We start from the raw sequence: 114,939 nt of genomic DNA on the forward strand, positions 1-114,939 counted from the left end.
TGTTCCGGCAATATTATAACAATCCGAAAGGATTTGCATTCATCAGAAAGCAGGGTATGGTACTCTCCAAATCCCGTAAACGCCGTTACATTGAAGCCGTTCATTACGTCGCAAGCAGCATTCTATCCTTTAACGCCCGTTTCATCAGCGAATCCCCGAAAAAAGTGCTGACACTTCTCGCAATTCTGCCCGGCATTTTACTCTGGATAGTGATCAAATTCAAAAACAGAAATAAAAGCAGCTCAAAAGAACTCTAGTTCATTAACTTCATCCACCATCCATCACCCAACACTCATCTTCCCACATCCAACACCCCTCACTCCTCCATACTCCTCAGCACCAGATCAATATACAATAGTATTTTAAGATAAAAGATCCTACCGTCAAGTTTGATATACCGCAGATACTTTTTCTTGCGGTAGCGTCGCATCGTGCGTTCGGTGACGCCGAGTAATTTGCAGACTTCGGTTTCGGGCAGAAGGTGCGTTCTGTCCAGCTGAATTTCGGCATGAAGCATTTGATGCTGGCATTCTTCAAGTGTGGTAAGCCAGTCCTGTAATTGTACTTCGCTGAAGAAGGAGAGTTTTCCCATGGTTGTGATTTTTTAGTTTTTATGGATGAGTTTTTTGTCTGGGTACCGCATGGCCGGACACAGTAAAAGTTTAAAGTAAAATGGTTAATAAAACTGTTGGAGTACGCCGGGTAATGTACTGAACCTTAGTTTGGTACCCACCGTATTGGATGAGTAAATCTAAAAGTTTTATTTGGATCACTGAAATGAATTCTGCCTTTTCCTTGCCCGTGATTTAACGGTTTTTTTATGTTAAATAGGTGATCCAGGTCATAAACTATATTTAAAATATTTATGAACCATCGAAAAATCGAATTGAGCTTATCTTATTTAATAACATTGATATAACAGAGATATGCCGAACATACCACAGACATATACCGGCGCTATAGCCGCGATATAGAGTAGCTAAATGAAATCTTAACAATTGCGGTCATTCAGTAGCTAAAAAGGAAAATTTCGGATGATTTCGGACACTGATCAGAATTTGGGATTACACCACGCTACCTTTGAATAACAAATAACCAAAAAATTTCATTATTATGGGCAAATTAAGCGACTCCCTGTTATCGGGGTCTAACGGCAGAACAGGCCGTTTAGTGGTGGCAAATGTCGCCGGAACTGAAATTTTACGCGTACGGCCGCGCAAACGCACCGCACCGCCAACCGCGAAGCAGGAATTGGTACAGACGAGAATGAAACGGAGCTACGACTTCGTCTCCTCGTATAAAACCTATGCACAAAGCTGGTTTGGTAATCCGATCGGCATGAAATCACGTTTTATACAGGCAATGACCAATGTGCTGAACGCGATGAAGATTAATTTTACGACGCTCACAATCACTTTTGCCTACGCGGAAGTCGAATTTTCACAGGGTCCGCTGCTGCCGGCAGTTCCGGTCGGACTTACAGCGGCAGCGGCCAACACCTTCACCGTGGACTGGTTCGACAATTCGGAAGGAAATCCTGCGCGCGAAGCCGATCAGCTGCAACTGCTTTATTACGCAGAAGATGAAAGAAAATCCGTGTTCCTGAGCAATGCCGCCACCCGGCTGGATGGCACTTATACGGCCTCACTCGCACCCAATCTGTCGGGTAAGACCGTGCATGTCTGGATGGCTTTCAGAGGTGACGAACCTCTTAAGGTATCAAACTCCGCCTATGTCGGCAGCATCGCAATAACCTGATCAATCCCTGCAAAAGAACTTCTGCCCAACCGCAGAAGTTTTTTGTTATCTATTCCATTTAGAAGTGCAGCTGTTCATTTGCTTTTCTACATAATAAAACCCACTGTTGAAAGTCCTTCCTACATTCAAAGAAATAAAGGATCCCTCCTTCGTCGGGATGACAACCGCTGCCGGATCGGCACACTTTGTCATTGGCTACGGCGAACCTACGGTTTCAAAACGGAACTTTGTCATTCAGAACACAGACTGAAGGTCTGCGAACGAAGTTCAGGAGCGGAGTGAAGAAACCCAGCGAAGCGGTTCGACGGAGTCAATCTCATATAACCTGCAGATCGGTCAGTAGAGATCCCTCCTGCGTCGGGAAGACAGCCGCACTAACGAACCCATCACCCGTTATCCAACACTCATCACCCAACCTCAACCACAAACCTCAACCACCAACCTCAACCACCAACCTCCAACATCCAACCCAACCTCCAAAATCCAAAATCCAAAATCCATAATCCAAAATCCTACATCCATCACCCATCACCCAACATCCAACATCCATCACCCATTATTTTAAACAGTTAATTAAACAAACTAAATTTCCTAATTTTGCCAAGTGCTGCGCGCACTCCAAACATGACGAAAATCTTCCGCATTGCCACAATTCCGTTGTCCCTTAATATCCTGCTTAACGGGCAGCTCCGGTTTTTGGCGACTTTCAGTGATATTACCGCCGTTTCAGGCGCCGGCTTCGATTTGGACAAAGTCGCGGAGCGCGAGGGTGTAAAAATACATGAGATCAGTATTGAACGGAAAATTTCAATCTTCAGGGACCTTGTTTCGCTGATCCGGCTTTACCGCTACTTCAGAAAAGAAAAGCCGGACATTATCCATTCTATTACCCCGAAAGCAGGACTGCTCTCCATGATTGCCGGAAAGTGGGCCGGCGTCCCTGTACGGATCCATACGTTTACCGGTCTCATATTTCCTTACCGGCGCGGACCGATGCGCTACTTACTGCTTTCTATGGACCGGGTCCTCTGCTGGCACGCTACCCATATCTACCCGGAAGGGCAGGGCGTAAAAGATCAGCTGCAGAATTTCCGCGTTACCGCCAAACCGCTTAAAGTACTGGCGAACGGTAACGTTAACGGCATCGATACCCTCCATTTTTCACCCGACTCGGTGACCGCGGAAGCCAAACAGACGCTCCGCGATTCCCTTCAGATCAAACCCGGGGATTTCGTCTTTCTGTTTGTGGGCCGGCTGGTGCGCGACAAAGGAATTCGGGAACTTGTGAAAGCGTTTTGCGCGCTCGAAAAGCTGCTGATTGCTGATCCGGCGCTCACGGGAGAAGGATCTGAACCGGACGATGCCCTGTCCGCTCAAGCCGAACCGCGCCTGCCCATTATTCCTAAGTTAATCCTTGTCGGACCGCTGGAACAGCATCTGAATCCGCTGCGTAAAGAAACGATGGCGCTGATCGAAAAGAATCCGAATATCATTACCACCGGTTTTCAGGATGATGTACGGCCCTATATGGCCATCAGCGATGCTTTTGTGTTCCCAAGTTACCGTGAAGGTTTCCCCAACGTCGTCTTACAGGCAGGCGCGATGGAAATGCCGGCGATCGTAACCGATATCAACGGCTGCAACGAAATCGTCCAGAACCGTGCAAATGGCCTCGTGATACCGGTTAAAGATGAAAACTCACTGCTTGCTGCGATGAATGAGATCGTGCGGGACCCCAATCTGCGGGCTACCCTCACGAAAAACCTGCGCGCCGAAATCGAGGAGAAGTACAGCCAGCAAAAGGTGTGGGAAGCGCTGAGGGAAGAGTATGAGCGGCTGGCGCCATGAACAGCAAGTTATGGGTGATAGGTGCGTTTGCTTTGCCAACGAGGTCTTTTCTCCGCCGCGGCGGATCAGGAGGACCACTGTTCACCACTCCAAATAATCTCACTCCACGTTTTTAAATCACCACATCTCCACATTTTCAGATCCCCACATTCTCAAATTTTCAAATTAACACATTCTCAAATTAGCCCTATACCGTATCCATAAAACTCTTCTCCACCTTATTGAAGATCACTGTACCCACCACCAGGATGACCAGAATGAACACGGCACTCCACAGCAGGTTGAACAGGTCAAAACTGCCGGAGCCCAGAAAAGCGTAGCGGAAACATTCGAAAATAGGGGAAAGCGGATTGAAATAGAGCAGGAAACGGTATTTCTCAGGTAACGCCGAAACCGGATAGACGACCGGTGTGATGTACATGAACAGCTGCACCCCAAATGACAGCAGGAAACTCAGGTCTTTGTATTTGGTCGTCAGCGACGAGAAGATCATGCCCACGCCCAGCGCAAACATCGCCATCAGCAGGATTAGAAATGGCGTGATCAGTACCCAGGCGTTCGGCGCTATAGTCTCTGTAAAGAATACGTAATAGAGCAGGATCAGAATGAAAATGCCAAACTGCACGGCAAATTTCATCAAAGACGAAGCGACGATGGAAAGCGGCATGATCAGTCGGGGAAAATAGACTTTGCCAAACATTCCGGCATTGGCGGTGAAGACCGTGGAGGTCTTGGTAAGGCTCTCGGAAAAGTAGTTCCACACCGTGATACCCGACAGGTAGAATAAAATCTGTGGCGTGCCGTCGGTGGACAGTTTCGCGATGTTGCCGAACAGTACCACGTATATCGCGGTGGTGAGCAGTGGCTGCACCACGAACCAGAGCGGGCCCAGGATGGTCTGTTTGTAAAAGGTAATGAAATCGCGCTTGACGAGCATCAGCAGCAAATCGCGGTACTGCCAAACCTCACGCAGGTTCAGGTCGAAAACCGACTGTTTGGAAGAGATCTGATACGTGGATTGCTTGTCTTGATTCATAGGGTGCAGGCTCTGATTTTGCGCCGCAATTTACCGATTTTCAAAATAACATTTTGGGGTGAGGCTGTGCGAGTTTCCCGGTGGGTTTTATGGATTTAGGTTGCGATCGCTGGAATTTGCGAAGTCTGCAGAATATTTCGGTTTCGCTTTTTTTGTATTTGAATGCTTTAGGTATTCCCGCTGATACCGCAGATTACGCTGAATAGTATTGAGCACAGATTCCACGGATCTCCCGGATTTGATGCTTTCTGGCGCACAAGACAGTTCCCCAGGATTATGGTCGAGCGTTTCGGCATAAAAAAAGGCGGTTTTTAATCGCCTTTTTTGTGTTTGTGTGGTTTTAATGTAGGGTCGTTTTTAGGCGCTTCCTTATTGTCGCGCTGACGTCTGTCCGGTTTGCCGGTCGATTCGGCAATCCTTTTAGGTCCTGGCTTAATTCCCATGGCTTGATATATTTAAATTAAACAAAATTGCGTGGAAGCTAAATTTGAATTTTGAAAATGTAAAAATGAGGTAATTTGAAAAATTTGAAAATTTGAAAATTTGAAAATTCAAATACTCAAAAACTCAATCTCTCCAACTCCTCAACACATCCTCAGGTCATCAAAGACTTTCCGGGGCGAGATGGTATCAGAGATAGTAATCAGTTTCACATCTTCCGGCAGCACATTGTCTTTGAGGTTCTGCAGGAAAACATTAGATTTCGCACCGAATAACCGCAGGTCCACGATCACCGCCTTCAGGTCCGCACTTGAACATATATTGAAGGCGCTTTCGGTTTCACTGGGTTTTACGATTTCGTATTTTTTCTGTTTCAGGAAATTTGAGATCCCGGAAAGTGAGTATATTTTATTATCGAGGATGAGTACTTTGCTTTTCATAACCGTCATTTTCAGGTGCTTATGCAAACAGGGTGCCTTTTCTGAAAACGCTGGTCAAACTTTTTAAGTCGGCCTGTAGGAGAGATCCAACTGAAAGCCGCCGCGGCGAGCGGAAATGGACGCAATTTGGTGAAACGGTACTTAAACGTTTAGTTTGAAACCAGTTTTTTGACGTCCTTTTTCTGGGAATAATTAATGATTTCCGAAATGTCATCCGCGGTGAATCTGCCCGATACATCTACGAAAACCAGTTCGTTACGTGATTTCACCGTGATCAGTAACTTGCGGATGGTGTCACCGTTCTGTTTCGCGCGGAAATCGATGGTTTCGGTCTCCTTCTTTACGCTCATCCATTCGGTGAAATTGTTCCGGGTAAGGTATTTCGTGAGGTCACCAAGCATTTGGGGATTTCCGTTTTCCACGGTCATCACTTTTATATCCGATATTTTTTTCACGAGGGCGCTCAGTGCTTCACTGTCGGGTTCTTCGCGCAGGGCTTTTTTTACCATGGGTTTGGCAAGAAACATCGGCACGTTCACGCTGGTGAATTTCGCGTCGCTGTAATCATGGTAGGGATTGTCGAAAAAGCCCATTTTCGGGGAACTGGAGACGATGCACGACTGCAGGATGAGAAGCGTAAAGCCCAGGAATAGGAGAGATCGTTTTTTCATGATGTAGGAGTTAATGGGTTAGGCAGAAGGCAGGAGGCAGGGAGCTGGGAGCTGGGAGCTGGAGGCGGGAGGCAGGAAGCAGGGAGCCATCGGCTACATGGCGCGGATGCTGCCGCCGCTTGAAGTTTTGATATCCGAAACTGCTTTTGGTGCACCCTTATAGCGGACCGATGCACCTGAACCCGCCTCGCCACGCAGTGAACCGGTAGTGTGCACTTTCAGGCTGGAGCCGGATGAAGCCGTCACTGCCGCTGAAGAAGTAATCAGGTCCTGCGCGTTGCAGCTCGCCGCGCTTGTCAGGTCAAAATTGGCCGTGTTGGCTTTGCCTGTAACGGTCGCGCTGGATCCGCTGGTGCCGCTGAAGGTGAAATTTTCAGTGTCGATGCCCAATCTTGCGCTGGCACCCGAGGTAAGTTTCAGCACACCCGATTTCCGGGCACTCACATCGGCATTCAGGCTCGCTCCCGAGGATACGTCGGCTACAAAACTGTCTTCCCGCACGGTGTTGACGGTCATGACAGTGGCGCCGGAGCTTACCCCCACGCTGCTGAGCCTGGGCGCTTCCACGGTGACGAGCAACTTTTTAAAATTAAGTTTGCGGTTATTCCGGTTGTCGATACCGATGTGCAGGATGCCGTTTTTCACTTCGGTCACCACGTACTGCTGCAGGTCAGCGTCGGCATCAACCGTTACACTTTGGTTATTACCCTGCGTGAAATTCACTTTCACGCCACTTGAGGCACTGATCCCAGTGAATTTTCCGACGTTGCGAACCTGTGAAGCTGAAGCTGAAGCTGATTTTTCAGGCGCTGCACTCGATTTGGAACCTGCATTTTGGGCTTCCGACACCATTTTATTCACGTCATCCATTGAAATCTTTCCATCGAGCATCATCAGTACGGTGTTGTCGCCTGAACTGATGTTTAAAAGCAGGTCGTCGAGGATTCCGTTGCTCGCATCGGTGGACAGGAACTTGATTTTGTTGTCTTTGCTGTTCACTGTGATCAGTTCCTCGTATTTCATGTTTTTGATCGAAGCAGCGATATCCGACTGTAAATTCTTAAAGCTCAGCGGCGTCATTTTCGTTTCAGAACCGGGTGTCGCAGCAGCCTCAGGTTTTTCTACGATCAGAATTTTAATGCCGTTGATCTTGCTTAAGATCGGTTTGATCTGATCGAGTTCCGAATCATTGATGTTGAGTTTATTCAGCATGCTGAACATCGGTTTGGCGATCTTTATCGAAGTTACGCCTTCTGTTTCCTGGTATTTTTCGAATAACTGGTCGAGTTTTTCTTTCTGCGCATTTACATTTAAAAAAGAAAAGAAAAGGGCGAATATAAAGAGTAGCTTTTTCATGATATTTTAATTTTTTAAGGCTTGATTCTGTTATTAAATGAACTGAGCCGGTGATTGTAAGGTTAATAGTCGCTATAGTCGCCCAGCACATCGGTCTGTGCGACGGTTTTCGAAACATTCTCGGACAGGATGCGGAAGGAATATTTGGCCACATCGATGGCTTCCTGCTCATCCTCGATCCGCTGCCCGTTGATGATCACATAACTGCTGTTGTAATCCGGCGCTGTTTCGGTATTTTTCTCTGCAGATTTTTCAGGCGCGCTGTTCTGTACATAGACAGGGCGCGTGTTCCGTTTGATCCAGCCTCTTTTGGGCAGTATTTTATCCATTATTTCGGCATCTGTGGTAACCGGACTTTCGGTTTTAAGGCTGTCGGTTTTAATGGAATCATTCTGCTGAAGGGCGGCGTACCCGATTTCAGGGTTTAGGGTTTCTTTCTGTTTAATGATTTCAGATCTCACCAGCTGATCCTGCTCACCGATCCCGGTTTCATTTGAAAATTTAAGGAAAAAACCAAGCGAAGCAAGCAGTACAACACTTGCCGCGAGCCAGTAAAACTTCGGAAAAGACGCACTTTTCTTTTCGGAGATCTTAATGACCGGTGTTTCCTCTTTTTCAGCTTGGGCCAGGAAGTCTTCGAAATCCCAGTTCATCTTCTCTTCCCTGAGCTCCTGAAAGATTTCGCTGTATTTATCCTGAGATTTGTCGGTTTTCATAATTCATCAATTGGGTGATCTGTTCCTTAATTTTCTGTCTGGCACGCATCAGGTTGACCCTTACTGCGTTTTCTTCCATGTCCAGCGTTTCCGCTATCTCTGAAATGTCGTATTCTTCTACATCTCTGAGGTGAATGACGGCTTTCTGCTTTTCGGGCAACTGCCTGATGAAACCGAGAATATGCTCTTTCATATTATTGGTTTCCATCTGATAAAGCTCGCTTCTGTGAAGCTGAAAATCTGCAAAACCCATTTTCACGTCGTGATGCTTTAACCTGTTCAGGCACTCATTCTTTACCGAGCGCATTGCATAAGATCTGATGTTTCCGAAGGTGACCAGCTCTTCTTTTTTCTGCCAGAACTTCATCATGAGGTCCTGCACCACATCCTCAGCCTCGTCACTGCTCAGCACAAATCTTTTCGCAAAACGGTACATCTCATCCTTGAGACAGAATACCGTTTCCTTAAAGATTGCATGAGTCATAGCTTAGTTTATAGGTAAGACAGTGAAGTTCGCGCTTTTGTTACATCTTTTTAAAAAAAATATTTTTAATTTTTTTTTAGGGAAGTTGAAAGCGCGGGTTTGCGCGGGGGTTTAGTTCTTTTGCCTTGATGCAAAAGAACCAAAAGATCAAGACTTGGATCTTTTTGCTAAAATTATCAATGAGTTTCTAAAATTTCCTAAACTCGGGCGGAGACAATTGGTTTTCTTCGATTGAAATGGCTTGCCGCCACTCAGACAAAGGAAATTTTTTAACGAAACTCATTGATAATTTTATAACGCAAAAATCTCCTAAGTCATTTTTCAACACCCTTAAATTCGCAAATCCTGCATGTCCTCTGTGAGTCCAGTGTTTCTCTGTGGTCAAATTGCAACCGATGTTTAGCCTCGCTTAGTGGTCTCTGTGCATCCACTTTTTCGCCGTGATTAAAGCTTTTATGGCGGCATTCAAAAAAGTATTCGGGCAGCCAAATATTTAGCCACCCGAATACTTAAATATTTAAACACTCAATAACTCTCTAGAAGAGATTGTAACTCAAGATTATTGACATGGATTTATATTCTGATGTAAACGAAATGTAATCTGCGGTAATTCCTCTATTTGTGAAAATCCTGAATTCAGCCGCAAACTTATTTAAGTAATTGTATCCTAACCCAAAAGCTAATGCAGGATCTGATGCAACATCTAAATTGTTATTTAATAAAGAAGTTGGATTGCGGTAGATCTCTATTTTTGAGTTCATAGGAACATCTGCTACGTATTGACCATTAATAAAAAATTTTGAATTGTCGCTTAGATGTATATAATAGCGTATACCAAATGGTATCTCGATGGATCTATAATCTACGGAAGTTTCAAGGTTGGCAGGAACACTGTAATTTAAATCCTGATTAACTGTATTTCTAAAATATCGATAATTTGGTTCTGCGATAACGGCCCACTTATTATTATTGAAAGGTAAAAAGTATTCGAACTCTATTCCCAACCCGAAATTTGTTTGGCTACCAAAATCTGTATGAATTGGTCCATCGGCCCGGGTGAGGTTAGATGAAGAAAAATTAACTCTGGGACGGATATTCACGTTAAATCTGTCAGATCTTTTTTGTTCGGGTTGCTGATAATCAGGGTCCAGACATCTATTCTGAGCTACAAATAAATCAACAAGTTCTTTCTCCCCATATCTAATATTCTTGAATTTTCGTTCGTTTACACTGGCACATATAAAATTTTCCTCCAACTGCATTTGGAAGTCGTTGTTATATGCAACCTTATTATGATCAATTAGGAAGGCCTTGTAAATCAGTTGCGTGATTTCGCCACTATTTAATTGGAAAAAATACCTTGTAAGATTTCCCTCGCGATATTTATAAAGACGAGCATTTCCGTCAACCATCTCTTTTAAAAACAGGGTTTCCTCTACAAATTTGGGTGCCCGCTGGGTGCTTAGACTGCTTAAAACAGAGCTTGAGCGGTCTAATTTTACATCCGCGCGTACAAACTTGGCTCCATTATATACTTTAAATTCTTTTACGTCTTTTATATCACCGGTTTTTACTTCTTCCGACTCTGAATTTTTGTACTGGAAAGATGTGGGATTTAAATCCCAGTCAACATTTTTAATCAACACTTCTGCTTTTTCACCGGCATCGTTGATGTAATAACCGTTTTCGAATTTGATTTGTGCTGCAGACCATCCACAAACGAACAGCAGTGCAAAGAGTAATTTTGTATTCATTAAAAAGATTTAGAAAGTGAAGTTTAAAAGATCCGTGACTTTTTTATCAATTTTATACACCGTTCCCTGGAAAGAAGCCATTAAAAACTTTGTGCTGATTGGTGATCGAAATGTAATAAACGCCGGTTTTACGGCGATACATAGCTATTGCCGCCACTCGAACATTGGGAATTTTTTTAAACGCGCATTGATTAAACTTTTTTAACGCAAATATCATTTTGAAGTCTCTAATTCAGATGGTACAGTGCTATAAGAATGCTTGTCAAAAAAGGTTATAGCTCAGGATGAACGAAGTGTTTTTAAAATTACTCGTGTAACCTCTGTTTTCTGGGAAAAACGACCTGTCTGTGAAAACCCTGAACTCCGCGCCAAATTTATTGTTGAAACTGTAGCCTAAACCGAATCCTGCCGCGGCTTCTACACCCGACTCAAAATCGGTCTCCAGAAATACCGAATTCTCACGTTTAATTGACGAATCAGCGCCCACCGGGATATCAAAAACATACAGTGCATTGACAAATAGCTTAGATTTGGGAGACAGATGCAGATAATACCGAATGCCGAATGGCAACTCGATGGTTTTGTAATCTACTGTGGAGTCTATCGGAGTGAAAATGTAACTATCGTTTCTGAACTGCGTTAAACTGCTTTTGTAATAGCGGTAATTGGGTTCCGCAACAATGGCCCATCTACTCTTTCCAAATGGAAGAATGTATTCAAGCTCGAGACCCAGACCAAAAGTCGTCTGGCTGCCAAAATCTGTGTCAACGTTATAACCAGCGTTTTGTGCTGTGAATGAACTGAAATTAACTCTTGGCCGGATATTCACATTGAACTGTTTGGTTTTGGTTTTTTCAGCCTCTACAAAGTCCGGGTCCAGGCAGCGGTTTTGTGCTACAAATAAGATGATCAGCGCTTTTTCCTCATGCCGGATATTGGTAAAACTACTCTGCGTGTCGGTTTTGCACGTAAAACTTTCTCTGAGCTGTTTCTGGAAATCCATATTGTACGCAACCTGGTCATTGGAAACCAAATACGGTTTGTAAATCAGCGCGATAATTTCGCCGTCGTTCATCTGGTAAAAATAACGGTTGATGCCGCCGTCGCTGTATTTGAAGAGACGCGCCTTTCCGTCTACCAGTTCTTTCAGGAAAACCGTTTCATTTTTAAAATCAGGTTCAGCTTTGTATGTCAAATCGCTTAACCGTTGGCTCGCACGGTCGATTTGTACGTTGGCGCGTACATATTTATCACCATTGTAGGCTTTGAATTCCTGCACGTCCTTGATGGTGGCGGTTTTCACTTCATTAGCTTCGGATAGTTTGTATTGGAATGAAACCGGATTGGCAATCCAATCAAGATCCCGTATCAGGACTTCTGTTTTTTCACCAGCATTGTTGATGTAATATCCGTTTTCGAATTTGATCTGTGAAGATAGAAATGCTGAAAACATCAGCATGCAGAGAAGTAAAGTTTGTTTCATGAAAGAATTTATAATGTCAAAATGTTAAAAAACGCTAAAACTAAACATTTCAAGTTATAAGTTCGTCACTTTCTTATCAATTTTATAGACCGTGCCGCGAAAACTAGCTACCAGAATATCATTTTGGTTACGGATTGAAATATCATAAACCCCGGTTTTTCGGGTATCGGAAATTAAAATAGATTCTGCAGTTAATGTATCACCCATTTTCACCGCTTTCGTAAAATTCATCGCGCAGTGCAAAGCTACTGAAGCGTCATTCGTGTTATTGCTGGAAAATGCGAGTGCTGAATCTGCCAGTGAAAACGTTATGCCCCCGTGAACAGTTCTTAAACCGTTGATCATTTCCTGTTTTACCGGCATTTCGATACGGCAGTATTTTTCGCGGACTTCGATGAGTCTGATGCCCATCCACTGTGAAAAGTGATCCTGAGCGAGCATGTATTGGGCGAGTTCGTGTGGCGACATATGTTAATTTGAGGATTTGAGAATGAGTTGGTTTGAGAATTTGAGAATTTGAAGATTTGAGGATTTGAAGATTTGAAGATTTTAGGATTTGCCGCCGCGCCGTTCTAAAAAGGTGTCTATACTGAGCGACGCCTATTTTTAATTTTCAAATTTTCAAATTTCCTCATTTTCAAATTAATTTTCTAAGCAGCGGGCTTTGCCGGTAGCGTTCTTCCTGATATTCGCTGTAAAGATCCTGTAAAGTAGTGGAGACGGTTTCAAAGCCGATTTCCTTTCCCCACGCCAATAATCCTTTCGGATAGTTTACACCTTTCTGCATCGCCATTTCGAGGTCTTCGTCACTCGCAATGCCGAGTCTTTTGGCTTCCACCGCTTCGTTGATGAGCATCGAGATAATTCTTAAAAATATTTCTTCGTAAAGCTTATCATCTTTGAGATCTTGAATCCTGGCTCCTGGCTCTTGGCTCTCGGTTCTCGGCTCTTGGCTCCTGGCGCTTGGCTCCCGGCTCTGCGCAGAATAATCATAAAACCCTTTTCCGGTCTTCCTTCCGAGCAGTTTCGCCTCGCTCATCCGTTGCTGCAGCAGGCTTGGTTTGTATTTAGGGTCGTAAAAATAATCCTGATAAACAGTTTTGGTGACCGAAAAATTAACGTCGATTCCAATAAGGTCCATCAGCTCAAAAGGACCCATTTTGAAATTGCCCAAAGAGCGCATCGCGTCATCAACCTGTTCCGGCGTGGCGATATTTTCTTCAACAATCCTTAAAGCTTCGCCATAAAAAGGCCTTGCAATACGGTTTACGATGAATCCGGGAACATCTTTGGCTATCACCGGTGTTTTGCTCCAACTTTCCATTAAAGCATAGATCTCCTGAGCTAAATTGTCTTTGGTCAAAAGTCCCGGAATCACTTCCACCAAAGGCATTAGCGGTGCCGGATTGAAAAAATGGATACCGATAAAACGCCCGGGATTTTTGAGTTCGGCCTGAAGTGACGTGATTGAAATCGAAGAAGTGTTACTTGAAATAATACAATCCTCTGATACAATTTCTTCTAATTGCTGAAAGACTTTTGTTTTAATTTCCTTATTCTCGATGATGGCTTCAATGACCAGATTGCAGTCTTTAAAATCTGAAAGTTCCGTGCTCGGATTTATATTTCCGAAGATTTCCTGACTTTTCTGCGCTGAAATTTTGTCTTTCGCAACCAGTTTATCCAGCGTTGTCTGTAGATTTACCAAAGATTTTTCGGTTTGTGCACTGTTTGCATCGTAAAGAAAAACTTCGCAACCGGAAGTTGCCGCAACCTGTGCAATGCCGATTCCCATGGTGCCGGAGCCGATGATTCCTACCTTGGAGATTTGAGATTTGAGATTTGAGATTTGAGATTCCACCCGCTTCTTGGTTCTTGGTTCTTGCATCTTTTGTCTATTTCCCCTGATAATTCGGTTTTCTTTTCGCTAAAAACGCCGTCACGCCTTCCATGAAATCTTCAGATTCGGCCGCTTCCTGCTGCAGGATTCCTTCAACGTCAAGCTGCTGCTTCAGCGTATTGTCATACGACTCATTAAAAGCTTTTTTTGTTAATGAAATGGCTTTTGTTGGCAGGTTTGAAAGCGTAGTGAGTACCTCCATCGATTCAGCTGCAAAATTTTCGTCTTTAAAAACATCTGCAATAAAGCCCATGCTTTTAGCTTCTGAAGCCGGAATTTTCTTTCCTGTAAAAGCCAGATAATTCGCCTGCTGACGCGACATGATTTTCGGCAACCAATAGGTTCCGCCTGTGTCCGGAATGAGTCCAATATTTACAAACGCCTGTGAAAAATAAGACGATTCTGTCGCCAGTGTGATGTCGCAGATCAGGGCCAGCATGGCGCCGGCGCCCACCGCAGGACCGTTCACCAACGAAACCACAGGCTTTCGGCAGGCTGCGATTTCCTTTACCAGCGGATTGTAATAATCGATCACCATCCGCTGTATAATTCTTTCGTCTTTGGTGTCGCCCAGTGAAAGCGCTTCTTTAAGGTTTTGTCCGGAACAGAAGGCTTTACCGCGACCCGAAATGGCGATGCAGCGCACCTCAGGGTTTCGGCTACTCTCTTTCACGAATGTGCGCAACTCTGAAAGCAGGGTTTTGTTGAGGCTGTTAAAGGTTTCGGGCTGATTGAGGTAGGCGATCTGAAGTCGGCCGTCAAGATGCAGTTCAATGTCGATTTGGGTATACATGGGTTCTAATTTGAAAATTTGAAAATGGGTTAATTTGAAAATGAGCTAATTTGAAAATTTGAAAATTTGTTGATTTGATGATTTAGACAGGTGTTTTTAACAAAGATAAAGATTCAAGTCTGATTTGAACTTAGAAAATAGCGTCGCGAATCATTTCCAAATGAACACCTATTCAAATTCCCAAAGCTCATGTCATCTCGGGCGCAGGGAAGTACTCTCACTTTTTCAAATTCTCACATTCTCATATTTCCAAATTCTCAAATTCTCAAATTCTCAAATTCTCAAATTTTCAAATTCTCAAATTTCCCTAATGACATTTAAAGTAATCGAAAGGCTCGAGGCAGTCGTTGCACTGGTAGCTGGCTTTGCAGAGTGTAGAGCCGAAACGGCTGATCTGTTTAGTGTTTTCTGAGCCGCAGCGCGGACATTTTTTTGCAATATTCAAATGATCAGCGTGATTTCCTTTTTCGGGGGGCGTAATTCCATAAACGCGCAGTTTTTCGCGTGCTTCATCGGTAATCCAGTCGGTGGTCCAAACCGGAGCGATTTTAGTGATGACCTTAGCGGAAATTCCGTTTGCTTTAAAAAGTTTGGTGATGTCTTCCTCAATATTAAACATCGCCGGACAGGCAGAATACGTAGGCGTAATCACGATTTCAGCCTCGTTTTCAGCAACCATTTTCGCCTCGCGAACGATGCCCAGCTCAACGATATTGATCACCGGGATTTCGGGATCAGGAATTTGCGATAAAAGGCCGAGTAAGTCCTGCATTGGTTAATTTGAAAATTTGAAAATTTGGAAATGTGGTAATTTGAAAATTTGGAAATTTGAAAATGTGGCTATTGGCCGGGTTTTGAAAGTTTTTAGGAGGTTCAGTTTTCAAATTAGCACATTGGTTTACCACACGCAATTAGGATATGTCCGCTGCATATACTGCAGTTCACACAAAATGTAGCCGAAATATTCGGTGTGGTAACCTGTTCTCGAGCCTTTCTGCATAAACTGGCTCTCTGGAGTTTCAATGCCAAAGTTTCCGAAATCTTCTCTGATGACCTGATGCCAGATATCTTTTAGAAAACCGGCAGCAGGAACTACATCAAGCGCTGCCAATTCGCTTTCGCCCGGAGTTTCGGCAAACATTCCGCCCGTATACTCCCAAAGGTTATCCACCGCGTTTTTCACCCGTGACTTGCTTTCTTCGGTTCCGCCGGCGAACATTTTAATCCACGTGGAAGTGTGTGTATAATGATAGTTTACTTCTTTTAAAGATTTTTCCGCGATCGCGGCAAGCTGTTCATCGCTACTCTTCATCAGTTCTGTGTACAGAATCTTCTGGTAAACAGCGAAGAAATAGACTTTGAGAAGCGTGTTGGCATAATCTCCGTTCGGAAGTTCGGCCAGCTGACAGTTCAGATATTCTTTTTCAAGCCTAAGGAAAGCGAGATCGTCTTCGGTTTTCCCTTGATCCTGAATCTGCGCTGCGTATTTGTAGAGATTATTGCTTTGCCCCAGATAATCAAGCGCGATATTGGTAAGCGCGATGTCTTCTTCCAGATACGGACCCTGGCCGGTAAGTTCGCCCAGTCTTTGCCCGAAAATCAGGGTGTCATCGGCAAGTTTTAAGATATAATTAAATAGTGGATTCATTTTTTTTATTTTAAGAGCCAAGAGCCAAGAGCCAAGAGCCAAGAGTCGAGAGCCGAGAGGCAAGAGTCAAGAACCAAGAACCAAGAACCAAGAGTCAAGAGCCAAGATTCAAGAGTCAAGAGCCGAGAGTCAAGAGCCAGGATTCAAGAATTAAGAACGTGGGAGAGGACCTGTTTCTTGACTCTTGGATCCTGGTTCTACCAGTCTTTTCCTACATGTTTTTCACATCGTTCGGGATCTGGTAAAAAGTAGGGTGGCGGTATAGTTTATCATCGGCCGGATCGAAGAATGCTTCTTTATCCACGCCTTCAGAAGTCACCAGATATTTGCTCGGAACCACCCAAATTGATGTGCCTTCCATTCTTCTCGTGTAGACGTCGCGTGCAGCCTGAAGCGCCATTTCGGCGGTCGGTGCCTGCACTGTTCCCGCGTGTTTGTGGGATAATCCGGGTTTTGTCTGGATGAAAACTTCCCACATATCTAAGTTGCTCATTAAGATTAAAATTTATGGTTTTAAAGATAAATATTTTTAGTGAATCTTTTCGCCGCCGATGTAGACGTGCGACGCTCTGAGGCTTCCCTGCTGATACAACACGTTCTGGAAATTGTCGGTTTTAAAAGTGACAAAATCGGCTTTCTTTCCTTTTTCGAGTCTTCCCCGGTCTTCTAGATTCAATGCGAAGGCCGACCGGAACGTAATTCCAGCCAAAACTTCAGCGGTTGAAAGTTTTTCAAATGTGGCTAAGATTGAAGCTTGTGTGATTAAATTTCCCATCGGTGCCGAACCCGGATTCCAGTCAGTGGCAATGGCCAGAATTCCATCGGCATCGAGAATTTTTCTCGCCGGTGTGAACTTTTCGCCCAGGCCCAAACTCGCACCGGGAAGCGCGACTGCGACCGTGTCAGATTTTGCGAGATATTCTATATCTTCATCAACCGTAGCTTCTAAATGATCGGCAGATTTCGCACCGACTTCCACGGCAATGCGCGAACTTCCGGAGGTGAACTGATCTGCATGAACCGTCAATTGAAAGCCCATTTCTTTGGCTTTCAACAGGAAGTTATTGCTTTCTTCGGGCAAAAAAGCTGATTTTTCGATGAAAATATCCGCTCTTTCAGCGAGATTTTCAGCTTTAACTTTAGGTAAAATCTCTTCGAGAATATAATTGAGATATTCTTCAGAAGTGCCTTCAAAATCGCGCGGTTTCAGATGCGCGGAAAGACAGGTCGGAACCAAAGTGGCTTTTGTCATGGTCTGCGCTTTTTTGATGACGCGCAGTATTTTAAGCTCATTTTCCACATCCAAACCATAACCGGATTTTATTTCAATCGTCGTGATTCCCTGAGAAATAAGTGTATTGATTCTTTCTAAAGTAGTTTTCAAAAGCTCTTGTTCGGACGCATTTCGTGTGTGCTGCACAGAACTCCAGATGCCACCGCCGCTTTCGGCGATTTCAAGATAGGTTTTGCCGGCGTTCCGCATCGCGAAATCATTCGCACGGTTTCCGCCGAAAACGATGTGCGTGTGACAATCGGTAAATGCAGGTAGACAAACCTGTTCACCTTCAATTTTGTCAATGTCAGCCTCAGGAAATTCTGTTTTTAAATCATTAAAATCCTGAACTTTTTGAATAATTCCGTTTTCGAGAAGAATTCCCCCGTTTTTAATGATCTCCAGCTGCTCATCGGAAAGTTTTCCTCTTAACGGTAGATTAGCTAAAGTGATTATCTGTTTGAACGGACCGATTAATTTCATGTAAATTTTTAATTTAAATTCTTACGACCAGCTTTGAATGCTAATTTAAACGCTTTTTTTCAAATGGCTGAAAACCATTTTCGAAAGTGGAATGAACATAAAACCCGCGATTATAAACGTGATAAATGCTTTCTGTAAACCGAAAGCGTGCGCCAGATAACCAATCAGCGGCGGACCCAGAAACATACCAACGGTAGAGTAGGTGCTGATAATCGACATCACGATGGCTATAGAATATTTTTTCGATTTCCCGGCCAAAATGAAGGTCATCGGATACAGGCCTGAAATCCCGAAACCGATCATGCAGAAACCGAGGAGGACCGGATAAAGCGTCGGGAAAACTACGGCGATCAGCACGCCCAGCATCACCATCAGCGAGCCTGTGATGTAGAGTTTCTGCATCCCGAAACGTTCCATCAGTTTATCGATCGTCAGCCTCGAAGCCGTCATGCAGATCATCAGAAGCAAATAACCATAGGTGAAAACTTCCTGTTTGACCACTTCTTTGAGATAAACGCCGTTCCAGTCGTACATGCCGCCCTCACAGATGGCCGCAAAAAAGACCATGAAACCTAATAACGTAATGTATTTTGAAGGTTTTCCGAGTTTGAATTTCGCACCCACTTTTGCCCTGTCATTTTTAATCAGAAACGGAAACATGCTCAGTATAATTAAGCAGCCAAATATCGCTATGAAGAGGAAATGCCAGAAAATGGAGATGTTATATTTAAGCATTACCGTTGAGAAAAGCACGCCCAAAATACCGCCGATGCTCCAAACTCCATGGAATGAACCCACGATTTTCTTCTCAAATTTTTCCTGAATCGCAAGCGACTGCGTGTTGATGGCAATATTAATAATCCTCAGAGCAACAGAAAAAAGCACGAGTGCGATGGCAATGCCGAAGATCGAGAGATTCCAGCTCAATGAAAAAAGTGAAATCAGGAAGGCTACACTCGCTATCTGCAACGGAGTTCGGCTGTCAAATTTCGCGACAAGCCAGCCCGAAAGCGGAATGCCGATGATGGCGCTTGCGGGCATGATCATCAGCAGGTTTCCCAAGTCTTCTTCGGACAAATTGTAGTTGGTTTTTAGTGTCGGAATCCTTGAAGCCCATGAAGAAAAGCAGATTCCCGATAACAAAAAGTACGCTGACAAAGCGATTCTTTGTTTTTGAGGTGTTGAAAGCATATCTGCGCAAATTTACGAATTTAGAAACCGCAATGCCGAAGCCGGCATGAACAATTTCGTGCGTTCAAATATTGCTGCTTTAGTTTCGGTATCTGCCTTAAATTTTCCTTTCCAAAATTTCTATCTTTGACTAAATTTAAATAAATGCCCGATTTTTTACGTCCAGACAAGGATAATTTCACGGATGACGAGCTGATGCAGGAGGAGAAGATCCGGCCGCAGAGTTTTCAGGATTTTGCGGGTCAGCGCAAGACTTTGGATAATCTTGAAGTTTTCGTGGCGGCGGCAAAAAACCGCGGTGGCGCGCTGGATCATGTGTTGCTGCACGGTCCGCCGGGATTGGGAAAGACCACTTTAGCCAATATCATCGCGAATGAGCTGGGTGTGGGCTGCAAGATAACGTCGGGTCCGGTTCTCGACAAGCCGGGAAGCCTAGCTGGTTTGCTCACCAATCTGGAAGAAAACGACGTGCTTTTTATCGATGAGATTCACCGGCTTTCGCCTATTGTGGAAGAATATCTCTATTCGGCGATGGAAGATTACAAGATCGACATTATGCTGGAGACCGGCCCGAATGCGCGTTCTGTTCAGATTGGTTTGAATCCTTTTACTTTAGTTGGCGCCACCACGCGTTCGGGGATGCTCACCAAACCGATGCTCGCGAGATTCGGGATACAATCCAGATTAGAATATTATACAGTCGAACTTCTCGGCATCATCATCGAGCGAAGTGCCCGTGTTTTGGGAGTGAAAATCTACGAAGATGCCGCCCTCGAGATTGCGCGCCGAAGCCGCGGTACACCGAGAATTGCTAATGCCTTACTGCGAAGAGTGCGGGATTTTGCTGAAATAAAAGGCAACGGAGAAATAGAGATCGGCATCACCAAATTTGCATTGAATTCTTTGAATGTCGATGAATTCGGCCTTGATGACATGGATAATAAGATCATGCGCGTGATGATCGAAAACTTCCGCGGAAAACCTGTCGGAATTTCGGCTTTGGCCACATCGATCGGTGAAAATCCTGAAACGCTGGAAGAGGTATACGAACCATTCCTGATCCAGGAAGGCTTTATCATCCGAACGCCGCGCGGCCGTGAGGTCACCGAAAAAGCCTATAAACATTTAAATATTTCAATTCCGAAAAGGCCCGACACGCTCTTTTAAAATCTATTTTTAAACCTATGAAGCAAGTTTTAGCTTTAATTTTATTGTTTATGCTCGTTTCCTGTGCGTCACAAAAAGATGCAAAATACCTACAGCAGGGCAAAACCGAGATGTCGAACCAACGGTTTGAGCAGGCTTTGGAACTGTTTACAAAGTCAATCAACCAAAATCCCGCGCGGGCCGAGGCTTATTTTGCGCGTGGACTATCCTACAATATGATGCAAAATTATGAGGCGGCGGTGACCGACTTCAGTATGGCCGAAAAATTAGGCTACAGCGAGGCTAAGCTTTATTCATTGCGTTCATTCGCCTACAGCATGACTGATAGAAATGAGTTGGCGCTGAAAGATTTAAACAAAGCTATCACGTTGGATCCCGAATCGTACGCCGGAAATTATTACAACAGGGCGATGCTTTACAATACATTGCGAAAACCGGATTCGGCGGTGGCAGATTTAAATAAATACCTCACCGTGGCGCAGGACCCGAATGCTTTTTTTCAAAGAGGGAAGATCGTTCTCACTAAAGGCGACCTGAAAAGCGCCTGCGAAGATTTTAAAAAAGCGGTTTCGCTCGGAAATACCGATGCTGAACTGCTTAAGATATCAGAAGCCATCTGCAAATAGCACAGAATGTACATCCCGCAAATCTATAAAAGCGAAGACCGGCAGCTGATGAAAGAAATCATCACTGAAAATGCGTTTGCGCTTTTAATTTCCAACAAGGAAAAACTCTGGGCGACGCATTCTATGTTCATTCTTAACGAATCTGAGCCGGATTTTTTTCTCGAAACCCATGTTTCAAAAGGTAATCTGCAGGCTCATGTGTTGGAGGACGGCGATGAGGTGCTTTGTGATTTTCTGGGCGCGAATGCCTATATCTCATCCTCGTGGTATGATCATATCAATGTTTCCACGTGGAATTATGAAGCGGTGCAGGTGCGGGGAACTGTAAAACTGATGACGGATGATGAGCTTTACGATCATTTGCGGAAGCTTACTATAAAGTTTGAGCAAAAACAAAAATGTCCGGTATTCGCCGAAACCATTGGTGAGGAAAATATCAGAAACGAAATGAAAGGCGCTTTCGGCATCAATATTTACCCAACCGAAATCCACATCGCATCGAAACTTTCGCAGAACCGGGAAGCGCATGATTATATGAACATCATCAATGAACTGCAGGGGTCTTCCGACGAAAATTCGAATAAAGTAGCGGCGCGAATGAAAAATTCGCGCAGATCTTAAGCTCAAAACCTGTTTCCGTAAGTCATCTGAAACGTGAAACTTCCTTTCGAGAACCATTTCTTAACATACGTCAAGGCGTTTGCAGTTCAATCACAGTACTTTTGCCGCTTAAAATTATTAAACAATTTAAAAAAATGAAAAAATTATCAATTCTGGCGCTTTCGGTGTTTATGTTGGCATCATGTTCTGAGTCTAAATCTGATACAGTTACTGTAGCTGGCGAGCAGGCAGTGGCTGCGCAGGCAGGTGAAACATTAAGTATAGATTCTGCAGCCAGCACTGTAAAATGGACGGCATATCACAAAGGCGGTTTGAACCCACGGTTCGGAACCACTTCCACTTCCGGAACGTTTTCGGTTCAGGATGGTAACCTGGTTTCAGGATCACTGGTTTCTGATATCAACTCCCTTACAACCGATCCTGCAGCAGTAGATCCTGCAATGAGCGACGGTAAAACTTCAGCAGACCTTGATGCCCACCTAAAAAGTGCAGATTTTTTCGATACTGAAAAATATCCCACTGTGAAATTTGACATTACGAAAGTGGAAGATCTTCCGGCAGGAACGGCTTCTAAAACTGAAGGTGCCAACAAACTGGTTAGCGGAAACATGACCATCAAAGACAAGACGGTGAACGTAAGCTTCCCGGCGAAAGTGGATGTAGCTGCAGACAGCCTGAATATCGTTTCTAAATTCACCATCAACAGACAGGATTGGGGCTTGACTTATGGTACTGAAGGCGACCCGAAAGACTGGATGATCTCTCAGGATGTAGATCTTGAACTGAACCTTACCGCACGCAAATAATTAATTTAAATTTGAAAATTTGGCCACAACAGGCGTGTTTTCATCCTAAATTATTTAAATATACAAAGCCGCACCGCGCGGCTTTTTTCGTGCCCTGAACTTTGGGTCGAATTTTGTTAACTTGGCTTTCATATTCAAAATAATGACGAACGCTACGATGATTCAGTTTTTCCATTGGTATTCGGATGGAGAATCGAAACTGTACGAAGAGATCAAAAACAGCACAGATTACCTTGCAGAACTCGGCATCACCGCCGTTTGGATGCCACCGGCGTATAAAGCAGCGGGCGGCGGTTTTTCAAATGGTTATGACCCCTATGACCTCTATGATTTGGGTGAATTTGACCAAAAAGGCACCGTGAACACCAAATACGGTTCGCGCGAACAGTATCTCGCGGCCTGCCGGAACTTACAGGAAAAAGGCCTCTCCGTCATCGCCGATATCGTGCTCAATCACAAAGCCGGCGGCGACGAGAAGGAGCGATTCCATGCAATCAGGGTCAATCCCGATAACCGCCAGGAAAACCTTTCCGAACCCTTTGAGATAGAAAGTTATACGAAATTTACTTTCCCGGGTAGAAACGGAAAATATTCAGAATTTGAATGGAATTTCACCTGTTTCTCAGGTGTTGATTATGCGGAAGGTGAGGAAGAAGGAATTTTTCAGATCATTCATGAGCATGGTGATGGCTGGGAAGAACTCATTGATGATGAAAAGGGAAACTATGATTATCTGATGTACAATGATATTGAGCACCGCAATCCGTTTGTACGTGCCGAGCTGAACGCGTGGGCGAAGTGGTATCATGACCAGGTTTCCTTTGACGGTGTTCGGCTTGATGCGGTGAAACACCAGTCGCCTGAATTTTACAAAGAATGGCTGCACATTCTGCGCGAAAACACAGGTAAGAATATTTTTGCGGTAGGTGAATACTGGGCACCGGGCGCGCTGGATCTGCTTCAAAAATACATCGCTGCTACCGAAGGTTGCATGAGCCTTTTTGATTCTTCGCTGCAACAAAATTTTCATCAGGCTTCCAATTCAGGTGCAGCATATGATCTTCGGACCATTTTTGATGATACGCTCACGCAGGTCAATCCGCTTTTGTCCGTCACCGTTGTTGACAATCACGACACGCAACCGCTGCAGGCTCTGGAAGCGCCGGTGGAATCCTGGTTTAAACCGCTCGCTTATGCGCTGATCCTTTTGCGGCAGGATGGTTACCCGTGCATTTTTTATCCGGATCTTTTCGGTGCGCATTACATTGATAAAGATAAAGAAGGCAACGACCAGGAAATATTTTTAGATAAAGTCGCAAAGATCGAGGAGTTGCTGAAGGCCCGAAAACATTTTGCGTACGGCGCGCAGCACGATTATTTCCAGGATGCCAACTGCATTGGTTGGGTTCGTGAAGGAAATGATATACATTCAGGCTGCGCGGTGACGATGAGCAACAGTGATGCTTGCGAAATCTCAATGGAGATGGGTGAACGTTATGCAGGACATGAATTTATTGATTTAATGGACTGGTTTCCGGAAGCTGTTTTATTAGATGAAAACGGCTGGGCAAATTTCCCGGTGCCGGCGGGAAATGTAAGTGTGTGGATATCGCGGGAGAGTCCGGAGTTTGAGGGTTTGAGGGAATGATTTTTTGAGTAATTGAGTTGGTGATTATGTAGGATGGAAGGGTAGCGTTTTTAATGGCTTTAAAGCTGAAAAATTTAATTATTTAAATGGTATTATTTCATACTTGAATTCCATATGATTGAAAATTATTTTACTATTTTTGTGTTTTAAATTTAACATAATCAAATGAATTTCGAGCGCATTCAGGAGAAACTTGAAATCCTAGCCGATGCTGCAAAGTACGACGTATCCTGCTCATCGAGTGGCGGTACACGCAAAAACAAAGGCGGTCTCGGCAACAGCCATGCGTCCGGAATTTGCCATACCTATACCGAAGACGGCCGGTGTGTGTCGCTGCTCAAGATTCTGTTGACCAATCACTGCATTTTCGATTGTGCTTATTGTGTCTCGCGCAAAACCAACGACGTAAAACGCGCAGCTTTCACAGTAGAGGAAGTGGTGGAGCTGACGATCAATTTTTACCGCAGAAATTATATTGAAGGACTTTTTCTGAGTTCGGGTATTTTCAAAGATTCCGATACCACGATGGAAAGGCTGGTTCGTGTGGCTAAAAAACTGAGGCTTGAGCACAATTTCAATGGCTATATCCATCTCAAATCTATTCCCGGAGCGAGTGATGAACTGATGAAAGAGGCCGGACTTTATGCAGACAGGCTCTCCATCAATATCGAAATCCCGACCGAGCAGGGTTTGAAACTGCTTGCGCCGGACAAATCGCATTCGGAAATGATCAAGCCAATGAGTTTGGTGAAAAACGAGCTCATCCTGTACAAAGAGGAAAAGAAAATTTTCCGAAAAGTACCGAAGTTCGCGCCCGCAGGTCAGTCAACGCAGATGATTGTGGGCGCAACCAATGAAACTGACCTGAAAATCATTAAAGTTGCCGACCATTTTTATCAGAATTTTAATTTGAAGCGCGTGTACTATTCCGGTTATGTTCCGGTTTTAGAAGACAGCCGCCTGCCCTCAATCCATTCACAGGTACCGATGCAGCGCGAAAACCGATTATATCAGGCTGACTGGCTGATGAGGTTTTATGGTTTTGAAGCCAATGAGATTGTCGAGCCTTCAAATCCATTCCTGGATCTTGAGATCGATCCGAAACTGGCTTGGGCACTCAGAAACCGCGAGAGATTCCCGGTGAACATCAATACGGCGCCGAAAGAAATGATCCTGCGTGTGCCGGGCATCGGAACCAAATCTACCGGAAAGATCCTGATGGCAAGAAAATTCCAGAAACTTACACTCGAGAACCTTAAGAAGATGGGCGTTGCCGTGAACCGTGCGAAGTATTTCGTTTCGTTCGAAGGAACAAATGTATTTAACCGTTTCATTGACGAGCAAAATTTCCGCAATATCATCCTGTCCGGAACGAAATCAAAATACCAAAATCCTTTCTCGCAGCAGCTGACGCTGTTTTAATCTAATGACGACGTTAGTTTTCGATGACACGTTTGAAGGTCTGATGACAGCGGTTTTTGAAGTTTTCGAATACCGTTTCGAGCCCGCGGAGATCGTCAGTCAGCAGCATCATCTCAATGAAGCGCTGTTTGCACACGTTCATCCGGTGGTGAGCGATGCCGCCAAGGGCGACCGGGTCATAAAAAAACTCGAAAAGTCACTCGGCAAAAATGGTGTAAAGCAAATGTTGCTCGTCTATCTTTCCGAACGTGCCGATGCCGCAAATCTGGTACTTGCCGCAGTGCGCCAGGCCGTTCTTAACCCTGACAGAAATGTTCTTGAAAATTTCGGAGATCCTTCCATACTCGAAATTGCCAAAATCTGTAAAAGCATGGGCCGCGAAATACACAGGCTGCACGCATTTGTAAGGTTTGAAAAACTGGAAGACGGCATGTTTTTCGCTAAAGTGGAGCCGGATTTCAATGTTTTGCCGGTGGGTTTTAAGTTCTTTAAAGACCGGTATGCCGACCAAAAGTGGATGATTTATGATCTGAAAAGACGGTTTGGTGTCATCTACGATCTAAATGAAACGACGTTTTTTTATCCCGAACCAGAACAGGTTTACGCGCTGAATAATGCCTCCGCAATGCATCATGAGGAAGAACGCAAATACCAGACGATGTGGCAGCGGTATTTTACCAAAACCAATATCGCCGAGCGCAAAAACATGAAACTCCACATTCAGCATGTCCCCAAACGCTACTGGAAGTATTTAACTGAGAAATTTTAACCTCAGACTTTCGAAATTTTAGGAAAGCTTTAAGAGTGAGCGTGCTATGCAATCGTTAATTTTGGGTCATACATTTTTAATTATAATAACCAAACAAATATGAGTACTACCGTAAAAGCTTTCGGGACCGAAGCCAAGGACAAAGATCTGGAACTGATGCAGATCGAGCGCCGCGACGTTACCGCAACGGATATCGAAATTGAAATCTTATACTGCGGCGTCTGCCACAGCGACCTGCACACTGCACGTAACGATTGGGGCGGAACCAAATACCCTTCTGTTCCAGGTCACGAAATCATTGGCCGGATCACCAGAGTGGGTGAGAATGTAACTAAATTTAAAGTCGGCGATCTGGCCGGCGTTGGCTGTCTTGTAGATTCGTGCCGCGAGTGCGAAAGCTGTAAGAAAGATCTTGAACAATACTGTTTAAACGGTTCTGTAGGCACGTACAACGGCAAAGACCAGTTTCTTGGCGGACATACGTTCGGTGGTTACTCCGAAAAAGTGGTGGTAGACGAAGCTTTTGGTCTGCACATCCCGGAAAATTTAGATTTGAAAGCGGTGGCTCCATTGCTTTGTGCAGGCGTGACGACGTGGTCTCCCCTGAAACACTGGAATGTGAAAGAAGCCAGCAAAGTGGCTGTAGTGGGGCTTGGCGGTCTGGGTCACATGGCCATCAAACTGGCAAAAGGTTTGGGTGCGGAAGTGACGCTCTTTTCCAGAAGTCCGGATAAGATTCAGGATGCGCTGGATCTGGGCGCCAATGCGGTCATCATCTCCACATATGAAAACGAAATGAAAGCGGCGAAAGGTAAATTCGACCTCATCATCGATACCGTTCCTTACGACCATGACGTCAATCCGTACATCTCGACACTCGCGGTGGATGGAACCCTGGTGCTTGTGGGCTATATCGGCAAGATGGAGGATGCATTATTCACGCCGCCAATGATCGGCGGTAGGCGTTCCGTGGCAGGTTCGGTGATCGGCGGGATCAAAGAAACCCAGGAAATGCTAGATTTCTGTGGGGAACACAATATTCTTCCGGAAATTGAAATGATCAAGATGCAGGACATCAATGAAGCTTATGAGCGAATGCTTAAAAGTGATGTACGCTACCGCTTTGTAATCGATATGCAGAGCTTGAAAAATTAAGGTATAAAAATCCTAATCTACTATCCGGCAGAGAGCAATCTGCCGGATTTTTTTATGCCTCAAAATCATCTTTTAATTAAATCTTTAAATAAAGTCAAACTGTTAAAATGTCTTAATTATAGATAAAAAAACTACATTTGTGTAGATTTCGCTATATTCATGAAAAAACTTTTACCCTATTTACTGCTATTTTTCTATACGACTATAAGTGCGCAACTTGACCGGGAGCACTGGTTTGCACCGATGTATGACGGGCAGAGCAACCCAGGTCCTTCGCAATTTTTACATCTTTCCACTAATGAAACCGTGCCTTTCAATGTTGAAGTGTACAGCAATAACCTATTGGTTTATCAGCGTACCATCAGCAAGGGAAATCCGGCTATCATCAGCATTTCAAGAAATTTTATCATTACTTCTTCCGTAACGGAGCTGCACCGCATAGGCACAAAAGGTCTTTACGTGAAGGCGGAGAGACCGTGCTTCGCGAATCTTAGGTTCAAAGTAAGTAACCACGCCGAAATCATCACCTCAAAAGGCACCGCGGGCATCGGTAAGAAGTTTTATACGGTAATGGCACCTAATCTTCATGGTTCCACGAACCTCGGTGCTTCGGCAAGTATACTGGCTACAGAAGACAATACGGTGGTCACTGTGAATAATTTTAAAAAAGTATTGACATTCAATGCGTATGGCACTGCGTCCAGTTTCACATTTACTTTGAATAAAGGCCAATCATTTATCCTGGACGCGCGAGCCAGTAACATGAACAACCGCGAAGGTTTCATAGGTGCGACGGTCACTGCCGACAAACCAATCTCGATGAGTAACGGAAATTTCAACGGTCAGTACGCCACTTCAGACGAAAGCGAAGGCTCGGATATATTGATGGACCAGTCGGTTCCGGTGGATAAGCTTGGAGATGAGTTCGCTATCGTGAAAGGTTACGGCGCCATCGGAAACAATATGGAAGGCGCGATGGTGGTTGCTACCGAAAACAATACGGCGATCTACCTCAATGATTCTGCAGTGCCGTTCGCAACACTTGCCACCGCAGGAGATTACTATTTGATCAGTGAAGCCAACTACATCAATCGCGGGAATGATCATTACAACCTGCGCATAAAAACCGACAAGAATGTGTATGTGTATCAGCTCCTGGGCGGAGTAGAAGGCGGAACGGCGTTTTTAGCCACCGGTGGCATGAATTATATTCCACCGTTGAACTGTTATTTGCCTAAAAAAATTGATGAGATAAGTAACATCAATAAAATGGCGCTGAATGATGCGACAGAATCTTTTCTCACGAAACTGAATATCATTACTGCAAAAGGTGCGGTAGTAAAAGTAAATGGAGTGGTACCCAATGCGCAATATGGGCCGTTTGACACCTCCAACATTCCCGCGCAGCAAGCGTGGGTTACCTATTCGATCCCGGGTGTTACAGGAAATATCACCATAGAATCTGACAAAGCCGTCACGGCCGGAATCGCAAGTGGAAATGCCGCTTTTGGTTACGGCGGTTATTTCGCGGGATTTTCTGCTATACCACTAATCTTAAAGACGGCGGGTGACTGTCTCCCGGGAGTAAAGCTTGAAGTTACCGCAGGTTTCGATTCTTATGAATGGCTCATTAAAAACCCCGACGGAACTTATAGCCCGGCGCCCGGAATCAATAATACTTATACCTACGAACCTCCACAAGCGGGGATTTATGCTGTAAAAGTAAAACAGGGAATCTGCGATGAGATACAGACCCAGGATTTCAAATTCTACAACTGTACGACCTATACCAACTACGACTACAACAGCTGTGGAAACGAAACCATCACGCCAACCTTCGCTTTAAGCAGCCAAACCGTGAATCCGTCCACTGTTCAGATTGTTACTCCTCCCACAAAAGGAACTGTAACCATCGCAGCAGACGGTAAGCTGACTTATACCGCCAATCCGAATGTCAGCGGAACGGATACTTTTAAATTCTCTTTTTGTGGCATCGGTGCAATCCCGGATTGCGAAACGGTGCAGATTACCATCAACATGATCGAAAAGTATGATGACAAAGTGCTTCAGGAGTGTTCCACAAACGGTATTGCGACCTATAATTTGAGCCTTGCGCCCGTTTCGCCGGACACATCGCTCATCAAGACTTATTTTAAAACATTTGCCGGCGCGCAAAATGACATTCCGGGAGATGAAATCCTGAATTTTACCAGCTATACTTCCGCTGACGGCTTTATTTATATACGCCTGGTCAATTCCATAGGTTGTATTTCCGTCGCGAAGGTGGAGCTTAAATCTAAGTTAGCTCCTGAAGTTAAAGAGAACCTATACACCAAATTGCATTGTGATGAAGATGTAGACGGCAAGATCGACGGCACTTATAAGGTGGATTTAACTACGGTAACGCCGGTCGTATTGGTACAGGCATCTGATTTTGTCGTGAAATATTATGATACGCTGCCTAAAGCAACGGCAGGTCTGAATGATAACATCACGGGAATTTTCTCCTTCACCGGCGACACTTCAGTGTGGATCAGAGTGGAGGCGCCGAACGGCTGTCCGACTATCATTAAAGAAATTCAGCTTAAAACCGGCACTAAATTTACAGTCGCGACTCCACAGTCAAAATTGATCTGTGACACCAACCAGGATAACACCGAAGATATCGATCTGAATGATTTTGTTTCAATGTTTACGGCAGATGCATCCACAACGGTGAAATTCTTCCCGAATTTAACAGATGCTCAGAATAATACTTCTGCAATCGTAGCCAATCAGACCATCATGGCGGACAAAACATTCTACTACAGATTCTCACGGTCCGGATTGTGTGATGAAATTGGAGTTCTGAATATTATATTTAAAAAAGCCACGCCGTCACCCACACTTCCTGCAAATGTTTCCGTATGCCTGGGTTCTACCACAACTTTGGATATTGGATCAGGCTACACCGCAATTCTGTGGAGCACAGGAGCCACCACCCAAACAATTACAGCTGGTGCCGGCACCTACACGGTTGAGTTTACCAATGCTGATGGCTGCCGCTATCAACAGGCAGTGACAGTAACCGATTCGCCAAAACCGAAGTGGAATATTGCGGCGTACAGTGCGGTGAATTGTGATGATGATTTCGACGGTTTCGTCAACGTGAAATTTTCGACCATCACGCCATTGATTGTACAGAACTCCACGCTCTTTACCGTAGAATATTCCCTTTTCTCAGACTTCAGAACACTTTTGCCTGATGACTGGACATATTCTGCCGACACTACTGTTTATGTAAGAGCTTATTCATCGGTTTGTCCGGCCGAAAAACAGCAGATTGATTTCAAAGTCGGAAATTCACTGGCGCTAGACCAAGCGAGCGCTACAGTAATAGAATGCGATGATGATTTTGATGCTGTGAAATCTGTTAATTTGGCGAATCACCTTAATGAATTTACCTCAGATCCGGGAGTTGTGGCCACTTACTATTTGACTTTGGCGGATGCCCAAAAGAAAATAAACAGTATTTCAAATCAGGTAAATGTTTCCGGAACAGGTGTTTACTATCTGCGATTACATAAAAACACTTATTGCGATGTGATCGGGAAGCTGACGGTGAATATTCAGATTCCAAAGAAATCTGAACAACTTTCCGATAAGCAGATCTGTCCTGAAGCGACAACGGTGCTCAATGCGGGATCGGGCTTCGACAAATATTTGTGGAGTACAGGTGCCACCACGTCCTCAATTACAGTTCCAGTCGGTGAATATTGGGTTGATCTCACCTCGGGTACCTGCGTTTACAGACAAAACGTTTCGGTGACGGCGGTGTCGCTGCCTGAAATTGTGAGTGTCGAAATTGTGGGCAGCACGGTTACGGTTAACGTCACTGGCGGAACGTCACCTTATCAGTATGCCATCGATAACTTTAATTATCAGTCTTCCAATGTATTCAACAATGTTCCGGGTGGCGACCACACAGTGTACGTGATTTCAGCTGATAACTGCAAGCCTGTTTCTGTTGATTTTAATGTCATTCAGCGTTTTAACGTAATTACACCGAATGGCGACGGTAAGAACGATCTGCTCGATTATTCAGGACTGATGAAGAAATCTGAACCTTATCTGGTGATTTTTGACCGCCGCGGCCAGACTGTATTTACAGGGACCAACAACAACCGATTTAGCTGGGATGGGAAAATTTCCGGAAAATCAGTCGAGAGCGGCAGTTACTGGTATGTGATGAGATGGATAGAACCTGGATTTACCACAGTGACCGAATACACGGGCTGGGTTTTGGTGAAAAACAGAAATTAAAAGGTTTAAGAATTTTCCTGGTCGAAAGATGCGACAAGCTGTTTTAGAACAAGGTTTGTCGCATTTCGCAGCTCAGCAAAACCTTCGTTATTAAATATTACAAAATCTGCCATTGCAGCTTTTTCATTTTCAGGCATCTGTCTGTTGATAATGGCCTGCACTTGCCCGGTTGTTTTGTTGTCGCGTTCCATTACACGTCTTATGCGGATTTCATCATCGGCCGTGACCAGAATGGAGCGGTCGCAGGCTTCATGCAGCTTAAGTTCAAAAAGAAGCGCGGTTTCTTTGAAAAGAAATGTTTCGTCCTGATCTTCCACCCAACGCTCAAAATCTTTCTTCACAGCAGGGTGAATCAGTGAATTTAGCTGATTTAACTGGTTAACATTATCAAAAACTTTTTGTGCCACGAACGCCCGATCGTACCTACCGGACGCATCATAAGCTTCATCTCCGAGCAGCGCGCGGATTTTTAACTGAAGTTCAGCATCATTATTTACGATTTCCTTTGCGAGGTCATCAGAATAATAGACGGGATAGCCGAATTCTTCGATGATTTCAGCGACCGTACTTTTTCCCGAGCCAATACCACCGGTGATTCCGATTATTTTCTTCATGATTAATTGCTTCGAAGTTTAATAGCCGAAAATGTCATTCAGCGAATAGGTCTCGTCGAGGCGTACGCCTTTTTCCGTCATTTTAAGGCTTGCCAGTTCGTGATGCGCATCGTGCTCAAAAAACAGCAGATATTCATTATCGATGCACTGTTTCAGGAATTTTCCTTTTTCTTCCATTGTCAAAAGGGGTCGTGTATCATAACCCATCACATACACCTGCGGAATATGCCCGGCTGTAGGGATCAGATCTGCAGCAAAAACCACTGTTTTGTCCTGATAGCGGATCACCGGCAGCATTTGTTTTTCGGTATGTCCGTCTACAAAGATTACGTCCATTTTAAGGTCTGGTGCAAAACCATAATTTCCCGTAAGCGGTGTAGGTAAAAAATTCAATTGGCCGCTTTCCTGCATGGGCAGGATGTTTTCTTTAAGGAAGCTCGCTTTTTCCCGTGGATTCGGTTCTGTAGCCCACTTCCAGTGTTCTTCATTGGTCCAGAACTGTGCATTTTTAAATGCGGGCTGATAGCCTGTGCGGTCCGCATTCCACTCAATCGCACCACCGCAGTGATCGAAATGAAGATGCGTAAGAAAAACATCCGTGATGTCATCGCGTACGAAACCGAATTTTTTAAGGTTTTTATCTAAATTATCGTCGCCCCAAAGGGAATAATGGCCGAAAAACTTATCGTCCTGTTTGTTTCCAAGTCCACAATCGATCAGAATCAGTTTCTTACCGTCTTCCACTAAAAGTGAGCGGGTTCCGAGTTCGATCAGGTTTCTTTCATCCGCCGGATTCGTTCGCTCCCAGAGACTTTTCGGGACAACACCGAACATGGCACCACCATCTAACTTGAATTTTCCGCACTGTATAGGATATAGCTTCATTTATTTTATTTTGTAATTTCTAAAGTACAAAATTTGTTGTTAACGGGAAAATTCGTCGGTCTTAGGTCTGAGATGGGCTTAATATCTGCATTTGTACAATTGACGACGAATCAAACCGATCCGATTCATCAACTACTTCGTCTGTCCGCATCAAAATTAAAAGCATTCAATCCTCAAACGGAATTTTAAGTTGCACTGAAACCTGCTTTTTGGCGTGTGTATTGAGGTTTGAGAGCGAAAGACCCAACAGCCGTACGGGTTTGTCAAAAGGCCGAAGTTGCCACAGTTTTTTTGCGGTGAGCCAGAAATCTTCCGCATTGTTGAAGTAGCCGTCCCAAGTGGTGCTGCGCGTGTACTGTGTAAAATCTTTATATTTAATTTTCAGCGTCAGCGTTTTACCTTTGATCTTTTTTTTGCCAAGCCGTGTGTCCAGTTCTTCACTGATAATTTTGAGCTGTTCAAATACCGCGTCTTCGTCGAGAAGATTTTCCCAGAATGTTTCTTCCACGGCGACGCTTTTCTGTATCCGGTGCGGTTTCACTTCACTATTGTGGATGCCGCGAACCACATTGTAGTAATAATTGCCCGATTTTCCGAACAGACTGATAAGTTCATCCAGTGTTTTCTTTTTTAAATCTGAACCTTTAAAAATATGCAGTTCGTGCATCCTGTTCGCGGTCACCTTGCCGATTCCATAGAATTTCTCGATCGGCAGGTCATCCATAAACTCCAGGACCTGCGTTGGATGGATGGTCTTCTGGCCGTTGGGCTTGTTGTAATCTGAGGCAACTTTAGCTAAAAATTTATTCACCGAAATTCCGGCTGAGGCTGTGAGGCCGGTTTGTTCAAAGATTTTTCGGCGGATTTCACGTGCAATATCATTCGCGGATTCGATGTTTTTTTTGTTTTCGGTGACATCAAGGTAGGCTTCGTCCAACGAAAGCGGCTCTACCAGGTCTGTATATTCGTGAAAAATACTGCGTATTTGCTGTGAGATTTCCCTGTACCGCTGAAACCTGGGTTTCACCACGATGAGATGCGGACATTTCTCAAGTGCAAGCTTTCCGGGCATGGCGGAGCGTACACCAAATTTGCGGGCTTCGTAACTTGCCGCGGCCACCACGCCATACAGTCCGCCGCCTACTGCAAGCGGTTTTCCGCGAAGTTCAGGATTGTCGTGCTGTTCCACGGAAGCGTAAAACGCATCCATATCAACATGTATTATTTTGCGGTCTCCGAAATCCATTTTTTGGCGAATTTCGCTTCAGTTATTCCTGTTTTCAGCGTTTTTTCTGCACGTAATTTAAAATGAGTTCGTTGAATTCCTCCTTACGGTCGATGTTTACGTTGATAGGCCAGTAGTAAACCAGGTCGCGCAGATAATCAAAAGTCTTCAACCTTACATAATCTTTTTCTGTGGTGAGAATGAGTTTGTATTCGCCCAGTTTCTTGTATTCGTTCAGGATGTTTTTAATGTCCTGATCGCTGAAATTATGATGATCTTTAAATTTTAAATGTTTCACCCGCTGAGAAAATTTTGCCAAATGATTCAGCAGCGGTTTCGGGTTTGCTATCCCGGTGATCAAAAGGATGTCGTAATACGCTAGATTGTTGTCGGGCAAAGATTTGTCTTTGCTGAAGACATTTTCATCATATCCGATACTTGAAAAAAACACGTGCTGGTCCTGCTGGGGTTTAATCCTGGAAATGTAGTACTGTTTTTTCTCGTCGGTGAGGTCATCAGGGCATTTTGAAACCATGATGATCTGGGCGCGGCGCATTCCGCTGCGGCTTTCGCGCAAGTCACCTGCCGGCAGCACGAAATCTTTGAAATAAGGATCATTATAGTCGGTCATCAGAATGTTGAAGCCGGGTTTTATTTTACGGTGCTGGTAGGCATCATCCAAAATCAGGACATCAAGATCCATGTCCTCGATCATTTTTTTCGCGCCGGGAACACGTTCTTCTGAAACACCGATTACGAAACGGTTTTTGAACCTTTCAAAAAGCTGCATCGCTTCGTCACCGACGGTCTTGAAATTACTGTCATAATTGGTGATACCGTAGCCTTTTGAGATCCGGCCATAGCCGCGCGAAAGCACACCGGTTCGGTAATATTTAGACAGAAATTCGGCCAGATACATCACCATCGGTGATTTTCCGCTGCCACCTACGGAAAGGTTTCCGACGTTGATTACCGGAGTTCTGAAGGAGGTCGATTTAAAAATTCCCCAGTTATACATCGTATTCCGCAGCGCGGTAACCAGATGAAAACCGATGGAAAAAGGGTAGAGATACCATCTTTTCATAGGCCGCAAAAATACATATTTCTGTCGGCACTTTTATAATTCATCAGCCTGTAGTTTGAATGTTTAATGATGATTTTCTGTCTGCGCGAAATGCTGATATTCCGCGCTCCGGGCCAGATTTGTAAACTATTTGTTTAAATTTGCTCAGCATACATTTATTACACTATGAAAAAGAAAAACGTCGCGGTAGTGATGGGCGGATATTCCGATGAATTCGTGGTTTCACTTAAGAGTGGCCAGCTTATTTTTGATTCGCTGGACCGGGAACAGTATAATGTTTATAAAGTGGTCATCCTCAAAGATGAATGGTATTTTCTGGATGACCGCGAGCATAAAGTGCCGATCAATAAGGCCGATTTTTCGGTTAATCTCGACAGTGGTTTTGATGTGAAATTTGATGTATGCTTCAACATTATTCACGGCCGGCCGGGTGAAAACGGTGAACTGCAGGCGTACTGGGATATCATCGGGCAAAAATATACGGGCTGCGGATTTTACCAGAGCGCGCTTACATTCAACAAAAAAGACACCCTCGCAGTGCTTTCAAAATATGGAATTCCATCTGCAAAAAGCATCTACATCAAGCGTGGCGACAACATCGATGAAGGACAGATCATCGCAGAACTGGGCTTACCCGTTTTTGTAAAACCAAATCAATCGGGTTCATCGCTGGGTATTTCTAAAGTTAAGGAAGCGTCGGAACTGACTAAAGCGCTGGAATTCGCGTTTGTGGAAGACGATGAGGTTTTGATTGAGAGTTTCCTGGACGGAACAGAAGTGTCCGTGGGAGTGGTCGATTACAAAGGCGAAACCATCGTCCTGGGCATTACCGAAATCGTTTCGCATAATGAATTCTTTGATTATGAAGCGAAATACGAAGGCGCTTCCGAAGAAATTACACCAGCCAGACTGGACGAAGAAACACGTAAAACCGTAGAGCAGATCGCTAAAAAAGCCTACACTTCTCTGGGAATGAGTGGTTTTTCGCGCAGCGAATTTATCATCAAAGACGGCACGCCTTATATGCTCGAAATGAACACCAACCCTGGCTTTTCACCGGCTTCTATTTTGCCGCAGCAAGCAAAAATCTACGGAATTTCAATCAAGGATCTTTGCGGACACGAGGTGGAAAAAGCATTGAACAAGTAATTTGAAATATTTAAAAAAAGCAGAAGATTACTTCAAATGATCGGACGTCTGAAATTAAACTTAAATCCCAAAAAATATTCATGAGAGTCGCTGTTTTTCCCGGATCATTTGATCCAATTACGCTTGGTCACTATGATATTGTGGAAAGGGCCTCGCCACTTTTCGATAAGATCATCATCGCGATCGGCCAGAATTCGCAGAAGAAGTACATGTTTTCGCTGGAGCAACGGATAAATTTTATCAAAAAGACTTTTGAAAAGTTTCCGAATATAGAAGTTGATCATTTTGAAGGACTTACGATCGATTACTGCCGCAGCCGCGACGTAAAATTCATCCTGAGAGGGCTTCGCAATCCGTCAGACTTTGAGTTTGAAAAGGCCATCGCACAAACCAACCGCGAACTTACGCACAACAATAAAGTGGAAACGATATTTCTGCTCACTTCGGCCAGCAAAGCGTTTATTAGCAGCAGCATTGTGCGTGAAATCATTTCATTTAACGGTAACTATGAATTGCTTGTGCCCGACTCGGTACGGGTCTGAGTGACAGTCAACCGGTAAAATCTAAACCGAAATCGGAATAATAAATGATGCTTCAGGAAAATTTCACATTGCTTATCGAATTACTCGGCACCGTAGCTTTTGCGATGTCGGGAAGTTTTGCTGCGATGCAGAAAAGACTTGATCCGTTCGGGGTGCTGATCATCGCGTTCATTACATCGGTCGGGGGAGGAACGGTGCGCGATTTGCTGCTCGATGTGCCCGTGTTCTGGATGCACAATATGCTGATGTGTTCTGTGATTTTCGTGACCAGCATTATTTCGATGGTCTTCAAATCTCTGGAGAAAAAATTCAAGGTTACGCTGTTCATTTTCGACAGTTTCGGGCTTGGACTTTTTACGATTGTGGGTATCCAGAAAGGTCTCAGCGCAGACCTTCATCCGCTGATCTGCCTCACGCTAGGTACGATAACCGGCTGTTTTGGTGGAATTATCCGCGATATTCTGCTCAACCGAATACCCCTCATTTTCAGGAAAGAGATTTACGCAACGGCCTGCATTATCGGCGGCAGTGCTTTCCTTCTTCTGGTGAAATATTCGTCCTTTAAGTACGTGATTGTGCAGGTTTTTACCATTCTGCTCATCGTGGCAATAAGAACATTGGCCGTGAAGTATCACTGGCAAATGCCGAAATTTTATGATGCCGAGCAAAATGGGGAAATGTGATCCCGCTTTTATTCAGGCCAAATTGATTTTTAAAAGAATTTCCCGCGCTGACGCATGTTCGGGTTGTGCGCGTGCTTCTGCATAGAGGGCATTTTCAGCTGGTCTTTCATCATTTTGATCTGGTCGGTCATCATTCCGGCGCTGTCTAGTCGTTTGGCTTCTTCCAGCAGTTTTGCGGCTTCCTGACGACGGCCTTTCTGAAGTGCGCCTGCAGCAATATTCAAAGTCGCCATTGCGCGGTCATGCTTCATATTAAGACCAAAATCCAATGCTTTTTTCATTAGCGGTTCCACTTTCTGCGGATTGTCCTGCGCTAAGCATAAGCCCTGAAGATAATGGAAATAGCCATATTGTGAACGGTGAAGCTGCGACTCAAAATTCGTTATTTTATTCAACCAGTTTGACGCCTTCACCATATTCTGCTTTCTTAAAAACCAAAACGCGAGCAGTATGTATTCATTCTTAAAAAACAAAAGTATAGGTATCGCAGAAAGGATTACCATCACGATGCCCCAGCCGATATTTCGGTTCATCATCAGATATACGCCGGCAGCGATCATCAGTGCTGCAATAAGGAATTTTATGTATTTGTTCATCTTGAATTTAAAAAATGCAAAGATAGATTTCCCGTTTTAAGCCTGCAATTTTATTTAAGGATTAAAAAGGCGGACTTTATTATTTGTCCAAATTAAAGTTTATCTTTTCCGTTCCCAACGTTCGAAACAGAAATCATAGGCGTGTTTTTCATCTTTTTCGATGCAGGTTTCAGAGGTTTTTACCCAGATCTTCGGATCAATCCCCGGGAAAAATACGTCGGCTTTGAATTCTGCATTCACGCGGGTTACTTCCAAGACGTCCGTCGCATCAAGTGTTTGCTTATAAATGTCACCGCCGCCGATGATAAAAACGTTTTCATCGATTTTCTTCGCGAATTTTAAAGCTTCTTTTATGCTGCCCACGATCAGGATGCCTTCCTGAAACCAGTCGTTCCGTCTTGAAATTACGATATTGGTGCGGTTTGGCAGCGGTTTACCGATACTTTCGAAAGTTTTACGACCCATGATGATTGGATGGCCGGAAGTGATTTCCTTGAAATGTTTTAAATCTTTCGGCAGGTGCCAAAGTAGCTGATTGCCAGCGCCTATTTCATTTTTCAAACCCATTGCCACCACAATCGTTACCATTATCTCAGTTTTTCACAAATTTAGCACTTAATTTGTATATTTGGGTGCCAATCATAAACATTAAAAAATTTAAACAATGAGAAACAGAGGGTGTATGAGCGCCGGAACTATCGGGATCGCGCTGGTTGTAATCGCCGTAGTTTTATTTTTCTGGGGCAAAAATGGCTATAATACCTTTACGGCCAAAGAACAGACTGTAAACACGAAATGGTCTAATGTGGAAACCGTTTATCAGAAACGTGCAAATCTGATCCCAAATCTTGAGAGAACCGTAAAATCTTACGCACAGTTCGAGAAAGAAACCTTGACGAACGTGGTGGAAGCCCGTTCCAAAGCGACTTCGATCAATATTGATCCAACCAACATGACCGAGGCTGACCTCGCAAAATTCCAGGCGGCGCAGGGTGAACTCAGCGGAGCACTCAGCAGGCTGATGGCCGTGGTAGAGAGTTATCCGAACCTGAAGGCTGACCAGCAGTACATCAATTTCCAGCGGGAATATACCGCGATTGAAAACAGCATCCGAAGCGAAACCGTTTATTTCAATGAAGCCGCGCAGGATTACAACACTTCCATTAAAACATTCCCGAACAATATCCTCGCGAATTTCACCAACTTTAAGGAAAAGCCATATTTCAAAGCTGCGGCAGGTGCTGAAAACGCCCCTGAAGTTTTCACTGAGTAATGAGCAACTTTCTCACAGAATATCAAATGGCTTCCCTTGTGGAAGCCATTCAGTCAGCGGAGGATCATTCTACCGGCGAGATTCGCGTGCACATAGATTCACACTCCGGTGGTAATAATGCGGAAATTGCATTCAATGTATTCAAATCTCTGTGCCAGAACAAGACAGCAGAAAAGAATGCGGTCTTATTCCATGTGAATTTTGAAGAGCATTATCTCACGATCATCGGTGATGAAGGAATTCATCAAAAAGTGCGGCAAACCTTCTGGGACCGGCTTCATGATGAAATTACGGCCGAATTTGCCAAAGGCAATTACCATGACGGATTGCGGAACGGAATCCTTAAAACAGGTTACGAGCTTAAAAAGCATTTCCCGGTGAGCGGCGAAAACTTTAACGAACTTTCTAATGAGATTACCTTCTCGAACTAAATTTATCACGCTTTTCTTTTTCTGCCTCACACTCACCGTGTGGGCGCAACTCGTGCCTAAAAAGCCGGCATTGCTTTATCCGATTTACGATGAAGCAGATCTGCTGAGTGCGCAGGAGGAAGATTTGCTGAACCAAAAACTGATTAAATTCTACGATTCGTCTTCCACAGAGATTTCCGTGATCATCATTCCTACCACCAAAGGCGAAGATGTGAACTATCTCGCGACCATGTACGGCGAAAAATGGAAGATCGGCGAAAAAGAGCAGGATAACGGTATCGTCTTCCTAATCGCTGCGGAAGACCGAAGGTTTTCAATCCAGCAAGGTCGCGGCGTTGAACGCTATCTTACCGCATCAGTCGCAGGACAAATCCTGGATTATATCGTAACGCCGAGTTTCAAACAGGGCAATTATTACCAGGGAATTGATCGTGGAACCACGGCGCTGATGGAAGTGGTAGAGGGCAAATTCAAACCAGTGGCGAAACCCGCTCAAAAGGCAGGCGCCAGTACTTTCCGCACTTTACTTGTCATATTTTTCATCATCATTTTCCTAAGTTTCTTTTTCCGAAACCGCGGTGGCGGAAGAAATGGTGACGATGATGACGTGATCCTTTCAAGGCGTGGCCGGCGCACCTATCCCGGCGGATTTTTCCCCTTCCCGGGAAGCTTTGGAGGTGGCGGATTCGGAGGTGGCAGTTTTGGCGGCGGTTCCGGCGGTGGATTTGGTGGATTTGGTGGCGGCGGCAGTTTCGGCGGCGGCGGCGCATCCGGTGGTTGGTAATCCGTTTAAAATCACTTCCTTTTAAGAATACAGATATTTCGCGCGACGATGCAAGCTTTATAAAACTGCATTGTCGCGCGATTTTTTAGGTTTAAATATTTAAATCTAATTACTGAACAGAAATATTTCCGCCGCGGTTCTCATTCTGACTGGCGACCTGCAGATTTCCTTTTTTCAGTACACTGATGCTGCCACCCGAGCTCGCTTCCGCATTCAGCACATCCGAAACACCGGCGCGAACATTTCCGCCACTTGAGGCTTTTATTTCCGCATTTTGCGCAGTCAAGTCTTTAGCCGCGATAGTACCTGAAGAGGACGCGTGTAAATCTGCCAGTTTGGTCTTGCCTGAGATGTCTATTTTTCCGGATGAGCTTGCATCCGCTTCCAGGTTTACAGCCCAAACTTTTCCGGTGAACGTTCCTGTGCTCGATGCTTCAATCGAAAGACCGTTCGCTTCAAGATCGCCGGTAATTTGAGCCGAACTTGAAACTTCAACTTCAGTTCTGTCCTGCGTGAATTTATCTTTGATTGTGATACGAGCAGAAGAATTGGCTTCTACTTTGGAGAAATCGCGGGCGAAAATCTTTGCAGCCACGTTGCGCCCGGACAGATTCAGGCCGGGTTTGAAATGTATATGAAGTTCACCTTTATCATTTTCGACCAAAATATCATCCAACATATTGGCGGGCGCTGTAATCACTACTTTTTCAACGTCGGATTTCACGATTTCTGCATTGATGGATTCCGAAACTTTAATCTCATCAAATTCCATATCGTGCTGTTGTGTACGTGCCGGCTTGTCGCTTTTCCCCGGATTCAGATTTATTGAAATGGGTGATTCATTCTTCGAATCGCAGGACAGTAGGAGGAGTGCAGCACAAAGCGGCAGGATCAGTGTTCTCATAGTTATTGGCTTTTAATTTTAGTTAAAATTAATATCTTTACCTTAATTAACCGTTTATAAATGAAAAATATTACTTCAGCCCTGCTGATTTCCTCTTTGGTTGTCACCTCGGCCTGTTCCACTATGAATAAGACTACTTCCGCAACCGAAATCCCCGCACCGGACGCCAGCCTGGCCTCAAATCCTTTCATGAAGAAAAGTACGCTGCAGTACCAGGCGCCTGAATTTGACAAGATCAAAGTTGAACATTTTAAACCCGCCTTTGATTACGGAATGAAAGTTCAGCTCGCAGAGATCGAACAGATTGCTAAAAACCCGGATACGCCTACTTTTGGCAACACCATTTTAGCTATTGAAAACAGTGGCGAGATCCTGAAGCGTGCGCAGATTGTCTTTTATAACCTGACAGGATCAAACACCAATCCGGAACTGCAGAAACTGGAAGAAGAGTACGCGGCGATTTTTTCAGGTCTTAGCGATAAGATCTTGCTCAATGAACAACTTTACGCCAGAATAAAAGCGATTGATACAGCGCCATTGGGAGCTGAAGAGAAACGGATGGTTGAACTTTACAAAACCAATTTCGAAATCGCCGGTGCAAACCTTTCGCCTGAAAATAAAGCCAAGGTGAAGAAAATCAACGAAGAACTGGCGACGCTTTCTACGCAGTTTACAAGCCGCCTTTTGGACGCGAGGAAAAATGGCGCTGTGCTTATTTCTGATGTAAAGGAACTTGACGGACTGTCCGCGGACGAAATCGCTGCAGCGGCGGCCGATGCGAAAGAGGCCGGACATGAAGGAAAATATCTTCTGACATTATTAAATACTACACAGCAGCCACTTCTTCAGAATTTGAAAAACCGTGCGACGCGCGAAAAGTTGTTCAAAGCATCGTGGTACCGCGCAGAAAAAGGCAATGCTGATGACACGCGCGACATCATCGAAAGACAGGCACGCCTCCGACTTCAGAAAGCACAGCTTTCGGGTAAAAAATCGTTTGCAGAATGGAAACTTCAGGACCAAATGGCTAAGACACCGGAAAATGCAATGAAGCTTTTGGCGCAGCTGGCTACGCCGGCGGTTGCCACAGCAAAACGCGAAAGTAATGAGATTCAGGCGTTGATTGACCAACAGAACGGCGGATTCAAAGTAGAGCCGTGGGACTGGAATTTCTATTCGGAGCAGGTAAGAAAAGCCAAATATGACTTGGATGAGAATGAGATCAAGCCTTATTTTGAAGTTTCCACGGTTCTGGAAAAAGGAGTTTTTTATGCCGCTGAAAAGTTCTACGGAATCACATTCAAAGAAAGAGAAGATCTGCCGGTTTATCATCCGGATGTGGTAGCGTATGAAGTTTTTGATAACGACGGAAAGTCAATGGCGCTTTATTACCTCGATTTCTATACACGCAGCAACAAAAACGGTGGTGCGTGGATGAGCAATTTCGTGGAGCAGTCGCATCTTTTAAACCAAAAACCGGTTATCGTAAACGTTTTCAATTACCAGAAACCGGCTGCGGGCAAACCTTCGCTGATTTCTTATGATGATGTCTCTACGATGTTCCACGAGTTTGGCCATACACTCCACGGGCTTTTCGCAGACCAGAAATACGTTTCAATCTCGGGAACCAACACGCCACGTGATTTTGTAGAATTCCCGTCGCAGATCAATGAATTCTTTGCGCTTGAACCTTCTGTCCTGAAGAATTATGCGATTCATTATCAGACAAAACAGCCGATGCCACAGGCTTTGGTAGATAAGATCAAGAAAGCAGCATCGTTTAACCAGGGATATTCTACAACAGAGTTGGTTTCTGCGGCTACAATCGATATGAACTGGCACTCGGTGACGGATGAATCACAGTTTAAGCCGACTTTGGAATTTGAGAAAAATGTTTTGGCTAAATATGGCTTCAACCTTAAAGAAGTGCCGCCAAGATACCATTCTCCGTATTTTGCGCACATTTGGGGCGGCGGATATTCGGCAGGTTATTATGCTTACATGTGGAGCGATTTGCTGAACGCAGATGCCTGGGACTGGATCACTACCAACGGCGGAATGACGCGCGAGAACGGCGACCGTTTCAGGAAACATATCCTTTCCGTCGGCAATTCTGTGGATCTGAATCAGGCGTATAAAGATTTCACGGGAAGAACACCGGATATCAAACCGTTACTTAAAGACAAAGGATTTATAACTAAATAATTCCAGTTAATTGCTCAGATAAAAAACAGCCACTTCAGTCTTTGGAGCGGCTGTTTTTATGGTAATTAATTAACATTCAGCCCCTTAAATGGTTCCGCGTAAGGGTCGTAAGGTGAAACAAGTTTTTTAAAAATGATGGAAGAGTTACGAAGATTCACAACCAGAAGATTTAGTACTTCATGCTGCGCCACATAATAAGCCTTGATTCCGATGTGCTTTGTCTTTTTCTCGCCCATGAAAACGGCATCCTCCCTGCAACCAGACAGCACATAGGATGAAACCGCTTTGAATTTCCAGTTTTTGTCAAAAGTAAGCAGACGGAAGCCTTTGTCGGGCGGTGAGGCTCCGCAAAAACCCTGTTTGTCGAAATTTGAATCACGTTCAAATTGCAGCAGAACCCGATTTTCACGACTGTCTTCGTACGACGCAATGACCACGTTGCCGCCAAATTCATCTATTAGATTCCGAAGATTGTACTTTTTGCCATTTGGCAGTAATAGCCATTCATCACGTGGGGTTAGGTCTAAGGAAGAGTCTTTGATTGACACCGCATACTTTTTCCCATTCACCTGAAGTGTGCCGTTCTGGTAATTTTTATTGCTTTGAGAAATCTTAAAAAGCTCTTTGAAAGGTTCGTATAATGGGCAGGGTAATGTGTAGCAAAACAACTCTTCAGCAACTAATTGCTTTGATAATTGCGAATGGATTGCACCGAAATTGTAAAGCAGTAAATCACCATTATAAAATCCTGCGAGTGGAATCTTTTGTTTAAAAGTGTCGTAATAATAGTATCCCTGAACCGAATACACTTTATCATTCCAACCGGAATGCGTAGCGTATTTGAGATTCAATGTGATTGGTTTGCCGGCTATACTCCCTTTGAAAATTTTCGAAGTTTTCCAGTCGCGCTTGAGGTGCACGCCTGCCTTGTTTTGCGCGCTTAGAAGTAAAGGCAAAAAAATGAGAAGGACTAATAAATGTCGTATCACCGTCTTTTGTGTTTAAATGCAATCAGTAATTTCTGTGCCAATTTTAAGATAATTTTAACAATTTTTTTTAATTTTTACCAGGTGAGTTTTTAAGATTCAGGACCACCTACCGAAAGAGAATCACCCGTAATTTTAGCCCGGATCGCAGCGGAAATCCTTTTTTGCGAAGCAAAAAAGATTGCAGCAGAGAGCCGGTAGATCTTGCGGACAGGTTTCTGCTTTTGTAGCTCCTGAAAATTTGTCTAATTTTGTAAAAAAGTCGATTTATGCCAAATATATCACAGCGCGCGCAGAAAATGCCGGCTTCACCGGTTCGGAAACTGGTTCCTTATGCTCTGCTGGCCAAACAGAACGGAGTGAAAGTGTATCACCTGAACATTGGGCAACCGGATATTGCAACACCCGAAACCGCGCTGAACGCGATAAAAAATATTGACCTGAAAGTCATGGAATATGCGCTTTCTGAAGGAAACCTGGAATACCGCACTGCGCTGAAAGATTATTATCATACGCTCGGATTTAAGGATCTGGACACGAGCCATTTTATGGTGACCAATGGTGGATCTGAGGCTTTGAACTTTGCGATTTCCACACTTTGCGATGACGGTGATGAGGTGATCATTCCGGAGCCGTATTATGCAAATTATAACGGTTTTACAAGCACTTTCAACGTAAATGTAGTTGCGGTTCCTTCGACAATTGACACAGGTTTTGCGTTGCCGCCGATAGAAGATTTTGAAAAGAAAATCACTGATAAAACACGGGCGATCATTATCTGTAACCCGGGCAACCCCAGTGGCTATCTTTACACGCGCGAGGAGTTGCAGAAACTGGCTGAAATAGCGCTGAAGCACGACATCGTAGTGATCTCGGACGAGGTTTACCGCGAATATGTGTATGACGGACAGCAGCCTGTCTCCATGCTTGAATTCAAGGAATTGGCTGAAAACTGTATTATAATTGATTCAGAATCTAAAAGATACTCAATGTGTGGTGCCCGAATAGGTTGCATGATCACACGTTCTAAAAAAATACGCGACGCTGCGATGCTTTTTGCGCAGGCAAGGCTCAGTCCGGTTCTTTTGGGCCAGATTGCAGCCACGGCGGCGCATCACAATGATACCGCGTACATCCTTCAGGTTCGCGAAGAATATACGAAGCGCCGAAATCTACTGGTAGAACTCCTAAACGGAATTCCGGGCGTGATCTGCCCGAAACCTAAAGGTGCGTTTTACTGCGTGGCGGAGCTTCCGGTAGATGACACTGATGATTTTGCGCAGTGGCTGCTCGAAAGCTATTCCAACAACAATGAAACCGTTATGGTAGCGCCAATGAGCGGCTTCTACAGCGATCCAAAGCTCGGGAAGAAACAGGTGCGCGTAGCGTATGTGCTGAAAGAAGAGGACCTGCGGCGAAGCGTGGAACTGCTGAGTGATGCCTTACAAAAATATAAAAGCCACGATTAGCACTTAATTCTAAAAAGCCACGAATTGTGCGTGGCTTTTTTGTGTAGTAAAAGTGCGTAAATTTGCGAAACATTTTCAATGAAAATCTACGAAAATTTTTCTTTAAAAGATTATAACACGTTCGGTGTGGACGTGGCTGCAAGGTATTTTGCAGCGGTTTCTTCGACGGATGAACTCATCGGAGTCCTGGAATCTGTCCGGCAGAAGGGTAATTTAGATATAAAGCCGCTTTTTCTTGGTGGTGGCAGCAATATCCTCTTTACAAAAGATTATGAAGGACTTGTCATTCACCTTAATTTAAAAGGAATATCCGAAGAAGCTGTAAGCGAAAATGAGGTTTTGGTGACCGCAGCCGCAGGTGAAAACTGGCATTCGTTCGTTCTGTTCTGTCTTGAACAGGGCTATGGTGGACTCGAGAATCTGTCGCTGATCCCCGGGAATGTTGGTACTTCGCCAATGCAGAATATCGGGGCGTATGGCGTTGAGATCAAAGATGTGTGCGAAAAGTGTACGGTGCTGAATCTGGAAACTTTAAAGACTGAAACTTTTGATAGTGCAGAATGTAAATTCGGTTACCGGGATTCCATTTTCAAAAACGAGGGAAAAGGAAAGTATGTGATTCTGGATGTGACGTTCAGACTCACGATGAAAAATCACGTGATCCGCATTGAATACGGTGCAATAAAATCAGAATTGGAGCGACAGAATATCACGGATCCGACGATTCGGGATGTTTCAGATGCAGTGCTCAGTATCCGTCAAAGTAAGTTGCCGGATCCGAAAGTACTTGGTAATGCGGGTAGTTTCTTTAAAAATCCGACCATTTCCAAGTCTGCATTTGAGGCGCTGCAGAAAAAATTTCCGGAAATAGCGGGTTATGCTGCCGGCGAATGGGTGAAAGTGCCCGCAGGTTGGCTGATAGAGCAGTGCGGCTGGAAAGGGAAACAGATTGGCAATGTAGCATCACATCATTTGCAGGCATTGGTTATCGTGAACAAAACTGGCCAGGCGGGCGGTGCCGAAATATTTAAATTCTCGCAGAAAATCATTGATTCTGTGGAAGATAAGTTTGGGATAACTCTGGAAAGAGAAGTTAATATCATTTAAGTTATTCAGTAAAGTGTTATCAAGCGCGGATGAATAATAGTGAACGTGTTTTCGGGAAAGTTTTAAAAATATTCTAAAGAATTAATTCATAAATATTTGTCTAACTGGATTTTTCTTCGTTATTTTGCACTCTCAAATATTTAGTAGTAAAAAAGAACATCGAGATATGTCAAGAATTTGCCAGATAACAGGAAAGCGTGCGATGGTTGGGAACAATGTTTCTCACGCTAATAACAAAACGAAGCGTCGTTTTGAAATTAACTTATTGGAGAAAAAATTTTACCTTCCGGAGCAGGAAAAGTCTGTTACACTGAAAGTTTCGGCGCACGGATTGAGAGTGATCAACAAGATCGGAATCGAGGAGGCGATTGAAAGAGCAGCAAGAAACGGATTTATAAAAAATAACAAGTAATGGCTAAAAAAGGTAACAGAGTACAGGTAATTCTGGAGTGCACGGAGCACAAAGAATCCGGTGTAGCAGGAATGTCAAGATACATTACGACTAAAAATAAGAAGAACACTACAGAAAGATTGGAGCTTAAAAAATTCAATCCGGTTCTGAAGAAATACACCCTTCACAAAGAGATTAAGTAATCTTTTAAAAAACGATTAAAAATGGCAAAGAAAGTAGTAGCATCCCTTCAGGGTGGCGCAGGTTCTAAGAAAATGACCAAAGTTGTGAAAATGGTGAAGTCGGCTAAATCTGGCGCATACGTTTTCGACGAGAAAGTAATGAACGCTGATGAGGTAGAAGCTTATTTGAAAAAATAAGTCCTGCCAACGCAGTTCACGATATACCGGCTACCCAAATTTTGGGTAGTTTTTTTGTTATATTTGCGCTGATTAAAAAAAACCTGATAACGTAACATGAGTTGGTTCAAGAAAATTTTCAAGAAGGAGGAAAAGGAGACTTTGGATAAAGGTCTGGAAAAATCCAGTCAAGGATTTTTCGAAAAGATTTCGAAGGCCGTTGTCGGTAAATCTAAAGTAGATGATGAGGTGCTTGATGATCTTGAAGAAGTGCTTATCGCCTCCGACGTAGGTGCCGGAACTACAATAAAGATCATCGAAAGGATAGAAAACCGTGTTGCAAAAGATAAATTTGTAAGCACTGATGAGCTCGATAAGATCCTGCGCGAGGAAATCTCCGGCTTGTTGCTTGAAAATCCACATGCGTCCACCGGAAATATTGATGAGTCCAAAAAGCCTTACGTAATTATGGTAGTAGGAGTGAATGGTGTTGGTAAAACAACTACGATTGGTAAACTCGCACACCAGTTTAAATCTGAAGGTAAAAGTGTGGTTTTAGGCGCGGCGGATACCTTCCGCGCGGCGGCGGTAGAGCAACTTGTGATTTGGAGCGAGCGTGTGGGTGTTCCCATCGTGAAGCAGAGTATGGGTTCTGATCCGGCGTCGGTGGCGTTCGATACCGTACAAAGCGCGGTAGCTAACAATGCGGATGTGGTGATCATCGATACAGCTGGAAGACTGCACAACAAAATAAATTTAATGAACGAACTCACCAAAATAAAACGTGTGATGCAGAAAGTGATTCCGGACGCGCCACACGAAATTCTTTTGGTGCTTGACGGATCTACCGGACAGAACGCTTTCGAACAGGCGAAACACTTCACGGCGGCTACCGAAGTGAACGCGCTGGCAATCACGAAGTTGGACGGAACTGCGAAAGGTGGAGTGGTGATCGGTATTTCAGATCAGTTTCAAATACCCGTAAAGTATATCGGCGTCGGCGAGAAGATGACGGACCTGCAATTATTTAATGGAACAGAATTTGTAGATTCTTTTTTCAGAAAGAGGGCTTAGTTTTCGGCAACCTTTTTGATAAACTAAAAAAGAATAACATTTTTATTAACATTAAAATTTTAAAACTATGGGTATTTTAACTTGGATCATTTTTGGTCTTATCGCAGGTGCAATCGCTAAATTCATTATGCCTGGAAACCAGGGAATGGGTTGGATCTTAACAATCATTTTAGGAATCGTAGGTGCTTTTGTTGGCGGATGGATCGGTACCATGCTAGGTTGGGGAACTGTGAATGACTTCGACATCAAGAGTATGTTTCTTGCCGTTTTAGGAGCCTTACTGGTTCTCTGGATATACGGAATGGCGACGAGAAGAGCGTAAAACGTAATAACACAAAATAATCCCGAGCTGAATTTCAGTCCGGGATTTTTTTTGCTTTAATACTTAAAATTTAATCTGAAAAGGCATTTCCATTCGCGCGCCTTCCCGGAATTTCGGATCTGCAAGTTGTTGGTAAATAAGAAACTGTTCATCTGAAAGTTTGCTCTTCAGCATCTTTGAGGTGATCTGCTCTTTATCCAAATCTTTAAAAAGCTGTTCAAATTGGGTGAGTTTCTTTGGATAAGAGGAAACATTAAAATCTGAAACTTTCGCTTTCATCGCTGCAAATTTCACAGCATCCTGCAATGTTCCGAGATCATCAACCAAGCCGAGATCTTTTGCGCGTACGCCGCTCCAAACGCGTCCGCCACCCACTTCGTCAATCTGTTCAAAAGACTTTTTACGGTTTTGCGTCACAAAATGGACGAATCTTTTGTACGTCATCTCCACACTTCGCTGCATCATTGCCGCACCTCCGGGTGTAAGACCGTTCAGTGAAGAAAACATGTTACTGTTTGCGTTCGTTGTCACCGCATGAGCTGTGAGACCGTTTCGGTTGGCTAGTTCTTTAAAGTAGGGAAAAACACCAAACACACCGATCGATCCGGTAAGCGTTCCCGGTTCAGAATATATCTTGTCTGCAGCCATCGCGATATAATAACCGCCGGACGCCGCATAATCACCAAATGAAACGATGAGCGGTTTTTTTGCTTTAAGTCTTTGAAGTTCAAACAGGATTTCATCTGAAGCATTGGCGCTGCCGCCGGGCGAGTTGATACGCAGCACTACCGCCTTCACTTTATCGTTTTCGGTAAGTTTTTTTATTTCCTTTACGAAATTGTCTGCGTAGATGGCGTCTGTTCCTTCGCCGTTGTAGATGGCCCCGGACGCGTAAAGTACGGCTACCTGATTATCTTTCTTTGTATTGTCTTCTTTGTAGGAGCCTATATATTTAGTAAAAGATATTTTACGGAGTTTTTCCTTTTTCTTTATGCTGAGTTTTTCCTTTAAAAGATCATCGTACTCAGATTTTTGGATCAGTTTATCAGCAAGGCCATATTGCAGGCTCATTTCCGGAATAGCGCCATATAGACTGTCTACCACCATGGCGAAACGGGCCGAGTCCATCTTTCTGGCGCCGGCCATCTTTCTGGCGGTAGGAGACCAAATGTCATTTAGCAACGTTGAGAGCTGCTCACGGTTTTCGTCGGACATATCGTCGCGCATGAAAGGTTCTACAGCAGACTTATACTTTCCGTGTCTGATCACTTCAATCCCGATACCGTATTTCTCGGCAAAGCCTTTCATGTACAAAACTTCTGTCGCGAGACCTTTGAGGTCCACGCTTCCCGCCGGATGCAGATAATAACGGTCCGCTACAGAGCCCAGATAGTAAGCAGACTGCGATACATTATTGCCATATGCATATAAGAACTTACCGCTTTTTTTAAATTCAAGCAGTGCCCGGCGAACATCTTCGATCTGCGTAAAGCCGGCCTGCAAGCCATCTGTCTCAATGCTGATGCCTTTTATATTGTCATCTGTGGCCGCTTTTTTTATCGCTTCCACCATGTCATAGATCAAAATATTATTTTCTTTTTCGGCAAATGCGAAAATATTGTCGCTGTCTTCCAGCGGACTATCTATAATGTTTGTTTTAAAGTCGAGCGTAAGCACAGAACCGGCGTGAATGGCAGATTTATTGCTGTCGGTGATTGCGCTGTAAGCAACCATCATTATTAGGAATAGAACAAAAAGCCCTGCGATGATCGCGATTGCTACGATATTTGCGAGGACGTTTTTTAGGAAACCTTTCATATTTAATAAAGTATAATTTAAGAGATATGTCGCACCACGAGGTGGTTTTGTTACTCGGCAGCAATTTAGGTAAACCCGAGCACAATATAGCGCTTGCCATAGCAAAAATTGAAGCAAGTCTGGGAAAAGTAGTCGCTACTACGCAGCCCTTGCGCACGGAACCCACTGAGTTTGTGAGTTCTAATTATTTTTGTAATATTGCATTACGTCTGAAGACGCGTTTATCCCCTGTCGGGCTCTTAAAGGAGATCAAAATCATAGAGCAAAGTATGGGGAGACTGGAAGACTCGATGATAACAAAAGAGTACGTGGATCGGGTGATTGATATCGACATTGTAAAGTTCGGTAACATCACATTCTCTTCTGCTTTTCTGCAGATACCGCACCACAAACATATGCAGGTACGTGACTTCTCACGCCAACTTCTGGCCGACCTGAACGATACAGTAAACACACAAATATGAAATCAAATTTATTCTTAGCGTTATGCTTACCCGCAGCGGTTTTCGCCCAGGAAGCATCAAACACAGCAGGTTCTGAAGCGTATCCAAACACTTTCTCCAGCGGATCTGCCAAAATCTCACAGTTCAACAACAGCGCAAAGCGCTTCAATGACTGGGCAGTCTCTGTAGGAGGAGGTACGGCACTGATGAAAAAATCGGATCTTACTTCATTTTACGGTGACGAAGTAAACTGGGGATGGAATGCCTATGTAAGTCTGGACAAGCAACTCACGCATACTTTTGGTTTAAGCCTGATGTATTCAATGGGCCAAACGAATCAGCGCGGAATGCTGCCGGGTGTATGGGGCGCGACAGCCGGTGTCGCTGAAGCATGGACGAAGTATAAGCAAATAACAGTTTTAGGGGATATCAATTTTTCAAATCTTCTTAGGAGAGTAGATAACCATTCTCCATACCGCTGGGCGCTCCACGGGTATGCGGGATTAGGTACAATGGGATATGAGACGTTGTTGCTGGATAACAATCTGTCACGCTACGCGCCAAACACATTTCCTATCGCAGTTGACCAAAAGTTGGGATTTTCCTCCCTGTTTTTTCAGGGCGGTGCGGGACTTAAATATAAAGTTTCAGAGCTCATTGATATAGAAACACGGGTGATGTATGTGATGAGTGGCGATGATGAATTTGATGGCGGAGGTGACCTTTTTGATACCGGTCATCCCTCAATTAACTATAATATGATAAACCCATCGCGCAGTGATGATATGGTCACGATCAATCTGGGTTTAAGTTTCAAGATCGGAAAACATGATTCGCACCTCGCGTGGCATGATCCGATGCAAGAAATTTATTACAGAACTGCAGATTTAGAGCAGAATTCTAATGAATTGATTGTCTGCAAGAAAGGGGATCTGGATAACGACGCAGTGTGCGATGATTGGGATAGAGAGTTAAATTCTCCTGCCGGTGCACGCGTAGATGGCGCGGGAGTTGCTATCGACATGGACCTGGACGGTGTAATAGATTTGTATGACCGTTGTGTAACAGTTCCGGGTACCGCTGAAAACAATGGTTGCCCTCCAGGATCCAAATAATAGACAGACATCAAATAATAAACATTAACAATAAAAAATAAATTATGAAAGTACATTTAGCAAGTTTGGTTTTGGCTTTGGCTCTACCAGCAGGCGCTTTCGCGCAGGATTCTTTAGCAGTTGCAACCGAAGGATATCCAAATACCTTCAGTTCTGGTTCGGCCAATGTTGCGCCATTTACGCAGGATTCAAAAAGATTTAATGACTGGGCAATTTCAGTAGGTGCCGGTGTTCCGTTACTTTACGGGTCAGATCTTTCGTCTATCAACAACGGAAACGGGAAGAATCTTTTCGGGTATTCAGCTTATCTTAGTGTGGATAAAGCGATCACTCATGCATTTGGTCTAAAATTGCAGTATGACCGTGGTGAAACCCGTCAGGGATGGTTTAATACCAAAACTGATGATGCAACCGGTGTTGGTTACCAGAATGTTGGGGCAAGAACCCAATATGATGCAGTTTCTCTTTTGGGAGATATCAATTTCTCAAGCCTTCTAAGACGTGTTGACAACAAGTCACCGTACAGATGGGCCTTGCACGGATATGCAGGTGTAGGTTCAATCGGTTACCGAGCTTATGTAGAAGATATTGCAGGTCAGCGGTTGGCAGCAGAAGTAAAACCTTCACTTGACAAATGGTCACTTTTTGGTCAGGCTGGTGCCGGATTGAAATATAACGTAAGCCGCAGAGTAGATCTTGAAGGCCGTTTAATGTATGTTGTAACTACTGATGACAGCTTTGACGGTGCTGGTCCGCAGTACAATGCAAGAGAAGAACAAACTTCGGATAACTTCTTCAATGCGACTTTAGGACTTTCATTTAAATTAGGAAAACACCAGTCACATCTGATGTGGCATGATCCATTGCAGGAAATCTATTACAAACTTGATGTTTTGGCAGATCAGAATCAGGATATCGAAGTTTGCAAAAAAGGCGATGCTGATAATGACGGCGTATGCGATGATTGGGACAGACAGCTTGACACACCAGCAGGCGCAAGAGTTGATGGTGCAGGTGTAGCGTTGGATACTGACCTTGATGGCGTGATCGATTTATATGATAAATGTGTAACAGTTCCTGGTCCGGTAGAAAATAACGGATGCCCAACAGGTATGACAATTTCTGATAACACTAGAGTACTGGAAGGTATTGAGTTCGACCTTGATTCAGACAGAATTCTTCCATCCAACACGCCAATCCTTAACAATGCTGTAAACTACATCAATACTTCAGGTGGTACTTACAATGTAGTAGGTGGAACAGATACCAGAGCTTCTGATGCTTACAACCAAAGATTATCAGAGCGCAGAGCAAATACTGTGAAGAATTATCTGATTCAAAACGGAGTAGAGTCTGGTAAACTGAACGCAATCGGTAGAGGTGAAAAAGACCTTAAGTACCCTGAATGCAACCCAGCTACTAAATGCCCTGAATGGAAAAACAGAGCAAACAGAAGAGTTTATTTCGAAGCGAGATAATCTTCGTTTAAATCTATATTTAAAGTCACGCCCAGCGTGACTTTTTTTGTGCGCCGGTTTTAGTTTCAGTATTTTTACCGGATGATTTCTTCGCAGGATTTTCAGCACCTTAAGCGTCAGACACTCGAGCATTTCTGGGGTCATTCTGCTTTTCGTGATTTGCAGGAGGATGTCATAGATGCCGTGATCTCTGGCAAAGACGCGCTGGCATTACTGCCCACAGGTGGTGGAAAATCACTGTGCTACCAGTTGCCGGCAATTATTTCGGAAGGTACCTGCTTAGTTGTCTCACCATTGCTGGCCTTGATGAAAGACCAGGTCTACCAACTCAAAAACAAAGGCATTGAAGCTGAATATCTTTCTTCTGAACTTGATGATTTTGAAGCCGAATCTGTCTTCATCCGCTGCAAGGAAGGTCTAACAAAATTGCTGTATGTCTCGCCTGAGCGCTTACTCAACCGTGTTTTCCTGCAGCATCTGGAAGAAATTAAGCTTTCTTTTATCGCAGTAGATGAGGCGCACTGCATTTCGGAGTGGGGGCAGGATTTTCGTCCGAGTTACCAGAATATTAAAAATTTTCGGCAGGAATTTAAAAATATTCCGTGTCTTGCACTTACGGCTACGGCTACGCCCAAAGTGCTTTCAGAAATCCAACAAAAACTGGGATTGGGCGGTTCGCTCGTATTTAAGAAAAGTTTTCGCCGAACCAACATCAAGATAATCTCCGATAAAGTTTCAGACAAATACCAGCGCGTTCTGGATTTGCTTAAATATAACTCGCAATCGGGGATAATCTACGTACGAACCCGGAAAGAAAGCGAGGAACTTACGCAGTTTCTGCACCGGAATAACATACAGAATGTGGATTACTTCCATGCGGGTTTGCCGGTGAAAGACAAGAACAGCCGCCAGAAACGCTGGGTAATGGGAAACAATCAAGTCCTTATTGCTACCAATGCGTTTGGGATGGGTATTGATAAAGATAACGTGCGTTTTGTAATGCATTTTTCACCTCCGCAATCACTTGAAAATTATTATCAGGAAATCGGTAGGGCTGGCAGAGACGGAGAAGATTCCAGTGCTTTTATGCTTTGGAATGAACAGGAACTGGAGAATTTCGACCAGATTTTGCGTAATCAGACTCCATCTAAAAGCGAGTTTTCCCGCATACTTTCTTACCTGTACTCGGTTTTTCAGGTTACCGAAGGTGAGTTGCCAGAAACTGTATTTCAGCTGCACCTGCACCGCGTACAGAACTTTGCGAAGACAAGCGGTGCCAAGATTCGCAATGTGCTCAATTTTTTGCACAACCAAGAAGTGATTTTTCATAACGCAAACCGGTCGCTTTCCTCCCTTACGTTAAAAATTTCACCGGATGAACTCGATCTGTTGCCGAAAAAAGACGGTTATCTTATCGAGCTCTTGCTCAGAAACTGTGCAGGCCTCTCCACTCACCGGATTTTGTTCAGTGAGCTGTCTCTGTCACGAAAACTGGAGGTAGAACCGCACGTCTTAAAAGAAAGGATCCGTGATCTGATGCAGAAAAACTATGTGGAATATATTGACGGCGCGCTTTCGAGCATAAAATTTTTAAAGCCGCGCGATGAACGCGCAAACAACGGCAAGTATTGGCATCTTTTCGAGCAGATCCAGAAAAATAAACTGCAGAAATGGGAGGAGATGAAGTATTTTGTTCAGAACAGCGACTTCTGCAAAATGAAGATGATACTTTCCTATTTTGGTGAAAAGAACGTGCGGAACTGCGGCAGCTGCTCGGTGTGCGAAAAACAGCGCGAGGCTGTTTTCGGGCGCGATATCAGTCAGGATATCATTCAAATATTAAAATCAAAACCTTCCAGCGTAGAAGAAATCGCAATCCGGCTGAATTATTATTCAAAAGATAATATTTTAGAAAATCTGATTTATCTTTTAGATTCAGGTAAGGTGAAAATGCTGAATTTCCGCACGTACGCATACAGCGGCGATTAATTTAAAAATTTAAAGTAAGAATACTATGAAGTCACTGAAAGTTGTCTTTTTTGGCACTCCCGAATTTGCGAAAGAATCATTAAGCGCCATCCATCAGTCTGTGCATGACGTTGTGGGCGTGGTTACTGTAGCGGATAAAGCGAGCGGCCGCGGCCAGAAGATTCAGCAGTCGCCGGTAAAAACGTATGCTGTGGAGAACGGTTTACCGGTTTTTCAGCCTGAAAAACTCCGCAATCCTGAGTTTCTGGAACAAATGCGCGCACTGAATGCCGATGTGTTCGTGGTGGTGGCTTTCCGAATGATGCCTAAAATCCTTTTTGAAATGCCGCGCCTCGGTACTTTCAATCTCCACGCTTCCCTGCTTCCTGATTACCGTGGGGCCGCACCGATAAATTACGCGATTATCAACGGTGAAAAGAAAACCGGTGCCACGACATTTTTTATCAATGAAAAAATCGACGAAGGAAATATCCTTTTGCAGGATGAAGTACGAATCTCAGCTGAAGACGATGCCGGCAGCCTGCATGACAAGTTGATGGACCTCGGGGCAAAGCTGGTCGTAGAAACGCTGGATGGGCTGGCGAACCATTCGCTTATGGAAAAACCGCAGCCGGAAGCCGAGTTTCAGAAAAATGCTTTTAAAATTTTTAAAGAAGATACGCGCATTAATTGGAATCAGACATCAGAATCAATTTACAATTTCGTGCGCGGAATGTCGCCGTATCCTTCTTCCTTCACCAGTATCAGGATCGGTGACGAACTGAAAACATTAAAAATTTATAAAGGCATTTACGAAAAACAGGCGCATTCTCTAAAGCCTGGAACTTTGGAAATCAGCAAAAGTGGGTTTAAAATATACACGCTCGACGGTTTTTATCTGCCGCAGGAGATTCAGCTCGAAGGAAAAAAAAGGATGAATCTGAAAGATTTTTTAAACGGTTTCCGGCATTTCGAACATATTTCGCCCGCGGACTAGTTTCTGTTTTTAAGCAAAACCCAACCGGTAAATGTAGCCGACGTGGTGCTTACAGGCTCTGTCCAGGTCAAAACATACCAGTAGGTACCTGTGGGCAGGGCGCGACCATCCAATTTTCCGTCCCACAAGTAATTATCATTTGCGGACTGAAAAACTCTGGTTCCGTTGCGCGAAAATATCATGATGGAGACGTATTCTTTGATTTTTAGATCAGAATAATCCAACACATCATTGATGCCGTCGCCGTTTGGCGTGATTACGTTAATGAGATTCAGGATTAAAAACGGCTTCTGGCCAACTCCGCAGTTTAACGCATCTTTCACATAGGCGGTATGTGGCCCTCGCGGCACATTTGTAAATATGTTCGACGCCTGAAAGTTCACGCCATCTATCGAATACAGAAAAGGTTGTACGCCGCCCGAAACATGGATCGTGATCTGGCTGCCCGCGACATCCACGTGCGAAATTACAGGCAATGAACTCTCTGAAACTGTAACCTGCTGTATCAGTTTGCATCCGTTTTGCGAGGTAAGTTCCACCGAGTATTCGCCCGCCCCAACTGAGTTAATGGAACTTACCGTGGCACCTTCTGCGATTGTGGAGCCGTCTTTTCGCAACCATTTATAATACTTAAACCCGCTTCCCGCATCAAGCGTGGTCGTAGCGCCCGGGCAGACGGTCTTATCACTTAGAATTGCAGATTTCTTTGGTGTAAGAAACTGTATCGAACCATTTACTTCTGTACATGTACCGCTTTTGATGGTATAATAAACCACGGTGTCCTGCGTGTAGCTCCATTGGTTAGGTAAAGCCACCTGATGCGCTGCATCCTGGAAATACTGTACCTGAAAATAAGGCTGGTAATTGGTAATGTATTCGGAATTAAGTTGCTGCAATGAAACCGCGATAGGCTCGCCATTCTTGTAGTTGCAATAACTTTTTGAAATGGTTAAAGGGATTTCGGCAAATTCGACGGTGCGCGAGCCTTTTAGCAGGCAGCCGCTCAATTCGATTTCCACCGAATATTTTCCGTTATTGATCTTATCGCCAACAATTGTAATTGTAGCAGCATTTTCGCCCGCCAGCAAACTTCCGTCTTTGTACCATTGGTATGAAACTGCCGACGCTGTAGTGGCATCAAGCGTGATGTCAGTTCCTTCACACAGCGCGGTGTTGTCAGCAAACAGCAAATCAGGTCCTAAATCTTTCTTACCGGTAAAACTGCCCGCTTTCAGAAAAACAGCGGAGTCAAACCGGCCGGTTCGGTCGCCGCCAAATAGACGGTCAGCCACTACGAGTTTGATGTGATAAGTTTCGCCGGGTACCACATCTGCCGCGGCGGTTAAAACTTTAGTTTCGCCATTGAATGCTGTGGGACTGTCTAAATGTGAACGGTACGGATCGTTATTGAAGGTGCCAAAATACTGAACATTACTTTGGCAGCCCTGTGCGGCGTTGATGGTTTGGCTTGTGACAGGTTGTGTGGTGCCGGGAATCAAAGCGATGTTTTTGTAAGGATCACTGGTGCCGGCTTTTTTTATTAGAAAGACGAATGCATCCGGATAGTCGCAGTTTGTGTCATAATATTCTTCTGACAAAAACATGTATTCGAAACTGATACCTGTGGTGTTACTCGGTGTAAAATCAAATTCCAGCACTGAGGAATTAAGATAATAGCTTACATCCACGCCCAAAGCTTCGGCAAGATCCGGGTCGCCGGGCCAGTTTGTATCTGTATCATCTAGAACGTTGCTCGTAGGTCTGGAACTGTTCGGTCCGGGCACTTTGAAGAGATCACCGGTGCTCAGAATGATTCCTTTATCTATATCAAACGGCAATGTTCCTTTTTCAAAGTATCCATAGCTCGTTGTGCTGCTGCCGAAATCCTGCCAGCCTGTGGCCGAAACATTAGACACGCTGATGCAGCTTGCGCTTTGGCTGCCGATCAAAACATCACGTACCAGTTGGTCTGGGGTTTTAGCGCTTACCGAAATATATTGCTGTGCGCTCAGGGCTGCGAATAAAAGCAGAAACCAAAAGCTCAGTATCTTTTTCAAACAGATAGAATTGTGGGTTGCAAAAGTACTGCTTTTTGTATAAAAAAAGTCTCTCCCGCGCAGCGGAAGAGACTGATATATGTCCGTTAAATTTTAGAATTTAAGCAAGGCTCACTCTGATGAAACCTACCACTTTCAGATCATCATTTACAGATTTCACGTACTCAGCAACAGAAAGTCCGCTGTCTTTGATGAAAGACTGGTGAACAAGGGTGTTGTCTTTGTAGAAACGCTGCATTTTTCCTTTAAGGATGTTATCAATGATGTTTGCAGGCTTACCTTCTTTTGTAAGGATTTCTCTTTCGATATCCAATTCTCTGTCGATAGTTTCCTGAGAAACCATAGTTTCGTCAAGTGCGATAGGGTTCATCGCCGCAACTTGCATTGAAACTGCTTTTGCAGCATCACCAGCACCGTCTACATCTGCAGAAAGAGACGTGATAGCCGCGATTTTGTTACCCGCGTGGATGTATGCACCAAGGAAAGGACCTTCGATAGATTCGAAAGTTCCTACTTCAATTTTCTCACCGATAACACCTGTCTGCTCGATCAGTTTTTCTGCAACTGTAGAACCACCGAATTCTGTAGCCAAAAATTCATCTTTGGTTTTCCCGACAGCAAGTTCTGCCAATTCATGAGCTAATTTCACGAAATCGTCATTTTTCGCAACAAAGTCAGTTTCGCAATTTAAAGCGATGATGGTTCCTTTGGTACGGTCTGCATTTACTTTCGCAATTACAGCACCTTCTGTAGATTCTCTGTCAGCTCTGTTTGCAGCCACTTTCTGGCCTTTTTTTCTTAAAACTTCGATTGCTTTATCGAAATCGCCTTCAGCTTCTACCAAAGCTTTTTTGCAGTCCATCATTCCTGCGCCTGTAATGTTTCTCAATTTAGCTACGTCTGCAGCACCTGGTGTATACATAAGTTTAGATTTTTATATTTAAAAAATTCCTATTTTTAGCTTAGTTTTTAAGCGATGCAAAGATAATAAATTCCGCATAAACTAAAAAGAAGATTTCTGCGTTATAGCTTAAATTTAAACACCTAAAAATCACAACTTTAATGGCTAAATACCTCTATTTTATATTTTTTCTGGCCTCGGTTTTCGTGAGCGGACAGTCTAAATATACCGCGGCACAGGTGGAGAAGAGCTCTGACCCGCAGGTGATTGCAAATTTCGTTAAATTCAACCCAAACCATCCGAAAACACCTGAGTTTAAACGTAAGCTGCTCGCGGTAATAAATAACGACAAGCCCAAAGCGGCCCAAGCGGCAGTTGCTAAACCAAGCGTAAAACCGATCAGCACTGCGAAACTGAAAACCGCGATAAAGAAGGATGTGGCGAAAGACGGCTCGAACGACAAAAACAAGAAAACTGCCGAGTTGCTCACGCATCTTTTTAATAACGACCCGAACAGCAAGAATGCTTATGTGCAGATTGTAAACAGGTCTAAATGTAACCTGATCGTGAAAATCAGCGGAAAGAAATTCTATAACCTGGATGTTCCGGCTAAAAACCAAAACTACATATTGGTTGACAAAGGCAATTATACGCTCACCACTTCGGTTTGTGACGCAAAATATTCTTCGGTAAAAAACATCAATAAAGATATTGTAGTGACGCTGAATGCGCCCAAATAGCCTCAGCCAAAGACGTGAAAATCTGCTGTTGCCTTTAAATATTGGTCCGAATAGACGCGTGGCGCTTTCTCGATTACAAAAGTTTCTTCTTTTAGCAACTCGCTTCCGGTTTTCGAGAATTCGAGGATTGCGCGCTTTGCGGGTGCATTTTCAATACCAAAAATCTGGACTTTTCTTAGTAAAAACAATCCTTTTCGTTCAGCAATTACACTGAATTCTTCCACAGCTGACCATGGGATGATGACGCTCAGTCGTCCAGTTTCCAGCAACAGCGACGTGCTTTTCGAAATCAAATCATCGAATGTAAGTTCCTGCTGTTGCCGCGCTACCACGTCTTTTGAAGAACTGTTTAGTTCAAAAAATGGTGGATTGGAAATGATAAGGTCGAATTTTTGATCGGATGTGAAAGTTTTGAAGTCCTGTCTACGCGCAGAAAGTCTCGCAACAAACGGTGAAGCGGCAAAATTTTCTTGCGCGAGGTCAGCTGCCAGTTCGTTAAAATCAATTGTAGTAATTTCAGATTCCTTATTTCGCTGTGCAGTCATCAGCGAAATAAGTCCGGTTCCGGTGCCTACTTCGAGAATGTTTCGGGCGCTTTCCACGCTTGCCAGTGCGCCAAGCAGTACGCCATCGGTTCCTACTCGAAAGACTTCGGGACGCTGGTTTATTGTGAATTTTTGGAATTGGAATGGTTTCACACGGGCAAAATCAAATATTTGTAGGCATGTAAATGGTGAAGGTGCTGCCTTTTCCAACCTCGGATTTCACTGAGATTTCGCCCTGGTATTCTTCCACCATTTTTCTTACCATCGTAAGTCCAAGGCCTGTTCCGCCACTTTTGCTGGTGAAATTGGGCTCGAAAATCCTGTCGTAAAGTTCTTCCGCGATCCCTCCTCCGTTATCTTCCACACTGATGATGATCCTTTTTTGGCGTTGCTCCACATCTACATTGATGATACTTTCATTGCCTTCTACACGCGCCTGCCGCGCATTTGCAACTAAATTGGTAATGATTCTTGAGAGGTAAATCTTATCCATCGCGACCATGATTTCCGGCTTGTTACTGTGAAAATAGATGCTTTGGTCACTGAATACGTTAAGAATAATCTTGATTTCTTTATTAATGTCGAAAACCTCGTTGTTTTTTTCGGGCAATTGGGCGAACTGCGAGAACGCGTTGGCTACTTTCGCTACCAGATCAATCTGGTCAACCAGGGTGTTGCTTAATGCTTTTACCTTTTCGTGTACATCCGGATCCTGCGGATTGAACTTACGTTCGAAGTTCTGAATCGTAAGTTTCATCGGTGTCAAGGGATTTTTCACTTCGTGCGCGACCTGTTTGGCCATTTCCCGCCAAGCTTCCTCTTTTTCTCTGAAACTGAGCCTTTCTTTCTGCTCTTTTATCTGCAAGATCATCTTATTGTAGGCTTTCACCAGCTGATTCAGCTCATCATTCTGGTAATACCGGATAGGTTGTGGATCATCTTCGAACAGCGTGATGCGGTTGATCATTTCCGAAAATTTGGTCACCGCGTTTGTGAGGTTTTTTGAAATAATCCAACTCAGCCAAACTGCTATTAAAATAATTAACAGATTGACAATCAGAATGTAATTCAGATATTTATTAAAAACACTAAAGTACGCGCTGTCATTATGATAATATGGGAAAAAGACGATGCCGATGGGTTGTAGCATGTTGTTTTTCAAAACCGTGTAAGATGAGGTGACGTTTGCGTCAATGGTCTGGTCGTAGGTATGCACATCAACGCGGCCGTCTTTCTGCAAGAGTTCATTCACCAAAGGAATTGAAAGCCTTTTCTCGGCAATGAGGTTGATGTCTTTATTTGAAATCAGGAAGTTGCCCGTCAAATCGTAAATGATGATATCCTGGTTGTTGATGTCGGCAATTTCAAAAATATCATTTGCCAAAACGGTGGGCAGATCCTGCGCTGAAACCTGCACATGGCTCACGGCATAATCCAGCGCGGACATCAGCGCTTCCGATTTTTTCTGAAGGTCTGTACGACTTTGTTCGGTAGCATTTTTTCTTAAAATAAAAAAGGATACAATGGATGAACTTACAATGCTAAGCAAGCAGATAATCAGGAAACCCCAAAAAACTTTTTTGCGTAAACTGTAACCTTTGTATTTAGAGAATGGCATTATTTTTCAGCAGTTTCGTTACATACTTCCCGATGATGTCGAATTCCAGATTTACAATTTCACCCACTTTCACATTTTTCATGTTCGTAAATTCCCATGTATAAGGAATTATGGCTACTGAAAATTCGCCGGCGTTGCTTGAGGCTACAGTAAGGCTGATGCCATTTACGGTAATTGAACCCTGTGCAACTGTGGTATATACGCCTGTTTCGCTGAATTTTATGGTAATGAGATAACTTCCGTTCTGGTCTTCGATGTTTAGCACGGTGCCTGTTTGGTCTACATGTCCCTGCACAAGGTGCCCGTCGAGTCTTCCATCCATCTTCAAACAGCGTTCCAAATTGACTTCGGTGCCTTCTTTCCATTTGCCCAGATTGGTTTTCTCCAAAGTTTCGGCAATCGCTGACACGCGGTAGCTTTCACCGGAGATTTCTGTAACCGTAAGGCAACAGCCGTTATGCGCCAGACTTTGATCTATTTTTAATTCGGAGGTAAAAGGGCAGGTAAGGGTAAAATCAATATTATCGCCGCGGCGCTCCATTTTTTGCACTGTGCCCGTGGCTTCTATAATTCCGGTAAACATAGATTAAATTTTAGGTAGAAGTTATATCTGCTTAATTTCACATTCGGTAAAATCTATTTTCCTAAATTTGTGAAATTCTAATATTTTTCCAAAGATAATTAAAAATGAGTTCCAGAAGCCAGAAAGTGAGAGTAGGTATTTCTATTGGTGATTTCAATGGAATCGGCCCGGAGATCATCATGAAATCACTGAAAGACAAAAGCGTCACCGATTTTTTCACACCTGTCATTTTCGGTTCGGGCAAACTCTTCACTTATCAGAAAAATTTTTTTAAACTTCAGCTCAATTTTCATTACGTCCCGGATGCATCACAAGCGCAGGCTGATAAGATTAATATGGTGAATCTGTCTAAAGACAACGTGACGGTGGAACTGGGCAAGCCTTCGGAGGAATCTACCCGAATGGCCATAGAATCCCTGGAAGCGGCTACCGAAGCACTGATGAAAGGTGACATCGATGTTTTGGTGACAGCCCCAATCAACAAAGATGAAATGATGAAATACGGTTTTCAGCATGCTGGTCATACCGGTTTCTTTGAGGAAAAATTCCAGCGAAAAGGTCTTATGTTCCTGGTGACCGAAGATCTGAAAGTCGCAGTTTCTACACATCATATTCCCCTTTCAAAAGTTTCAGAAAACATTTCAAAAGAAAAAATTAAAAAGCAAATCAAGATTCTAAATCAGTGCCTGATTGAAGATTTCCAGGTTCGGTTGCCGAAGATTGCTGTTCTGGGACTCAACCCGCATGCAGGCGATGGAGGCGTAATCGGTAGCGAAGAGATTGATGTCATCACCCCTGCAATCAGGGAAGTGTATGATAACGGAATTTTAGCATTCGGGCCTTATCCGGCAGACAGCTTTTTTCAGCCACAAAAGTACGGAGCGTTCGATGCGGTGTTAGCGATGTATCACGATCAGGGTCTGGCACCATTTAAGACGCTGGCTTATGAAGACGGTGTAAATTACACCGCAGGTTTACCTTTTATCCGCACGTCACCGGATCATGGTGTAGCCTACGATATTGCGGGGCAGAACCTGGCGGATGAGCGCAGTTTTATGGAAGCAATTTTCACTGCGCTGAAGATTTTCCGCAATCGTGAAGAATATAATGACCTGATGACTAACAGGCTGCGCCCGAAGCGTTCTGCTGTAAACAACGGTGTAGACGAGGATTTGCCGCAGGAGGATCATGCATAGCTTTGGCCGGAAACTGCTGAGGGTATTTTGTTTTTAATAATTATTTGTAATATTAAAAAAAATGCATATTTTTGCACACTCATTTTATGGACAGGCTAAGAAACTACGACATCGTGTTTTCGGGACAGAAAAACGGTCGGCACCAATTCCAGTTTGAGATAGATAAATCGTTCTTTCAACTTTTCGATACTGAACAGGAATTTTCAGAACCAAAAATTGTGGTGGATGTCTTAATGGACAAGCATACTACGTTTTTGGAAATGAACATTAAAACAAAAGGTACGGTAGCGCTCATTTGTGATATCACTACAGATGAATTTACTTACCCGGTAGAAAACGAATTAAATGTCCTGGTGAAATTCGGGGAAGAATATGATGACAGCGAGGAAGATGTAATAACGATTCCCGCGTCAGATCATGCCTTCAATGCCGCGCAGCTCATATATGAAAGTGTAGTGCTGGCGATTCCGATGAAGAAAATCTCACCGGATGTGTCCGAGGAAGATCTGCAGATCGTAGAAAGGTTCAGTCCGAAAGTAGAAGAGAAGGAAGAAGAAGTGGTAGACCCGCGATGGGCAGCCCTTAAGAAATTAAAAGATAAAAATTAAAAATAGTTTATTATGATGAGCTTGAGCAATCAAATCCTCATCGCTCATCAAACAAAATTATAAGAAAATGGCACATCCAAAGAGAAGACAATCGTCCACAAGAAGAGATAAGCGCAGAACTCACTACAAAGCAGTAGTTCCCCAGCTTGCAAAAGATGCCGCTTCCGGCGAAATTCACCTGTACCACCGTGCACACTGGCATGAAGGTAAACTTTACTACAGAGGTAAAGTAGTAATGGAAAAAGAAGTAGAAACCACAGAAGAAAACTAGAAGAGTAATTCTATAATTTCTTTATTTTTATACAAAAACCACTCATTTTTATTCAAATTGAGTGGTTTTTTGTTCATTTTTAATCATTTTTAGTATCTTTGGCATAACAATCAAACTCCAAAATCATGGACATAAAAGACATCCAAAACCTTATTAAATTCGTTTCAAGAGCAGAAGTTTCTGAAGTAAAATACAAAACCAAAGATTTTGAAATTACCATCAAAACCCCACTTGGCGGGAATGAGATGAGTTATATGCCACAACCTGCCGTATATCATACCGCGCCACAGGCTCCAGGTCACGCGCCTCACGCACCGGCTGCCGCTGCTGCACCTTCACAACCGGCGGACAATGCATCAGACGAGGGCAATTTTGTGACGATCAAATCTCCGATGATTGGTACTTTCTACAGAAAACCTTCACCAGACAAAGACGTTTTCGTCAACGTGGGCGATGAAGTTTCTGCTGGCAAAGTGGTTTGCGTTATTGAAGCGATGAAATTATTTAACCAGATTGAGTCTGAAATTTCAGGTAAGATTGTTAAAATTTTGGTTGATGATGCCACTCCGGTTGAATATGACCAGCCATTATTCCTGGTAGATCCATCTTAAGAAATTTTAAATTAGAGATTATAGATTTTAGATGAAGCTCATCTAATAAAATTTAAAATTCAAAATTCAAAATTTAAAATTTCAAGTACGATGTTCAAAAAAATATTGATTGCAAACAGAGGCGAAATCGCCATGCGCATCCTGCGGACGTGCAAGGAAATGGGCATAAAGACGGTTGCCGTATATTCCACCGCTGACAAAGACAGCCTGCATGTGCGTTTTGCGGATGAAGCGGTTTGCATCGGGCCACCGATGAGTAAGGATTCATACTTAAAGATCTCTAATATCATCGCGGCAGCCGAAATTACAAATGCTGATGCGATACATCCGGGTTACGGTTTCCTGTCGGAAAATTCTAATTTTTCCAGAATTTGCCAGGAAAACGGAATTAAATTTATTGGCGCCACACCCGACCAGATCGACCGTATGGGCGATAAAGCCAACGCGAAAGCCACAATGAAGGAAGCCGGAGTACCATGTGTTCCGGGTTCAGAAGGTTTGATTGATTCTTATGAAACCGCTGCAAAACTTGCTGAAGAAATGGGTTACCCCGTGATGATCAAAGCAACTGCCGGTGGTGGCGGTAAAGGTATGCGTGCCGTTTGGAAAGCCGAAGACCTGCATGAACATTGGGATTCTGCAGTACAGGAAGCTACTGCCGCCTTTGGAAACGGAGGTATGTACATGGAGAAACTCATCGTGGAACCACGTCATATCGAGATTCAGATTGCAGGTGACCAATATGGCAAAGCATGTCATCTTTCAGAAAGAGACTGTTCCGTACAGAGAAGAAACCAGAAGCTGACGGAAGAAACACCGTCGCCGTTTATGACGGATGAACTTCGTGAAAAGATGGGTGCAGCAGCCGTGAAAGCCGCTGAATACATTAAATATGAAGGCGTGGGAACCATTGAATTTCTGGTTGATAAAGACCGAAACTTCTATTTCATGGAAATGAACACTCGGATCCAGGTAGAACATCCAATTACAGAGCAGGTTGTAGATTATGACCTGATTCGTGAGCAAATCTTACTTGCGTCCGGAAGCCCGATTTCCGGAAAGAACTACTACCCAAAACTGCATTCCATAGAATGTAGAATCAACGCAGAGGATCCTTACAATGATTTCCGTCCGTCCCCGGGTAAAATTACAGGACTGAACATTCCCGGAGGTCACGGAATCCGTGTAGATACGCATGTATATTCGGGTTATTCTATTCCGTCAAACTATGATTCAATGATCGCCAAACTTATCACCACCGCCCAGACGCGCGAAGAAGCCATTGCGAAAATGCGCCGCGCACTGGAGGAATTCTATATTGAAGGCGTGAAAACTACCATTCCGTTCCACCGTCAATTGATGGAAGACGAAGATTATCTGGCAGGAAACTACACCACCAAATTCATGGAGGATTTCAAAATGGACAAACGCTTCGAGAATAACTAAAAGCTTTTCCTTTAAATAGCTAAAAACACCAGCGTATCTACGCTGGTGTTTTTTTATCTAATTATCAATACGCTGCGTTTGCCGCATCCATCAAAAATTGAGTATTTTTGTAAGGATCATTGAGTCTTCAATGATTAAAAAATTGCGCTAAAAAAAGCCGCACTTCAACCAAAATTTTAAAGAATAATGAACTCTACACAAAACTCCTCAAGTTATTATATCGATTTAGAAGACAAACACGGCGCACATAATTATCATCCGCTTCCGGTGGTTCTGGATCGAGGCGAAGGTGTTTTTGTGTGGGATGTTGAAGGTAAAAGATATTATGATTTTCTGTCGGCTTATTCGGCGGTGAACCAGGGGCATTCACATCCAAAAATCGTGAAAGCACTTACAGACCAGGCGCAGACCTTGGCTTTGACATCCAGAGCATTTCACAATTCCAAACTGGGCGAGTACGAATGGAAGATCACGTCACTTTTCGGCTTCGATAAGGTTCTGCCGATGAATTCCGGTGCGGAAGCTGTGGAAACCGCCGTTAAACTTGCGCGCAAATGGAGCTACGAAGTGAAAGGCATCAGTGAAAACTCAGCAAAAATCATTGTCTGCGAAAACAATTTCCACGGGCGTACCACCACGATTGTGTCATTTTCAAATGATCCGGATGCCAGCCGAAATTACGGTCCCTTTACACCCGGTTTCGTCAAAATTCCCTACAATGATCTGGCCGCACTCGAAGATGTTTTGAAAGAGGATGTGCAGAACATCGCTGCATTTTTAGTGGAACCTATCCAGGGCGAGGCCGGTGTGTATGTTCCGGACGAAGGGTTTTTGAAGCAGGCTTCAGCGTTGTGTAAACAGCACAACGTACTTTTTATCGCAGATGAGGTGCAGACCGGTATCGCCCGCACCGGGAGACTGATCGCGTGTCATCACGAGGACGTTCAGCCCGATATTCTGGTCTTGGGAAAAGCTTTGTCTGGCGGTATGTATCCCGTTTCGGCGGTGTTGGCCAATAACGAGATCATGAACGTGATTCAGCCGGGACAACACGGATCAACATTCGGAGGAAATCCACTCGCGTGCGCTGTTGCGATAGCCGCGTTGGATGTTGTAGCGGAAGAAAATCTGTCTGAACGAGCAGAAAATTTGGGACAGCTTTTCCGTGCTGAAATTCAAAAATTAATTGAGAAAACCGATTTGATCAGTGGAGTTCGGGGAAAAGGTTTGCTAAATGCAATTCTAATAAATGACACACCCGAAAGCAAAACCGCATGGAACCTTTGTCTGAAACTGAAAGAAAACGGTCTTCTGGCGAAACCTACGCACGGAAACATCATCCGTTTGGCACCGCCGTTGGTAATCACTGAGGAGCAGATTTTGGATTGTGTTGAAATCATTTCAAAGACGATATTAGCATTTAACAAAGCTTAAATCTTGACGCCTACGGAAAAAATAAGCGGGTTAATTATCACGTATAACGAAGAAAAAAACATTCAGGAAGTTCTTGAATGTTTTGATTTTTGCGACGAAATCATCGTGGTAGATTCTTTCAGTACAGACAAAACGGTGGAGATTGCCTCAAAACATCCAAAAGTAAAAGTCATTCAGCATGTTTTTGAAGATTTCACCAAACAGCGAAATCTTGCGCTGCAGGCTTCCGCAAATGACTGGGTACTGTTCTTGGACGGTGATGAACGTATCACTGCTGAACTGCGAGCTGAAATCATTAACGTTATCAATTCAGCCACCAAAAATGACGCGTACTATATGTACAGAAGCTTTTTTGTGGGACGGAAAAAAATCAGGTTTTCAGGCACGCAGAATGATAAGAATTTCAGGCTTTTCCGCAAGAGCAAAGCGCATTATGTGGGACACAAAAGAGTGCATGAAACACTAGATGTGCAGGGAAGTACAGGTATTTTAAAGCACAAACTTCTGCATTATTCCTTTGAGGATTTTGAGCAGTTCAAATCTAAAATGTTGTCTTACGGCTCACTGAAAGGATCGGAATTGGCAGAAAAAGGGCAGCGATATTCAGTACTGACGCATTTCGGGAAGGTTGTATTCAAATTCGTTAAGACATATTTCCTGAAATTGGGTGTTCTGGATGGTGTAAACGGTTTGAAAATCAGTTACTTGCAAAGTCTTTACGTGCATGAAACTTTCCGCATATTAAAAATAAGGTCTGAAGTGTCTCTTAAGCGCTGATATTTTATTTCCGGATATAAACTGGCTTCAAATCTCCGTAAAAACTGTCTACAAACTTAGTCAGTTTACGTTGGGTGCTCGATTCCCGAACGCGGATGGGGGTTTTTGTCAAATCCATTTCCTTTACTTCTTCGATGATTTTTTCGAAAGAATAGTTTTTCATGAACGCGACTTTAAGGAAGTTGCTGATGAGGGTATTCCATTGGTTTTTGTTTCCCCAATAATGTCCCACAACGTGGTCTGCCGGTTTAAGACTGGAGTACGCGTTTAGTCCCAATGAAAACGCGAACTGCTCAATCAGCCTGCGCGTGACACCGTCTGCGCACATCGCATCACTGATATCTAAAGTAAGTTTGAGGCAGGCAAAGTTTTTATGTGAAATAGCGATCAGGCCTGCGTTCCACATCACTGAGTTTTCGTCAATTTTAATCCCCGAATATGTTTTTCCCTGCATCTGCTGCCACATTTTACGTTCGGTTTTTGATTTTAACTTGGCCAGTTTACCTTCTTCGAGATGCATGAAGTTTTGGCCACTTTCCAGTTTAGCGCGCAACTCATCGGCATTTTCATGAAAAAAAGTGTCACCATCAAGGTAAAGTAGGTCTTCATCCGGATACTTTTCCGCTACATGTTCAAGCGCTTTAATTTTCACCCGCCAAAAGAATTTGTGTTCGCCTTCCCATTCGGTGATTTTTTTACGGTCAATCGGGATAATCTCAATTCTTTTTCCAATCGAATTAAACAAATCCGGATTTTCCGCAATTACCAAGATGCGGTCATCACTCGATTTACGCGCCATCGCGGTGTAAATGGAGAAATAAACCTGCTGGTAATGATCTATTTTATCGCCGAAAACCAGATAAACAATATTCATTGATTCTTTTCTTTAAATTAAAAATGGAGGGTCATGCGCAAATGCCATCCAAAAGTAGTGTAAAAGCGCGGTTATCTAAAATTTGTGCGCCTTATTATTTTCCTTTAAATTGCATCATTAACCACTGCGAAAATCTTTATCTAAGGGAAAATCTCAACAATTATTTTTAATTAAAATTTACACCTTTTAATTTTTAAAAATTTCGTCAATCACCCTTGCATGGATAATTCTCCGCTGATCAGCCTTATCATCCCAATTTATAACGCCGCACACACGTTGGAACGGTGTCTCAGCAGTGTTGTCGGGCAAACCTACAACAACCTCGAAATTATTGTAGTTGATGATGGTTCGACTGATGAAGGCGCTGTAATTTATGAAGAATTCAGTTCAACTGACGGCAGAATAAAAATTCTCAGACAAACCAATTCAGGAGTTTCAAAAGCCCGGAATAGTGGCGTGGAAAGTGCGACAGGGAGCTACATTTGTTTCGTGGATTCCGATGATTGGGTGGAACCTAATTATTGCGAAAAACTGTTTTCGTTAATTCAAAATGAAGGTGCGGACATTGCGATTGTGGAAGCCGCCTACGAGGACGAAGCCGGAAATGTCGTTTTTCAGAAGCCGGTTGCGGACGAAAGTGTTTTTGACGGGCGAAGAGCGCTGTTGCTTTTACTGGAGGATGAGGTGATCCAAAGTCATCCGTGGGGAAAACTTTACCGCGCAGATTTGGTTCGTGACATTAAATTCCCGGAAGATCTGAAGTGTTTTGAAGATTATTCTACATTGTTCAAAATCTTCAATAAAGCGGTGAAAGTGGCAAAATCTAACGATCAGTTGTACCACTACATTCAGCATTCCGCCAGTCTCTCGCATAATCTTTCGCCCGAGACTGCCTACCAGTTTTATCTCGCGATCATGAAAGTGTACAGTTTTTGGAGATTCACGATGCCGCTGGAAGAAAAAAGTCCGGTTACCAAAAATATTATCCGCAAACTGCTGATGGTTTTGAAAAGAATTCTCAGAAATACAGACCACAATGTAATGCAGGCCGAAAAGGAAATCATCAGGAAATCTTTCCGCTCGTTTCTTCAGTATCCCATTACGGATATTGGTTTGGAGTATTATTTTTATGTTCGGATGTATTATTTTTTCCCGGCGATCTATACAAAGTTGATTTCAAAAAAATGAAAGAAAAACCGCTCGTTTCCATCGTCGCTCCGTGCTATAACGCCGCCGAATATCTAGCAGCGTGCGTGAATTCGGTCATGGCACAGGATTATCAGAATTGGGAATGCATTTTAATAAATGATGGCAGCAGGGATGAAACACTGGAAATCCTGATTGAGTTTGCAGTTCAAAATCCAAAATTAAAAGTTTTCACACAGGAAAACGCGGGTTTGTCTTCGACGCGAAACCGCGGAATCGAATCAGCAGCCGGAGATTTGTTGTTTTTTCTTGATTCTGATGATGTTTTAAGTACGGACGCGTTGCATATCTTGGTTTCTGCTTATGAAAATAACGATATTGTTTCTGGAATCACTGTCAATTCCACGTTTACGGATCATAAGATAACGAAGGTTTCGCACTTGCTGCATCCGAAAGAAGGCGATGTAACATTTATAAATGATGATTTCGAAGTTTTAATTCGCACGATGGAAAGCGGACTTTCGCCCGTAGCGCAAAACAGACTGTACCGCAAAGAATTTCTAGATAAGAACAATCTCCGTTTCAGGCCGGGCATTCTGCACGAAGATGAGCTTTGGTTTTTTGAAACAATGCTTGTGGCGCAAAATGTAAAGTTTGTCAATAAGGAAACCTATTTTTATAGGATTGACAATCAGGATTCTATCACACAGAATGTCTCGGACAGGAATTTGGATTCATATATTAAGGTGATGGAAGAAATTATTCAAAAGTACACGCGAAATCCGCGTTTTGTGACCGTCGCCGCGTGGTATGCCGTTTATATCAAAAAGATCTTCCTGGATTTTGCAATCCGTGAAGAATCGAAACTCAGTAGCGGAATATTCGAAAAGTTAGAATCTGCTTTGAAAGAGAGCTACGTAAGTTTGGATGGGAAAAATTTGCTTTCATTTAACAATTCGCTTTATTACCGCACGCTCAACACGCTGTCCCTGCAACCATTTCCAGTTATTAAAAAATATTTCTTTAAAAATCCGGTGAACAGTTTGAGGAAGATAAAGCGTGTTCTTCAAATCCGCCAACTTCAAAAATGATGGAAAATCCCAAAAAATTTCTGCTCGTGATGCCCGATTATTCGGATTTTCCGGACCTTTTCATTAAGAATTTAAAGTTCTTAGGCTTTGAGACTCAGCTGATGACGGACAAGATTTCACCGTTTAAATATCAGCGTGCCGACAGGATCATCAATTTTTACCGTAAGACATTTTTAAAAGATAAGCACTTTAAAAAAAAGCTCGTGGCTGCTCAGGAAGAAAGAAAACTTTTGGAGTTGGCCAACCGCATACACGAAACATTTGATTATACATTGGTGATTCGGCCGGACGCTTTCCCGGTTTCGGTAATTAAAGAATTAAAATCTAAAAGCCGGAAATTCATCGCGTACCAATGGGATGGGATTGAAAAATTTCCTGAGGTAAAGAATTATTTTAAATTCTTCGATTCTTTTTTCTGCTTCGAAAATGTTCCCGGAGTGGCAAACATTAAAAAAACGACGAACTTTTACTTCGATTCTGATGGTTTTCAGGAAACTGATTTAATAGTTCAAAATCCCGAGCCCGTCTTCTATTTTGTAGGTCTCGATTGGGAAAACCGCCGCGAAAAGATCGATAAATTTGTAGAATTCGCGCTGTTGAACGGATTTAAACTCGATATTTATCTTCAGGAGTTTGATCCGAACCCGCTCAGAAATCCAAACATTAATTACATCGACCAGCGGATAACATTTGCAGAAAATATTGAGAATGTGAGGAAATCGGATGTGCTGCTCGATTTTATCGACCCAAGACATAATGGGTTGTCAATCAGGTTTTTCGAAGCGATGCACTACCGCAAAAAAATAATTACAGACAATCCTGAAGTTCGCAATTACGATTTTTATCATCCCGATAATATTTTCATCCTCTACAACCACAACTTCTCTGGAATTTCAGAATTTGTGAGAAAACCTTATTTCAATTTGCCGGAAAACGTGGTGCGGAACTACAGTTTTTCTGAATGGATTAAACGCATTATCGCAGATTGAGGTTCTAAGTTATCTAACTCAGGTTCGAAAGAAGTTCTGCAATATTTTCAGACTGATTTTCCGGTGTAAAGTACTTTAATGCACTGTGCGTGCCTTGATGCAGAATGTTCCAAAGATTTTCGTCTTCGTACAAGTGCAGGATATGCTTTGCGAAAGTTTCGGGATCTGAAACTTCAGCCACCAGCGCACTTACGCCGGACTCCAGTCTCATTCCTTCGATCCCAATGGTGGTGGAAATCACCGGCAGACCAAACTCCAGAGCCTGGCCAATCTTGCCTTTCACGCCGGCGCCGTAACGAAGTGGAGCAACCATGGCTTTAGCACTAAGGAAAAGATTGTCTATACTTTTTTGGTAACCTAAAATCACGAAATTCTCGGAATGTAAAGCTTCGAGTTCGGGCGGAACATTGTGTCCGACAATGAAAACTTTAATGCCGGAATTCTGCTTCCAAACCAACGGCATGATCTGATGGTAAAGGTACAAGACGGCATCAACATTGGGTTTATGGTTATATCCGCCAATGAAAATCAGCCCTTCGCGCTCGCTGAAAGCCTTCGTTCCAAGATGCGTCTTCAAAGAATGAATATTGCTCACCACGGCTATTTTCTCTGCATACAAACCGGTTTTTTCGAGTGTTTCTTTCTCCTGATCGCTTATCGCGATTACCACATCGGCTGCTTTCAAGGCCGATTGTTCAAGTCGGCAAACCTTCTGTTCTTTCTTTAATGTCTTTTTGTCTTTGGTGAAATATTCTTTTTCCCGGTCAAATCTCAGATAGTGGAGATCAACCGTATCATAAATCACTTTTGCTTTGAAACCGACAGGTTTAATGAAATCTAAATAGTATTCGTAGCCTTCCGGACGGAAAATCCATATAAAATCCACTGTGTTTTTAATTTGTGAAAGTTGCGCAGACTTCCGCACGATCTTACCACGCGGCGTGACGTAATCCTGTAAAATCTCGACGCCTAAATCCTGAAACTGCTTAATGTATTCAGTATCACCTTCCCAAAATTCATTTTTTATCAGCAGATATATTTTGTGATTATTTCTGACAAGGATTTTTACGATTTCGGTAAACCGGTTAGAGCCTGAATCCTGATCGAATTTAGGCATGTATTCTTCCGTAATCAGGATGCTTTTGCCGTAAGCGGCATTATCGTTTGCGCGGTAAAATTTGTCGCCCGGCAGCCAGGTTTCTTCCAGCTTATTCTGCCATCTTTCGAAAAATATTGTGGTATTTCTCGCCATCAGACTGTCCTTAGCGAGATTTGCGTTGACGTAGCTTACGTTTTCAAAATGAATCACTTCAGACCGCGGCTGATAATAAGTGTCAAGGCCCTGTTCGTGCTTCAGCTTCATGCAGAAGTCATTCTCCTCGAAGTATGCCGGTGCATAAATTTCATTATACAGATTCAGCTGGCCTGCTGTATTCAGCCTTTTAAAGAGTAAGCTGCATCCTGAGACATAATCTACCTTGCGTAAAAAATTAAACTGCGGAGCATCGATTGACTGGCCTGCGCCCCTGTTCACGATCATTTTATTTTTAAAGACAAGGCAGCCTGCTTCCTGAAGTTCATTATTGGGAAAGATTAGTTTTGAACCAACTGCTCCAACACTTTCATGGGTTTTAAACACCTCGAGTAAAGATGCCAGATATCCTTTCTGCACCTTTGTGTCATTGTTCAGTACGTAGACATAGTGTCCCGCAGCTTGCTTGATTGCCAGGTTCACGCTTTTCAGATAGCCGATGTTTTCGGTGTTTGAGATAAGCTTGACGCCTGATATCTGCGATAAAATTTGTCGGGTCTCATCAGTGCTGGCATCATCTACAACGATGATTTCTTTCGCGATATCGTCTTCATGCTGGTAAATAGAGTAAAGGCAGTTGAGCGTGAAGGAAATCTGGTTGTACACCGGAATGATGATACTCACTTCGGGGCTACTTGTTTCGGGGAAAGATATCTGTTGATTCTGCAGAAACGCGTGGCTTTCTAATTGAGAAACAACCCGCCGTGCCGCTTTGATGAATTTTCTGTCGCGTTTGTACTGCTTCAGTTTCTTTTTCAGATTTACAAACTTCATTGCAGTATCAGTGGTTTATATCCTTTTATAATCATCCTCAAGTCTCACGATATCATCTTCACCAAAATACGTACCCGTCTGTACTTCCACGAAAATCAGCAGGTCTGAGCCTGTGTTTTTTATCCGGTGGCGGGCGCCTTGAGGTATTGATATGCTTTCGCCATAAGAGAGGCTGTGATCTTGGTCATCCAGTGTTACCACCGCGTTTCCCTGCACAACCGTCCAGTATTCCTGGCGGTGGTGGTGATATTGGTAAGATAATTTATGTCCAGGCTCTACTTCAATCCGTTTTAGTTTGTAGTGTGGTTCATCAGCCAAAACATAATATTTTCCCCACGGTCTGTCACCTACTTCAAGCATTTTTCACTAATTTAAATGCAAAACTAAATAAAATATCCCAACATTTTCAACCACTCATTTTTTACCTAAATTTGCACCTTAAATTTTCAGGTATGAACAAAGTAAGAGTGCGTTTTGCACCCAGCCCTACCGGGCCTCTGCATCTTGGTGGCGTAAGAACGGCCCTGTATGATTATCTTTTTGCTAAAAACCAGAGCGGCGAGTTCGTTTTGAGGATCGAAGATACAGATACAGCCAGATATGTAGAAGGTGCGGAAGACTATATTATGGAAGCGCTGGCATGGTGCGGAATCATTCCTGATGAAAGCCCAAAACACGGCGGTCCCTATGCACCGTACAGACAGTCTGAGCGCCGTGAGATTTACGACAGATATTTAGAACAGATCCTTAAAACAGATTACGCATATCTGGCTTTTGATACGCCGGAAGAACTCGATGAGATTCGTAAAGAGTATGAAGCAAAAGGTGATGTTTTTGCTTATAATTTCATCACGCGGAACCGTCTTAAAAATTCAATTACACTTTCCGAAGAGGAAGTGAAGCACCTTTTGGAGCAAAAAGTACCTTATGTCGTGCGTTTTAAGATGCCGGAAAACAGAGTTTTGAACCTTGAAGACATCATTCGCGGAAGATTCTCTGTAAACACCGATACACTTGATGACAAGGTTTTAGTAAAACAAGACGGAATGCCGACTTATCATTTTGCCAATATCATCGATGATCACGAAATGAAGATTTCTCATGTGATCCGCGGCGAAGAGTGGTTGCCGTCGCTTGGACTTCATTATCTATTATATGAGGCGATGGGCTGGGAGAGACCTCAGTTTGCGCATTTGTCTTTAATTCTTAAACCTGAAGGTAAAGGCAAACTCAGCAAGCGTGATGGCGACAAATTCGGGTTTCCGGTATTTCCATTAAATTTTAAAGATCCTGAAACTGGCAATATTTCAAAAGGTTACCGCGAGGAAGGCTATCTTCCCGAAGCTTTCATCAATATGGTTGCCCTGCTCGGCTGGACGCCCGCGAATGACCGCGAAATCCTGTCTCTCGCGGAAATGTCTGCGGAATTTGACCTGAATAAAGTACATAAAGCCGGCGCCCGTTTTAATAAAGAAAAAGCCGAATGGTTCAATCATGAGTATATAAAACTAAAAACGGCAGACGAGATTTTACCTTCACTTAAAGAAGTGGAAGGTGCAAATTTCAATAACTGCAGCGACGAAAAACTTCTCAATGTTATTTCTTTGATGAAAGACCGCGCTGTCTTTGTGAAAGATATCTACCGCGATGGACTTTTCTTCTTCGAGGCTCCTGCAACGTATGACGAAAAAGCAGTGAAGAAAGCCTGGAATCCTGATGCTGCAGCAGTGATGAACAACCTTGCAGAAACGCTCGAAAATGCTGAAGTTTTTGAAGCGGTTGCTTTAAAGGAAAGCATTCATCAGTTTGCAGAAAGCAAAGGTTTGGGTATGGGCAAGGTGATGATGCCTCTGCGTCTGGCGCTTGTAGGTGAACTGAAAGGCCCCGATGTACCGGAGATTCTGGAGGTTTTAGGCCTTGATGAAAGCGTGGCACGAATTCGAAATGCTGTGAATAATATCGCCTGATTTCTATAAATTTCCCTAAATTTGAAAGATTAATTCTTAACCGAAGCAATGGAATACCTAAATTTTGAACTTCCCATTAAAGACCTGATGGACCAGTACCAAACCTGTTCTTTGGTGGGTGAAGAAAGTGGCGTAGATGTAAAACTTGCGTGCTCGCAAATTGAAGATAAAATTACAGAGAAAAAGAAAGAAATATACGGAAACCTCACGCCGTGGCAGCGTGTTCAGCTTTCGCGTCATCCGGACCGTCCTTATACGCTCGATTTCATTAAAGGAATCGTAGATAAAGACAGTTTTCTTGAGCTTCACGGTGACCGTAACTTTGCGGATGATCCGGCGATGATCGGCGGTTTGGCTACTATTGACGGTCAGCGCGTGATGATCATCGGGACGCAAAAAGGTCGTACTACCAAAGAAAGACAGCATCGCCGTTTTGGGATGAGCAATCCGGAAGGTTACCGCAAGGCACTTCGCCTGATGAAGTTGGCGGAAAAATTTAGAATTCCAGTAATATCATTGGTAGATACACCGGGAGCTTATCCAGGTCTTGAAGCAGAGGAACGCGGTCAGGGAGAGGCAATTGCAAGAAATATTTTTGAAATGACGATGCTTAAAACTCCGATTTTCGTGTACGTTATTGGCGAAGGAGCAAGTGGTGGTGCATTGGGAATTGGTGTTGGAAACAAGGTTTATATGTTAGAAAACACGTGGTACACCGTTATCGCACCTGAAAGTTGTTCGTCGATCCTATGGCGAAATTGGGATCATAAGGAAGATGCAGCTAACGCACTGAAACTGACTCCGCAAGATGCTTTGCGCGAAAAATTCATTGACGGGATCATTCCCGAGCCGCTTGGTGGAGCTCACTACGAACCTCAGGTGGCGTTTGATAACCTGAAAACTTCAATCCTTCAGAATATCAAAGCATTTTCGGCATTCAGCGGGAGAGAGCTCGAAACTCAGCGCCAGGACAAATTCATCGCGATGGGTCAGTTCAAAGGCTAAAGATTCGGTTTAGACAATACATAAAAAAATCCTGCAGAATTATTTTGCAGGATTTTTTATGTTTAATTATTTCCAGTTCTTTACTCGAAAAGTTCCATTGTATTCAGCACAGTCACTTTGCCGTCTTCACAGCGAATCGCTTCACCCGGGAAGTTTTGGATCATGTGATAGTCATGCGTCGCCATCACCACCGCCGAATTATTTTCAAATGCAACCTGCTTCAGCAGAGTCATGATTTCGTTCGAAGTTTCCGGGTCGAGGTTTCCGGTAGGTTCATCGGCAAGAATAAGTTCAGGATGGTTCAGAAGCGCGCGTGCGATCGCGATACGCTGCTGTTCACCACCCGAGAGTTCGTGTGGCATCTTGTGTTTTTTCGATTTCATTCCGACACTGGCCAACACCTCATTGATACGGTCATCAATCTTTGTTTTGTCATTCCAGCCGGTAGCTTCAAGAACGAATCTTAGATTTTTTTCCACTGATCTGTCCGTCAGCAGCTGAAAATCCTGGAAAACGATGCCCAGTTTACGGCGCAGATTGGGTACGTCTGAGGCGCGAAGATTTTCAAGATTAAAACCAGCCACAGTTCCCTGACCTCCGGAAAGAGGGATGTGCCCGTAGAGTGTCTTGAGAAGGGAACTTTTCCCCGAACCGGTTTTCCCGATGAGGTAGCAGAAGCGGCCCCGTTTTATATTAAGATTCACGGCATTGAGAACCGTGAAATTTTTCTGCGCAATTTTAGCGTTATTTAGTTGTATTACATCTTGACCTTCGTGAGAGGAGTGTGGCATAATGCTTCTTTATTATTTAAGTAAAAACCCGTAGAACCGGGCATTGTAATGATGAATGAATTACATTCAAAAATAAATAAAACTTTCCTGAAGAAAGCCTAATTGGCAAATTTTAACAACAAAAAATGCCTGAAAAATTACTTTTCAAGCATGTTTTTGTATGATAATTTCTGAGGTTATCTCTTAGCGCGAACTGCACTAATGCTTAAACTCTTTCTGCCTTTTGCTCTTCTCGCTGCCAGAACTCTTCTTCCGTTAGGCGTCGACATTCTCTCTCTGAAACCGTGTTTGTTTCTTCTTTTTCTTTCGGATGGTTGGAAGGTTCTTTTGCTCATTGCTAATATTTTTAAGTATAAACGCTGTCTTATTTTTCAGACTGCAAAGATAGCGAAGTTTTTATTTTCTGCAAATATTAATCAATAATTTTTAAGACAATATTGATTTTCATTTCGTGTAAACGGTTTTCCCGCATCGTTGCGCTGGGTCCGTGCATTATTTACCAAGGCATCCGTCTTTGCGAGTGCAAATTTAAATTAAAATTTGTTTTAAATCTGGTTTTGAAATGTTCTTTCCTATGGAGGCTTGCATATTAAAAACTTATATTTGAAATCTCAAAAAAATAAATAAACACATGTTCACGTCTTCTGAGTTAGCCTCCATTAAAAATATACTTACACCGGACAAAAATATTGTCATTATTACGCATTATAATCCTGATGGTGACGCAATTGGCTCCAGTTTAGGCCTTAAACATTTTCTCCGTCAGTTAGGAATTGAAGCAGAAGTGATCGTGCCGAATGACTTTCCGAAGTTTCTTAAATGGATGCCGGAAGCCAAAAAAATTATCATTGCAGATTACAAACGCAAAGTTGCAGGCGAAGCTATATACAACGCCGATATTATTTTTATTTTGGATTTTAATGCCTCCCACCGCAGCGGAAATCTTGTAGGTCCGTGGCTTGAGAAGGCGCGCGCTACCAAAATTCTGATCGATCACCATCAGCAGCCCGACGATTTTGATTTTGTGTATTCGGATGTTACGGTTCCGGCCACCTCGCAGATGATCTATCATTTCATTCAGGCGCTGGAAGAGGAAGATAAAGTGAATCAGGATATCGCAGAATGTCTTTATACCGGTATCATGACAGACACCGGCGGCTTCAGATTCCGCTCTACAAGCGCCACAACGCACCGGATTGTTGCTAATTTGATTGAAAAAGGTGCCGATCCCGCGATGATTACTTCAAATACCTGGGACACGAACACGGTTTCCCGGCTGCATTTGCTGGCGCTGATTTTAGGCCGAATAGAAGTGGTGAAAGACGGTAAAGTAGCTGTTTTATATTTAAAAAGGGACGAACTGAAGCAGTACGGTTTCCAGAAAGGTGACACAGAAGGGTTTGTTAATTATGGTCTCAGCATTCTCGGGACACAGGTTTCGGCCTTTTTTATGGAAGATCTTTATGAAGATTTCATCAAGATCAGTTTCAGGTCCAAAGATCATGTGGACGTCAATCAGTTTTCAAGAAATCATTTCAATGGCGGCGGACATATCAACGCTGCGGGCGGAAAATACTTTAAAGATTTAGAAGGAACCATCGAAGATTTTAAAGAAAAGATCGAGGCTGAAGATTTTTAGTAATCAGACATTGACGCGGAGTATAACAGCAGACACACTGCCAAAACGTACAGAAACGCAATAAAAGCGGTAAACTTCCAGAAGTTTTTTGGTCCGTTTTTGTCAAATACCCTGTAGATAATAGGGATTGGAATGAAAAACAGCGAAAGAAGCGCTGACAATATCAGAATGCCGATTCCCATTTAAAACAGCAGGTTTTTAGGCAAATTGTGCAGAAGTTCCGTATTGATTATTTCGGCACAAATTGAAGGCTTTTCCCAGTGTCCGTTGTGTCCGCAATCGAGCAGATAAGATTTGATGTTGGTTTTGTCGGGCAACTGACGCAATATACTCTCGCTTTTCACTGCACCGTCATGCTTTCCGGCAATTACAACAATTTTTCCCGGAAAAGACTGCAGTAGCTTCGATTTGTCGGTGCGCTCTATCATCCCTTTCACTGCGGCCAAAACGCCTTCTACGGGAGTAGTGAGCGCGATTTCTTTTGCCGTTTCAATCTTGCCTTCTAAAATATCTTTTTCATTTTGGCTGAACAGATTCGGTATTCCCGCCCTTGCGTACGAAGGATAAGATTCTGCAATCACTCGCAGACTTTTTCGGCGCTGTTCCTTTTTTTCATCATCGTCTGCCAGAAAGCTTGAGAAAAACAGCGTGAGCGATTTCACCATTTCCGGATTTTTTTCAGCAAATGCCAGCCCAGCGTAGCCTCCCATAGAATGTCCAAGCAGATGGAAATTTGAAATACTTAAGCTGTCCAAAGTTTCTTTCACCTTTTCCGCCATCAGTTCCATGGTGTGTACTTTCGCATAAATTGGTGATTTTCCGTGGCCCGGAAGGTCGATTTTTATGAGCGAGAATTTTTCAGAAAGTCGGGGTTCCATTTCATTCCAGATGGTGCTGTTTTCCATAAAACCGTGGAGCATTACCAGTTTTTCTTTGCCGCTGCCGGCTATTTCGAAGTGAAGCATATCGTCTGATTTTATTTGAAGTAAATGTCGATGTAATCGATGAATCCGTCAGCATTTACCTTGTTTTGAAGTCGGTAAAAGTTGCCTTTTCCTTCGTTCAAGAATGTTGTCTTTTTATTCCGAACAAAAGTTTTGCCGTTAATTTTCTGCCTGATCTCCCCATCGAAATTTAAATGTCTCTCCGATACTTTAATAATTTCCCCGTTCACAGAAACTTTGTTGCTTCCTGCCGCCGCATTTCCTGAAACTGAATAGGTATCACGGTACGTTTTTTCAAATTTTATATTTCCGGAAAACGGTGCCACACCATCCGAACTGAATGTCAGGCGGTGGCTGCCGCTTTCGTCTTTGAAGATATTTTGCTGATTGCGGATCGCGATACTGTCATTCCACTTCCTGCGTTGTGCGTTGATGGAGTCAATCCGCAGCTGTTCAGCCGAAACGATTGTTTGAGAGGGCTTTTCAGGTTTGCAACCAATAAGAAAACATGATAAGATCAGGAAGGAAAGAATTTTCATCCGCATATTTTTTAGTTAAAATCAAATATATTTAAAATTAACTTTCGCGATGAGATTTCTGCATTAATTTTTGGTTTTAGAATCCATCACGATCGTCACCGGACCGTCGTTGAGCAGTGAAACTTTCATGTCAGCGCCGAAAATTCCGCTTTCGGTTCTAAGGCCCGATTTCGCAATTTCTGATTTAAAATATTCAAATAACGGAACCGCTTTGTCCGGTTTTGCCGCATTTATGAATGATGGGCGATTGCCTTTTTTGTAATCTGCGATCAGCGTAAACTGGCTGATACAAAGTATTTCACCTTTAATATCCTTAACGGAAAGGTTGAGTTTGCCCTCATCGTCCCCAAAAATCCTGAGGTTCAGAATTTTCTGCACGAGCCAGTCAACATCTGCAGTCGAATCATTTTCATCGATCCCTACCAGTAGTAAAAGTCCGTAACCGATTTCACCGGCAACAATTCCGTCCACCTTCACATCCGCCTGTGAAACTCTTTGAATGACCGTTTTCATTAAATATTTAATTAAAAATCGTAAGAATACCGCTTGGATCGAGGTTGTAACGATATGTTTTAGGTGAGATCTGCGCGTTTTTGATTGGTTCACCGGTGATCAGGATCCATTCGGCGCCATCTTGCGGACAAACAATGCGGATGCCGTTTTCTACCCGCAGCGTGGTGTCGTTTCCGGGGCAAAGGTGCGGTGCGTTGCGGTCATAAATTTTGAATCCGTTGGTGGTCCGCACTACGATGAGGCCACGTGTCCCGGCCTGCTGTTCGTTTACATAAATCCATCCGTTCACATTTTGTAGCTCATAATAAGCAGGAAGATTGAGGTTCAGAATCACGTTTACCGGAACATCGGGAAAGCAGCGCACAGTTTCTTCCCTTTCGCGGCAAGATGATAGGATTAGTAGGCTGAAAATGAGTGCGATTGCAGAAATAGCGGACGAAAATTTCACCGTCATTCGAAATAAATTTATATATTTGTAAAACGAATTTACACAGAAATGATTGTCCGGCAAATGTCGGATTATTTTTTTATACTCACCTTAAACACATTTATTATGGCAAGTTATGTAACCAAAGATGGTTTAGATAAAATGAAGGCAGAACTGGAGCAGCTTGAAACCGTAGAGCGCCCAAAGATTACCCAGCAGATCGCTGAGGCGCGTGATAAAGGCGACCTTTCTGAAAACGCGGAATATGATGCGGCGAAAGAAGCGCAGGGCATGCTTGAGATGAAAATTTCGAAGCTGAAAGACTTCATCGTAAATTCTAAGGTGATTGACGAAACACAACTTGATACCTCCAAAGTATCGATACTTACCACTGTTCGCTTACTAAACAGCGCTACAAAAACTGAGCAGAAATTTACACTGGTGCCTGATAACGAGAGCGACCTGAAATCTGGCAAAATCTCGGTTAACACACCGATCGCGAAAGGGCTTTTAGGTAAGACAGTGGGTGAAACAGCGGACATCGTGCTGCCGAACGGAAATAAACTTTCGTTCGAAGTGCTCGAGATTTCACTTTAATTGTTTATTTAAACAGTACCGGCCATGAGTTCAATATTTTCCAAAATTATCGCAGGTGAGATTCCATCTTATAAGATTGCCGAAGACGACCGCCATCTTGCGTTCCTGGATGCTATGCCCCTAGTTGAAGGGCACACGCTTGTCATTCCGAAGCAGGAAACCGATCTGATTTTTGATCTGGAAGCGGATGACTTTAAAGAACTTTGGGCTTTTGCACACTCGGTTGCCAACAAAATGAAGGTGGCTTATCCTGGTAAACGTATTGCTGTAGCTGTGGTGGGTTTGGAGGTGCCGCATGCGCACATTCACCTGATCCCGATCAGCTCAACAGCCGACATGAATTTTGCCAATCCGCGTCTTACTCTTTCAAAGGAGGAATACATGGAGATTCAGCAGCATATCGTCGGCGCTTAAAAATTTTTTAAGTTTTGCTTTTTAGCGGGACTACTTTATTAAACTCTACTATATTTTATGAATTCGAACCAATGTTCATTCTGTGGAAAGAAAAGAAAAGATGTACAGATCCTTATTTCCGGCAATGAAGGTTTCATATGCGAAAACTGCATTGAGCAGGCACACGCAATCATCAAAGAAAACACCGCAACAGATTCTTATTCTCCGGCGGACAGCATGGCTGAACTGAAAAAGCCAAAAGAAATAAAAGCATTTCTCGATCAATACGTCATTGGTCAGGATCAGGCTAAAAAGCAGCTTTCTATCGCTGTTTACAACCATTATAAAAGACTTCTTCACGCCAAAGACGAAAACCGCGAGATTGAGATTGAAAAATCAAACATCATCATGATTGGTGAAACCGGAACGGGAAAGACGCTTTTGGCTAAAACCATTGCGCGTGAACTGAATGTTCCGTTTTGTATTGTAGATGCCACCATTCTTACGGAAGCCGGTTATGTGGGCGAAGATGTGGAAAGCATACTTTCGCGCCTGCTGATGGTAGCGGATTATGACGTGGAAAAAGCTGAGCGGGGTATTGTATTTATTGATGAGATCGACAAAATCGCGCGCAAGTCAGACAATCCGAGTATTACACGTGATGTTTCGGGTGAAGGTGTTCAGCAGGGACTTTTGAAACTTTTAGAGGGAAGCATCGTAAATGTGCCGCCACAGGGTGGGCGCAAGCATCCTGACCAGAAGTACATCCAGGTTAACACACAGAATATCCTGTTCATCGCGGGCGGCGCTTTTGATGGGATTAAAGAGATCATCGAGCGCAGGCTAAATAAGCAGGCGATTGGTTTCAGTGCCGAAAAATTGGGCAAAACCGAGGATGAAGATTATATCTTAAGTCAGCTCAATGCGATCGATCTCCGTAAATTCGGTCTGATTCCGGAGCTTTTAGGCCGTTTCCCGATCGTTACTTATCTTGAGAAGCTTACGAAAGAAACGATGATCCGCATCATGCGCGAACCGAAGAACTCAATCATCAATCAATTTGTAGAACTTTTCAAGATGGACGGTGTGAAACTGGTTTTCACTGATGAAGCCGTGGAAGCTATTGTGGCTGAAACCATGGACAAAGGTTTGGGTGCCCGTGGCCTGCGCGGAACTACGGAAAAGGTGCTTGAAGACTTTATGTTCGATATAGAAGCACAGGATGAGATTATTCTTGATTCCGAAACGATAATCCTGTAATCTTTTCATTTATTCTGTTGTGTTTGCCTGAAAATAAATATATTTGTATTGGGTAAGGTACTCCTTGCTTAAACACAAACACAACAAGATGAAAAAAAATTTACTACTGATATCGTTTTTAACGATAAGTATTCCCGTATCAGCTCAGGTTCTGATGAACGTAAACCAGAGTGCAGTAGTTTTCGTCGGCGAAAATACACTCGTGTATAACGGCGGTGGACTGCAGACTATTGGTACAGGGCTTTTTGATGTACGGGGAAACGTGATGATCCAGGGCTCCGCTTCTGATGTATTTAAAACTTTGAATGCAGCGGGAACAGCTGCTAAATCCGATGGCGGAAACTTTATTCTCCGGTTAAACAACCCCGCGAACCATTCTTCCACTTCAAGTCCTTCCACGTATGGGCAACTGCACATTCAGGGCCTTACGCAGGGTGCAAACTTGACTGCTGTGGTTGACAAAGAGTTCCGTACGTCCAAACACGGTACGTATCAGCAGATTGCATTGCCTTTCTATAATAAAGTGATTACGTCACTGTCTGGAGCTACGAACGCAATCGGCACTTTCGGGAAAACTTTTTCAAACACCCGCTATAGCCAGGATGAAGTGCTTACCTGGAATAATGCCACTGTCGTATCTGCAAACCTTCCAGTCACTTCACTCACTCCGAAAAGTACAGCGTACTATATGTTTGGATCAAAGAATTTCGATTCCGGAAATCCTCCTGCTGCAATGCCCGCCAATGCGCCCGTTGCAAATGGAAGTGTATACACCGTAAAAGGAGTTCCGATAGCAAACGGCGTGAATGAACTTCTGAAAGATGCTGCTTTGGGTGTTAATTTCGGCGTCGGCGGTAATGCGAGAAACGTCTATAACGAAAGGTACAGCTCCTATCTGCAGGATAACTGGGATTTTTCTACCAATTTGTGGACAGGGACATTTGGCCGCAATATGTATCAGTTTGGTAACCCATATCTCACCAACCTCGATCTAGGGATGATCGGTATTGTGGAAGCAGGATCTACTACCGATAACAATGCGTTGACAGCAATTCAGGGTATCCGTTATGATCCGGGCACGGTGCAGTCAACTCCCGGTGGCGCCACCTATTCTACTGGTGCTAAATTTATCAACTTTACTTCAGGTTCGCCCGTACCGGTGGGTGATGTAGGTCTTATCATCAAGCCCATGCAGACATTTGTAATTAAAATGAGAGATAATGCAGCTGAATCTGGCGGTAACCGGACTTTGTCTTTTGATAATTTAAGGAGGTTTAAAAACACGCCGCGCACATCCGGTAATTATTCAGTAAATGCCAGATATTTAGGTGGTTCGGTAAAACAGTTGGGCGTCATTGCACTGGATGAATTTGGCGAAGAAATGTCACGGACTTATTATGCAGTGTATCCTACAGCGGTTTCAGGTCATACAACAGATGCTACCACGCAGTCTACACTTGGAAGTGACAATATTATCGGTACTTTCGAAGAGAACGCCACGACCGGTGGAATAGATCCGGCTTTTTCTAATGCATACTGGCTTTACATCAATGAAGCTAATGAAGCAAACTTTACAGGCAAAGCCGTTCCGCTCGCGCTGTACAGCACCGGAATTAAGTCCTTAAAATTTGAAATCAGAGAAAATACAGAGTTGCTTACGGACGGCACTCATGCACTCTCCACCGGTATCGGATTTTACTTCCGGGATATTAACGGTGTTGAATCTGAGATCTTTCAGAACCAAATTGTTCCCGTTACCGGTGACCAATACAGTTTATATTACGGCAAACCACAGCAGGTCCTGGGCGCCGGCGGCGCGGTGAAACCTTCACGCACCATGGTGGTCTTCAACAGGGCCGCTGATGCGTATGTAATTCGTTTTGATCCGGCATGGAAGAGAGCTACCGTAAACGTTTACGACCTGAGCGGTAAACTGGTGATTTCGGGCAAAGATGTGAGCACAACTGAAGATTTCAGGCTCGATCTTTCTAAAAACAGTTCAGGTTACATAGTGACGGCTGTTTCGGAAACCGGTGAAAAAATGAGTTCGAAAATCGTCAGATAAAACTAAAACACAAATTATGAAACTATTAAATAAAATATATTTATTCCTATTTACCGGAATAAATGCGGTGATGAACGCTGAGGTGCCTCCGGCTCCGCCGGGCGGTGGCGGCGGTGGAACAGGTCCGGGTGAACCGGCTTCTCCTATTGATCTGTATGTATATGTCTTAATTTTTATTGCCATATCCTTAATTCTGCTTTTCCAGCGTAAAATTCAACGCAAAACAGCTTGAGACAAAACTTTCGAAACCTCAAACTCACCGCTTTATCCGGTGAGTTTTTTTATATTTACGGTATGAAAAAAGTTTTTGCAATTGCAGGTCTGATGGCTGTAAGCAGCCTTTCAGCACAGTTTAAAATAAATATCGAATCCGCTGCTACTTTTACTCCAAAAGAAGTTTATCTCTATACTCTGAACGGTTCGAAGGATATGCTTTTCACCAAAGCAGTCCGCAAAGAAAATACGTGGCAAATCTCCGTTGATAAGCCATACAGCGGAATGATGAAACTGTATTTTCCTGAAGCGAATGCCTCGATCAATTTTATATCTGAAAACCGGGATGTGAAGATGAAATTCGATGCTGACAAAGGAAAGATCAGCAATATCCAGTACCTTGATCAGAGCAACGCGCTGATGAACTCACTGCAGGATGCGCAGCAAAAACGTGAATATATACTTCCGGCGCTTCATCAGATTAAAGAATACTATCCGCCGTCGTCGAATTTCCGGAAAGCCCTGGAGACAGAGATTGCACAGCTTTCTATAAGTGCGCAAAGTATGGCGACCAATCCGTTTGTGAGCTATTACCAGACGAATTATGCAAAATTTGTAGACAAGAAAAATGCTTCTTCACTGACGCATAGTGAGATTATAAATTTCCTCTCAAATACAAATGATCTCCTCGAAACATCATCGCTTCTGCGACCTGTTTTGATCTCATATTTAAATGTAAATCCGGGTGCAGATCTGAGTGCGGACGTGGATAAATTGCTAAAAGCCGTAAATACCGAAACACCGCGCGGGCAGACCGTTTTGTCTGAACTAATTGAGATTTTCGACATTTATGAAATGAAAGATCTGAAGGACAAATATCTTACAGAAGCCAAAAACCTGAAGTGTACGATCAATGAACGGTTGTCTAAAACCATCGCTACCAATGTGAATACAGAAGTCGGCGCTCAGTTTTCAAATTATGTCTTCAATCAAGCCACCAATACCACGGCAAAATCTGTTTATGATGTAAAAGCCGACCGGAAAGTTATTGTATTCTGGGCATCCACATGTTCTCATTGCGAGGCCGATTTACCGAAACTGATCGAGAAATATAATGCGATGAAAGCGAAGAAAATCGAAATTATTGCCTTTTCGCTTGATAATGACAGAGACGCATACAATAATAAAGTGAAAAGTCTTCCCTGGATTAATGATACTGAACTCAAAGGCTGGTACAGCACTGTAGCAGAAAAATATAATGTTCACGCCACGCCTACATACTTCGTGCTCGACGCTTCAAATAAAATTATCGCGAAGCCGAGCCATGCGGCAGATGTCATCAGTTATTTAAGTCTATAATTTGTTTGCTGAGTTCCAAATTATTTTTATCTTTGCACCACTTTAATCGGCGAGGCAGTTTGATATGGTTTTAAAACAGGAAAACTCTTCACGAAAAAGCTTTTGGCGAGGTAGCTCAGTTGGTTAGAGCGCAGGATTCATAACCCTGAGGTCACGGGTTCAATTCCCGTCTTCGCTACACTTTAAAGCCCAACATTTGTTGGGCTTTTTTGTTTTTTAGTTTGAACTTGTAAAAATATTTTGAAAAAGTGGTTGCGCCTCAGTTCGTTAAATACAAAACAGAATACTTCGTTTTAATGAAGACATTTTTAATGTGAACTTGCTTGAAAAGTCAAAATTCACCGTAAAAGCCGTACTCAAATAAAATTTTTTTCAGAATTTTTAAATATTTTGAAATTTTATTAATCCGTACAATAATAATTTGCTGCTGAATATTTCCTATTTATAACCGAAATTCAATATAATCTGTTAAATGTTTGTTTAAAAAATTTAAAGAAAAAGCGTTTTCCCTAAACTCGTGATTTTAATTATTTTCCCTGGCTCAGAGTAAATTATTTGTTCATGTCAGACTTTTATTATACTTTTACACCGTCTTAATAAGGCTGTAAAGTTTTATTCAAGGCTAAATTTTTTTTCATCATTTGTGTTTTGAGTCGCATCGTAAGGTGCGATTCTTTTTTTTACCTATTCGGCACTTTCGTAACGGATAAGTAAATCTACAAAGTAAGAATACGTCACGCTTCCGTCCTGCTGATTGCTTTTAAGAAATAAATCATTAGTGATTCCAAAAAACACGTCGAGCTTACCTTTATGTTTGTTCCTGAAATTGATTTCGGCCTGTCTGTCACGCTTCATTTCCGCTGAGTATTGAGACAATACACTGTCTACAAATGGTTTGTGCTCCTCTAAAAGTGAATTTAGCAATGCCTTTAGCACCGCATATTCGGTGCAGTAGCGTAGTGCTGCATTTTCAGAATTTCGGCCCATCAGGTAACCGATGAAATTGGCTTCCTGCTCACGTGCAAAACCCAGCTGGTGTGCGCTTTCGTGCGCAAGGGTAAACGGAATGTAGCTCGCGGGTAGCTGATCATTGTACTGCGCTTCTGCAGTGAATGGATTGTAATAACCTAATATTCCGGAATAACTGACGATGCCGCGATATAAACTGGGTTTGAAGGCATCGATTTTGGTCGCAGTCTTGGTTTTAAACTCCGCAGGCAACTCCTCCTGACGGTTTAAGATTTCTAACTTAATCAAGCTGATCGGCTTGAATGTAAACACTCCGCGTTCATCTTCATCCACAAGTTTTCGGGTTTCACGGCATTTTTCAAGATACAGGAGAGCCAGAGTTTTGGTTCGGTCCACAGTGATTTCGCGCTTCGGCAATTTTTCCGAAAGTGGCGCCTGAAAATACAGCATTCCCCACGAAAGTTGGTAAATGAAATAAAACAGATTAATGAAAATTAATAGTTGAACAAACGCTTTTCTCCGCGTAGCTTTATTGATAATCTTAATTAAAAGCAGCAGTAAGAACACACCTACTATAATATAAAAAACATCTCCGAGCGAAAACGGTATGTAAGAGGCAAGTTTTTGATGAGCCACTTTCTTGTACTCGAACAGCGCGGCGGCCGCGTCCACAAAAAATTTTGTCCCGGAGAGGATATAGAACAAAACAAATTGGGCAAGTAATAAACCTGCCCAAAATCTTTTCATTATAAATATTTTCTTAGTGTCCACCTTTGTTGTTGAGTTGGTTCAGGTCAATGCCCTGAGTTTTCAGTATTCCGCTTACACGAATCGCGTAGAATACCAGATAAGCGAAACATAGTACGCCAATGATATAGCTGAAGTGAATATTCGTCATATCGGCCAACATACCTTGCAGCCATGAAACGATACCACCACCCATAATCATCATGATCAGGAAGCTGGAGCCCTGATTGGTGTGCTTGCCGAGACCGTTGATCGCAAGTGCAAAAATACACGGCCAAAGCGTTGAGCAGAACAGACCTACACTTGTAAAAGCATATACGGAAACCATTCCTGTTGTGGCCATACCGATGAGTAGCGCGAGGATGCCCAGCGACGAGAAAATAAGCAGCATTCTGGCGGGGTTGCCTTTACTCATGATATCTGCGAAGATCATTACCAAAATAATAAGCCCGTAGATATAAAATGGACTTAAATCATGCTTCGCGATGGCATTTACCGCGAGAAACACTCCAAAAGCCAGGTAAGGAGCCAGGAAAGTCAGGATTTTCTTTGCACCGGCAGTTACATCAAATGCTTCTACAGCGCCTCCCCATCGGCCAATCATAAGTGATGCCCAGTAAAGCGAAATGTATGGAGCAATATCTTTGGTTTCAAAACCGAGGTCATTCTCCATGTACGCAGGAAGGTTACTCGCCGTTGCTACTTCCACGCCTACATAGACGAAAATGGCAATCATACCAAGTACAAGCTGCGGATATTGGAAAGCCGAAGTTCTGTGATGCCCATCGGGCGAATCATCTGTATCTTCTTTTACCACGTTTGTAATCTTCGGTAACTTGGAGAATTTAATCAGAATTGCTACGAGAATAAACGCGATTCCCAACCCTAAATACGGAAGTTTTACGCTTTCAATACTCGCTTCGGTATTGGCTGCGCTTGCAGACCCGAAAATTGCGAAAGACACAATGAGTGGACCCACAGTTGTACCGAAATTATTGATTCCGCCGGCGAGCGTCAAGCGCTGAGAGCCCGTTTCTTTCGGTCCCAAAGCAATTGCAAGCGGGTTCGCCACGATTTGAAGTAATGAAAAACCAAGTCCGATTACAAAAAGTCCGCTGATCATCAGGATAAATGAACTGTTATTTGCTGCCGGAATGAAAAACAACGTACCAACCACCGAAATCAATAAGCCGTAGATGAGACCGTTCTTATACCCAATTTTATTCACCAAATCTCCGCGGAGGCTTTTTGAGATGAACAGGTAAATCAGTGAACCCACGGTGTACGCAATGTAGAACGCTACTGAAACTAGCTGACTTTGGCCTTGTGTAAGATTAAAGGCTTTTTTGAAAACAGGGATCAAAATATCATTGCTCGCGGCTACAAAGCCCCAGAAGAAAAAGACGGTTACCAATGGGATAAATTGCGCCCAATTGGTCTTTACGGTATTTGTACTCATGTTTTGTTAATGATTTCTTAAAAACAAATATAACCAATAAATATTTCAATTAGAGTTCAGCAGAACTTTTTTTATTTGTGCATAAGCCTCGTCTTTCAGTCCGTTTACGCCCATTTCAGGTGCAAGGATATCATTGAAAAATATCTTTATCCTGCCGGGTCGGCCTTTGGATGCATCAAACGGAAAAAATTCCTTCAGTCCTACAAACGTATACACAAGTAAAGGCGAATGATGCTTGTTCGCCAGCACAAAAGCGCCGTCTTTAAATTTGTCTAAAACCACGCTTGCGTCGTCGGAGACACCACCTTCAGGGAAAATCACGATGCTCTGTCCCTCTTCCATCCGTTCGCTGCAGCGGCGGTAAACCTCTGCGCGGCTTCGGGCAGATTTGCGGTCCACCATCACGCAGATCCGTTTATAAATAGTACCAAAAACAGGAATTTTCACAAGCTCCTTCTTGCCAACATAGCAAAGCGGATGGTGCGGCATCAGGATACACGGCAGCATCACATCCATGATGGACGTGTGATTTGCGATGAAGACATACTGCGTCTTTGGGTCAATTTTTTTTTCGGTGAGAGCCGTGAGCGTATAGCGGAAACCCATGCCGTAGAACATACCGAAACACCAGATCCTGATCATTTTATAAGCGTACGGGTAATGTTCTTTCCTTATAGAGAGAAGCAAAACCGGAATTCCGAGCGTGAGCGTTAGCACAGCACCAAGCAAAATCATCCAGCCACGCCACAAATAATTTAAAATCACTGTCATTAATAAACGTTTTTAGGAGCAACAGGCCATTTTAATCTTTTGCAGAGCATACCCGTTTTCACTACTCGCTTCCCGCAGGCAAGCTGCGGGAGAGCTCAAACAGGCCGTTCAACCGGGGCTAAAACTTCTGTCATTTATATTTCCGGCCGCACACGTTCTGCATTTATCCGTTAAAGATAATATTCTTTTTTACGGTATAGTTCAGTACAGACACAAGAAGGATCGCTGAGACTTTACTTAGGATCTCGCGGCTGAATACGAAGATGCCCGCATCGATATGTTCGAGGTAAAAGAAGCGGAAGAAAATCTGGAAACATGCCAAACTGACGAATGTAGAAAGCACAGATATGCCCATAAAATAGGCGAATTCACGCTTTTTCGAGTGCTTGCCGCGTTGAAATACAAACCAGATGCTGAGGAAATAGTTGGTGAAAATACCCACGCCTGTTGAAAAAATATTACTCAGCGGGAAGTGAATTCCGTAAAAATTATATTCGCCCGGAAATATTTGCGGTAAAAACACACTGAACATTTTGAAGGAGCCGATTTCTGCGGCAGCACTCAGCGCGCCGGCCAGAATAAAAAATGCAATTTGTTTTTGCTTAATCAAAAGCTCCCTCATAGATAAGTAAGTTGGCCGCAAATTTATAACTATATGTTAAACATTTAGAAATTCCTGTTAAAAATTTTTTTGATGGGCATATTATCTATACATTTATTTCTCGCAAATTTTAGATGCACAATCCTTTATAAACCAGGGTTTTATAAACACAAAAACCGTATAGAATCTTTAGCCGTATGCCTACTGTTGTATAATCTCCCCAAAAAAATGTCTTCAATGAAACCAAAACGCCGTTACAGAAAATTTGATCCGCAAAAAGCACAGATTGAAGCATTGGAACAAAAAAGTGATCGTTTTCGCAGAATCTTTTCAGAATATGAACTGATTAGCGAAGAACTTTGGCACCTGCAAACCTGTGAGACCACAAACGTCCCTGATGATTTCTTAGACGCGGTTACCGTTCAAACGCAATACCTCGAAGACGAAATCGGCACCTGGCTTATCGCCCCCGAAAATACTGCGTCTGCTTCCCAAACCGGCCCGCCTGCTATTTCTTCGTAAATTTCAGCAGCTTCACGCGCTGATCTTTTACAGATATTTTCAGATAATAGTTCCCGGCCTGAAGCACACTGACATTCAGTTTCCCTGTTTTGGTATCTGCGGCCAAACCTCTAATCAACCGCCCCGTCGAATCCAGAATTTCGATTTTATCTCCTTCAGTGAAGTTCTTAATGGTGAGTACATCCCTTACCGGATTTGGATAAATCATCAGTTCATCCAGATTGTGTTCATTGCTTCCCAATGGGGTCCGTACACCGAAAGCAGTGGTGTAGCTGTTCCCGCCAAAATTTGCCTGAATATTATATATGCCGGTTTCCCAGCTGGATGTGATGTTGAAAGTCCAGTAGGCCCAGGCAGTGGCATAAAATACACCCCAATCCTGAGTCCAGGTGTAATTTGATACGATATTCCCTGATGGTCCGGTAATTTTAATCGCCGTTACATCTCCGGGTTTGATGTCACGGTAATACAGCTTCAGCACCATCGGGTCTCCCGTGTCAAAATTGGTCTTTTCATAAGTGTTTTCTACCACCGGACAGGCAGTGTCATTGGTGCTTACGGAGTGTGTGGAAATCCTGTTAATTCGCGGAACATAATACGGTTCCTGCTGCTGCCACCACGATTCTGCATTCATCGCGTTGCAGTTTCCCTGATACGGATCTATCACATTGCTTTCGGGATCGCGTATCTCAAAATGCAGATGCGGAATAGTGCTGCTGCCTGAGCTGCCGGCTAAACCCAGAAATTCACCGGCGGTCACCGTGTCACCTACTTCCTTGGCAGTCGCTGAATTTTTTTTAAAATGCATATAGATGGCAAAAGTGCCGTCTGCATGTTCTACTACGATACCGTTCCAGTTTGGGTTTCCATTGTTGGTACAGTTCAGATCTGCGAAACTGTTTCGCTTTTCCACGATGATTCCCGGTGCTGCAGCTACAATTTCCATCACGTTTTCCTGCATACGTTTCCAGGGATACGGCCAGAGGATGTAGTCGGTTCCCGCATGGTTGCCGTTGCCCCAGTCGTAAGTTCGCGTGCCGCAATTGTAGTCGAGCAGGTTGTTGTTCGGCGTCAGGTTGTGGTCAACCTGGTAATTCAGGGTATGATAGCCGTAATCATTAAAGCCTGCCTTTGGGCGAAACGGATTCTGGAAGAGAGTAAGTTTCCTGATTTTCGAAAAAGCCTGCGCATCTTTAGCCACAATCCGTTTCCTGTTCTGCTGAATTTGATATTTCAGTTGCATAAGCTGCGCGTCGTTCAAACATTCACTCTTTGCGACTTTTACGCCGGTGAAACGGCTCTCATACGGACGCAGGGAATTTTCTGCGGTAAATTGATTAGCAATTGGATAGCTCTCCTCACTGGCCTGTGCGAAAAGCGCCACAGGCAGAAACAGACTGAAAAGTAAATTTTGCGTTTTCATCACTTGTGTTTTTTTTAGTACTTAAAATTAATAATTAATCATCGGTAAATTAAGTAGTTAGCATCTAAAACAGATCTTTAAAGTATATTTTGGGTGTATTGGCCAGCGAGATCTCATAGTTTTCTACGGCGTGCAGTTTCCGTATCTTTGCAAAAATTAACAAACAGCGTATTTGCAAGGGAGTTCTTATTATGATCATTAATCTTACCCAGTCTAAAAATTTCAGGCTCTTTAAACTAGCGTCCGAGGTAGCGTCAGAAAATGGCCAAAGTATCTATATTGTAGGCGGTTTCGTGCGGGATTTACTGCTGAGACGCGGCCAGCCGACGGATATTGATTTTGTGACTGAGGGAAGCGGAATTGCTTTAGCCAAAGCACTTGCAAACAAAATTAACCCCAATCTTAAAGTTTCGGTTTTCAAGAATTACGGCACGGCAATGTTTAAATACAACGGCCTTGAGATAGAATTTGTCGGGGCGCGGAAAGAAAGCTACGCTGAGAATTCACGCAAACCCTCTGTGGAAAACGGAACGCTGGACGATGACCAAAAGCGCCGCGATTTCACCATAAATGCGCTGGCAATTTCGCTCAATAAGGAAAACTTCGGCGAACTGGTAGATCCCTTCAATGGCATTGAAGACCTTAAAAAGAAAATCCTGCGAACACCGCTCGATCCTGTTCAGACCTATTCTGACGATCCGCTCAGGATGATGCGCGCGGTGCGTTTTGCTGCGACTTTAAATTTCAAAATAGAAAAATCATCACTTGAAGCGATCAAAACGGAAAGTCAGCGACTGAAAATAGTGTCGATGGAAAGAATCATGGTGGAATTTAATAAGATCATGATGTCTGCAAAACCTTCGCTCGGTCTCAGGATTTTGGAAGAAACATCGCTGCTGCCATTGATCATTCCCGAACTTACCGCGCTGCGCGGCATACAGGAAGTTGAAGGTCAGACGCATAAAGACAATTATTGGCATACGCTGGAAGTGGTAGATAATATCTCCCAGAACACGGACAATCTTTGGCTGCGTTGGGCTGCGCTGCTTCACGATATCGGCAAGGCGCCTACCAAGAAGTTTGTCGAAGGTACCGGCTGGACATTTCACGGTCACGAATTTCTCGGTTCAAAAATGGTGAAATCTATTTTTCACCGGCTGAAACTTCCGCTGGGCGCGGACATGAAGTACGTACAAAAACTGGTGAAGCTTTCATCGCGGCCAATCGCGCTGATCGATGACGGAACTTCGGACGCGGCTTTGCGCAGACTGCTTTTCGACGCGGGTGATGACCTGGAGGATCTTTTCATCCTTAACAAAGCCGACATTACCACAAAAAATTCTTCCAAACAGGAAAAATTCAAGAAAAACTTTGAATATGTGGCGCAAAAAATACGTGAAGTTGAAGAAAAAGACCACATCCGAAATTTTCAGCCACCTATTTCGGGTGAGGAAATCATGAAACTTTTTAATATTAAGCCAGGCCGTGAGATCGGGATATTAAAAGAGAAAGTAAAAGAAGCAATCCTGGAAGGCGAAATCGAAAACGATCCTGTGCAGGCCCGAAATTTCGTGATCAACGAGGCAAAATCGCTCGGACTTATCCTTGCAGAATGAAATAAAACGCCCTTTTGAATTCATCAAAGGGCGTTTTTATTACACTCAAAAAAAATTTTCTAAAACCGATAGTTGACGCCGAGCATATAATTTCGGGGCTTCGTGGTATATCCGATCACATCAACGTATGATGTATTCAACACGTTTCCGATATTGAGGTAAGCATCAATTTTTGAATTTATTTTTTGGTTAATATTTAAATTAAATAAGTTAAAACTATCCAACATCACTTCTTCTACGAGGAAAGTGTTTTCGTTGTAAAAAGAATCAGCTCGTTTTGAGATAAACTGGTGGTTCACGGTAATTCGGGTTCCTGAAAACGGCTGAAATTCAGCATAAGAATTTACACGCTGTTTTGGCTGTCTCAGCATTGTCGCCTCGTCCTCTTTTTCCACAAAACTGAAGTTGCCTCCCAAGCGTAGCATCGGATGCAGACGGTAATTCACGCCCAGTTCGAAACCTTTGGCTTTATTTTCGGCCACATTTAGGTACTGTCCGGCGTAAGTTTGAAAATCTACGATACCGTAAGTGAGGACATTTTTTTCATTTCTAAAGAAAAAGCTGGCATTAAACACGAGAGTGCGGTCTTTTTTGCCCAAGCTCAAATCGATTTCATGTGCAAAATTGGTTTCCGGCTCCAGTTCAAAATTCGCCAAAACGTAAGGTAATGAGCCGTAAGTCTGGTACAGCGTTGGCGCGATGAAAGCAGTGGAGTAGGAGTAGCCCACTTTAAGATAATATGTTTCAAGTTCCTTCAGGAGATACGGATTAAGGCTGTAAACCCAGTGTTGGCCGAACTTTGAGTTGTCTGTGAGGCGCGCACCGGCATCAAGATTCAAAATATTAAAACTGAAATTTGCATTGGCAAAAATATCGGTTGCATGAAGCTCAGTATCTTCAAGTTTTAGGACATCTTCCAGTTGCGTTTTTCCCCACGGAAGAGATTTTGCGCCCATTTTTTGATTTTCGAACTGTGCACCGACGGTGATATTCACATGCTCTGAAAATCTGTAATTATTAAATATTTCACTGAAGAAACTGCGTCCGGCGTAGGAGAAATCATCCTGATATGCGGAATTTACAAAGCTTTGACCCAAACGCTCGTTGCCCGAAAACCTTGTGTTAAAGGCAATTTCACCGTTTTTGTATTTAAAGTTTGCATTCGCGCCTACAAAATGCTGCCGGTCATCTGCGCGATAAACTCCGTCACTGAATGCACCACCGTCATAATCGAAAAGATGATGATTCCAACCGCCGTTTACATTCAGATTGAAATTCCCGAATGAATAGCCGACCATCGCGCTGATGTTTTGTTTTTCAAAGCCGTCTTTCTCGAAATTTTCGCCTTCAGCTGATGAAAGTCCGTCAGATTTTTCGTTGAATCCCGAAACGTGATAAGTCAAATCCTTGATTTTTCCTTTCAACAAAGCATTTTGCGCAAACGTAGAAAACGAACCTCCGCGCGCACCTAAAATGCCTTCTATACTGCGGGTTGCTGTTTTCTTGGTCTTGATATTAATCACCGAAACAGTGGCGTTGCTCCCATAAAGTACAGATGAGGCACCGTTCAGAATCTCGATGCTTTCTACACTTTCCAGTGACAGAAGCCGCAGATCCGAAACATTATAGTCGTTTCCGGTGACATCTTTCAGTGGCACGCCATCCATTAAAATCAATACGTTTGCACTCTTGCCACCGCGGATTTTCATGGCTTTGGGTTCCTGGCCATTGTTGAAATTGCTTACGATCTGGAAGCCGGCGACCTGGTTCAGCACCTCAGGTAAACTCTGGCCCTGATGTTTTTCAAGGTCCACAGCACTGATCAGCTGCACGTTTTTGCCGGTTTTGTAAAGTTGTTGTTTCGTCTTTGAAGCGATCGTCACGGTTTCGATCTGCGTTTCATTCTCCTGTTGGGCAAAAATGTCTGATGATAGGACAAGCATTGCTCCAACAAAAAACAATCTTTTTTTCATTAAAGAATAATTTAAGTTAAAGATGTGCCTATCGGAAAAAATGTAGGGAAAACAGCCGAACAGAAACGTTCAGCTATTCACGACTCTTCCTCCGAAAGCGTTTGTTAATCATACTTTCGGCAAGGTCTCCTGACTTTCACATTGTTTCACCTTCCCGTTTCCAGTGGTTTTTTTTGAAACAATTCTTTGATGTGATTTACAGTTGCGGGGACAGTCCACGGTTTGCACGCGGTTCCCTTTTCCAAAAGTTTGGCGAAGATAATACAATTAAAACAGCAAAACCAGCTAGGAAAGCTAAGATTTGAGCGAAAGCTCTTTGAGATAGCGGTAAGTTTCAATTTGTGAACGGTATTCGACGCCGCCATTTTTCACATACTCATTGCGGAGTTTTTTGTCTAAAATTCGCGCTTTCACGTTGTCATTCAGCTGGATATCGAGGATGTCTTTTATTTCTTTCTTTAAATTTTTCTGGATTATCGGTACAGCGGCTTCTATGCGGTAATCGAGGTTTCGCGTCATCCAGTCAGCGGATGAAATATAGATGTCCTCATTGCCTTTTCCGTAAAAATACATCACCCGCGCATGTTCCAGATATTCATCCACAATACTGATGGCCTGAATCTTCCTCTTGAAACTTTTTTGGTTCACAGCACAGTAGATTCCGCGTACGATCAGTTTTACTGTAACACCGGCCTGCGCAGCATCGTAAAGTTTTGAAATAAGTTGGCGGTCGCTGAGCGAATTGGTTTTGATGATCATCTCTGCTTTCCTGCCCGCCTTGGCTTCCGCAATTTCACGGTCGATAAGCTCAGAAATGCGTTCCCGCATAAATTCTGGAGAAAGAAGCAGGCTTTTGCACGATTTCAGTACAGGCAAAAAATCGTGTTTAGGTTTGCGAAGTACATTAAAAACTTTATTGATATCTGCCATGATGCCGCGATCGGCGGTCATCAGCAGGTGGTCACCATAGATTTTAGCGGTTTTTTCGTTAAAGTTTCCGGTGCTTACAAAGCCATACTGCAGAGTCTTGTTGTGAACACGTTTTTTGATGACGCAAAGTTTCGCATGCACTTTCTTGTTCGGAATACCGAGCAGAACCTTTACGCCTTCCTGTTCGAAGATATCTTTCCATTCCAGATTGCTTTCTTCATCGAATCTGGCGCGCAGCTCAAGCATTACTGTGACATCTTTGCCGTTCCGTACCGCGTTAATCAGTGCGTTTGCTATTTTAGAGTGGCTCGCCAAACGGTAAGCGGTGATCTGTATCGAGCGTACATCAGGGTCCATCGCCGCCTCGCGGAGCAGATCGATGACAGGTGTATAGGCGTGGTAAGGAAAAGTGAGCAGTACGTCAGTTTTCAGTATCACATCTGTCACACGGTTATCTGCAAATACAGTATGGTCGAAAGACGTGCGTTCCAGCGGTGCGCTGTAGGCTTTGAAAACCTTTGGAAAGTCCATGAAATGCCGGAAATTGTGGATTTTCCCACCCGGAATTATGCTGTCTTTTTTCGAAAGATTAAGTTTCCGGATTAGAAATTCGAGCAAAGCTTTGTCCATCTCGCGGTCAAAAACGAAACGTGTGGGTTTCCCTTTGCGGCGCGATTTTATGCCCTTTTCGATCTTTTCGGCTAAGGTTGTTTTGATGTCGTTATCCAAATCAAACTCGGCATCTTTGGTAACTTTAAAGCAATGCGCCTGAAACTCATCGTACCCGAAATAAGAAAATATATGCGGAAGATTAAACGCAATCACATCTTCGAGCAACATCACGTTTTTCTCGTCATTTTCAGAGGGTAGCAAAACAAAACGTCCCACCGCGCGCGAGGGAATCTCAATAATCGCGTAGTTGCTGGCGTACTGAAAATCGCCGCGGCGCATCGCAACGCCCATGTAAAGGGACTTGTCTCGCAGATAGGGCATCGGTGAATTCTCATGAAGCAAAATGGGAATCACGTTGCTTTCCACGATCTCATCAAAATATCTCCACACGAAAACTTTTTGGTCTTCTGTGAGATTTTTGGTGGTTCTGATGAACACATTTTCAGAGGACATCTCCATCTGAATTTTCTTCCAGGTCTTGTCAAAATCCTGCTGCTGGCGCAAAACAATCTCGTTGATGGTTTGCAGGATCTTTGAAGGTGGCTGGTAAAAAGATTCGGTGATGAATTTGGTTTTAAAATCCATCGCACGTTTCAGTCCGGCGACACGAACGCGGAAAAATTCGTCGAGATTATTAGAGAAAATTCCAAGAAACCGGATCCGCAAGTGCAACGGAACCTTCGGATCCATCGCTTCCTGCAGCACTCTTTCATTAAAGGCGAGCCACGTAATATCGCGCGGATTAAATTCTGCCGGCATCTGTTGAACTGGTTTTTTTGGTTAGATTCAAAAATAGGATAAATATGTCGTAATTGTGTAAAAAGCCGGCGTTTGTGCCGAAAATTTTAACTAAATTTACGACAAATCCGATCTATGTTTACACGAGAAATGCTTGTACGCGGCAGAATTCCGGTCTTACAGCTGAAGCGGAAAGATGTACTTTTCCGGGAAGACCAGCGCGCCTCTTTCCTGTATTATCTGATGAAAGGCGAAGTGAAGATCTATAACACCGATTCTGAAGGCAAGGAGTTTCTGATAAACAAAGTGCTGGAACATCAGTTCCTTGGCGAACCGCCGTTTCTGCTTGCGGAAAGATATCCCGCCACAGCTGTAATAACAAGTGAAATTGCGGAAGTCTTCTACTTCAGCGAGGATATTTTCCAAAATTTCATGGCTGAACATCCGCCGATGATGTTTGGTTTTACTAAAGAAATAGCGAAGAAAGCTTACGAAAAAACTTTAAGGCTAAAAAGCATCGTGCATCAGTGTCCGCACGAGCGTGTGCTGAGTTTCCTGAAAATCTACAAACGTGGTCTCGGCATAGAAGACGAGGAGAAAACCATCATCAATGTTACGCGGAAAGAAATGGCCAATTCTACCGGTTTAGCTGTAGAAACGGTGATCCGTACCGTAAAGAAGATGGAAAGAGAAAATAAGATAGAACTTGTAAACCATAAAATTTACTATTGATGCAACGGACGTTCTGGTTGAAATTTGCACTGTTTAATTTCGTGATCGTAGCGCTGCTCGGCGTGGTGATGAGGTATAAGATTCCGTATTCGCTGCCGTTCCTGGATCAGAAACATGTGCAGGAAGCGCATTCTCATTTTGCATTCTATGGCTGGATCACCAACATACTTTACGTATTGTTGACCGATTATCTGCTCAAAAATTTACCAAACCTTAATGTACGCAAGTACCGCTACCTTATCATTGCCAACCTCACAGCGTCTTTCGCCATGCTGGGACTGTTCATCTACGGAGGTTATTTTTGGGGTTCGATCGCGGCCTCGGCGGCGGCACTTTTTGTCAGTTTTGGATTTGCGTATTGTTTTTACATGGATTCCAGAAAACTGCAGGATACCTCAAAAATCTGGTTCCTTGGCGGATTGTTTTTTGCGGTGATTTCCTCGGCGGGCGTTTTCAATTTGGGTTACATGATGAGTTCGAACAACGTGACGCAGGATTGGTATCTAGGCTCAGAATATTATTATCTGCACTTTCAGTACAACGGATTTTTTATTTTCTCCTGCATCGGGCTGCTGCTCTACTCGCTGAAAGAAGCCGGTTCTTCAATTGGCGCCAGGGAAAACCGTCTGCTGTTTTGGCTAATGTTCATCGGATGTTTAATAGGTTTTGGGCTTTCGGTTCTCTGGTTAAAACTGCCGGTGTATATATTCGTGATTATCGTAATTGCTTCGCTGATGCAAACGGCGGGTGCCGTGATGCTTTATAATTTTGTAAAGAGAAGTTGGACACATTTGGTACTGAAGTGGTCGCCAATGCAGCGCTTCGTGCTGATCTTTGTCGGATTTGCCTTTGCGGTGAAAATAGCACTGCAGCTTGGTTCGAATATTCCTGCCCTTAGCCAGTTTGCATTTGGTTTTAGAAACGTGGTCATCGCTTATCTTCATCTTGTTTTGCTGATGTGCATTGCAACTTTCCTTGTCAGTCAAATCCTTGCAACCAATTATTTTACCATCGGAAAAACGCTCTTGCTAGGTCTGAAAATTTATCTGCTCGGCATTTTCCTGCAGGAAGCGTTACTCGGCATTATGGGAGTACTTTCAATCAAGTACATCTCGCTGCCATTCTCACAACATTTACTTTTAGCGGTTGCGGTGCTGATTTTTATTGGATTGGTGATAATGTTCTTTAATTTAAAAAGGAAGAACACGCAGCAGATTTCAAAGATTTAAATAAAACAAAGCGGCTTACAGATAAATGTAAGCCGCGGTCTTAAAAACAATTAAATTAAAAAAAGCTGCATTATTTTTCCGGAAGCAAAACTTCGTCGATTGCGTAAACCACGCCATTTGAGGCCGGAACTGTAGCGACGATCTTCGCTTTTCCGTTGATCAGCGGTTTGCCGTCTACCATTGTTATTTTAATATTTTTTCCGTTTACCATGCCTAAAGACTGGCCGTCTGACATCTGATCTTCCTTGATGACACCTACGTACGTGTGATAACTTAGGATATCTGAAAGCGCATCTGCCTGATCCGGTTTCATGAGACCGTCTACCGTGCCTGCAGGCAACTTCTCGAAGGCCGAATTAAGCGGTGCAAATACCGTAAAAGGCCCGGTGCTGCTGAGCGGCGCTTCGAGGCTGGCGGCCTGCACAGCTTTCACGAGCGTTGACAGGTCTGGATTCTTCACAGCGAGCTGCACGATGTTCGGATTTGAATCATCATCCTGAATGCCATCCTGACCGTGACCTACTGCTTCGGTTGTTGCATCTGTGTTCGCAGCGGTTACCGTGTCGGTTTTCTGGCAGGATGCAAGGATCAGCAGCGAAGCTCCTAAAATAAAAACAGTCTTTTTCATTTGATTTAATTTTATATAAAAATACACTGAAAATCAGGTTGATAAGTATGACTGCGATCATAAATTAGATCTTTGCGCGGTGACTTTTGTCAGTGCTACAAATCTTTCTTATTAAAATTAATCAGTGAAATCAAAAACGGAAAAGAAGCCCAAAGCAGCAGTACGACAAGCGAGATTCCCATGCCGCCGCGCGACCCGAAAACCTGCGCGAATACAGCTCCGGCATAACCCAGCATTGCTGAAATATCAAGTTGGAGCAACACGAATATCCGTGAAAGACCCACAGGATTGAGTCCTGCAAGTGTTGCCATAATACCTTCGATCGGGTAGTCTGCAAACTGGAACATTAAGACTAGCAGAATTCCGTCATAAATAATGCTGAAAAACATCCAGATAAAAATTGAAATTCCAATTCCTTTTGCGCGGTCACGTGTGAGCACTGCCGCAAGCATCGCAAATGACGTGAAAATGACTGAAAGCATAATACCGATGATAATGAGCGAAAAACCCGTTTCAATAGATGAATAGAGCAGTATCGGCAGTCCGCAACCTACAAGAAATGCCAGGATAAGAGCCGTGGCAAGCCCCAGGAAAATATTAAACCAAACTTTTGCCCGCGCAACTGGCTGGCTGAGCAACAACTCAATGAACTGGCTGCTGTTGTAAACATAAATGGTAGAAAATATGATGCTTACGAGCGGCACTACGAGTAAAACTACATTAAGCAAGCTAAGCGTAGCTTTCGTGTAATTGCCTTCGAGGCCCAGGACAGACCACGAAATGATAAACAGCAAAACCGTGTAGAAAATGACGATCTTGTTTTTTAAAATATCAAAAAGTATAAAGCGGGCTATCTTGTTCATTTCTTCATTTCTTTTAAAATACTGATGATTGATTCTGATATCTTCTCGGTTTTATGCTCGGTCATCAGATCTTCCACAGACTGTTGCACGATGATCCTGCCTTCATTCATGAAAACCACCTCGCTGATGATCTCATCGAGTTCGCTCAGCAGATGTGAGGTGATAATGATTAGTTTTCCTTTGTTTTTTTCTTTAATGATTTTCTTTTTGAGGATTTCGGATGATAAAGGATCGAGGCCTGCGGTGGGTTCATCAAGAATGATGATTTTGGGGTTGAACATGAACGCAAGCACGGCGCTTACTTTCTGTGTGGTACCGCCCGAAAGTGTTCGCATTTTTTTGTGGTAAAGATTTTCAAGAGCAAAATCCTGAAGCAATTCGGTATCAAGTTCGCTTGTCGGTATTTTTCGGGTGTCTTTGATCATTTGTATGGTCTGCCCGATCGTCATGTTTTCTGGGTATCGGCCGATCTGCGGCATATAACCGATGTTCTCACGATACCGGAAATCTTCCTTCACACTTTTTCCGTCCACCAGGATATCACCGGTTTCTATCACATTCAGACCTAAAATACATTTAATAAGTGTCGTTTTTCCGCAGCCGTTCGGGCCGATCAGTGCAATAGATTTACTGTCGGTGAACTGCAGGTTCAGGTCATCCAGCGCTGTGAACTTATTGAATTTCTTGGTGAGTTTCTTTACGTCTATCATTTTAATTTCAGGGTGTCTGAGGGTGGATGTTTGAGGAGGTTTAAAGTATTTTTAAATCTCCACTTTTTTCATTAACGGTTCGGCATCCACAAAGTTTTCTGGCGTCAGGCTCGGAAGAATTTTCTCCGTACGGTCGAGTAAATCCACGAAGAAAGTACGGAACAGGAGCATGATCGATGGATTGTTTTCCACCAATACGGCGTAGAGGCTCAATGGATGGAAGGGGATGTCGCCTATTTTATCTTTGTCCAGATCATAGCCTTCATATTTGTCCCAGTAGTTCCGTTTAAAATCGTTCATTGCCATCGTTCCACTTGTGCTTACATCAAAGGTATTATTGATGAAATTATTGTTGATGACCCTGTTTTCCATGCAGTTTGAATTGATTTTCATGGCCCAACCGTTATTTTCGATCTTATTTTTGAAGAAATCGATTTTTGTAGCACCATCCATGAATATCGCGATGGTATTGTTTGAGAAGCGGTTGTGTTTTATTTTGCTGAAACTGATGTCTTTCAGCAGCAGTCCATAATTGGCATCTCCCCAGTTATTGATAAAACTGTTGCCCACCATACCGACATTATTGCTGTACATCACGGCTACGCCAGCATTGTTGTTATCGAAAACGTTGTTCACATAAACGTCGTCATTAGAGTTCATGAAATGCAGACCGTAGCGCAGGTTTTTGGTGGAATAGTTTCGGTAAATGTAGGAGTTGATCACTTTTTCGAGGTAAATGCCGTCTTTATGACCTTCTATGTGGTTGTTTTTGATCCAAAGTTCATCGCTCACCCAACCGTGGATGCCATCGCCCACGCCTTCCTGCGATTTTGACCGCGATGTGATGATTCGGTTATTGGCAATAAGGCAGCGAAAACCGCGTTGGATATAGATTCCGAAATAGTTGTTCTCGAAAATGTTATTCGTTATCGTAGAATATTGGCTGTTATAAAGCCGTACAGCGCCTATGTTTTTTATTTCGTCTTCGCCGGAATTGATGATTCTGAAACCGCTGATGTGGATGTTGTTGGCACGCATGGAAATAATTTCGTACTTCATTTCGCCGTCCAAGATGGGTCTGCCAACTCCGATCAGTGAAAGTGGATGCGTAATGCTGATGTTGCCTTCGCGGTAGTGGCCGCTGTGTACTAAAATACTGTCGCCACTTTTCGATGCGGCGACAGCTTGTTTTAGGGTTTTAAATTGTTCGTTTTTGCCAACTTTAAGTACATTCGAAAATGTAAATAGCGGCATCAACAGTAACAAAAATCTGATCATGATTTATTATTTGGTGAGACTTGCCCCCATGTTGGCTGCTGCTTTTTCGGCTGCTGCACGGGTTTGGTAAGCCTGAGTATTACCGCCCATCGGCGATTTTATGTTTCCACCTTTGATGAAGGTAGCTTTGGCTTTTTCTAGGAATTTGCCGGAAGGATAGTCTACTACATAAAGTTTAGCATTTTTAGCTTTGTCAGGATTTGAGTTTTCGTACATCGTCATGCACATGATGTCGTCAAATTTATACGCACGTCCTTTCTCGGTTATCAGCTCTGTGGCGTAGCCAAGTTGACTGATTGTCATCCGGCAGTTATCGCACTGGTCTTTGCCAAGCGCGATTTCTTTTGGTCCACTTTTTTGGCAGGAAAGCATCGCGATCACGGAAAAAGCAAGAATTAGAAGTTTTGGAAATTTCATTCGGATTTTATTTAATTATTAAGACATTATTTTAGGAAAGGACACGTTCAGATGTGGGTTTCCGGTATTCTATTACAGCTAAGATAGCCAAAATACCAGCAACCGCAAACATGATTCCTCCCCCAATATTGGGGTATGAATACGCTCCGAAATTGAGTAACTGCTTGAAACCGATCAGTGGCGGCTGGTATGACATGCCCGGTACTACGATGGCAGCATTTGGATCTAAATTGTGGCCATAATCATATTCCCACAGCCAGAAATCTACCATAAACGCAACCCCAAAGACAAGGAACAGCACTGTGGTGACATACAACCACGATTTTTTATTAAGTATTGCCGCCAAAAAACAAAGCAGTGCGAAAAATCCCAGTGCGTACGGTAAAACTTCAAACTCCCAGAAATCTTCAGGATGGATGGTTTTCATACCGATATAGTGATTCAGTCCATTGATTATCTCATATTCGCCGGTGATCTTATTTGCCCAGAGAAACATCGAAAGTCCCTCAGGGTACTGCGGCGCCTCCAGATAGATGGACCACAGCGGAACAAATATTGAAATTACCAGCGCGATTCCACATACGGCTAACAGAATGCGTGTAAACTTAGATAGGCCAGTATTTTTCATGTCGGATTAAATTAAAAAAGGGCAGAAAACTCTGCCCTTTGTTACTAAACTGTTATTTAGTTTCTCCTGATTTTACAGGGCTTTGTGCGTTGTCTTTTTTATTGTTCAGCGAGTAGATCAGCGGAGTGTTGCTTCCCGCGGGCGAAACTCTCACATAACCCTGCATTTCCTGGTGCAGCGCGCTGCAGAAGTCTGTACAGTACATCGGGAACATTCCTGCTTTCTTCGGAACCCATTTCAGCGTGCAGGTTTCACCCGGCATGATGAGGAGTTCTGCATTCTCGTTTCCTAAGATCGCGAAACCGTGCGGCACATCCCAATCCTGTTCAAGGTTCGTGACATGGAAGTAAACTTCATCACCAACACGAATACCTTCAATGTTATCAGGTGCAAAGTGCGAACGGATGGAGGTCATGTAGACGTGCACTTTATTTCCCTCGCGTACCACCTTGCTTTCAGCTTCACCTTTAGTGGCATATGGATGGTTGTTCTCGGCGATTTTAAAGAATTTGACCTGATTTTTAGAGATCATCTCGCCCGGTAACGCCTGCGCGTAGTGTGGCTCGCCGAAGGTTGGGAAATCCAGCAACAACTGCATCTTATCACCGCTGATGTCATATAGCTGAGCTGATTGTGCCAATTCCGGACCGGTGGGCAGATAGCGGTCTTTCGTGATCTTGTTGTAAGCTACAAGATATTTCCCGAAAGGTTTGCCAGAATCGCCACCAGGGATCATCAGGTGACCTACGGAGTAGAATGTTGGTGTTCTGTCTAAAACTTTAAGGTCTTTAATATTCCATTTCACTACTTCAGAAGATACGAACATCGAGGTGTACGCGTTTCCTTTTCCGTCAAATTCAGTATGGAGCGGACCTAAGCCCGGTTTCTGAACCTCACCGTAAAGTGCTGCTTCGTATTTGATTACCTGTACGCCGTCATATTCTCCTGCAAATGCTTTATCCGCGATCGCTTTCTGGATTTTGTCAAAACTGAAAACAGGGATCAGTGCGGCAAGTTTTCCGGAACCGATGATATATTCACCTGTTGGGTCTACATCACAACCGTGTGGAGATTTAGGGCATGGAATCATATACATTGCATCCTTCATATCCTCTACGGAAAGTACAGTGACTTCTTTCTTCATGGTAGAAGTGGCACTGTGTGTGCTTTCATCCCACTTGTTATGTGCGTAATTGGTCGCAACTTTTCGTCCCTTGCCGGCTTTTACAAGTTCAGCAGCTTTTCTCCAGTTCACTGCCATGATGAAGTCTTTGTCGTTTTGCGACGCATTCACCTCCAGCAGTGTATTTGCTTTTTCAGAGTTGTAGCACGAAAAGAAGAACCAGTCTTTTGATTTGCCTTTTCCGGCGTGTGACAGGTCAAAGTTGATACCCGGCGCTTCGATCTGGAAAGTTAGATCCATATCACCGGTTTGCTGATCAATTCCGATAAATGAAAGTACGCCTTTAAAATTTTCTTTGAACGTATCAATCGGTACGTCACCGCTCACATCGTCCATCGGCACGGCGAAACGTGTGCCTGCAACTACAAATTCCGTATTTTCTGTAAGGAATGGTGAAGAGTGGTTACCGGCAGAGTTCGGAAGTTCAAGGATCTCAACGGTCTTGAAGGTTTTGAGGTCTAATCTTGCCACACGCGGTGTATTGTTCGCGTTCGCAAAAAGCCATCTTCCGTCCACTTCCGCATTGGTTTGCGATAAGGAAAGGTGATGCTGGTCATCCCACGGAATGAAGCCGTGTGAAGTCTGCAGCATAGGTTTAGTCTCTTCGCTGTAGCCGTAGCCATTCTCCGGATTTTGTGAGAATACCGGCAAAACTTTCAGCAACCGGCCACTCGGCAAACCATAGACGTTCACCTGACCGTTGAAACCACCACTCACGAAGTTGTAGAACTCATCGTACTTGCCTGGAGCTACGTACACTTTCTGAGCCGCGTCGCCGCTTACCGCAGTTTCGGTACCTTTTGGTTTGCATCCTGTGAGCGCACTTAAAGCCACTACGGATGCGAGTCCAAATAATTTAAGACTTTTCATTATGTATCTGTTTATGTTTTTTTTAAGTACCTGGATAGTTACTTCGCGCCGTCAATTTCGCGCATGTATTCCAGAATTTCGCGGGCTTCGCTGTCAGCAAGACCTTGGTTAGGCATTCTTACCAGACAAAGCTCAAGTTGTTTCTGAAGTTCCGGGTCCACGTCGATCATTGGATCTGGGTTGCTGATGAAGTTCATGATCCATTCCGGAGTCTGCCTTTGGGTTACGCCTTTCCAGCCTGGACCCACAAGTTTTTCGTCGGTAGGTTTGTGACATGATGTACATTTCACATCAGCGATTTTTTTACCCGCTGCAGCCATTGCAGGATCGAATTTACTTACGTCTACATTTTCATGCGGACCCAGACCACGTTTAGGGTCATAGGCAGACGCGTCAGCACCGCCAGCAGGCGCTTCAGTAGCTGCCGGAGTGTCTGTGTTCGAGGCTGTTGGGATTGAATCTGATTTCTGGTCGCCTCCGCACGAGAACAATGCAAAGGCGAAGGTTGCTAAAGCAACTGTTTTTAATGAATTCATAATTTAATTATTTTTATACCTCAAAAGTAGAAAGTTTTATGCCCAAGCGCGTATGACTCAGATCATATGTTTGGTATGATATTTATCGTCATATTTGCTTGTTACCTTTATAGAAAACAAATAAGTTTGCATTAAATAATATAACTATGAATAAATATTTTGCGATTGGAATTTTAATGATGGCTTTTTCCTGCGGGAAGGATACAGTAGACTCCGGGAAAGAAAGTGATGTGATGATGGAGGAGCCGAACATTACTGTTGTAGATTCGGCAGCTGCCGGAAAACATGAAGGTTTGGCGCTTATTGAGGGGGCAGACTGTCTTACCTGTCATAAAGTAGATGCGCGGATAGTAGGCCCATCTTATCAGGAAGTTGCTGATAAATATACAGAGGCAGATATCGATATGCTGGCAACTAAGATTATCGAAGGTGGTAAAGGAAACTGGGGTGAGATCCCGATGACGCCGCACACCGGTATGAGTCCGGAAAACGCCAAAAAGATGGTTGAATATATCCTGACATTAAAGAAGTAATAATATAAGTGTACGCTGAACTCCGCCACTGGGCGGAGTTTTTTTATGACCATTGTCATCATGACAAATGGCAGTTTAGCGTTTCCGGGTTGCTAATTACCTTAATTTTGTCACCGTGAAACTGCTGTTCTCCATATTGTTTTCTTCACTGGTGTTTCTTTCCGGCACAAAGAATCTGATTTTTCTGGTGGATTATAGTCTGAATGCAGATTACTACGAGACCGTCTGCGAAAACCGCAGCCGCCCAGAGATGGAATGCCACGGCAAATGTCAGATAACAAAGGATGCGCAGAAAAATTCGGAAAGTCTAAGTTTTAATCATTTCAGTTTTGATTTCTATCCGCTGGAAGGCATTAAACTGTCCGTTCCGCACCGCGGATTTGTTACTGAAATTGCTGCCGTACGCCATACATTTATTCGTTGGAGAGCAGTATCGCTCAATGTTCCGAACCCACCTCCCAATTGCTGGAATTTATATTCTTGATGTTCTGAAATGTACTGCCAAAGTCTGGCGGTGCACATCTTTAAATTAAATTCCAAAATTCTATGTTATTCAATTATAATCCGGCTACCGGCGGGCTGAAATTTCGCGCCGTGTTTGCCGCGCTCATATTATCGTCTGCAGCTGCGGCGCAGACGCAACCTCAGGACAGCCTCGGCTACCGGAATATCGAAGTGGTGAAAATCATTAAAATAGGCGCAGGAGACAAAAACAAGTCACGTATTACCACTTCAAACACCGATATTCTTAATCATGACGCTGGCAAGTTTCTCAGCTCCATTCCTGAAATTTCCGGGATCAAGAAAGCCGGCAGCTACGCGACAGACCCGGTTTTGCGAGGTTTTAAATATGAGCAGCTGAACATTGTGATCGACGGTGCAGCCCACGCCATAAATGCGTGCCCGAGCCGTATGGATCCGCCGGTGAGTCACGTCAATATGAACATGGTGCAGGAAGCCGAAATCTTCAAAGGGCCTTACCATTTCAGACACGGCAACAGTTTTGGCGGTACCGTAAATTTTGTCACGCTGAAACCTAAATTTTCAGATGAACCTATGTTCGGAGGACGTGTATCCACCGGCTTCGAAAGCAACGGTTCGGTTTTCCGGAACGAAGCGTTTACAGAACTTACTTCAAAGAAAATGGTCTGGAATCTTTTCGGTTCATATCAAAAAGGCGATCGTTACAAAGACGGTAATGGCGATGAGGTCCGCTCTGCGTTTCTGCGGTACAATATCGGCACCAAAGCAAGTTTTAAATGGAATGAAAACCACCTTACCACACTGCAGGTAAACACAAACCAAGGCCGTGATGTGGAATTTGCTGCGCTGACGATGGACCTTATTTATGACAAAGCGTGGATGTTCCAACTCAAACATTTGGCGGAATTTCAGCACTCTTTTTTCAATCAATTTGATTTCAATTCTTTTTATTCGGTGGTCGATCACTCCATGGGCAGCCCGGACCGCACGATGGTCTCTGACGTAAGGTCTGTGACACTTGGCGGTCGCGGCGAACTGAAGAAAAGCTGGCAAAACAATGTTCTTTTTACAGGCGTCGATTACCGGCACGAGGCCGCCGAAAACATCAGCATGGTAATGCCGATGATGCCGGGCATGCCGATGAAAGACGGCACTGCGTGGCAGGATGCGGAAATCCGACAGTTGGGGTGGTTTGCAGAATACCAGCATCTGATGCCTTCTGCGAAACTCACGGTTTCCACACGGCTTGATGTGAATACTGGCGAGGCGAAAGCACCATCAAAACTTTTCGGAATGTTATATGGTGATGCCAAGGCGAGCGATATAAACCCAAACATCAGCTTCGGTTACAGCCGCAATTTCGGTCAGCATTTCCAGGTGGCGCTCTGGGCGGGCCGTGCACAGCGCAGCGGCAGCCTTACCGAAAGATTTATCAATCTGTTTCCGGTTGGAAATGACAATTATGAGATTCTCGGAAACCCAAATGTAAAACCGGAAATAAACAATCAAGCCGACCTGATCTTCACCTTTAGCCGTGAGGAAGTCTTTTTCCAGACCAATGTTTTCTACGCTTACCTGCACGATTATATTTCCGGTATCATCCGGCCAAACATTATGCCTTCGTCCATGAAAAGTCCCGGTGTGCGGCAGATACAAAATCTGGAGCGTGCGATGAAAGCCGGTTTTGAATCCAGATTCAACTGGAAGTTTTTACCTCAACTTAGATCTGAAATGGCTGTAGCGTATACCTATGCCGAAGATCTGGATACCAAAAAACCTTTGCCCGAGATCTTCCCGCTCGATTTCCGCTGGAAAATGCAGGCCGACCTGTCGCCCGTCATTTTTTCGGTAAATTATCGCTATGCCGCCGCTCAAAACAGAGTCGATCCAGGCTTTGGCGAACTTCAGACACCGGCATTTTCGGTGGTGGACCTGCATGGTAAGTACGAAGTTTTCCGCAATGCCTTCATCGATGCGGAGGTCAGCAACCTGTTTGATAATGCTTATGCAGAACACCTGAACCGCACGCTTACCGGCAACCGCAGTGTGC

At 43.6% G+C, this 114,939-nt stretch carries 115 protein-coding genes, 1 tRNA gene and 1 riboswitch (2 of these 117 running past the window's edge); of the genes, 60 read left to right on the top strand and 56 right to left on the bottom strand.

Annotated elements, in window-relative coordinates; genetic code table 11:
• Window positions 1-257, top strand: the 3' end of a protein-coding gene (locus QEP06_RS08960) for a glycosyltransferase family 2 protein (RefSeq protein WP_285269949.1). The gene continues 640 nt to the left of window position 1, outside the view; 257 of the gene's 897 nt are visible here — the last part of the coding sequence; its start codon lies beyond the left edge, outside the window; its stop codon occupies window positions 255-257.
• A 59-nt stretch (window positions 258-316) separates the two neighbouring features.
• On the opposite strand, the gene QEP06_RS08965 is transcribed toward QEP06_RS08960, so the two are convergent.
• Entirely contained in the window at window positions 317-592 is a 276-nt protein-coding gene (locus QEP06_RS08965; RefSeq protein WP_285269950.1) for a helix-turn-helix domain-containing protein, read from the bottom strand.
• A 521-nt stretch (window positions 593-1,113) separates the two neighbouring features.
• Here QEP06_RS08965 and QEP06_RS08970 point away from each other — a divergent pair.
• From QEP06_RS08970 to QEP06_RS08980, 3 genes are all read left to right on the top strand, one after another.
• Window positions 1,114-1,758: a DUF6266 family protein gene (locus QEP06_RS08970; protein ID WP_285269951.1), complete on the top strand. Its 645-nt coding sequence runs from the start codon at window positions 1,114-1,116 to the stop codon at window positions 1,756-1,758.
• A gap of 106 nt (window positions 1,759-1,864) precedes the next feature.
• On the top strand, window positions 1,865-2,008 hold the full coding sequence (locus QEP06_RS08975) for a hypothetical protein (protein ID WP_285269952.1): 144 nt from the start codon (window positions 1,865-1,867) through the stop codon (window positions 2,006-2,008).
• A gap of 374 nt (window positions 2,009-2,382) precedes the next feature.
• The gene (locus tag QEP06_RS08980; protein WP_285269953.1) at window positions 2,383-3,606 is read left to right on the top strand and encodes a glycosyltransferase family 4 protein; all 1,224 of its coding nucleotides are present in this window, start codon (window positions 2,383-2,385) and stop codon (window positions 3,604-3,606) included.
• Between the two features lie 187 nt (window positions 3,607-3,793).
• Here the strand turns inward: QEP06_RS08980 and QEP06_RS08985 are convergent, their stop codons facing one another.
• The 17 genes from QEP06_RS08985 to QEP06_RS09065 all read right to left on the bottom strand — a co-directional run bounded on the left by QEP06_RS08985 (window position 3,794) and on the right by QEP06_RS09065 (window position 19,275).
• Complete coding sequence (locus QEP06_RS08985; RefSeq protein WP_285269954.1) at window positions 3,794-4,642, bottom strand: ABC transporter permease; 849 nt, start codon at window positions 4,640-4,642, stop codon at window positions 3,794-3,796.
• A gap of 311 nt (window positions 4,643-4,953) precedes the next feature.
• Entirely contained in the window at window positions 4,954-5,085 is a 132-nt protein-coding gene (locus tag QEP06_RS08990) for a hypothetical protein (RefSeq protein WP_285269955.1), read from the bottom strand.
• Window positions 5,086-5,226: 141 nt separating this feature from the next.
• Window positions 5,227-5,523, bottom strand: coding sequence for a hypothetical protein (locus QEP06_RS08995; RefSeq protein WP_285269956.1), 297 nt, complete (start codon window positions 5,521-5,523; stop codon window positions 5,227-5,229).
• Between the two features lie 149 nt (window positions 5,524-5,672).
• Window positions 5,673-6,194, bottom strand: a complete 522-nt coding sequence (locus tag QEP06_RS09000; RefSeq protein ID WP_285269957.1) for a DUF4252 domain-containing protein — start codon at window positions 6,192-6,194, stop codon at window positions 5,673-5,675.
• Window positions 6,195-6,287: 93 nt separating this feature from the next.
• Complete coding sequence (locus QEP06_RS09005; RefSeq protein ID WP_285269958.1) at window positions 6,288-7,550, bottom strand: DUF4252 domain-containing protein; 1,263 nt, start codon at window positions 7,548-7,550, stop codon at window positions 6,288-6,290.
• A 62-nt stretch (window positions 7,551-7,612) separates the two neighbouring features.
• Complete coding sequence (locus tag QEP06_RS09010; protein WP_285269959.1) at window positions 7,613-8,266, bottom strand: hypothetical protein; 654 nt, start codon at window positions 8,264-8,266, stop codon at window positions 7,613-7,615.
• Window positions 8,241-8,750, bottom strand: a complete 510-nt coding sequence (locus QEP06_RS09015) for an RNA polymerase sigma factor (protein ID WP_285269960.1) — start codon at window positions 8,748-8,750, stop codon at window positions 8,241-8,243. The genes QEP06_RS09010 and QEP06_RS09015 overlap by 26 nt, the downstream gene beginning before the upstream one ends.
• A 536-nt stretch (window positions 8,751-9,286) precedes the next feature.
• Window positions 9,287-10,504 (bottom strand): outer membrane beta-barrel protein, encoded by a 1,218-nt coding sequence (locus QEP06_RS09020; RefSeq protein ID WP_285269961.1) that lies wholly within the window; start codon window positions 10,502-10,504, stop codon window positions 9,287-9,289.
• Between the two features lie 262 nt (window positions 10,505-10,766).
• Window positions 10,767-11,987 carry a porin family protein gene (locus tag QEP06_RS09025; RefSeq protein WP_285269962.1) on the bottom strand — a complete coding sequence of 407 codons (1,221 nt, stop codon included), beginning with the start codon at window positions 11,985-11,987 and terminating at the stop codon, window positions 10,767-10,769.
• Window positions 11,988-12,041: 54 nt separating this feature from the next.
• Window positions 12,042-12,455 carry a PaaI family thioesterase gene (locus QEP06_RS09030; protein ID WP_285269963.1) on the bottom strand — a complete coding sequence of 138 codons (414 nt, stop codon included), beginning with the start codon at window positions 12,453-12,455 and terminating at the stop codon, window positions 12,042-12,044.
• Between the two features lie 169 nt (window positions 12,456-12,624).
• Window positions 12,625-13,782 carry a 3-hydroxyacyl-CoA dehydrogenase NAD-binding domain-containing protein gene (locus QEP06_RS09035; RefSeq protein WP_285270087.1) on the bottom strand — a complete coding sequence of 386 codons (1,158 nt, stop codon included), beginning with the start codon at window positions 13,780-13,782 and terminating at the stop codon, window positions 12,625-12,627.
• Between the two features lie 100 nt (window positions 13,783-13,882).
• Window positions 13,883-14,680: an enoyl-CoA hydratase-related protein gene (locus QEP06_RS09040; protein ID WP_285269964.1), complete on the bottom strand. Its 798-nt coding sequence runs from the start codon at window positions 14,678-14,680 to the stop codon at window positions 13,883-13,885.
• A gap of 307 nt (window positions 14,681-14,987) precedes the next feature.
• Entirely contained in the window at window positions 14,988-15,452 is a 465-nt protein-coding gene (paaD, locus tag QEP06_RS09045; RefSeq protein WP_285269965.1) for a 1,2-phenylacetyl-CoA epoxidase subunit PaaD, read from the bottom strand.
• A gap of 126 nt (window positions 15,453-15,578) precedes the next feature.
• On the bottom strand, window positions 15,579-16,328 hold the full coding sequence (gene paaC, locus QEP06_RS09050) for a 1,2-phenylacetyl-CoA epoxidase subunit PaaC (RefSeq protein ID WP_251832190.1): 750 nt from the start codon (window positions 16,326-16,328) through the stop codon (window positions 15,579-15,581).
• A gap of 211 nt (window positions 16,329-16,539) precedes the next feature.
• Entirely contained in the window at window positions 16,540-16,821 is a 282-nt protein-coding gene (paaB, locus tag QEP06_RS09055; protein ID WP_251832189.1) for a 1,2-phenylacetyl-CoA epoxidase subunit PaaB, read from the bottom strand.
• A gap of 36 nt (window positions 16,822-16,857) precedes the next feature.
• A complete protein-coding gene (gene hutI / locus QEP06_RS09060; RefSeq protein WP_285269966.1) occupies window positions 16,858-18,084 on the bottom strand; it encodes an imidazolonepropionase in 1,227 nt (408 codons plus the stop codon).
• A 45-nt stretch (window positions 18,085-18,129) separates the two neighbouring features.
• Entirely contained in the window at window positions 18,130-19,275 is a 1,146-nt protein-coding gene (locus tag QEP06_RS09065) for an MFS transporter (protein WP_285269967.1), read from the bottom strand.
• A 144-nt stretch (window positions 19,276-19,419) separates the two neighbouring features.
• Here QEP06_RS09065 and ruvB point away from each other — a divergent pair, with 144 nt between their 5' ends.
• From ruvB to QEP06_RS09110, 9 genes are all read left to right on the top strand, one after another.
• Entirely contained in the window at window positions 19,420-20,442 is a 1,023-nt protein-coding gene (gene ruvB / locus QEP06_RS09070; protein ID WP_285269968.1) for a Holliday junction branch migration DNA helicase RuvB, read from the top strand.
• Between the two features lie 17 nt (window positions 20,443-20,459).
• On the top strand, window positions 20,460-21,068 hold the full coding sequence (locus QEP06_RS09075) for a tetratricopeptide repeat protein (protein ID WP_285269969.1): 609 nt from the start codon (window positions 20,460-20,462) through the stop codon (window positions 21,066-21,068).
• Window positions 21,069-21,074: 6 nt separating this feature from the next.
• Window positions 21,075-21,689: an FMN-binding negative transcriptional regulator gene (locus QEP06_RS09080; protein ID WP_285269970.1), complete on the top strand. Its 615-nt coding sequence runs from the start codon at window positions 21,075-21,077 to the stop codon at window positions 21,687-21,689.
• Between the two features lie 134 nt (window positions 21,690-21,823).
• On the top strand, window positions 21,824-22,495 hold the full coding sequence (locus QEP06_RS09085) for a YceI family protein (protein ID WP_285269971.1): 672 nt from the start codon (window positions 21,824-21,826) through the stop codon (window positions 22,493-22,495).
• Between the two features lie 142 nt (window positions 22,496-22,637).
• On the top strand, window positions 22,638-24,143 hold the full coding sequence (locus QEP06_RS09090; protein WP_285269972.1) for an alpha-amylase: 1,506 nt from the start codon (window positions 22,638-22,640) through the stop codon (window positions 24,141-24,143).
• 165 nt (window positions 24,144-24,308) lie between these two features.
• Window positions 24,309-25,565, top strand: a complete 1,257-nt coding sequence (locus QEP06_RS09095) for a putative DNA modification/repair radical SAM protein (RefSeq protein ID WP_285269973.1) — start codon at window positions 24,309-24,311, stop codon at window positions 25,563-25,565.
• Window positions 25,566-25,569: 4 nt separating this feature from the next.
• Window positions 25,570-26,334 carry a TIGR03915 family putative DNA repair protein gene (locus QEP06_RS09100; protein ID WP_285269974.1) on the top strand — a complete coding sequence of 255 codons (765 nt, stop codon included), beginning with the start codon at window positions 25,570-25,572 and terminating at the stop codon, window positions 26,332-26,334.
• A gap of 99 nt (window positions 26,335-26,433) precedes the next feature.
• Window positions 26,434-27,489 (top strand): NAD(P)-dependent alcohol dehydrogenase, encoded by a 1,056-nt coding sequence (locus QEP06_RS09105; RefSeq protein WP_285269975.1) that lies wholly within the window; start codon window positions 26,434-26,436, stop codon window positions 27,487-27,489.
• 159 nt (window positions 27,490-27,648) lie between these two features.
• Entirely contained in the window at window positions 27,649-31,791 is a 4,143-nt protein-coding gene (locus QEP06_RS09110; RefSeq protein WP_285269976.1) for a T9SS type B sorting domain-containing protein, read from the top strand.
• A gap of 5 nt (window positions 31,792-31,796) precedes the next feature.
• Here the strand turns inward: QEP06_RS09110 and coaE are convergent, their stop codons facing one another.
• The 4 genes from coaE to lpxK all read right to left on the bottom strand — a co-directional run bounded on the left by coaE (window position 31,797) and on the right by lpxK (window position 35,599).
• Complete coding sequence (gene coaE, locus QEP06_RS09115) at window positions 31,797-32,405, bottom strand: dephospho-CoA kinase (RefSeq protein ID WP_285269977.1); 609 nt, start codon at window positions 32,403-32,405, stop codon at window positions 31,797-31,799.
• A gap of 18 nt (window positions 32,406-32,423) precedes the next feature.
• Entirely contained in the window at window positions 32,424-33,290 is an 867-nt protein-coding gene (locus QEP06_RS09120; protein WP_285269978.1) for an MBL fold metallo-hydrolase, read from the bottom strand.
• Between the two features lie 166 nt (window positions 33,291-33,456).
• Window positions 33,457-34,536 carry a DNA polymerase IV gene (dinB, locus tag QEP06_RS09125; protein ID WP_285269979.1) on the bottom strand — a complete coding sequence of 360 codons (1,080 nt, stop codon included), beginning with the start codon at window positions 34,534-34,536 and terminating at the stop codon, window positions 33,457-33,459.
• Between the two features lie 34 nt (window positions 34,537-34,570).
• The gene (gene lpxK, locus QEP06_RS09130) at window positions 34,571-35,599 is read right to left on the bottom strand and encodes a tetraacyldisaccharide 4'-kinase (RefSeq protein WP_285269980.1); all 1,029 of its coding nucleotides are present in this window, start codon (window positions 35,597-35,599) and stop codon (window positions 34,571-34,573) included.
• Window positions 35,600-35,764: 165 nt separating this feature from the next.
• On the opposite strand from lpxK, the gene QEP06_RS09135 reads away from it, so the two are divergent.
• From QEP06_RS09135 to QEP06_RS09145, 3 genes are all read left to right on the top strand, one after another.
• Window positions 35,765-36,748 carry a D-alanine--D-alanine ligase gene (locus tag QEP06_RS09135; RefSeq protein WP_285269981.1) on the top strand — a complete coding sequence of 328 codons (984 nt, stop codon included), beginning with the start codon at window positions 35,765-35,767 and terminating at the stop codon, window positions 36,746-36,748.
• 80 nt (window positions 36,749-36,828) lie between these two features.
• The gene (gene coaD, locus QEP06_RS09140; RefSeq protein WP_251832173.1) at window positions 36,829-37,290 is read left to right on the top strand and encodes a pantetheine-phosphate adenylyltransferase; all 462 of its coding nucleotides are present in this window, start codon (window positions 36,829-36,831) and stop codon (window positions 37,288-37,290) included.
• Between the two features lie 47 nt (window positions 37,291-37,337).
• A complete protein-coding gene (locus QEP06_RS09145; protein WP_285270088.1) occupies window positions 37,338-37,973 on the top strand; it encodes a trimeric intracellular cation channel family protein in 636 nt (211 codons plus the stop codon).
• A 29-nt stretch (window positions 37,974-38,002) separates the two neighbouring features.
• Here the strand turns inward: QEP06_RS09145 and QEP06_RS09150 are convergent, their stop codons facing one another.
• Together QEP06_RS09150 and QEP06_RS09155 are read right to left on the bottom strand one after the other, a co-directional pair.
• Window positions 38,003-38,569, bottom strand: coding sequence for a DUF2892 domain-containing protein (locus QEP06_RS09150; protein WP_285269982.1), 567 nt, complete (start codon window positions 38,567-38,569; stop codon window positions 38,003-38,005).
• Between the two features lie 99 nt (window positions 38,570-38,668).
• Complete coding sequence (locus QEP06_RS09155; RefSeq protein ID WP_285269983.1) at window positions 38,669-39,157, bottom strand: dihydrofolate reductase; 489 nt, start codon at window positions 39,155-39,157, stop codon at window positions 38,669-38,671.
• Window positions 39,158-39,233: 76 nt separating this feature from the next.
• On the opposite strand from QEP06_RS09155, the gene QEP06_RS09160 reads away from it, so the two are divergent.
• From QEP06_RS09160 to QEP06_RS09170, 3 genes are read left to right on the top strand one after another with little or no spacing between them, the layout of a single operon-like run.
• Complete coding sequence (locus QEP06_RS09160; protein ID WP_251832170.1) at window positions 39,234-39,842, top strand: LemA family protein; 609 nt, start codon at window positions 39,234-39,236, stop codon at window positions 39,840-39,842.
• The gene (locus QEP06_RS09165; protein WP_285269984.1) at window positions 39,842-40,273 is read left to right on the top strand and encodes a TPM domain-containing protein; all 432 of its coding nucleotides are present in this window, start codon (window positions 39,842-39,844) and stop codon (window positions 40,271-40,273) included. Before QEP06_RS09160 ends, QEP06_RS09165 begins: the two co-directional genes overlap by 1 nt.
• Complete coding sequence (locus QEP06_RS09170; protein WP_285269985.1) at window positions 40,251-41,057, top strand: TPM domain-containing protein; 807 nt, start codon at window positions 40,251-40,253, stop codon at window positions 41,055-41,057. Before QEP06_RS09165 ends, QEP06_RS09170 begins: the two co-directional genes overlap by 23 nt.
• Window positions 41,058-41,166: 109 nt before the next feature.
• Here QEP06_RS09170 and QEP06_RS09175 read toward each other — a convergent pair whose 3' ends face one another.
• Window positions 41,167-41,961: a head GIN domain-containing protein gene (locus QEP06_RS09175; protein ID WP_285269986.1), complete on the bottom strand. Its 795-nt coding sequence runs from the start codon at window positions 41,959-41,961 to the stop codon at window positions 41,167-41,169.
• Between the two features lie 60 nt (window positions 41,962-42,021).
• Here QEP06_RS09175 and QEP06_RS09180 point away from each other — a divergent pair, with 60 nt between their 5' ends.
• The gene (locus QEP06_RS09180; RefSeq protein ID WP_285269987.1) at window positions 42,022-44,166 is read left to right on the top strand and encodes a M3 family metallopeptidase; all 2,145 of its coding nucleotides are present in this window, start codon (window positions 42,022-42,024) and stop codon (window positions 44,164-44,166) included.
• A 65-nt stretch (window positions 44,167-44,231) separates the two neighbouring features.
• Here QEP06_RS09180 and QEP06_RS09185 read toward each other — a convergent pair whose 3' ends face one another.
• Window positions 44,232-45,086, bottom strand: a complete 855-nt coding sequence (locus QEP06_RS09185; protein ID WP_285269988.1) for a hypothetical protein — start codon at window positions 45,084-45,086, stop codon at window positions 44,232-44,234.
• A gap of 335 nt (window positions 45,087-45,421) precedes the next feature.
• On the opposite strand from QEP06_RS09185, the gene QEP06_RS09190 reads away from it, so the two are divergent.
• From QEP06_RS09190 to QEP06_RS09220, 7 genes are all read left to right on the top strand, one after another.
• A complete protein-coding gene (locus tag QEP06_RS09190; RefSeq protein ID WP_285269989.1) occupies window positions 45,422-46,621 on the top strand; it encodes a pyridoxal phosphate-dependent aminotransferase in 1,200 nt (399 codons plus the stop codon).
• A gap of 78 nt (window positions 46,622-46,699) precedes the next feature.
• Window positions 46,700-47,728 carry a UDP-N-acetylmuramate dehydrogenase gene (gene murB / locus QEP06_RS09195; protein WP_285269990.1) on the top strand — a complete coding sequence of 343 codons (1,029 nt, stop codon included), beginning with the start codon at window positions 46,700-46,702 and terminating at the stop codon, window positions 47,726-47,728.
• 166 nt (window positions 47,729-47,894) lie between these two features.
• A complete protein-coding gene (gene rpmB / locus QEP06_RS09200; RefSeq protein WP_251832162.1) occupies window positions 47,895-48,140 on the top strand; it encodes a 50S ribosomal protein L28 in 246 nt (81 codons plus the stop codon).
• The gene (rpmG, locus tag QEP06_RS09205; protein ID WP_076783379.1) at window positions 48,140-48,322 is read left to right on the top strand and encodes a 50S ribosomal protein L33; all 183 of its coding nucleotides are present in this window, start codon (window positions 48,140-48,142) and stop codon (window positions 48,320-48,322) included. The genes rpmB and rpmG overlap by 1 nt, the downstream gene beginning before the upstream one ends.
• A 21-nt stretch (window positions 48,323-48,343) precedes the next feature.
• Window positions 48,344-48,499 (top strand): DUF4295 family protein, encoded by a 156-nt coding sequence (locus QEP06_RS09210; RefSeq protein WP_251832161.1) that lies wholly within the window; start codon window positions 48,344-48,346, stop codon window positions 48,497-48,499.
• Between the two features lie 96 nt (window positions 48,500-48,595).
• Complete coding sequence (gene ftsY / locus QEP06_RS09215) at window positions 48,596-49,552, top strand: signal recognition particle-docking protein FtsY (RefSeq protein ID WP_285269991.1); 957 nt, start codon at window positions 48,596-48,598, stop codon at window positions 49,550-49,552.
• Window positions 49,553-49,619: 67 nt separating this feature from the next.
• Window positions 49,620-49,874: a GlsB/YeaQ/YmgE family stress response membrane protein gene (locus tag QEP06_RS09220; RefSeq protein WP_251832159.1), complete on the top strand. Its 255-nt coding sequence runs from the start codon at window positions 49,620-49,622 to the stop codon at window positions 49,872-49,874.
• Between the two features lie 63 nt (window positions 49,875-49,937).
• On the opposite strand, the gene sppA is transcribed toward QEP06_RS09220, so the two are convergent.
• On the bottom strand, window positions 49,938-51,692 hold the full coding sequence (sppA, locus tag QEP06_RS09225) for a signal peptide peptidase SppA (protein WP_285269992.1): 1,755 nt from the start codon (window positions 51,690-51,692) through the stop codon (window positions 49,938-49,940).
• 26 nt (window positions 51,693-51,718) lie between these two features.
• On the opposite strand from sppA, the gene folK reads away from it, so the two are divergent.
• The 5 genes from folK to fmt all read left to right on the top strand — a co-directional run bounded on the left by folK (window position 51,719) and on the right by fmt (window position 57,693).
• Window positions 51,719-52,156: a 2-amino-4-hydroxy-6-hydroxymethyldihydropteridine diphosphokinase gene (gene folK / locus QEP06_RS09230; protein WP_251832157.1), complete on the top strand. Its 438-nt coding sequence runs from the start codon at window positions 51,719-51,721 to the stop codon at window positions 52,154-52,156.
• Window positions 52,153-53,250: an OmpA family protein gene (locus QEP06_RS09235; RefSeq protein WP_285269993.1), complete on the top strand. Its 1,098-nt coding sequence runs from the start codon at window positions 52,153-52,155 to the stop codon at window positions 53,248-53,250. Before folK ends, QEP06_RS09235 begins: the two co-directional genes overlap by 4 nt.
• A 44-nt stretch (window positions 53,251-53,294) precedes the next feature.
• Complete coding sequence (locus QEP06_RS09240) at window positions 53,295-54,728, top strand: OmpA family protein (RefSeq protein WP_285269994.1); 1,434 nt, start codon at window positions 53,295-53,297, stop codon at window positions 54,726-54,728.
• 81 nt (window positions 54,729-54,809) lie between these two features.
• Window positions 54,810-56,717, top strand: coding sequence for a RecQ family ATP-dependent DNA helicase (locus QEP06_RS09245; protein ID WP_285269995.1), 1,908 nt, complete (start codon window positions 54,810-54,812; stop codon window positions 56,715-56,717).
• A gap of 25 nt (window positions 56,718-56,742) precedes the next feature.
• Entirely contained in the window at window positions 56,743-57,693 is a 951-nt protein-coding gene (gene fmt, locus QEP06_RS09250) for a methionyl-tRNA formyltransferase (protein WP_285269996.1), read from the top strand.
• On the opposite strand, the gene QEP06_RS09255 is transcribed toward fmt, so the two are convergent.
• Both QEP06_RS09255 and tsf read right to left on the bottom strand, forming a co-directional pair.
• Window positions 57,690-59,750, bottom strand: a complete 2,061-nt coding sequence (locus tag QEP06_RS09255) for a choice-of-anchor L domain-containing protein (RefSeq protein ID WP_285269997.1) — start codon at window positions 59,748-59,750, stop codon at window positions 57,690-57,692. The two genes, fmt and QEP06_RS09255, sit on opposite strands and share 4 nt — an antisense overlap.
• Before the next feature lie 100 nt (window positions 59,751-59,850).
• Window positions 59,851-60,672 (bottom strand): translation elongation factor Ts, encoded by an 822-nt coding sequence (gene tsf / locus QEP06_RS09260; protein WP_285269998.1) that lies wholly within the window; start codon window positions 60,670-60,672, stop codon window positions 59,851-59,853.
• Between the two features lie 140 nt (window positions 60,673-60,812).
• Here tsf and QEP06_RS09265 point away from each other — a divergent pair, with 140 nt between their 5' ends.
• Window positions 60,813-61,391 carry a DUF6759 domain-containing protein gene (locus tag QEP06_RS09265; protein WP_251832150.1) on the top strand — a complete coding sequence of 193 codons (579 nt, stop codon included), beginning with the start codon at window positions 60,813-60,815 and terminating at the stop codon, window positions 61,389-61,391.
• 2 nt (window positions 61,392-61,393) lie between these two features.
• On the opposite strand, the gene QEP06_RS09270 is transcribed toward QEP06_RS09265, so the two are convergent.
• From QEP06_RS09270 to QEP06_RS09280, 3 genes are read right to left on the bottom strand one after another with little or no spacing between them, the layout of a single operon-like run.
• On the bottom strand, window positions 61,394-62,089 hold the full coding sequence (locus tag QEP06_RS09270; protein WP_285269999.1) for a tRNA1(Val) (adenine(37)-N6)-methyltransferase: 696 nt from the start codon (window positions 62,087-62,089) through the stop codon (window positions 61,394-61,396).
• 10 nt (window positions 62,090-62,099) lie between these two features.
• A complete protein-coding gene (locus QEP06_RS09275; RefSeq protein ID WP_285270000.1) occupies window positions 62,100-63,554 on the bottom strand; it encodes a sensor histidine kinase in 1,455 nt (484 codons plus the stop codon).
• Window positions 63,541-64,137: a riboflavin synthase gene (locus QEP06_RS09280; RefSeq protein ID WP_251832147.1), complete on the bottom strand. Its 597-nt coding sequence runs from the start codon at window positions 64,135-64,137 to the stop codon at window positions 63,541-63,543. Before QEP06_RS09280 ends, QEP06_RS09275 begins: the two co-directional genes overlap by 14 nt.
• Window positions 64,138-64,241: 104 nt before the next feature.
• Here QEP06_RS09280 and pdxA point away from each other — a divergent pair, with 104 nt between their 5' ends.
• From pdxA to QEP06_RS09315, 7 genes are all read left to right on the top strand, one after another.
• A complete protein-coding gene (gene pdxA / locus QEP06_RS09285; RefSeq protein WP_285270001.1) occupies window positions 64,242-65,333 on the top strand; it encodes a 4-hydroxythreonine-4-phosphate dehydrogenase PdxA in 1,092 nt (363 codons plus the stop codon).
• An 86-nt stretch (window positions 65,334-65,419) separates the two neighbouring features.
• Window positions 65,420-65,941 (top strand): YceD family protein, encoded by a 522-nt coding sequence (locus tag QEP06_RS09290; RefSeq protein WP_251832145.1) that lies wholly within the window; start codon window positions 65,420-65,422, stop codon window positions 65,939-65,941.
• 67 nt (window positions 65,942-66,008) lie between these two features.
• Complete coding sequence (gene rpmF, locus QEP06_RS09295) at window positions 66,009-66,212, top strand: 50S ribosomal protein L32 (RefSeq protein ID WP_251832144.1); 204 nt, start codon at window positions 66,009-66,011, stop codon at window positions 66,210-66,212.
• Between the two features lie 125 nt (window positions 66,213-66,337).
• Entirely contained in the window at window positions 66,338-66,823 is a 486-nt protein-coding gene (gene accB / locus QEP06_RS09300; RefSeq protein ID WP_285270002.1) for an acetyl-CoA carboxylase biotin carboxyl carrier protein, read from the top strand.
• Between the two features lie 90 nt (window positions 66,824-66,913).
• Complete coding sequence (gene accC / locus QEP06_RS09305) at window positions 66,914-68,269, top strand: acetyl-CoA carboxylase biotin carboxylase subunit (protein WP_285270003.1); 1,356 nt, start codon at window positions 66,914-66,916, stop codon at window positions 68,267-68,269.
• 186 nt (window positions 68,270-68,455) lie between these two features.
• Complete coding sequence (gene rocD / locus QEP06_RS09310; protein WP_285270004.1) at window positions 68,456-69,703, top strand: ornithine--oxo-acid transaminase; 1,248 nt, start codon at window positions 68,456-68,458, stop codon at window positions 69,701-69,703.
• Window positions 69,704-69,706: 3 nt separating this feature from the next.
• Window positions 69,707-70,480: a glycosyltransferase family 2 protein gene (locus QEP06_RS09315; protein WP_285270005.1), complete on the top strand. Its 774-nt coding sequence runs from the start codon at window positions 69,707-69,709 to the stop codon at window positions 70,478-70,480.
• 4 nt (window positions 70,481-70,484) lie between these two features.
• Here QEP06_RS09315 and QEP06_RS09320 read toward each other — a convergent pair whose 3' ends face one another.
• Window positions 70,485-71,354, bottom strand: a complete 870-nt coding sequence (locus QEP06_RS09320) for a hypothetical protein (protein WP_285270006.1) — start codon at window positions 71,352-71,354, stop codon at window positions 70,485-70,487.
• A gap of 219 nt (window positions 71,355-71,573) precedes the next feature.
• Between QEP06_RS09320 and QEP06_RS09325 the strand changes: the two genes are divergently transcribed.
• From QEP06_RS09325 to QEP06_RS09335, 3 genes are read left to right on the top strand one after another with little or no spacing between them, the layout of a single operon-like run.
• Window positions 71,574-72,542 (top strand): glycosyltransferase family 2 protein, encoded by a 969-nt coding sequence (locus QEP06_RS09325; RefSeq protein ID WP_285270007.1) that lies wholly within the window; start codon window positions 71,574-71,576, stop codon window positions 72,540-72,542.
• Window positions 72,539-73,591: a glycosyltransferase gene (locus QEP06_RS09330; protein WP_285270008.1), complete on the top strand. Its 1,053-nt coding sequence runs from the start codon at window positions 72,539-72,541 to the stop codon at window positions 73,589-73,591. Before QEP06_RS09325 ends, QEP06_RS09330 begins: the two co-directional genes overlap by 4 nt.
• On the top strand, window positions 73,588-74,580 hold the full coding sequence (locus QEP06_RS09335; protein ID WP_285270009.1) for a WaaS/CpsH family glycosyltransferase: 993 nt from the start codon (window positions 73,588-73,590) through the stop codon (window positions 74,578-74,580). Before QEP06_RS09330 ends, QEP06_RS09335 begins: the two co-directional genes overlap by 4 nt.
• Window positions 74,581-74,593: 13 nt before the next feature.
• Here QEP06_RS09335 and QEP06_RS09340 read toward each other — a convergent pair whose 3' ends face one another.
• Complete coding sequence (locus QEP06_RS09340; RefSeq protein ID WP_285270010.1) at window positions 74,594-76,666, bottom strand: glycosyltransferase; 2,073 nt, start codon at window positions 76,664-76,666, stop codon at window positions 74,594-74,596.
• A 15-nt stretch (window positions 76,667-76,681) separates the two neighbouring features.
• Complete coding sequence (locus QEP06_RS09345) at window positions 76,682-77,026, bottom strand: phosphomannose isomerase type II C-terminal cupin domain (protein WP_251832134.1); 345 nt, start codon at window positions 77,024-77,026, stop codon at window positions 76,682-76,684.
• 92 nt (window positions 77,027-77,118) lie between these two features.
• Here QEP06_RS09345 and gltX point away from each other — a divergent pair, with 92 nt between their 5' ends.
• The gene (gene gltX / locus QEP06_RS09350; protein WP_285270011.1) at window positions 77,119-78,633 is read left to right on the top strand and encodes a glutamate--tRNA ligase; all 1,515 of its coding nucleotides are present in this window, start codon (window positions 77,119-77,121) and stop codon (window positions 78,631-78,633) included.
• Window positions 78,634-78,681: 48 nt separating this feature from the next.
• The gene (locus QEP06_RS09355; RefSeq protein WP_285270012.1) at window positions 78,682-79,638 is read left to right on the top strand and encodes an acetyl-CoA carboxylase carboxyltransferase subunit alpha; all 957 of its coding nucleotides are present in this window, start codon (window positions 78,682-78,684) and stop codon (window positions 79,636-79,638) included.
• Window positions 79,639-79,718: 80 nt separating this feature from the next.
• Here the strand turns inward: QEP06_RS09355 and QEP06_RS09360 are convergent, their stop codons facing one another.
• Window positions 79,719-80,429: a cell division ATP-binding protein FtsE gene (locus tag QEP06_RS09360; protein WP_285270013.1), complete on the bottom strand. Its 711-nt coding sequence runs from the start codon at window positions 80,427-80,429 to the stop codon at window positions 79,719-79,721.
• A 176-nt stretch (window positions 80,430-80,605) separates the two neighbouring features.
• A complete protein-coding gene (gene rpmH, locus QEP06_RS09365) occupies window positions 80,606-80,764 on the bottom strand; it encodes a 50S ribosomal protein L34 (protein WP_285270014.1) in 159 nt (52 codons plus the stop codon).
• Window positions 80,765-81,060: 296 nt separating this feature from the next.
• Here rpmH and QEP06_RS09370 point away from each other — a divergent pair, with 296 nt between their 5' ends.
• Complete coding sequence (locus QEP06_RS09370; RefSeq protein WP_285270015.1) at window positions 81,061-82,068, top strand: DHH family phosphoesterase; 1,008 nt, start codon at window positions 81,061-81,063, stop codon at window positions 82,066-82,068.
• Window positions 82,069-82,250: 182 nt separating this feature from the next.
• Here the strand turns inward: QEP06_RS09370 and QEP06_RS09375 are convergent, their stop codons facing one another.
• The 4 genes from QEP06_RS09375 to QEP06_RS09390 all read right to left on the bottom strand — a co-directional run bounded on the left by QEP06_RS09375 (window position 82,251) and on the right by QEP06_RS09390 (window position 84,518).
• Entirely contained in the window at window positions 82,251-83,033 is a 783-nt protein-coding gene (locus QEP06_RS09375; protein WP_285270016.1) for an alpha/beta fold hydrolase, read from the bottom strand.
• A gap of 11 nt (window positions 83,034-83,044) precedes the next feature.
• On the bottom strand, window positions 83,045-83,551 hold the full coding sequence (locus tag QEP06_RS09380) for a hypothetical protein (protein ID WP_285270017.1): 507 nt from the start codon (window positions 83,549-83,551) through the stop codon (window positions 83,045-83,047).
• Window positions 83,552-83,614: 63 nt separating this feature from the next.
• Window positions 83,615-84,064, bottom strand: a complete 450-nt coding sequence (gene dtd / locus QEP06_RS09385; RefSeq protein WP_285270018.1) for a D-aminoacyl-tRNA deacylase — start codon at window positions 84,062-84,064, stop codon at window positions 83,615-83,617.
• A gap of 7 nt (window positions 84,065-84,071) precedes the next feature.
• Complete coding sequence (locus QEP06_RS09390) at window positions 84,072-84,518, bottom strand: hypothetical protein (protein WP_285270019.1); 447 nt, start codon at window positions 84,516-84,518, stop codon at window positions 84,072-84,074.
• A 99-nt stretch (window positions 84,519-84,617) separates the two neighbouring features.
• Here QEP06_RS09390 and greA point away from each other — a divergent pair, with 99 nt between their 5' ends.
• The 7 genes from greA (at window position 84,618) to QEP06_RS09425 (ending at window position 90,556) form a co-directional block, all read left to right on the top strand.
• Window positions 84,618-85,088 (top strand): transcription elongation factor GreA, encoded by a 471-nt coding sequence (gene greA, locus QEP06_RS09395; RefSeq protein ID WP_251832124.1) that lies wholly within the window; start codon window positions 84,618-84,620, stop codon window positions 85,086-85,088.
• A gap of 24 nt (window positions 85,089-85,112) precedes the next feature.
• The gene (locus tag QEP06_RS09400; protein WP_285270020.1) at window positions 85,113-85,502 is read left to right on the top strand and encodes an HIT family protein; all 390 of its coding nucleotides are present in this window, start codon (window positions 85,113-85,115) and stop codon (window positions 85,500-85,502) included.
• Between the two features lie 57 nt (window positions 85,503-85,559).
• On the top strand, window positions 85,560-86,741 hold the full coding sequence (clpX, locus tag QEP06_RS09405) for an ATP-dependent Clp protease ATP-binding subunit ClpX (RefSeq protein ID WP_285270021.1): 1,182 nt from the start codon (window positions 85,560-85,562) through the stop codon (window positions 86,739-86,741).
• Window positions 86,742-86,829: 88 nt separating this feature from the next.
• Entirely contained in the window at window positions 86,830-88,806 is a 1,977-nt protein-coding gene (locus QEP06_RS09410) for a T9SS type A sorting domain-containing protein (protein WP_285270022.1), read from the top strand.
• Between the two features lie 16 nt (window positions 88,807-88,822).
• A complete protein-coding gene (locus tag QEP06_RS09415) occupies window positions 88,823-89,038 on the top strand; it encodes a signal peptidase (protein WP_285270023.1) in 216 nt (71 codons plus the stop codon).
• 62 nt (window positions 89,039-89,100) lie between these two features.
• On the top strand, window positions 89,101-90,378 hold the full coding sequence (locus QEP06_RS09420) for a peroxiredoxin family protein (RefSeq protein WP_285270024.1): 1,278 nt from the start codon (window positions 89,101-89,103) through the stop codon (window positions 90,376-90,378).
• A gap of 104 nt (window positions 90,379-90,482) precedes the next feature.
• Window positions 90,483-90,556, top strand: a tRNA-Met gene (locus tag QEP06_RS09425).
• A 506-nt stretch (window positions 90,557-91,062) separates the two neighbouring features.
• Here the strand turns inward: QEP06_RS09425 and QEP06_RS09430 are convergent.
• The 4 genes from QEP06_RS09430 to QEP06_RS09445 form a co-directional block, all read right to left on the bottom strand.
• A complete protein-coding gene (locus tag QEP06_RS09430; RefSeq protein ID WP_285270025.1) occupies window positions 91,063-92,094 on the bottom strand; it encodes a DUF3810 domain-containing protein in 1,032 nt (343 codons plus the stop codon).
• 13 nt (window positions 92,095-92,107) lie between these two features.
• Window positions 92,108-93,553, bottom strand: coding sequence for an MFS transporter (locus tag QEP06_RS09435; protein ID WP_285270026.1), 1,446 nt, complete (start codon window positions 93,551-93,553; stop codon window positions 92,108-92,110).
• 45 nt (window positions 93,554-93,598) lie between these two features.
• Window positions 93,599-94,324, bottom strand: a complete 726-nt coding sequence (locus tag QEP06_RS09440; RefSeq protein ID WP_285270027.1) for a lysophospholipid acyltransferase family protein — start codon at window positions 94,322-94,324, stop codon at window positions 93,599-93,601.
• 163 nt (window positions 94,325-94,487) lie between these two features.
• A complete protein-coding gene (locus tag QEP06_RS09445) occupies window positions 94,488-94,946 on the bottom strand; it encodes a GtrA family protein (RefSeq protein ID WP_285270028.1) in 459 nt (152 codons plus the stop codon).
• A gap of 216 nt (window positions 94,947-95,162) precedes the next feature.
• Here QEP06_RS09445 and QEP06_RS09450 point away from each other — a divergent pair, with 216 nt between their 5' ends.
• Window positions 95,163-95,447, top strand: a complete 285-nt coding sequence (locus tag QEP06_RS09450) for a hypothetical protein (protein ID WP_285270029.1) — start codon at window positions 95,163-95,165, stop codon at window positions 95,445-95,447.
• On the opposite strand, the gene QEP06_RS09455 is transcribed toward QEP06_RS09450, so the two are convergent.
• Window positions 95,434-96,870: a peptidoglycan DD-metalloendopeptidase family protein gene (locus QEP06_RS09455; RefSeq protein WP_285270030.1), complete on the bottom strand. Its 1,437-nt coding sequence runs from the start codon at window positions 96,868-96,870 to the stop codon at window positions 95,434-95,436. The two genes, QEP06_RS09450 and QEP06_RS09455, sit on opposite strands and share 14 nt — an antisense overlap.
• A 191-nt stretch (window positions 96,871-97,061) precedes the next feature.
• Between QEP06_RS09455 and QEP06_RS09460 the strand changes: the two genes are divergently transcribed.
• Window positions 97,062-98,486 (top strand): CCA tRNA nucleotidyltransferase, encoded by a 1,425-nt coding sequence (locus tag QEP06_RS09460; protein ID WP_285270031.1) that lies wholly within the window; start codon window positions 97,062-97,064, stop codon window positions 98,484-98,486.
• Between the two features lie 59 nt (window positions 98,487-98,545).
• Here QEP06_RS09460 and QEP06_RS09465 read toward each other — a convergent pair whose 3' ends face one another.
• Together QEP06_RS09465 and ppk1 are read right to left on the bottom strand one after the other, a co-directional pair.
• Entirely contained in the window at window positions 98,546-100,459 is a 1,914-nt protein-coding gene (locus QEP06_RS09465; protein ID WP_285270032.1) for a TonB-dependent receptor plug domain-containing protein, read from the bottom strand.
• Between the two features lie 101 nt (window positions 100,460-100,560).
• Window positions 100,561-100,731: riboswitch (cobalamin riboswitch) on the bottom strand.
• A 22-nt stretch (window positions 100,732-100,753) separates the two neighbouring features.
• Window positions 100,754-102,820 (bottom strand): polyphosphate kinase 1, encoded by a 2,067-nt coding sequence (ppk1, locus tag QEP06_RS09470; RefSeq protein WP_251832109.1) that lies wholly within the window; start codon window positions 102,818-102,820, stop codon window positions 100,754-100,756.
• A gap of 114 nt (window positions 102,821-102,934) precedes the next feature.
• On the opposite strand from ppk1, the gene QEP06_RS09475 reads away from it, so the two are divergent.
• Complete coding sequence (locus QEP06_RS09475) at window positions 102,935-103,531, top strand: Crp/Fnr family transcriptional regulator (RefSeq protein WP_285270033.1); 597 nt, start codon at window positions 102,935-102,937, stop codon at window positions 103,529-103,531.
• Complete coding sequence (locus QEP06_RS09480; protein ID WP_251832107.1) at window positions 103,531-104,760, top strand: hypothetical protein; 1,230 nt, start codon at window positions 103,531-103,533, stop codon at window positions 104,758-104,760. The genes QEP06_RS09475 and QEP06_RS09480 overlap by 1 nt, the downstream gene beginning before the upstream one ends.
• 70 nt (window positions 104,761-104,830) lie before the next feature.
• Here QEP06_RS09480 and QEP06_RS09485 read toward each other — a convergent pair whose 3' ends face one another.
• The 8 genes from QEP06_RS09485 to QEP06_RS09520 form a co-directional block, all read right to left on the bottom strand.
• Window positions 104,831-105,388: a fasciclin domain-containing protein gene (locus tag QEP06_RS09485; protein ID WP_285270034.1), complete on the bottom strand. Its 558-nt coding sequence runs from the start codon at window positions 105,386-105,388 to the stop codon at window positions 104,831-104,833.
• Between the two features lie 95 nt (window positions 105,389-105,483).
• Entirely contained in the window at window positions 105,484-106,251 is a 768-nt protein-coding gene (locus QEP06_RS09490) for an ABC transporter permease subunit (RefSeq protein WP_285270035.1), read from the bottom strand.
• Entirely contained in the window at window positions 106,248-106,961 is a 714-nt protein-coding gene (locus QEP06_RS09495) for an ABC transporter ATP-binding protein (RefSeq protein ID WP_285270036.1), read from the bottom strand. Before QEP06_RS09495 ends, QEP06_RS09490 begins: the two co-directional genes overlap by 4 nt.
• A 51-nt stretch (window positions 106,962-107,012) precedes the next feature.
• The gene (gene nosD, locus QEP06_RS09500; RefSeq protein WP_251832103.1) at window positions 107,013-108,239 is read right to left on the bottom strand and encodes a nitrous oxide reductase family maturation protein NosD; all 1,227 of its coding nucleotides are present in this window, start codon (window positions 108,237-108,239) and stop codon (window positions 107,013-107,015) included.
• A 6-nt stretch (window positions 108,240-108,245) separates the two neighbouring features.
• Complete coding sequence (locus QEP06_RS09505; protein WP_285270037.1) at window positions 108,246-108,656, bottom strand: nitrous oxide reductase accessory protein NosL; 411 nt, start codon at window positions 108,654-108,656, stop codon at window positions 108,246-108,248.
• A gap of 31 nt (window positions 108,657-108,687) precedes the next feature.
• The gene (locus tag QEP06_RS09510) at window positions 108,688-109,284 is read right to left on the bottom strand and encodes a hypothetical protein (RefSeq protein ID WP_285270038.1); all 597 of its coding nucleotides are present in this window, start codon (window positions 109,282-109,284) and stop codon (window positions 108,688-108,690) included.
• A gap of 52 nt (window positions 109,285-109,336) precedes the next feature.
• Complete coding sequence (gene nosZ, locus QEP06_RS09515) at window positions 109,337-111,337, bottom strand: Sec-dependent nitrous-oxide reductase (protein ID WP_251832100.1); 2,001 nt, start codon at window positions 111,335-111,337, stop codon at window positions 109,337-109,339.
• Between the two features lie 38 nt (window positions 111,338-111,375).
• Entirely contained in the window at window positions 111,376-111,873 is a 498-nt protein-coding gene (locus QEP06_RS09520; RefSeq protein ID WP_251832099.1) for a c-type cytochrome, read from the bottom strand.
• A gap of 146 nt (window positions 111,874-112,019) precedes the next feature.
• On the opposite strand from QEP06_RS09520, the gene QEP06_RS09525 reads away from it, so the two are divergent.
• The 3 genes from QEP06_RS09525 to QEP06_RS09535 all read left to right on the top strand — a co-directional run.
• Window positions 112,020-112,406 carry a c-type cytochrome gene (locus tag QEP06_RS09525; RefSeq protein ID WP_285270039.1) on the top strand — a complete coding sequence of 129 codons (387 nt, stop codon included), beginning with the start codon at window positions 112,020-112,022 and terminating at the stop codon, window positions 112,404-112,406.
• 115 nt (window positions 112,407-112,521) lie between these two features.
• Window positions 112,522-112,890 carry a hypothetical protein gene (locus QEP06_RS09530; RefSeq protein ID WP_285270040.1) on the top strand — a complete coding sequence of 123 codons (369 nt, stop codon included), beginning with the start codon at window positions 112,522-112,524 and terminating at the stop codon, window positions 112,888-112,890.
• 62 nt (window positions 112,891-112,952) lie between these two features.
• Window positions 112,953-114,939, top strand: the 5' portion of a protein-coding gene (locus QEP06_RS09535) for a TonB-dependent receptor domain-containing protein (RefSeq protein WP_285270041.1). Its footprint extends 53 nt past the window's final position; only the first 1,987 of its 2,040 coding nucleotides appear in the window; the start codon lies at window positions 112,953-112,955; its stop codon lies off the right edge, out of view.

The sequence above is a fragment of the Kaistella rhinocerotis genome (assembly GCF_030243905.1).
GTDB classification, from domain to species: Bacteria; Bacteroidota; Bacteroidia; order Flavobacteriales; family Weeksellaceae; genus Kaistella; species Kaistella rhinocerotis.

Bases quoted from the DNA above. Each gene is read 5' to 3' on its own strand.
- QEP06_RS09220 (WP_251832159.1), top strand. From the start codon at position 49,620: ATGGGTATTTTAACTTGGATCATTTTTGGTCTTATCGCAGGTGCAATC.
- tsf (WP_285269998.1), bottom strand. From the start codon at position 60,672: ATGTATACACCAGGTGCTGCAGACGTAGCTAAATTGAGAAACATTACA.
- QEP06_RS09435 (WP_285270026.1), bottom strand. From the start codon at position 93,553: ATGAGTACAAATACCGTAAAGACCAATTGGGCGCAATTTATCCCATTG.
- QEP06_RS09505 (WP_285270037.1), bottom strand. From the start codon at position 108,656: ATGAAATTTCCAAAACTTCTAATTCTTGCTTTTTCCGTGATCGCGATG.
- QEP06_RS09410 (WP_285270022.1), top strand. From the start codon at position 86,830: ATGAAAAAAAATTTACTACTGATATCGTTTTTAACGATAAGTATTCCC.
- QEP06_RS09485 (WP_285270034.1), bottom strand. From the start codon at position 105,388: ATGAAAAAGACTGTTTTTATTTTAGGAGCTTCGCTGCTGATCCTTGCA.
- QEP06_RS09155 (WP_285269983.1), bottom strand. From the start codon at position 39,157: ATGGTAACGATTGTGGTGGCAATGGGTTTGAAAAATGAAATAGGCGCT.
- nosD (WP_251832103.1), bottom strand. From the start codon at position 108,239: ATGATCAGATTTTTGTTACTGTTGATGCCGCTATTTACATTTTCGAAT.
- QEP06_RS09175 (WP_285269986.1), bottom strand. From the start codon at position 41,961: ATGAGAACACTGATCCTGCCGCTTTGTGCTGCACTCCTCCTACTGTCC.
- QEP06_RS09495 (WP_285270036.1), bottom strand. From the start codon at position 106,961: ATGATAGACGTAAAGAAACTCACCAAGAAATTCAATAAGTTCACAGCG.
- accC (WP_285270003.1), top strand. From the start codon at position 66,914: ATGTTCAAAAAAATATTGATTGCAAACAGAGGCGAAATCGCCATGCGC.
- ftsY (WP_285269991.1), top strand. From the start codon at position 48,596: ATGAGTTGGTTCAAGAAAATTTTCAAGAAGGAGGAAAAGGAGACTTTG.
- QEP06_RS08985 (WP_285269954.1), bottom strand. From the start codon at position 4,642: ATGAATCAAGACAAGCAATCCACGTATCAGATCTCTTCCAAACAGTCG.
- QEP06_RS09040 (WP_285269964.1), bottom strand. From the start codon at position 14,680: ATGTATACCCAAATCGACATTGAACTGCATCTTGACGGCCGACTTCAG.
- QEP06_RS09240 (WP_285269994.1), top strand. From the start codon at position 53,295: ATGAAAGTACATTTAGCAAGTTTGGTTTTGGCTTTGGCTCTACCAGCA.
- QEP06_RS09065 (WP_285269967.1), bottom strand. From the start codon at position 19,275: ATGCTTTCAACACCTCAAAAACAAAGAATCGCTTTGTCAGCGTACTTT.
- QEP06_RS09110 (WP_285269976.1), top strand. From the start codon at position 27,649: ATGAAAAAACTTTTACCCTATTTACTGCTATTTTTCTATACGACTATA.
- QEP06_RS09330 (WP_285270008.1), top strand. From the start codon at position 72,539: ATGAAAGAAAAACCGCTCGTTTCCATCGTCGCTCCGTGCTATAACGCC.
- QEP06_RS09320 (WP_285270006.1), bottom strand. From the start codon at position 71,354: ATGAATATTGTTTATCTGGTTTTCGGCGATAAAATAGATCATTACCAG.
- pdxA (WP_285270001.1), top strand. From the start codon at position 64,242: ATGAGTTCCAGAAGCCAGAAAGTGAGAGTAGGTATTTCTATTGGTGAT.
- greA (WP_251832124.1), top strand. From the start codon at position 84,618: ATGGCAAGTTATGTAACCAAAGATGGTTTAGATAAAATGAAGGCAGAA.
- QEP06_RS09520 (WP_251832099.1), bottom strand. From the start codon at position 111,873: ATGAATTCATTAAAAACAGTTGCTTTAGCAACCTTCGCCTTTGCATTG.
- QEP06_RS09190 (WP_285269989.1), top strand. From the start codon at position 45,422: ATGCCAAATATATCACAGCGCGCGCAGAAAATGCCGGCTTCACCGGTT.
- QEP06_RS09440 (WP_285270027.1), bottom strand. From the start codon at position 94,324: ATGACAGTGATTTTAAATTATTTGTGGCGTGGCTGGATGATTTTGCTT.
- QEP06_RS08990 (WP_285269955.1), bottom strand. From the start codon at position 5,085: ATGGGAATTAAGCCAGGACCTAAAAGGATTGCCGAATCGACCGGCAAA.
- QEP06_RS09105 (WP_285269975.1), top strand. From the start codon at position 26,434: ATGAGTACTACCGTAAAAGCTTTCGGGACCGAAGCCAAGGACAAAGAT.
- QEP06_RS09005 (WP_285269958.1), bottom strand. From the start codon at position 7,550: ATGAAAAAGCTACTCTTTATATTCGCCCTTTTCTTTTCTTTTTTAAAT.
- QEP06_RS09120 (WP_285269978.1), bottom strand. From the start codon at position 33,290: ATGAAGCTATATCCTATACAGTGCGGAAAATTCAAGTTAGATGGTGGT.
- QEP06_RS09180 (WP_285269987.1), top strand. From the start codon at position 42,022: ATGAAAAATATTACTTCAGCCCTGCTGATTTCCTCTTTGGTTGTCACC.
- gltX (WP_285270011.1), top strand. From the start codon at position 77,119: ATGAACAAAGTAAGAGTGCGTTTTGCACCCAGCCCTACCGGGCCTCTG.
- QEP06_RS09150 (WP_285269982.1), bottom strand. From the start codon at position 38,569: ATGAACAAATACATAAAATTCCTTATTGCAGCACTGATGATCGCTGCC.
- QEP06_RS09335 (WP_285270009.1), top strand. From the start codon at position 73,588: ATGATGGAAAATCCCAAAAAATTTCTGCTCGTGATGCCCGATTATTCG.
- QEP06_RS08980 (WP_285269953.1), top strand. From the start codon at position 2,383: ATGACGAAAATCTTCCGCATTGCCACAATTCCGTTGTCCCTTAATATC.
- QEP06_RS09430 (WP_285270025.1), bottom strand. From the start codon at position 92,094: ATGAAAAGATTTTGGGCAGGTTTATTACTTGCCCAATTTGTTTTGTTC.
- QEP06_RS09340 (WP_285270010.1), bottom strand. From the start codon at position 76,666: ATGAAGTTTGTAAATCTGAAAAAGAAACTGAAGCAGTACAAACGCGAC.
- QEP06_RS09015 (WP_285269960.1), bottom strand. From the start codon at position 8,750: ATGACTCATGCAATCTTTAAGGAAACGGTATTCTGTCTCAAGGATGAG.
- QEP06_RS08970 (WP_285269951.1), top strand. From the start codon at position 1,114: ATGGGCAAATTAAGCGACTCCCTGTTATCGGGGTCTAACGGCAGAACA.
- QEP06_RS09450 (WP_285270029.1), top strand. From the start codon at position 95,163: ATGAAACCAAAACGCCGTTACAGAAAATTTGATCCGCAAAAAGCACAG.
- QEP06_RS09080 (WP_285269970.1), top strand. From the start codon at position 21,075: ATGTACATCCCGCAAATCTATAAAAGCGAAGACCGGCAGCTGATGAAA.
- QEP06_RS09265 (WP_251832150.1), top strand. From the start codon at position 60,813: ATGGCTAAATACCTCTATTTTATATTTTTTCTGGCCTCGGTTTTCGTG.
- QEP06_RS09355 (WP_285270012.1), top strand. From the start codon at position 78,682: ATGGAATACCTAAATTTTGAACTTCCCATTAAAGACCTGATGGACCAG.
- QEP06_RS09280 (WP_251832147.1), bottom strand. From the start codon at position 64,137: ATGTTTACCGGAATTATAGAAGCCACGGGCACAGTGCAAAAAATGGAG.
- QEP06_RS09145 (WP_285270088.1), top strand. From the start codon at position 37,338: ATGCTTCAGGAAAATTTCACATTGCTTATCGAATTACTCGGCACCGTA.
- QEP06_RS09135 (WP_285269981.1), top strand. From the start codon at position 35,765: ATGAAAAAGAAAAACGTCGCGGTAGTGATGGGCGGATATTCCGATGAA.
- paaB (WP_251832189.1), bottom strand. From the start codon at position 16,821: ATGAGCAACTTAGATATGTGGGAAGTTTTCATCCAGACAAAACCCGGA.
- QEP06_RS09360 (WP_285270013.1), bottom strand. From the start codon at position 80,429: ATGCCACACTCCTCTCACGAAGGTCAAGATGTAATACAACTAAATAAC.
- sppA (WP_285269992.1), bottom strand. From the start codon at position 51,692: ATGAAAGGTTTCCTAAAAAACGTCCTCGCAAATATCGTAGCAATCGCG.
- accB (WP_285270002.1), top strand. From the start codon at position 66,338: ATGGACATAAAAGACATCCAAAACCTTATTAAATTCGTTTCAAGAGCA.
- coaD (WP_251832173.1), top strand. From the start codon at position 36,829: ATGAGAGTCGCTGTTTTTCCCGGATCATTTGATCCAATTACGCTTGGT.
- QEP06_RS09480 (WP_251832107.1), top strand. From the start codon at position 103,531: ATGCAACGGACGTTCTGGTTGAAATTTGCACTGTTTAATTTCGTGATC.
- QEP06_RS09235 (WP_285269993.1), top strand. From the start codon at position 52,153: ATGAAATCAAATTTATTCTTAGCGTTATGCTTACCCGCAGCGGTTTTC.
- QEP06_RS09085 (WP_285269971.1), top strand. From the start codon at position 21,824: ATGAAAAAATTATCAATTCTGGCGCTTTCGGTGTTTATGTTGGCATCA.
- paaC (WP_251832190.1), bottom strand. From the start codon at position 16,328: ATGAATCCACTATTTAATTATATCTTAAAACTTGCCGATGACACCCTG.
- rpmF (WP_251832144.1), top strand. From the start codon at position 66,009: ATGGCACATCCAAAGAGAAGACAATCGTCCACAAGAAGAGATAAGCGC.
- QEP06_RS09160 (WP_251832170.1), top strand. From the start codon at position 39,234: ATGAGAAACAGAGGGTGTATGAGCGCCGGAACTATCGGGATCGCGCTG.
- QEP06_RS09510 (WP_285270038.1), bottom strand. From the start codon at position 109,284: ATGAAAAATACTGGCCTATCTAAGTTTACACGCATTCTGTTAGCCGTA.
- QEP06_RS09170 (WP_285269985.1), top strand. From the start codon at position 40,251: ATGAGATTACCTTCTCGAACTAAATTTATCACGCTTTTCTTTTTCTGC.
- QEP06_RS09415 (WP_285270023.1), top strand. From the start codon at position 88,823: ATGAAACTATTAAATAAAATATATTTATTCCTATTTACCGGAATAAAT.
- rpmB (WP_251832162.1), top strand. From the start codon at position 47,895: ATGTCAAGAATTTGCCAGATAACAGGAAAGCGTGCGATGGTTGGGAAC.
- QEP06_RS09525 (WP_285270039.1), top strand. From the start codon at position 112,020: ATGAATAAATATTTTGCGATTGGAATTTTAATGATGGCTTTTTCCTGC.
- dtd (WP_285270018.1), bottom strand. From the start codon at position 84,064: ATGAAAACGGTCATTCAAAGAGTTTCACAGGCGGATGTGAAGGTGGAC.
- murB (WP_285269990.1), top strand. From the start codon at position 46,700: ATGAAAATCTACGAAAATTTTTCTTTAAAAGATTATAACACGTTCGGT.
- QEP06_RS09035 (WP_285270087.1), bottom strand. From the start codon at position 13,782: ATGGGAATCGGCATTGCACAGGTTGCGGCAACTTCCGGTTGCGAAGTT.
- QEP06_RS09400 (WP_285270020.1), top strand. From the start codon at position 85,113: ATGAGTTCAATATTTTCCAAAATTATCGCAGGTGAGATTCCATCTTAT.
- dinB (WP_285269979.1), bottom strand. From the start codon at position 34,536: ATGGATTTCGGAGACCGCAAAATAATACATGTTGATATGGATGCGTTT.
- QEP06_RS09020 (WP_285269961.1), bottom strand. From the start codon at position 10,504: ATGAATACAAAATTACTCTTTGCACTGCTGTTCGTTTGTGGATGGTCT.
- QEP06_RS09000 (WP_285269957.1), bottom strand. From the start codon at position 6,194: ATGAAAAAACGATCTCTCCTATTCCTGGGCTTTACGCTTCTCATCCTG.
- rocD (WP_285270004.1), top strand. From the start codon at position 68,456: ATGAACTCTACACAAAACTCCTCAAGTTATTATATCGATTTAGAAGAC.
- QEP06_RS09420 (WP_285270024.1), top strand. From the start codon at position 89,101: ATGAAAAAAGTTTTTGCAATTGCAGGTCTGATGGCTGTAAGCAGCCTT.
- QEP06_RS09275 (WP_285270000.1), bottom strand. From the start codon at position 63,554: ATGCCATTCTCTAAATACAAAGGTTACAGTTTACGCAAAAAAGTTTTT.
- QEP06_RS09390 (WP_285270019.1), bottom strand. From the start codon at position 84,518: ATGACGGTGAAATTTTCGTCCGCTATTTCTGCAATCGCACTCATTTTC.
- clpX (WP_285270021.1), top strand. From the start codon at position 85,560: ATGAATTCGAACCAATGTTCATTCTGTGGAAAGAAAAGAAAAGATGTA.
- QEP06_RS09490 (WP_285270035.1), bottom strand. From the start codon at position 106,251: ATGAACAAGATAGCCCGCTTTATACTTTTTGATATTTTAAAAAACAAG.
- paaD (WP_285269965.1), bottom strand. From the start codon at position 15,452: ATGCAGGACTTACTCGGCCTTTTATCGCAAATTCCTGATCCCGAAATC.
- QEP06_RS09325 (WP_285270007.1), top strand. From the start codon at position 71,574: ATGGATAATTCTCCGCTGATCAGCCTTATCATCCCAATTTATAACGCC.
- QEP06_RS09010 (WP_285269959.1), bottom strand. From the start codon at position 8,266: ATGAAAACCGACAAATCTCAGGATAAATACAGCGAAATCTTTCAGGAG.
- QEP06_RS09375 (WP_285270016.1), bottom strand. From the start codon at position 83,033: ATGCTTCACTTCGAAATAGCCGGCAGCGGCAAAGAAAAACTGGTAATG.
- QEP06_RS09460 (WP_285270031.1), top strand. From the start codon at position 97,062: ATGATCATTAATCTTACCCAGTCTAAAAATTTCAGGCTCTTTAAACTA.
- ruvB (WP_285269968.1), top strand. From the start codon at position 19,420: ATGCCCGATTTTTTACGTCCAGACAAGGATAATTTCACGGATGACGAG.
- fmt (WP_285269996.1), top strand. From the start codon at position 56,743: ATGAAGTCACTGAAAGTTGTCTTTTTTGGCACTCCCGAATTTGCGAAA.
- rpmG (WP_076783379.1), top strand. From the start codon at position 48,140: ATGGCTAAAAAAGGTAACAGAGTACAGGTAATTCTGGAGTGCACGGAG.
- hutI (WP_285269966.1), bottom strand. From the start codon at position 18,084: ATGAAATTAATCGGTCCGTTCAAACAGATAATCACTTTAGCTAATCTA.
- QEP06_RS09075 (WP_285269969.1), top strand. From the start codon at position 20,460: ATGAAGCAAGTTTTAGCTTTAATTTTATTGTTTATGCTCGTTTCCTGT.
- QEP06_RS09455 (WP_285270030.1), bottom strand. From the start codon at position 96,870: ATGAAAACGCAAAATTTACTTTTCAGTCTGTTTCTGCCTGTGGCGCTT.
- QEP06_RS09025 (WP_285269962.1), bottom strand. From the start codon at position 11,987: ATGAAACAAACTTTACTTCTCTGCATGCTGATGTTTTCAGCATTTCTA.
- QEP06_RS09345 (WP_251832134.1), bottom strand. From the start codon at position 77,026: ATGCTTGAAGTAGGTGACAGACCGTGGGGAAAATATTATGTTTTGGCT.
- QEP06_RS09380 (WP_285270017.1), bottom strand. From the start codon at position 83,551: ATGAAAATTCTTTCCTTCCTGATCTTATCATGTTTTCTTATTGGTTGC.
- QEP06_RS09445 (WP_285270028.1), bottom strand. From the start codon at position 94,946: ATGAGGGAGCTTTTGATTAAGCAAAAACAAATTGCATTTTTTATTCTG.
- folK (WP_251832157.1), top strand. From the start codon at position 51,719: ATGTCGCACCACGAGGTGGTTTTGTTACTCGGCAGCAATTTAGGTAAA.
- QEP06_RS09090 (WP_285269972.1), top strand. From the start codon at position 22,638: ATGACGAACGCTACGATGATTCAGTTTTTCCATTGGTATTCGGATGGA.
- ppk1 (WP_251832109.1), bottom strand. From the start codon at position 102,820: ATGCCGGCAGAATTTAATCCGCGCGATATTACGTGGCTCGCCTTTAAT.
- QEP06_RS09210 (WP_251832161.1), top strand. From the start codon at position 48,344: ATGGCAAAGAAAGTAGTAGCATCCCTTCAGGGTGGCGCAGGTTCTAAG.
- QEP06_RS09370 (WP_285270015.1), top strand. From the start codon at position 81,061: ATGTTCACGTCTTCTGAGTTAGCCTCCATTAAAAATATACTTACACCG.
- nosZ (WP_251832100.1), bottom strand. From the start codon at position 111,337: ATGAAAAGTCTTAAATTATTTGGACTCGCATCCGTAGTGGCTTTAAGT.
- QEP06_RS09030 (WP_285269963.1), bottom strand. From the start codon at position 12,455: ATGTCGCCACACGAACTCGCCCAATACATGCTCGCTCAGGATCACTTT.
- QEP06_RS09245 (WP_285269995.1), top strand. From the start codon at position 54,810: ATGATTTCTTCGCAGGATTTTCAGCACCTTAAGCGTCAGACACTCGAG.
- QEP06_RS09100 (WP_285269974.1), top strand. From the start codon at position 25,570: ATGACGACGTTAGTTTTCGATGACACGTTTGAAGGTCTGATGACAGCG.
- rpmH (WP_285270014.1), bottom strand. From the start codon at position 80,764: ATGAGCAAAAGAACCTTCCAACCATCCGAAAGAAAAAGAAGAAACAAA.
- QEP06_RS08995 (WP_285269956.1), bottom strand. From the start codon at position 5,523: ATGAAAAGCAAAGTACTCATCCTCGATAATAAAATATACTCACTTTCC.
- QEP06_RS09465 (WP_285270032.1), bottom strand. From the start codon at position 100,459: ATGAAAAAAAGATTGTTTTTTGTTGGAGCAATGCTTGTCCTATCATCA.
- QEP06_RS09290 (WP_251832145.1), top strand. From the start codon at position 65,420: ATGGACAGGCTAAGAAACTACGACATCGTGTTTTCGGGACAGAAAAAC.
- QEP06_RS09095 (WP_285269973.1), top strand. From the start codon at position 24,309: ATGAATTTCGAGCGCATTCAGGAGAAACTTGAAATCCTAGCCGATGCT.
- QEP06_RS09165 (WP_285269984.1), top strand. From the start codon at position 39,842: ATGAGCAACTTTCTCACAGAATATCAAATGGCTTCCCTTGTGGAAGCC.
- coaE (WP_285269977.1), bottom strand. From the start codon at position 32,405: ATGAAGAAAATAATCGGAATCACCGGTGGTATTGGCTCGGGAAAAAGT.
- QEP06_RS09475 (WP_285270033.1), top strand. From the start codon at position 102,935: ATGTTTACACGAGAAATGCTTGTACGCGGCAGAATTCCGGTCTTACAG.
- lpxK (WP_285269980.1), bottom strand. From the start codon at position 35,599: ATGAAAAGATGGTATCTCTACCCTTTTTCCATCGGTTTTCATCTGGTT.
- QEP06_RS08965 (WP_285269950.1), bottom strand. From the start codon at position 592: ATGGGAAAACTCTCCTTCTTCAGCGAAGTACAATTACAGGACTGGCTT.